This window comes from Neptuniibacter sp. CAU 1671 (genome assembly GCF_029222905.1).
GTDB lineage: Bacteria > Pseudomonadota > Gammaproteobacteria > Pseudomonadales > Balneatricaceae > Neptuniibacter.
Window position 1 is genome coordinate 1 of record NZ_JARHUE010000001.1, and the last position, 113,031, is coordinate 113,031.

The 113,031-nt window shown below is 51.2% G+C and carries 122 protein-coding genes and 3 tRNA genes; 65 read left to right on the plus strand and 60 right to left on the minus strand.

Annotation, left to right across the window (positions count from 1 at the left end):
- Positions 1–272: 272 nt before the first annotated feature.
- The 6 genes from P2G53_RS00005 to P2G53_RS00030 all read right to left on the minus strand — a co-directional run bounded on the left by P2G53_RS00005 (position 273) and on the right by P2G53_RS00030 (position 5,891).
- Positions 273–692: an Hsp20 family protein gene (locus P2G53_RS00005; protein ID WP_275811884.1), complete on the minus strand. Its 420-nt coding sequence runs from the start codon at positions 690–692 to the stop codon at positions 273–275.
- A 143-nt stretch (positions 693–835) separates the two neighbouring features.
- Complete coding sequence (locus P2G53_RS00010; RefSeq protein ID WP_275811887.1) at positions 836–1,246, minus strand: DUF2185 domain-containing protein; 411 nt, start codon at positions 1,244–1,246, stop codon at positions 836–838.
- 64 nt (positions 1,247–1,310) lie between these two features.
- Complete coding sequence (locus tag P2G53_RS00015; RefSeq protein ID WP_275811890.1) at positions 1,311–3,260, minus strand: acetoacetate--CoA ligase; 1,950 nt, start codon at positions 3,258–3,260, stop codon at positions 1,311–1,313.
- 122 nt (positions 3,261–3,382) lie between these two features.
- Positions 3,383–3,928, minus strand: coding sequence for a hydrolase (locus P2G53_RS00020; RefSeq protein ID WP_275811893.1), 546 nt, complete (start codon positions 3,926–3,928; stop codon positions 3,383–3,385).
- A gap of 17 nt (positions 3,929–3,945) precedes the next feature.
- Positions 3,946–4,563 (minus strand): DUF2889 domain-containing protein, encoded by a 618-nt coding sequence (locus tag P2G53_RS00025; RefSeq protein WP_275811895.1) that lies wholly within the window; start codon positions 4,561–4,563, stop codon positions 3,946–3,948.
- Between the two features lie 107 nt (positions 4,564–4,670).
- The gene (locus P2G53_RS00030) at positions 4,671–5,891 is read right to left on the minus strand and encodes an HDOD domain-containing protein (RefSeq protein ID WP_275814050.1); all 1,221 of its coding nucleotides are present in this window, start codon (positions 5,889–5,891) and stop codon (positions 4,671–4,673) included.
- A gap of 194 nt (positions 5,892–6,085) precedes the next feature.
- Here P2G53_RS00030 and ylqF point away from each other — a divergent pair, with 194 nt between their 5' ends.
- The 4 genes from ylqF (at position 6,086) to P2G53_RS00050 (ending at position 8,825) form a co-directional block, all read left to right on the plus strand.
- Positions 6,086–6,994: a ribosome biogenesis GTPase YlqF gene (gene ylqF, locus P2G53_RS00035; protein ID WP_275811897.1), complete on the plus strand. Its 909-nt coding sequence runs from the start codon at positions 6,086–6,088 to the stop codon at positions 6,992–6,994.
- Positions 6,981–7,253, plus strand: a complete 273-nt coding sequence (locus tag P2G53_RS00040; RefSeq protein ID WP_275811899.1) for a hypothetical protein — start codon at positions 6,981–6,983, stop codon at positions 7,251–7,253. The genes ylqF and P2G53_RS00040 overlap by 14 nt, the downstream gene beginning before the upstream one ends.
- Positions 7,254–7,330: 77 nt before the next feature.
- The gene (locus P2G53_RS00045; RefSeq protein ID WP_275811901.1) at positions 7,331–7,582 is read left to right on the plus strand and encodes a CDGSH iron-sulfur domain-containing protein; all 252 of its coding nucleotides are present in this window, start codon (positions 7,331–7,333) and stop codon (positions 7,580–7,582) included.
- A gap of 64 nt (positions 7,583–7,646) precedes the next feature.
- Positions 7,647–8,825, plus strand: coding sequence for an NAD(P)/FAD-dependent oxidoreductase (locus P2G53_RS00050; RefSeq protein ID WP_275811903.1), 1,179 nt, complete (start codon positions 7,647–7,649; stop codon positions 8,823–8,825).
- Between the two features lie 3 nt (positions 8,826–8,828).
- Here the strand turns inward: P2G53_RS00050 and P2G53_RS00055 are convergent, their stop codons facing one another.
- Positions 8,829–9,512 carry a helix-turn-helix domain-containing protein gene (locus tag P2G53_RS00055; RefSeq protein WP_275811905.1) on the minus strand — a complete coding sequence of 228 codons (684 nt, stop codon included), beginning with the start codon at positions 9,510–9,512 and terminating at the stop codon, positions 8,829–8,831.
- Positions 9,513–9,652: 140 nt separating this feature from the next.
- On the opposite strand from P2G53_RS00055, the gene P2G53_RS00060 reads away from it, so the two are divergent.
- The 8 genes from P2G53_RS00060 to P2G53_RS00095 all read left to right on the plus strand — a co-directional run bounded on the left by P2G53_RS00060 (position 9,653) and on the right by P2G53_RS00095 (position 19,742).
- Positions 9,653–9,937, plus strand: a complete 285-nt coding sequence (locus tag P2G53_RS00060; protein WP_275811907.1) for a nickel-binding protein — start codon at positions 9,653–9,655, stop codon at positions 9,935–9,937.
- A gap of 146 nt (positions 9,938–10,083) precedes the next feature.
- The gene (locus P2G53_RS00065) at positions 10,084–12,276 is read left to right on the plus strand and encodes a 4Fe-4S binding protein (RefSeq protein ID WP_275811909.1); all 2,193 of its coding nucleotides are present in this window, start codon (positions 10,084–10,086) and stop codon (positions 12,274–12,276) included.
- 339 nt (positions 12,277–12,615) lie between these two features.
- Entirely contained in the window at positions 12,616–13,623 is a 1,008-nt protein-coding gene (locus P2G53_RS00070) for a MoxR family ATPase (RefSeq protein WP_275811913.1), read from the plus strand.
- An 11-nt stretch (positions 13,624–13,634) separates the two neighbouring features.
- Complete coding sequence (locus P2G53_RS00075; protein ID WP_275811916.1) at positions 13,635–14,546, plus strand: DUF58 domain-containing protein; 912 nt, start codon at positions 13,635–13,637, stop codon at positions 14,544–14,546.
- Positions 14,547–14,550: 4 nt separating this feature from the next.
- On the plus strand, positions 14,551–15,018 hold the full coding sequence (locus P2G53_RS00080) for a DUF4381 domain-containing protein (RefSeq protein ID WP_275811919.1): 468 nt from the start codon (positions 14,551–14,553) through the stop codon (positions 15,016–15,018).
- The gene (locus P2G53_RS00085; RefSeq protein ID WP_275811922.1) at positions 15,011–16,030 is read left to right on the plus strand and encodes a VWA domain-containing protein; all 1,020 of its coding nucleotides are present in this window, start codon (positions 15,011–15,013) and stop codon (positions 16,028–16,030) included. Before P2G53_RS00080 ends, P2G53_RS00085 begins: the two co-directional genes overlap by 8 nt.
- Complete coding sequence (locus P2G53_RS00090; protein ID WP_275811924.1) at positions 16,027–18,027, plus strand: VWA domain-containing protein; 2,001 nt, start codon at positions 16,027–16,029, stop codon at positions 18,025–18,027. Before P2G53_RS00085 ends, P2G53_RS00090 begins: the two co-directional genes overlap by 4 nt.
- Positions 18,021–19,742 carry a BatD family protein gene (locus P2G53_RS00095; RefSeq protein ID WP_275811926.1) on the plus strand — a complete coding sequence of 574 codons (1,722 nt, stop codon included), beginning with the start codon at positions 18,021–18,023 and terminating at the stop codon, positions 19,740–19,742. The genes P2G53_RS00090 and P2G53_RS00095 overlap by 7 nt, the downstream gene beginning before the upstream one ends.
- 96 nt (positions 19,743–19,838) lie before the next feature.
- Here P2G53_RS00095 and P2G53_RS00100 read toward each other — a convergent pair whose 3' ends face one another.
- Positions 19,839–20,285: a DoxX family protein gene (locus P2G53_RS00100; RefSeq protein ID WP_275811928.1), complete on the minus strand. Its 447-nt coding sequence runs from the start codon at positions 20,283–20,285 to the stop codon at positions 19,839–19,841.
- A gap of 107 nt (positions 20,286–20,392) precedes the next feature.
- On the opposite strand from P2G53_RS00100, the gene P2G53_RS00105 reads away from it, so the two are divergent.
- From P2G53_RS00105 to P2G53_RS00145, 9 genes are all read left to right on the plus strand, one after another.
- Positions 20,393–21,292, plus strand: coding sequence for a LysR family transcriptional regulator (locus P2G53_RS00105; RefSeq protein WP_275811931.1), 900 nt, complete (start codon positions 20,393–20,395; stop codon positions 21,290–21,292).
- A 217-nt stretch (positions 21,293–21,509) separates the two neighbouring features.
- Positions 21,510–22,400, plus strand: a complete 891-nt coding sequence (gene ehuB / locus P2G53_RS00110; protein WP_275811933.1) for an ectoine/hydroxyectoine ABC transporter substrate-binding protein EhuB — start codon at positions 21,510–21,512, stop codon at positions 22,398–22,400.
- A gap of 6 nt (positions 22,401–22,406) precedes the next feature.
- A complete protein-coding gene (gene ehuC / locus P2G53_RS00115; RefSeq protein ID WP_275811936.1) occupies positions 22,407–23,072 on the plus strand; it encodes an ectoine/hydroxyectoine ABC transporter permease subunit EhuC in 666 nt (221 codons plus the stop codon).
- Positions 23,065–23,742, plus strand: coding sequence for an ectoine/hydroxyectoine ABC transporter permease subunit EhuD (gene ehuD / locus P2G53_RS00120; protein ID WP_275811940.1), 678 nt, complete (start codon positions 23,065–23,067; stop codon positions 23,740–23,742). The genes ehuC and ehuD overlap by 8 nt, the downstream gene beginning before the upstream one ends.
- Entirely contained in the window at positions 23,739–24,512 is a 774-nt protein-coding gene (gene ehuA / locus P2G53_RS00125; RefSeq protein ID WP_275811943.1) for an ectoine/hydroxyectoine ABC transporter ATP-binding protein EhuA, read from the plus strand. Before ehuD ends, ehuA begins: the two co-directional genes overlap by 4 nt.
- 157 nt (positions 24,513–24,669) lie before the next feature.
- A complete protein-coding gene (locus tag P2G53_RS00130; protein ID WP_275811947.1) occupies positions 24,670–26,118 on the plus strand; it encodes a TrkH family potassium uptake protein in 1,449 nt (482 codons plus the stop codon).
- Between the two features lie 154 nt (positions 26,119–26,272).
- Positions 26,273–26,689 carry a rubrerythrin family protein gene (locus P2G53_RS00135; RefSeq protein ID WP_275811950.1) on the plus strand — a complete coding sequence of 139 codons (417 nt, stop codon included), beginning with the start codon at positions 26,273–26,275 and terminating at the stop codon, positions 26,687–26,689.
- A 59-nt stretch (positions 26,690–26,748) separates the two neighbouring features.
- Positions 26,749–28,080 carry a heterodisulfide reductase-related iron-sulfur binding cluster gene (locus P2G53_RS00140; RefSeq protein WP_275811953.1) on the plus strand — a complete coding sequence of 444 codons (1,332 nt, stop codon included), beginning with the start codon at positions 26,749–26,751 and terminating at the stop codon, positions 28,078–28,080.
- Between the two features lie 12 nt (positions 28,081–28,092).
- Positions 28,093–28,677 (plus strand): DUF3501 family protein, encoded by a 585-nt coding sequence (locus tag P2G53_RS00145; protein ID WP_275811956.1) that lies wholly within the window; start codon positions 28,093–28,095, stop codon positions 28,675–28,677.
- A gap of 53 nt (positions 28,678–28,730) precedes the next feature.
- Here P2G53_RS00145 and P2G53_RS00150 read toward each other — a convergent pair whose 3' ends face one another.
- The 3 genes from P2G53_RS00150 to P2G53_RS00160 form a co-directional block, all read right to left on the minus strand.
- The gene (locus P2G53_RS00150; protein WP_275811959.1) at positions 28,731–29,354 is read right to left on the minus strand and encodes an OmpW family outer membrane protein; all 624 of its coding nucleotides are present in this window, start codon (positions 29,352–29,354) and stop codon (positions 28,731–28,733) included.
- Positions 29,355–29,631: 277 nt separating this feature from the next.
- Positions 29,632–30,195 (minus strand): hypothetical protein, encoded by a 564-nt coding sequence (locus P2G53_RS00155; RefSeq protein WP_275811961.1) that lies wholly within the window; start codon positions 30,193–30,195, stop codon positions 29,632–29,634.
- A 202-nt stretch (positions 30,196–30,397) separates the two neighbouring features.
- Positions 30,398–31,993: an isocitrate lyase gene (locus P2G53_RS00160; protein WP_275811964.1), complete on the minus strand. Its 1,596-nt coding sequence runs from the start codon at positions 31,991–31,993 to the stop codon at positions 30,398–30,400.
- 165 nt (positions 31,994–32,158) lie between these two features.
- Here P2G53_RS00160 and P2G53_RS00165 point away from each other — a divergent pair, with 165 nt between their 5' ends.
- Positions 32,159–33,109 (plus strand): LysR family transcriptional regulator, encoded by a 951-nt coding sequence (locus P2G53_RS00165; protein WP_275811967.1) that lies wholly within the window; start codon positions 32,159–32,161, stop codon positions 33,107–33,109.
- Here P2G53_RS00165 and P2G53_RS00170 read toward each other — a convergent pair.
- The 6 genes from P2G53_RS00170 to P2G53_RS00195 form a co-directional block, all read right to left on the minus strand.
- Positions 33,099–34,247 (minus strand): cupin domain-containing protein, encoded by a 1,149-nt coding sequence (locus P2G53_RS00170; protein WP_275811970.1) that lies wholly within the window; start codon positions 34,245–34,247, stop codon positions 33,099–33,101. The genes P2G53_RS00165 and P2G53_RS00170 overlap by 11 nt on opposite strands.
- Positions 34,244–34,999: an RNA methyltransferase gene (locus tag P2G53_RS00175; protein WP_275811973.1), complete on the minus strand. Its 756-nt coding sequence runs from the start codon at positions 34,997–34,999 to the stop codon at positions 34,244–34,246. The genes P2G53_RS00170 and P2G53_RS00175 overlap by 4 nt, the downstream gene beginning before the upstream one ends.
- A 101-nt stretch (positions 35,000–35,100) precedes the next feature.
- Positions 35,101–36,465 carry an adenylosuccinate lyase gene (gene purB / locus P2G53_RS00180; protein ID WP_275811976.1) on the minus strand — a complete coding sequence of 455 codons (1,365 nt, stop codon included), beginning with the start codon at positions 36,463–36,465 and terminating at the stop codon, positions 35,101–35,103.
- Positions 36,466–36,550: 85 nt separating this feature from the next.
- Entirely contained in the window at positions 36,551–37,216 is a 666-nt protein-coding gene (gene hflD / locus P2G53_RS00185) for a high frequency lysogenization protein HflD (RefSeq protein ID WP_275811979.1), read from the minus strand.
- A gap of 12 nt (positions 37,217–37,228) precedes the next feature.
- Positions 37,229–38,344 carry a tRNA 2-thiouridine(34) synthase MnmA gene (gene mnmA / locus P2G53_RS00190; protein ID WP_275811981.1) on the minus strand — a complete coding sequence of 372 codons (1,116 nt, stop codon included), beginning with the start codon at positions 38,342–38,344 and terminating at the stop codon, positions 37,229–37,231.
- A 21-nt stretch (positions 38,345–38,365) separates the two neighbouring features.
- Entirely contained in the window at positions 38,366–38,818 is a 453-nt protein-coding gene (locus P2G53_RS00195) for an NUDIX hydrolase (RefSeq protein WP_275811982.1), read from the minus strand.
- Positions 38,819–38,935: 117 nt separating this feature from the next.
- Between P2G53_RS00195 and moaE the strand changes: the two genes are divergently transcribed.
- Entirely contained in the window at positions 38,936–39,391 is a 456-nt protein-coding gene (gene moaE, locus P2G53_RS00200) for a molybdopterin synthase catalytic subunit MoaE (protein ID WP_275811984.1), read from the plus strand.
- 5 nt (positions 39,392–39,396) lie between these two features.
- Here the strand turns inward: moaE and P2G53_RS00205 are convergent, their stop codons facing one another.
- Complete coding sequence (locus P2G53_RS00205; RefSeq protein WP_275811985.1) at positions 39,397–40,008, minus strand: pseudouridine synthase; 612 nt, start codon at positions 40,006–40,008, stop codon at positions 39,397–39,399.
- 118 nt (positions 40,009–40,126) lie between these two features.
- Between P2G53_RS00205 and icd the strand changes: the two genes are divergently transcribed.
- Positions 40,127–41,380, plus strand: a complete 1,254-nt coding sequence (gene icd / locus P2G53_RS00210; protein WP_275811986.1) for an NADP-dependent isocitrate dehydrogenase — start codon at positions 40,127–40,129, stop codon at positions 41,378–41,380.
- A 49-nt stretch (positions 41,381–41,429) separates the two neighbouring features.
- Here the strand turns inward: icd and cspD are convergent, their stop codons facing one another.
- Positions 41,430–41,633, minus strand: a complete 204-nt coding sequence (gene cspD / locus P2G53_RS00215; RefSeq protein WP_275811989.1) for a cold shock domain-containing protein CspD — start codon at positions 41,631–41,633, stop codon at positions 41,430–41,432.
- A 219-nt stretch (positions 41,634–41,852) separates the two neighbouring features.
- Between cspD and clpS the strand changes: the two genes are divergently transcribed.
- Together clpS and clpA are read left to right on the plus strand one after the other, a co-directional pair.
- Positions 41,853–42,209 (plus strand): ATP-dependent Clp protease adapter ClpS, encoded by a 357-nt coding sequence (clpS, locus tag P2G53_RS00220; protein WP_275811991.1) that lies wholly within the window; start codon positions 41,853–41,855, stop codon positions 42,207–42,209.
- Positions 42,210–42,220: 11 nt separating this feature from the next.
- Entirely contained in the window at positions 42,221–44,491 is a 2,271-nt protein-coding gene (gene clpA, locus P2G53_RS00225) for an ATP-dependent Clp protease ATP-binding subunit ClpA (protein WP_275811994.1), read from the plus strand.
- A 72-nt stretch (positions 44,492–44,563) separates the two neighbouring features.
- Here clpA and infA read toward each other — a convergent pair whose 3' ends face one another.
- From infA to trxB, 4 genes are all read right to left on the minus strand, one after another.
- Entirely contained in the window at positions 44,564–44,782 is a 219-nt protein-coding gene (gene infA, locus P2G53_RS00230) for a translation initiation factor IF-1 (RefSeq protein WP_275811997.1), read from the minus strand.
- A gap of 127 nt (positions 44,783–44,909) precedes the next feature.
- Complete coding sequence (locus P2G53_RS00235; protein ID WP_275812000.1) at positions 44,910–45,626, minus strand: arginyltransferase; 717 nt, start codon at positions 45,624–45,626, stop codon at positions 44,910–44,912.
- 3 nt (positions 45,627–45,629) lie between these two features.
- Complete coding sequence (gene aat / locus P2G53_RS00240; protein WP_275812003.1) at positions 45,630–46,331, minus strand: leucyl/phenylalanyl-tRNA--protein transferase; 702 nt, start codon at positions 46,329–46,331, stop codon at positions 45,630–45,632.
- A gap of 64 nt (positions 46,332–46,395) precedes the next feature.
- Entirely contained in the window at positions 46,396–47,352 is a 957-nt protein-coding gene (trxB, locus tag P2G53_RS00245) for a thioredoxin-disulfide reductase (RefSeq protein ID WP_275812007.1), read from the minus strand.
- Between the two features lie 256 nt (positions 47,353–47,608).
- Between trxB and P2G53_RS00250 the strand changes: the two genes are divergently transcribed.
- The 6 genes from P2G53_RS00250 to P2G53_RS00275 are packed head-to-tail and all read left to right on the plus strand — an operon-like array spanning position 47,609 to position 54,279.
- Positions 47,609–50,071: a DNA translocase FtsK gene (locus tag P2G53_RS00250; RefSeq protein WP_275812010.1), complete on the plus strand. Its 2,463-nt coding sequence runs from the start codon at positions 47,609–47,611 to the stop codon at positions 50,069–50,071.
- Positions 50,072–50,088: 17 nt separating this feature from the next.
- Positions 50,089–50,751 carry an outer membrane lipoprotein chaperone LolA gene (gene lolA, locus P2G53_RS00255; protein WP_275812013.1) on the plus strand — a complete coding sequence of 221 codons (663 nt, stop codon included), beginning with the start codon at positions 50,089–50,091 and terminating at the stop codon, positions 50,749–50,751.
- Positions 50,751–52,106 carry a replication-associated recombination protein A gene (locus P2G53_RS00260; protein WP_275814053.1) on the plus strand — a complete coding sequence of 452 codons (1,356 nt, stop codon included), beginning with the start codon at positions 50,751–50,753 and terminating at the stop codon, positions 52,104–52,106. Before lolA ends, P2G53_RS00260 begins: the two co-directional genes overlap by 1 nt.
- Before the next feature lie 20 nt (positions 52,107–52,126).
- Positions 52,127–52,498, plus strand: a complete 372-nt coding sequence (gene crcB / locus P2G53_RS00265; protein ID WP_275812015.1) for a fluoride efflux transporter CrcB — start codon at positions 52,127–52,129, stop codon at positions 52,496–52,498.
- 21 nt (positions 52,499–52,519) lie between these two features.
- Positions 52,520–53,794 (plus strand): serine--tRNA ligase, encoded by a 1,275-nt coding sequence (gene serS, locus P2G53_RS00270; RefSeq protein ID WP_275812018.1) that lies wholly within the window; start codon positions 52,520–52,522, stop codon positions 53,792–53,794.
- Between the two features lie 20 nt (positions 53,795–53,814).
- On the plus strand, positions 53,815–54,279 hold the full coding sequence (locus P2G53_RS00275) for a GNAT family N-acetyltransferase (protein WP_275812021.1): 465 nt from the start codon (positions 53,815–53,817) through the stop codon (positions 54,277–54,279).
- Between the two features lie 13 nt (positions 54,280–54,292).
- Here the strand turns inward: P2G53_RS00275 and P2G53_RS00280 are convergent, their stop codons facing one another.
- Positions 54,293–54,871, minus strand: a complete 579-nt coding sequence (locus P2G53_RS00280; protein WP_275812024.1) for a Maf family nucleotide pyrophosphatase — start codon at positions 54,869–54,871, stop codon at positions 54,293–54,295.
- Between the two features lie 101 nt (positions 54,872–54,972).
- Between P2G53_RS00280 and P2G53_RS00285 the strand changes: the two genes are divergently transcribed.
- The 16 genes from P2G53_RS00285 to P2G53_RS00360 all read left to right on the plus strand — a co-directional run bounded on the left by P2G53_RS00285 (position 54,973) and on the right by P2G53_RS00360 (position 67,766).
- Positions 54,973–55,494 carry a YceD family protein gene (locus P2G53_RS00285; RefSeq protein WP_275812027.1) on the plus strand — a complete coding sequence of 174 codons (522 nt, stop codon included), beginning with the start codon at positions 54,973–54,975 and terminating at the stop codon, positions 55,492–55,494.
- Between the two features lie 23 nt (positions 55,495–55,517).
- Complete coding sequence (gene rpmF, locus P2G53_RS00290) at positions 55,518–55,700, plus strand: 50S ribosomal protein L32 (protein WP_275812030.1); 183 nt, start codon at positions 55,518–55,520, stop codon at positions 55,698–55,700.
- Positions 55,701–55,702: 2 nt separating this feature from the next.
- Positions 55,703–56,719: a phosphate acyltransferase PlsX gene (gene plsX / locus P2G53_RS00295; protein ID WP_275812033.1), complete on the plus strand. Its 1,017-nt coding sequence runs from the start codon at positions 55,703–55,705 to the stop codon at positions 56,717–56,719.
- A 95-nt stretch (positions 56,720–56,814) separates the two neighbouring features.
- A complete protein-coding gene (fabD, locus tag P2G53_RS00300) occupies positions 56,815–57,747 on the plus strand; it encodes an ACP S-malonyltransferase (protein WP_275812036.1) in 933 nt (310 codons plus the stop codon).
- A 21-nt stretch (positions 57,748–57,768) separates the two neighbouring features.
- Positions 57,769–58,512 carry a 3-oxoacyl-ACP reductase FabG gene (gene fabG, locus P2G53_RS00305; RefSeq protein WP_275812039.1) on the plus strand — a complete coding sequence of 248 codons (744 nt, stop codon included), beginning with the start codon at positions 57,769–57,771 and terminating at the stop codon, positions 58,510–58,512.
- A 160-nt stretch (positions 58,513–58,672) separates the two neighbouring features.
- Entirely contained in the window at positions 58,673–58,906 is a 234-nt protein-coding gene (gene acpP, locus P2G53_RS00310) for an acyl carrier protein (protein ID WP_275812042.1), read from the plus strand.
- A 121-nt stretch (positions 58,907–59,027) separates the two neighbouring features.
- On the plus strand, positions 59,028–60,266 hold the full coding sequence (fabF, locus tag P2G53_RS00315; RefSeq protein WP_275812045.1) for a beta-ketoacyl-ACP synthase II: 1,239 nt from the start codon (positions 59,028–59,030) through the stop codon (positions 60,264–60,266).
- 20 nt (positions 60,267–60,286) lie between these two features.
- Positions 60,287–61,099: an aminodeoxychorismate lyase gene (gene pabC, locus P2G53_RS00320; RefSeq protein WP_275812048.1), complete on the plus strand. Its 813-nt coding sequence runs from the start codon at positions 60,287–60,289 to the stop codon at positions 61,097–61,099.
- 35 nt (positions 61,100–61,134) lie between these two features.
- The gene (gene mltG, locus P2G53_RS00325; RefSeq protein WP_275814056.1) at positions 61,135–62,124 is read left to right on the plus strand and encodes an endolytic transglycosylase MltG; all 990 of its coding nucleotides are present in this window, start codon (positions 61,135–61,137) and stop codon (positions 62,122–62,124) included.
- A gap of 12 nt (positions 62,125–62,136) precedes the next feature.
- Entirely contained in the window at positions 62,137–62,769 is a 633-nt protein-coding gene (gene tmk / locus P2G53_RS00330; RefSeq protein ID WP_275812051.1) for a dTMP kinase, read from the plus strand.
- 2 nt (positions 62,770–62,771) lie between these two features.
- Positions 62,772–63,776 carry a DNA polymerase III subunit delta' gene (locus tag P2G53_RS00335; RefSeq protein WP_275812055.1) on the plus strand — a complete coding sequence of 335 codons (1,005 nt, stop codon included), beginning with the start codon at positions 62,772–62,774 and terminating at the stop codon, positions 63,774–63,776.
- A gap of 9 nt (positions 63,777–63,785) precedes the next feature.
- Complete coding sequence (locus tag P2G53_RS00340; protein WP_275812058.1) at positions 63,786–64,136, plus strand: PilZ domain-containing protein; 351 nt, start codon at positions 63,786–63,788, stop codon at positions 64,134–64,136.
- Between the two features lie 10 nt (positions 64,137–64,146).
- On the plus strand, positions 64,147–64,944 hold the full coding sequence (locus P2G53_RS00345) for a TatD family hydrolase (RefSeq protein WP_275812060.1): 798 nt from the start codon (positions 64,147–64,149) through the stop codon (positions 64,942–64,944).
- Positions 64,925–65,821 (plus strand): radical SAM protein, encoded by an 897-nt coding sequence (locus tag P2G53_RS00350; protein ID WP_275812063.1) that lies wholly within the window; start codon positions 64,925–64,927, stop codon positions 65,819–65,821. Before P2G53_RS00345 ends, P2G53_RS00350 begins: the two co-directional genes overlap by 20 nt.
- Before the next feature lie 15 nt (positions 65,822–65,836).
- A complete protein-coding gene (locus tag P2G53_RS00355; RefSeq protein ID WP_275812065.1) occupies positions 65,837–66,244 on the plus strand; it encodes a secondary thiamine-phosphate synthase enzyme YjbQ in 408 nt (135 codons plus the stop codon).
- 172 nt (positions 66,245–66,416) lie between these two features.
- Positions 66,417–67,766, plus strand: coding sequence for a sodium:alanine symporter family protein (locus P2G53_RS00360; protein ID WP_275812067.1), 1,350 nt, complete (start codon positions 66,417–66,419; stop codon positions 67,764–67,766).
- Between the two features lie 61 nt (positions 67,767–67,827).
- On the opposite strand, the gene P2G53_RS00365 is transcribed toward P2G53_RS00360, so the two are convergent.
- The 7 genes from P2G53_RS00365 to P2G53_RS00395 form a co-directional block, all read right to left on the minus strand.
- Entirely contained in the window at positions 67,828–68,388 is a 561-nt protein-coding gene (locus P2G53_RS00365) for a glycine zipper 2TM domain-containing protein (RefSeq protein WP_275812069.1), read from the minus strand.
- Between the two features lie 214 nt (positions 68,389–68,602).
- Positions 68,603–69,115 (minus strand): chemotaxis protein CheW, encoded by a 513-nt coding sequence (locus tag P2G53_RS00370; RefSeq protein WP_275814059.1) that lies wholly within the window; start codon positions 69,113–69,115, stop codon positions 68,603–68,605.
- A 111-nt stretch (positions 69,116–69,226) separates the two neighbouring features.
- The gene (locus P2G53_RS00375) at positions 69,227–69,544 is read right to left on the minus strand and encodes a TusE/DsrC/DsvC family sulfur relay protein (protein WP_275812071.1); all 318 of its coding nucleotides are present in this window, start codon (positions 69,542–69,544) and stop codon (positions 69,227–69,229) included.
- Positions 69,541–69,840: a sulfurtransferase complex subunit TusB gene (gene tusB, locus P2G53_RS00380; protein ID WP_275812073.1), complete on the minus strand. Its 300-nt coding sequence runs from the start codon at positions 69,838–69,840 to the stop codon at positions 69,541–69,543. Before tusB ends, P2G53_RS00375 begins: the two co-directional genes overlap by 4 nt.
- 2 nt (positions 69,841–69,842) lie before the next feature.
- A complete protein-coding gene (gene tusC / locus P2G53_RS00385; RefSeq protein ID WP_275812076.1) occupies positions 69,843–70,208 on the minus strand; it encodes a sulfurtransferase complex subunit TusC in 366 nt (121 codons plus the stop codon).
- A complete protein-coding gene (tusD, locus tag P2G53_RS00390; protein ID WP_275812079.1) occupies positions 70,201–70,602 on the minus strand; it encodes a sulfurtransferase complex subunit TusD in 402 nt (133 codons plus the stop codon). Before tusD ends, tusC begins: the two co-directional genes overlap by 8 nt.
- A 77-nt stretch (positions 70,603–70,679) precedes the next feature.
- A complete protein-coding gene (locus P2G53_RS00395) occupies positions 70,680–71,360 on the minus strand; it encodes a Bax inhibitor-1/YccA family protein (RefSeq protein ID WP_275812082.1) in 681 nt (226 codons plus the stop codon).
- Positions 71,361–71,487: 127 nt separating this feature from the next.
- Between P2G53_RS00395 and truC the strand changes: the two genes are divergently transcribed.
- From truC to P2G53_RS00410, 3 genes are all read left to right on the plus strand, one after another.
- Entirely contained in the window at positions 71,488–72,309 is an 822-nt protein-coding gene (gene truC / locus P2G53_RS00400) for a tRNA pseudouridine(65) synthase TruC (protein ID WP_275812085.1), read from the plus strand.
- Positions 72,310–72,497: 188 nt separating this feature from the next.
- Complete coding sequence (mtnN, locus tag P2G53_RS00405) at positions 72,498–73,250, plus strand: 5'-methylthioadenosine/S-adenosylhomocysteine nucleosidase (protein ID WP_275812087.1); 753 nt, start codon at positions 72,498–72,500, stop codon at positions 73,248–73,250.
- 44 nt (positions 73,251–73,294) lie between these two features.
- Complete coding sequence (locus P2G53_RS00410; protein ID WP_275812090.1) at positions 73,295–74,470, plus strand: alanine--glyoxylate aminotransferase family protein; 1,176 nt, start codon at positions 73,295–73,297, stop codon at positions 74,468–74,470.
- Between the two features lie 37 nt (positions 74,471–74,507).
- On the opposite strand, the gene P2G53_RS00415 is transcribed toward P2G53_RS00410, so the two are convergent.
- On the minus strand, positions 74,508–74,993 hold the full coding sequence (locus tag P2G53_RS00415) for a TlpA disulfide reductase family protein (protein ID WP_345799189.1): 486 nt from the start codon (positions 74,991–74,993) through the stop codon (positions 74,508–74,510).
- A gap of 90 nt (positions 74,994–75,083) precedes the next feature.
- On the opposite strand from P2G53_RS00415, the gene P2G53_RS00420 reads away from it, so the two are divergent.
- Both P2G53_RS00420 and P2G53_RS00425 read left to right on the plus strand, forming a co-directional pair.
- Complete coding sequence (locus P2G53_RS00420) at positions 75,084–75,959, plus strand: NAD(P)-dependent oxidoreductase (protein WP_275812092.1); 876 nt, start codon at positions 75,084–75,086, stop codon at positions 75,957–75,959.
- A gap of 104 nt (positions 75,960–76,063) precedes the next feature.
- Positions 76,064–76,198 carry a hypothetical protein gene (locus tag P2G53_RS00425; RefSeq protein WP_275812094.1) on the plus strand — a complete coding sequence of 45 codons (135 nt, stop codon included), beginning with the start codon at positions 76,064–76,066 and terminating at the stop codon, positions 76,196–76,198.
- A 44-nt stretch (positions 76,199–76,242) separates the two neighbouring features.
- On the opposite strand, the gene P2G53_RS00430 is transcribed toward P2G53_RS00425, so the two are convergent.
- Positions 76,243–77,076 (minus strand): DUF1853 family protein, encoded by an 834-nt coding sequence (locus tag P2G53_RS00430; protein ID WP_275812096.1) that lies wholly within the window; start codon positions 77,074–77,076, stop codon positions 76,243–76,245.
- Between the two features lie 94 nt (positions 77,077–77,170).
- On the opposite strand from P2G53_RS00430, the gene P2G53_RS00435 reads away from it, so the two are divergent.
- From P2G53_RS00435 to P2G53_RS00465, 7 genes are all read left to right on the plus strand, one after another.
- Complete coding sequence (locus P2G53_RS00435; protein WP_275812098.1) at positions 77,171–77,476, plus strand: excinuclease ABC subunit C; 306 nt, start codon at positions 77,171–77,173, stop codon at positions 77,474–77,476.
- Between the two features lies 1 nt (position 77,477).
- Positions 77,478–79,325: an excinuclease ABC subunit UvrC gene (uvrC, locus tag P2G53_RS00440; RefSeq protein ID WP_275812101.1), complete on the plus strand. Its 1,848-nt coding sequence runs from the start codon at positions 77,478–77,480 to the stop codon at positions 79,323–79,325.
- A gap of 15 nt (positions 79,326–79,340) precedes the next feature.
- The gene (gene pgsA / locus P2G53_RS00445) at positions 79,341–79,889 is read left to right on the plus strand and encodes a CDP-diacylglycerol--glycerol-3-phosphate 3-phosphatidyltransferase (RefSeq protein WP_275812105.1); all 549 of its coding nucleotides are present in this window, start codon (positions 79,341–79,343) and stop codon (positions 79,887–79,889) included.
- Positions 79,890–79,985: 96 nt separating this feature from the next.
- Positions 79,986–80,060 (plus strand) — tRNA-Gly (locus P2G53_RS00450).
- 22 nt (positions 80,061–80,082) lie between these two features.
- Positions 80,083–80,156, plus strand: a tRNA-Cys gene (locus P2G53_RS00455).
- Between the two features lie 22 nt (positions 80,157–80,178).
- Positions 80,179–80,265 (plus strand) — tRNA-Leu (locus P2G53_RS00460).
- Positions 80,266–80,475: 210 nt separating this feature from the next.
- Entirely contained in the window at positions 80,476–80,907 is a 432-nt protein-coding gene (locus tag P2G53_RS00465) for a DUF4864 domain-containing protein (protein ID WP_275812108.1), read from the plus strand.
- 147 nt (positions 80,908–81,054) lie between these two features.
- On the opposite strand, the gene gap is transcribed toward P2G53_RS00465, so the two are convergent.
- Positions 81,055–82,062 (minus strand): type I glyceraldehyde-3-phosphate dehydrogenase, encoded by a 1,008-nt coding sequence (gene gap, locus P2G53_RS00470; protein WP_275812111.1) that lies wholly within the window; start codon positions 82,060–82,062, stop codon positions 81,055–81,057.
- Positions 82,063–82,199: 137 nt separating this feature from the next.
- Between gap and P2G53_RS00475 the strand changes: the two genes are divergently transcribed.
- From P2G53_RS00475 to P2G53_RS00490, 4 genes are all read left to right on the plus strand, one after another.
- Complete coding sequence (locus tag P2G53_RS00475; protein ID WP_275812114.1) at positions 82,200–82,889, plus strand: DNA-binding protein; 690 nt, start codon at positions 82,200–82,202, stop codon at positions 82,887–82,889.
- A gap of 155 nt (positions 82,890–83,044) precedes the next feature.
- A complete protein-coding gene (locus tag P2G53_RS00480) occupies positions 83,045–83,494 on the plus strand; it encodes a response regulator (protein ID WP_275812117.1) in 450 nt (149 codons plus the stop codon).
- Positions 83,495–83,585: 91 nt separating this feature from the next.
- Positions 83,586–84,239 (plus strand): response regulator transcription factor, encoded by a 654-nt coding sequence (locus tag P2G53_RS00485; protein WP_275812120.1) that lies wholly within the window; start codon positions 83,586–83,588, stop codon positions 84,237–84,239.
- Between the two features lie 27 nt (positions 84,240–84,266).
- Entirely contained in the window at positions 84,267–84,548 is a 282-nt protein-coding gene (locus P2G53_RS00490) for a hypothetical protein (RefSeq protein ID WP_275812123.1), read from the plus strand.
- A 443-nt stretch (positions 84,549–84,991) separates the two neighbouring features.
- Here the strand turns inward: P2G53_RS00490 and P2G53_RS00495 are convergent, their stop codons facing one another.
- The 8 genes from P2G53_RS00495 to P2G53_RS00530 form a co-directional block, all read right to left on the minus strand.
- Positions 84,992–85,906 (minus strand): hypothetical protein, encoded by a 915-nt coding sequence (locus tag P2G53_RS00495; protein WP_275812126.1) that lies wholly within the window; start codon positions 85,904–85,906, stop codon positions 84,992–84,994.
- Positions 85,907–86,480: 574 nt separating this feature from the next.
- Positions 86,481–88,160: a sigma-54-dependent Fis family transcriptional regulator gene (locus P2G53_RS00500; protein WP_275812129.1), complete on the minus strand. Its 1,680-nt coding sequence runs from the start codon at positions 88,158–88,160 to the stop codon at positions 86,481–86,483.
- Between the two features lie 38 nt (positions 88,161–88,198).
- Positions 88,199–90,523, minus strand: coding sequence for an FdhF/YdeP family oxidoreductase (locus P2G53_RS00505; protein WP_275812132.1), 2,325 nt, complete (start codon positions 90,521–90,523; stop codon positions 88,199–88,201).
- 24 nt (positions 90,524–90,547) lie between these two features.
- On the minus strand, positions 90,548–91,120 hold the full coding sequence (locus P2G53_RS00510; RefSeq protein ID WP_275812135.1) for a formate dehydrogenase accessory sulfurtransferase FdhD: 573 nt from the start codon (positions 91,118–91,120) through the stop codon (positions 90,548–90,550).
- Positions 91,107–91,331, minus strand: a complete 225-nt coding sequence (locus tag P2G53_RS00515; protein WP_275812138.1) for a formate dehydrogenase accessory sulfurtransferase FdhD — start codon at positions 91,329–91,331, stop codon at positions 91,107–91,109. Before P2G53_RS00515 ends, P2G53_RS00510 begins: the two co-directional genes overlap by 14 nt.
- Before the next feature lie 250 nt (positions 91,332–91,581).
- Positions 91,582–92,640: an aromatic ring-hydroxylating dioxygenase subunit alpha gene (locus P2G53_RS00520; RefSeq protein ID WP_275812141.1), complete on the minus strand. Its 1,059-nt coding sequence runs from the start codon at positions 92,638–92,640 to the stop codon at positions 91,582–91,584.
- A 529-nt stretch (positions 92,641–93,169) separates the two neighbouring features.
- Complete coding sequence (locus tag P2G53_RS00525) at positions 93,170–94,114, minus strand: 2-dehydropantoate 2-reductase (RefSeq protein ID WP_275812144.1); 945 nt, start codon at positions 94,112–94,114, stop codon at positions 93,170–93,172.
- A gap of 60 nt (positions 94,115–94,174) precedes the next feature.
- Entirely contained in the window at positions 94,175–94,966 is a 792-nt protein-coding gene (locus P2G53_RS00530) for an SDR family NAD(P)-dependent oxidoreductase (protein ID WP_275812147.1), read from the minus strand.
- A gap of 104 nt (positions 94,967–95,070) precedes the next feature.
- On the opposite strand from P2G53_RS00530, the gene P2G53_RS00535 reads away from it, so the two are divergent.
- Entirely contained in the window at positions 95,071–95,970 is a 900-nt protein-coding gene (locus tag P2G53_RS00535; RefSeq protein ID WP_275812150.1) for a LysR substrate-binding domain-containing protein, read from the plus strand.
- Here P2G53_RS00535 and P2G53_RS00540 read toward each other — a convergent pair.
- The 18 genes from P2G53_RS00540 to P2G53_RS00625 all read right to left on the minus strand — a co-directional run bounded on the left by P2G53_RS00540 (position 95,948) and on the right by P2G53_RS00625 (position 112,562).
- Positions 95,948–96,280, minus strand: coding sequence for a 2Fe-2S iron-sulfur cluster binding domain-containing protein (locus P2G53_RS00540; protein ID WP_275812152.1), 333 nt, complete (start codon positions 96,278–96,280; stop codon positions 95,948–95,950). The genes P2G53_RS00535 and P2G53_RS00540 overlap by 23 nt on opposite strands.
- 14 nt (positions 96,281–96,294) lie before the next feature.
- Positions 96,295–96,720 carry a tautomerase family protein gene (locus tag P2G53_RS00545; protein WP_275812155.1) on the minus strand — a complete coding sequence of 142 codons (426 nt, stop codon included), beginning with the start codon at positions 96,718–96,720 and terminating at the stop codon, positions 96,295–96,297.
- A gap of 52 nt (positions 96,721–96,772) precedes the next feature.
- Complete coding sequence (locus tag P2G53_RS00550) at positions 96,773–97,525, minus strand: SDR family oxidoreductase (protein ID WP_275812158.1); 753 nt, start codon at positions 97,523–97,525, stop codon at positions 96,773–96,775.
- A gap of 14 nt (positions 97,526–97,539) precedes the next feature.
- A complete protein-coding gene (gene dmpG / locus P2G53_RS00555) occupies positions 97,540–98,586 on the minus strand; it encodes a 4-hydroxy-2-oxovalerate aldolase (protein WP_275812161.1) in 1,047 nt (348 codons plus the stop codon).
- Entirely contained in the window at positions 98,583–99,506 is a 924-nt protein-coding gene (locus tag P2G53_RS00560) for an acetaldehyde dehydrogenase (acetylating) (RefSeq protein ID WP_275812164.1), read from the minus strand. The genes dmpG and P2G53_RS00560 overlap by 4 nt, the downstream gene beginning before the upstream one ends.
- 3 nt (positions 99,507–99,509) lie before the next feature.
- Positions 99,510–99,734, minus strand: a complete 225-nt coding sequence (locus P2G53_RS00565) for a tautomerase family protein (RefSeq protein WP_275812167.1) — start codon at positions 99,732–99,734, stop codon at positions 99,510–99,512.
- A gap of 20 nt (positions 99,735–99,754) precedes the next feature.
- Positions 99,755–100,549 carry a 2-oxo-3-hexenedioate decarboxylase gene (gene dmpH, locus P2G53_RS00570; RefSeq protein ID WP_275812170.1) on the minus strand — a complete coding sequence of 265 codons (795 nt, stop codon included), beginning with the start codon at positions 100,547–100,549 and terminating at the stop codon, positions 99,755–99,757.
- Positions 100,546–101,343, minus strand: coding sequence for a 2-oxopent-4-enoate hydratase (gene dmpE, locus P2G53_RS00575; RefSeq protein WP_275812173.1), 798 nt, complete (start codon positions 101,341–101,343; stop codon positions 100,546–100,548). The genes dmpH and dmpE overlap by 4 nt, the downstream gene beginning before the upstream one ends.
- A gap of 9 nt (positions 101,344–101,352) precedes the next feature.
- Positions 101,353–102,813 carry a 2-hydroxymuconic semialdehyde dehydrogenase gene (locus P2G53_RS00580; RefSeq protein WP_275812176.1) on the minus strand — a complete coding sequence of 487 codons (1,461 nt, stop codon included), beginning with the start codon at positions 102,811–102,813 and terminating at the stop codon, positions 101,353–101,355.
- A 248-nt stretch (positions 102,814–103,061) separates the two neighbouring features.
- Entirely contained in the window at positions 103,062–104,123 is a 1,062-nt protein-coding gene (locus tag P2G53_RS00585) for a phenol 2-monooxygenase domain-containing protein (protein ID WP_275812179.1), read from the minus strand.
- A 12-nt stretch (positions 104,124–104,135) separates the two neighbouring features.
- Positions 104,136–104,498: a phenol hydroxylase subunit P4 gene (locus P2G53_RS00590; RefSeq protein ID WP_275812182.1), complete on the minus strand. Its 363-nt coding sequence runs from the start codon at positions 104,496–104,498 to the stop codon at positions 104,136–104,138.
- A 67-nt stretch (positions 104,499–104,565) separates the two neighbouring features.
- Positions 104,566–106,068 (minus strand): aromatic/alkene/methane monooxygenase hydroxylase/oxygenase subunit alpha, encoded by a 1,503-nt coding sequence (locus P2G53_RS00595; RefSeq protein WP_275812184.1) that lies wholly within the window; start codon positions 106,066–106,068, stop codon positions 104,566–104,568.
- A 20-nt stretch (positions 106,069–106,088) separates the two neighbouring features.
- The gene (locus P2G53_RS00600; protein WP_275812187.1) at positions 106,089–106,358 is read right to left on the minus strand and encodes an MmoB/DmpM family protein; all 270 of its coding nucleotides are present in this window, start codon (positions 106,356–106,358) and stop codon (positions 106,089–106,091) included.
- A 12-nt stretch (positions 106,359–106,370) separates the two neighbouring features.
- On the minus strand, positions 106,371–107,354 hold the full coding sequence (locus P2G53_RS00605; RefSeq protein ID WP_275812190.1) for an aromatic/alkene monooxygenase hydroxylase subunit beta: 984 nt from the start codon (positions 107,352–107,354) through the stop codon (positions 106,371–106,373).
- Between the two features lie 32 nt (positions 107,355–107,386).
- Positions 107,387–107,668, minus strand: coding sequence for a phenol hydroxylase subunit (locus tag P2G53_RS00610; RefSeq protein WP_275812192.1), 282 nt, complete (start codon positions 107,666–107,668; stop codon positions 107,387–107,389).
- Between the two features lie 68 nt (positions 107,669–107,736).
- Positions 107,737–108,660: a catechol 2,3-dioxygenase gene (locus tag P2G53_RS00615; RefSeq protein WP_345799196.1), complete on the minus strand. Its 924-nt coding sequence runs from the start codon at positions 108,658–108,660 to the stop codon at positions 107,737–107,739.
- A 277-nt stretch (positions 108,661–108,937) separates the two neighbouring features.
- Positions 108,938–110,599, minus strand: a complete 1,662-nt coding sequence (locus tag P2G53_RS00620) for a sigma-54-dependent Fis family transcriptional regulator (protein WP_275812199.1) — start codon at positions 110,597–110,599, stop codon at positions 108,938–108,940.
- A 172-nt stretch (positions 110,600–110,771) separates the two neighbouring features.
- Positions 110,772–112,562 carry a methyl-accepting chemotaxis protein gene (locus tag P2G53_RS00625; RefSeq protein ID WP_275812202.1) on the minus strand — a complete coding sequence of 597 codons (1,791 nt, stop codon included), beginning with the start codon at positions 112,560–112,562 and terminating at the stop codon, positions 110,772–110,774.
- Positions 112,563–113,031: the final 469 nt, after the last annotated feature.

Sequence of the window (113,031 nt, forward strand, 5' to 3'; positions counted from 1 at the left end):
TATATCCAGCATTTCTATAATCGAATTCGACTGCACTCCAGTTTAAATTACCTGAGCCCGGTCGAATATGAAGCCGTTACGGCGTGAGCAGCGAAGGTGTCCGTTTTATCGGGGGAAGATCACAGTCAAATCTGTCACTCGCTTTGCCAAAAAGACGGCTAAACCATCGCCAGATTTGCCTGCCGTTGAGGCGGGCGTTACCACGAAAATAAAGTTCTGCTCGTCATTCGGCGTAAAAAAGGAGGCAATCGCCTCCTTTTTCAATTCAAGCCTCAACCTTCAATCGCAATGGTCCGGGGCTTCATTGCTTCCGGTATCTCATGCACCAGGTCTACATGCAGCAGGCCGTTTTCAATACTGGCGCGCACGACTTTGACATGGTCTGCCAACTGGAAGCGGCGTTCAAAGTTGCGGGCGGCGATGCCCTGGTAGAGGTAGTTTTTACCCTGTTCTTCATCCCGTTTCTGGCCGGTGATGGTCAGGGAGCCGCTTTCGCTCTGCAGGGAGAGTTCATCACGATCAAAACCGGCGACGGCCATGGTGATGCGGTATTCGTTATCGCCCAGTAATTCGATGTTGTAGGGCGGGAAGCTGGGCTGGTTGTCGCCGCGGTTGGCAGTGTTCAGCATATTCGCCAGACGGTCAAAACCAATGGCAGAGCGGTACAGGGGAGAAAGATCAAATTCACGCATGGTTATATCCTCATTAAGCAATATAAAGTGTGTTACCCGTCCGAAGACCGGGAAGTAGCCGACCCTTCAGGCATCGGCTTATTGCTTAGATAAGGACTGTTATTTGGGTTTCAACCCCTGAAATTCAGGATCTGATGGCCTACTCAGTGTTTGCCGAAGTCATCCACATCGTTGGTGATGCTGACCGGTACATTGGCAGCGGGGATTTTGAAGTCATACACTCGCTCCCAGCCATCGCTGTCCGGCGCGCGTTCCCAAACGGTGCCTGCGTTGTAGCTGACCAGCGGTTCCAGCGAGGGGTCGAGCTTGCACATCTTTTCCACATCCACCGGAATCAGGTTGGTCTGCTCATCTGCCAGAAACGCTTCATCTTCGTAGCCGGTAAACATGCGCCAGCCGGTGTCGTTCAGATGCTCGGGTACGGTTTTGTACATAAAACGGATCGGCAGGGTGTCTTCAAAGCAGAGGCGGGATACCAGCGCCAGAAAGCCGTTTTTGGTCTGATTGGTTTCCTGATCCTGGGTCACAGGCTGGTCAATATCGCGGTTTTTCATCGTCTCTCCGGACCTTGGCGTGAAGCCGCTATTTTAAACTGTCTGGGAAAGGATGTTGAGTCAATTAGTCCTGCAGCTCGGGCAGGTTGCGGAAATTATCCAGTGCAGCGGGGTTGGCCAGGGCATCCAGATTGGTGACCGGTTCACCCATCACGACATTGCGCACCGCCAGCTCAACGATTTTGCCGCTGAGGGTATGGGGGATATCGTCCACCTGAATGATCTTTTGTGGCACATGCCGTGGGGTGGTGTTTTCGCGAATGGTGTCACGAATCTTCTGTTCCAGTTTGGCGGTGAGGATCTCCCGGTCTTTCAGCACCACAAACAGCACAATGCGGGTGTCACCCTGCCAGGGCTGGTCGATACAGAGGGCTTCCTGCACCCAGCTGAGTTTTTCCACCTGACGGTAGATCTCGGCGGTGCCGATACGAATGCCGCCGGGATTGAGCACGGCATCGGAACGGCCATGAATGATCATGCCGTCATGGATGGTGATTTCGGCATAGTCACCATGGCTCCAGACCCCCGGAAAATGGGAGAAGTACGCCTGCAGGTATTTTTCCTGCACCGGGTCATCCCAGAAATAGATCGGCATGGAGGGGAAGGTTTTTTCACAGACCAGCTCACCTTTGCCCTGCGGCAGGTGTTTGCCCTCAGCCGAGAAGATATTCACGGCCATGCCCAGCCCCCGGCATTGCAACTCACCGCGGTAGACCGGACGCATCGGGCAACCCAGGGCAAAACAGCCAATGATATCGGTGCCGCCAGAGATCGATGCCAGTTGCAGGTCTGTTTTGATCGACTGATAAACGTAATCAAAACTCTCGGCGGCCAGCGGTGAGCCGGTGGAGAGTATGGTTCTGAGATTAGTCAGGTCAAACTGCCGGCCCGGATGAATACCGGCTTTTTCCAGCGCGGAGAGGTATTTGGCGCTGGTGCCGAATACTGTGATCCCTTCCTGTTCGGCAACCTGCCAGAGGTAATCGGCCTCCGGTGCAAAAGGGGCGCCATCATACAGCAGTACCGTGCAGCCGCTGGCCAGACCGCTGACCAGCCAGTGCCACATCATCCAGCCGGTGGTGGTGAAATAAAACAGCAGATCATCACGCCGGATATCGGTATGCAGCTGGTGCTCTTTCAGGTGTTGCAACAGGGTGCCGCCAACGCCATGCACAATGCACTTTGGCGCGCCGGTGGTGCCGGAGGAGTAGAGCACATAGAGCGGTGCATCAAAGGGCAGTGGCTCAAACTCAAGGCTAGTGGCATCTTGCTTCAGCATATCCTGCCACATGCAGGCTTTGGGCAGCGCCGAGAGTGACGGTCGGCGTTGCAGGTAGGGAATCACCACCACGTTTTCGATGCTTGAGATCTGTTTACAGATGGTGGCTACCCGGGGCAGCACATCGATATTTTTGCCGTTGTAGAGATAACCATCGGCACAGAACAGCAGCTTGGGCTGGACCTGACCAAAGCGGTCGATCACGCCATGACTGCCAAAATCCGGTGAGCAGGAGGTCCATACTGCGCCCAGTGCGGTCGTGGCCAGCATGGCGATCAGGGTTTCCGGCAGATTGGGCAGGTAGCCTGCAACAATATCACCGGGCTGGATGCCTGCCTCTTTAAGGCCCGCAGCCAGCATGGCGGTCTGCTGAAACAGTTCGCGGTAGCTTAGGCTGCGGCGCTGGCTGGTTTCATTTCGAAAGATGATGGCGGTGTGATCGTCACGGTACCGGAGCAGGTTTTCGGCAAAATTAAGACGGGCGGAGGGAAACCAGCGTGCGCCCGGCATCAGATCGGCATCCACCAGTGTTGTGCTGTCAGATTCCTGCCCGATGACCCCGCACTGGGTCCAGATCTGGCGCCAGAATTCAGCCGGTGCAGCATTGGACCAGCGGTAGAGCTGTTCATAGGTGGTCAGGTTTAACTGGCATGACTGATTCACCCGCTGCATAAAGCGGTAAATCTGAGTTGCTTGTACCTGCTCTGGGGCAGGTGTCCAGATAGGATTCGGCATGGCCAGTCTTAATACTGTTTATGGCCAGTATATGTCAGACTCCCCAACACGCCAAATTTCGAGATTATTGTGTTGGGGTAAGGGTCTGATTTTTAAAAAGAAGTCGGGTGTTTTAGCGGGGTTCAGCGAAGATAGTTTTTGCTGATATGGCGGAATTTGTCAGTGCCGGAGCGCTGCATCCACTCAAACGCCACCATCTCGCGGGTCACAACGTAGATACCGCACTGACGCATGCGCTCGATGGCCATGGCTTTATCGGCCGGATTACGTGAGGAGATACAGTCAGCCACCACATAGACTTCACGGGCCTGCTGTTTGAGCTGGATGGCGGTTTGCAGCACACAGACGTGCGCTTCCATGCCGACGATAACGACCTGGTTTGGCCGCAGGGCGTTGATCTGCTGGTTACAGCTGGCTTCAGACATGCAGCTGAAAAAGGTTTTCTGCATCACATTATCAGCGGTGGCCAGATCCTTGAGTGCATCCACCGTGTGGCCAAGTCCTTCCGGGTACTGCTCACTAATCAGCACCGGTACGTCCAGTTCCTGCGCGATCTGTCCAAGCCAGGCAACATTGCTGATCAGCGTATCCGGTGATTCTACGGCAGGGACGAGTTTCTCCTGAATATCAACGATCAGAAGACAGGACTTGTTAGGATGAATCAGCATCAGATGACCTCAATCACTCAGGCGTTTTCAGTGGTGCAGTCGGAATCACTCAGTTCATGTTGAATGATCGCCAGCTCTGCATCCTGTGCGTGGAAATGTGGCCAGTATTCTCGCACGATCGGGCCGTCGGATGCCATGGTATGACAGGTATCCAGCATGGGCGGTGGGGTGTCTTTATCCTGCCAGAAGTTCTGCTGTGCTTCCCGCTCCTGATGGGTGGCCTGAAAGGCCGTCGTGGCCAGTGGGCCGAGCAGTTCGAGCAGGTGGGTACAACCCTGAGTGCCAGAGAACATCTCACGGGTTTTGCGGGTAAAGCCGGAGGCGATCTGCAGGCCAATCAGCTTGCGATAGGCCGGGGCGATATTCTTGCAGCAGTTAAACGGGGTGTAATCCATCGTGGAGGCGGCATCCAGAATATTCAGTTCCATATCCACCGTGATGCGAATTGCCATGCCATGCAGTGGCTCACCGGCGGGGATGATACCGTTTTCGCGGTCGCGGAAATTCATCGAAAAGGTTTTGGTGTCGATCAGATGAGCTTCAATGTCCCAGAGTCCATCATCTCGTTTATAACCCTCGCAGATCACGCGGCGCGTGTGTTTGAGGCTTCGGCTGGCGGGTGTTGGCAGTGGCATGACAGCTCCAGAGACGCAATGACGCAATAGCAAAATAAAACCATTGTATTGCGTCTTTGGAACTATTTCATCCGTAACAGGGGAGAGAGTGACTGTCGGGTGACAGATCACTCATACATGCTTTGCATGGTTTCGCGGGTCCATTCAATACTGTGACGGTAGGCCTTGTCATACAGGTTACCGTTCAGCTCGGAGGGCAGTAGATCCCAGTCACCGTTTTCATAGTTAACGACGTTGCGCAGCACGGCACCAATCGGGCCGGCACCCATGCTTACGGCATCTTTGATGTCATCACCCAGCGGTATCTGTTGCAGCATTTCTCCCTTGTCCACATCCAGCATGGCATGCAGGCCAGACAACACACCGGCCATGAAGAAACCGCTGGAATTAGGATGTTTGTCGTGCTCGGCGATGACTTCACACATGCGACCGCGGATCAGCAGAATACGTGTCAGTTCCTCTGGCTTTTCTTTGTTGGAGGTCATGGCGATCAGGGTGGCCCATTTTTTCACCTGTTCCAGGCCCAGCAGCACGATTGCCTGAGCAATGGACTCGACCTTACGCACCAAGTGATAACCCGCTGAGTTAACAATGCGCAGCAGCTTAAAGGTGAGAGCCGGGTCACGCAGGATCATCTTTTCCAGTTTTTCCGGCGTGGCATTGGGTTTCTGCAACTCCTGAATCAGCTGCAGCAGAGCAATATGGCTGCTCTGAATTTTTTTGCCTTTGACGACTTCAGGTCGGCTGAGGAAGTGACCCTGAAACAGCTTGAAGCCCAGATCGACACATTCGGTCAGTTTCTCGACAGTTTCGATTTTTTCTGCCAGCAGGGTGACTCTGAAACGACTCAGGTGCTGCACCTGCTGTTTCAGTTCGCTGCTGCTGAACATGCTGACATCAACCTTGACGATCTGGCACAGCTCGATAAACGGATCGAATTTTTCATTGTAGGTGAAGTCATCCATCGCCAGACGATAGCCGTCTTCATTCAGACGTTTAACGGCGGCCAGTACTTCGGCGTCCGGCTCGATGTCTTCCAGAATTTCAAACACCACCAGCTTTTTGGACACTTCAGGCAGGCGGCTGTTGACCAGAAGATCACGGTTCAGGTTGAGAAACGCGGGAACCTGCTTAACGGTACCGCCTTCGCAAATACTGGTATAGGCATTCAGCAGTACTTCGCTGGTGGCTTCCGAACCGGAGGTAAAGATCGCATGTTCATCATTGCCTTCTGAGCGATAGAGCAATTCGTATGCGACAACCTTTTGATTGCGGTCATAAATCGGCTGGCGAGCCATCAGGATGGAAGGGGTGTTGGTGCGATCCATGTTCAAGGGCGTTCTCCAACTATGCTGCGCCGTTAACAGGGTTGAGATTTTGAAGTTTAAACCGGATTACACCGTTCAGGCTAATCCTTGTTTATTAAAATTTATGAAAAGGCCTGTTCATAATCCCGGGAAGCAATACCCGTCCGTTGGAATCCGCTATAATGGCGCGCTTAACGCTGACCAGGTAGAAATGCATGAGTATTAATTGGTTTCCGGGGCATATGCACAAGGCCCGGAAAGAGATAGCCGAGGTGATGGATGAGATTGATGTCATCATTGAGGTGCTTGATGCACGCCTGCCGCGCTCCAGTGAAAACCCGCTGGTAGACAAGCTGCGCAAGGGTAAGCCGGTTCTCAAAATTCTGAATAAATCGGATCTGGCGGACCCTGAAATTACCAAAGAGTGGTTGGCGCACTTTAATTCATTGCCAGATATTCAGGCGATTGCACTGACGCATACCGACAAAAAAACGATTCAGAGTATCTTTGCCCGCTGTAAACAGATGGTGCCTTCTCGCAGCCAGTCGGGGCGTCCGGTACGTACCATGATCATGGGCATTCCCAATGTGGGTAAATCCACCCTGATCAATACGCTTTTGGGTCGTAAAATTGCCAAAGTGGGCAATGAGCCGGCGGTGACTAAAAGCCAGAAACGTTATACCACTCACAACGGACTCGCGCTGTCGGATACCCCGGGTATCCTCTGGCCGAAGATCGAAGATGTGGATTCCGGTTATCGTCTCGCGGCCAGTGGTGCGATTCGGGATACCGCGATTGAGCACGAAGATGTGGCGCTGTTTACCGCCAAGTTCTTACGTGATCATTATGAAAAACTATTAACAGAAAGATTTAAAATCAAGGAATTATCAGACATACCTGATCTTATGCTTGATGAAATTGGCCGCCGCCGCGGGTGTCTTAAACCGGGTGGTATAGTGGACCGCAACAAAGCGGCAACGCTGTTATTGAACGAGTTGCGCAGCGGTAAGTTGGGGTTGATCAGTTTTGAGACTGTCGCAGAATGGCAGGAAAAGGACCGGCTTGCAGAGCTGGCCCGGTTAGAAGCGATGTCCGAAGGAGACGAGTCGAATGACGCGGATTAAAAAAAGCCGTAAGGCAAAAGGGTTTATTGATGAAGAGGGCCCGAACCGGCGTGAACGGCTGGCCGATCCGGAGAGCTATGACAGTCGCCGCAGAAAGGCTCAGCAGGAACGTAAAAAACATAAATCCGTTTATGAAAAACACCAGGAAGCTGAAGCTGCCAATGCCAACGGTGACAAGTCCGGTAATCAGCGACAGACCCGTTTGTCTGACAAAATTCGCCGTCTGAATGCGGCAAAAGAGCAGGAAACTACCGATTAGCTTTTGCACAGCGACCAGGCATCTTCTAGGTTTAACAGCATCAGCCACAAACTTTGATCGCTGTTTTGGAGGTGCCTATGTCGCATGCGCCCGTGTTACGTGCCGGGGATGCGCCGGTAAAAGTTAAGGTCCGGGCAGGACAGACTTATGTCTGGTGTGCTTGCGGCCGTTCCGCTGACCAGCCTTTTTGTGATGGTTCGCATAAGGGCACGGGTATCGACCCTGTGGTGTTCAAGGCCGAGCGCGATGATGATGTCTGGTTATGCATGTGCAAGCTGACGGACACTCCACCGTTGTGTAACGGCAACCATAAAAAACCGGTCACTTAACGCATCGCACTCAGGCGTCTAAAAAAGAGTGTGATAAGATAGCGCCCCTTCAGAGGAGGGACGCATGCAGTCTTACGATGTCATCATAATTGGCGCAGGTGCCTCCGGCCTGATGTGTGCCGCTACCGCGGGTTATCGCGGCAAATCCGTGCTGGTGATAGAACGCAGTAATAAAATTGGCCGCAAAATCCTGATGTCGGGTGGTGGTCGCTGTAACTTCACTAACCTGCATAACTCCGCTGCAAACTTTGTCTCCAAAAATCCGCATTTCTGTAAATCTGCATTGAGCCGTTATCCCGCCCGGTCATTTATTGAACTGGTTGAGCGTCACGGTATCGATTTCCATGAAAAAACTCTGGGTCAGCTCTTCTGTGATGACTCCAGCAAACAGATTGTTGATCTGTTGCTGACAGAGTGCGACTGGGCCGGTGTGGAGATAAAAACCCATACGGATCTGACTGCCATCGAAAAAACAGCCGAGGGGTTTCTGCTCAAAGCGAATGGTGGGCGTTTCAGTTGCAGATCACTGGTTATTGCAACGGGTGGCTTGTCTATTCCTAACGGCGGTGCAACCGACTTTGCTTACCGTGTGGCTGAACAGTTCGGCCTTGAGGTGACACCCCTGGCCGCAGCATTGGTGCCGTTTACGCTACAACCTCAGCAACTTGAACACCTGAAACAACTGGCGGGTGTGTCACATCGAATCATTGCCACCGCAAATGGTGTTTCATTCACCGAGCAGATGCTGTTTACCCACCGGGGTCTGAGTGGTCCGGCTATTCTGCAGGTGTCCAATTACTGGGCTCCGGGGGATGTTGTAGAGCTGAACCTGTTCCCGGGTATGGACCTGCTGGCTGAACTTAAAACCCAGCGTGAGACACGCCCTAAAGCAGAAATCACCACCGTACTAAGTCAGTACATGAGTCGGAAAATGGCTCAGGTTCTCTGTGAACTGTTTGGTTTTGCCGGTCAGATGGGTGATCTGTCCAATGCTCGACTGACAGAGATTGCCGAACAGTTCAGCCGCTGGCAGATCAAACCCTCAGGCACTGAAGGTTATCGCACCGCTGAGGTGACCAGAGGCGGCATCAACACGGATCAGATCTCGCAAAAAACCATGGAAGCCAAAGCCGTCGAAGGGCTGTATTTCATTGGTGAGTGTCTTGATGTGACAGGTCATCTGGGTGGACACAACTTTCAGTGGGCCTGGGCGTCCGGCGTGGCTGCCGGACAGGCAGTGTAAGGCTCAGATCTCCGCGGCGGACGGAATGTCGGCAAATGCACTGTTGGCCATCCACTGGGTTACCGTGTTGGTCAGCGCCGGTGGGCCGATCAGTTGCAGTTTTTTGTCGCGGATGGCGGCCTTGTAGGACAGATCGCCCATCCAGATCTCAACCATGGTGCGCAGGTCGGTATTGAACCAGATGTCGACCTCTTTGCCCGGATCAACTGTACAGACATCCGTACCCTGATCGCTGACCAGAATCCACCATTTGGACAGCTGGCTCAGATCGTTGAATTTGAAACAGAGAGTGGTTTGTTCACCGGGCAGTTTGCTGTTATCTATGCTGCGTTCCAGATATAGCATCAGCAGTTCGATATCCAGTTCAGAGTCGGCAATCTGACCCCGGGTCCAGCGCATGCCCCATTCGCCAATCTGCTGAATAATAGGGGAGAGTTCCTGTCCCATGTCGGTGAGGAAATATTCGTAGCCACGCTGGCCCTGGATTTTCCGGCGGATGATCAGGCCGTGTTCTTCCAGCTCGCGCAGCCGTTTGGTTAATACGGTGGGCGAGATGGCCGCCATGCCACGCTGGAAATCATTGAAGCGCTTACCGCCCGCCAGTAGCTCGCGGATGATCAGCAAGGTCCATTTTTCACACAGCATTTCCGACGCCTTGGCGACCGGGCAGAACTGTAAGTAAGACATATCCTGTAAATCCTAACTACAGATTCCGTAGTTAAATGCTACGGATTAGATAGCATCTTTCCGGCACCGGGGGTTTTAGTATCAGGCTGTGATACAGGCGTAATGCCTTGAAATAAAAACAACAACCGGAGCAATCGTAAATGCCAAAATTTATTATCGAACGAGACCTGCCCAATATCGGATCTGCGGATCAGGCGGCCCTGAGTGCTGCTGCTGATACCTCAAACGCTGTTCTTGCTGCCATGCAATCCGAAAACAAGGATATTAAGTGGGAAAACAGCTTTGTGGCCGGTGATAAAACCTTCTGTGTTTATGATTGCGCTAACGAAGCGCTGATTCATGAACATGCAGAGCGGAGCGGGTTTCCAGCCAGCGTCATCACAGAGGTGAAGCAGCAGATCGATCCGTCGACCGGGAATAACTGATCCATTTTGGGTATCAGGTCACATCATTTCGAAGTACCTTAGCACCGGTTGATGTGGCCTGGCATTGTACTTAAGGCCCCAAGATTCAGGGATTAAATACTCATATCGAACAACCGAAAAATAATTATAAGAATCAAAAAAATAACATGACTCTTCATATCAGAAAACACAGAAACGCATTTATCCGGGCCATCTGTTTCGGCTTGCTCTGCCTGTTATGGCTGCCGATGGCGGTTAGTGCCGGGGTGATGACCAAGCAGACGATGCTGGAGGCGTTTCCCTCGCCCTACATTGTGGGTGACAAGCAGACCGATCTGCCGGTCTGGCCGCTCTACCAACATATCTCAACCGACACACCGCTGGTGGGTTACGCCTTCGAATCGATTGATATGGCCGCTGTGCCGGGTTTTGCCGGGATACCCTATAACCTGCTGGTGGCCATTGATCCGGATGGCACCTTTATTGATGTGCGGGTGTTGTCCCACCATGAGCCGGTGTTTCTGGAAGGGCTGGGTGAAAAACCGCTGATCGATTTTGCTAAACAGTATCCGGGTCTGTCGCTGATGCAGAACATCAAAATTGATGGCAAACCCCAGCAGTCAGCTGGCACTGACAGTGCCAATGCCTATATCGATGGCGTGACCAAAGCAACGGCTTCGGTGCGGATCTTTAACCAGTCCCTGCTGGCGTCATCCTTGAAAGTCGCCCGGGAGAAACTGGGCTTTGCGCAGGGGCGTGATCCTGACCTGATTGCCCGGATTAAGATGGATCAGTTCAGCCCCATGAGCTGGGATCAGTTACTGGATGCCGGGTTGGTGCAGCATTTCCATGTCAGTAATGCGGATGTCGAGCAGTTGTTTCAGGGGACGCCGGGAGAGGGGCTTGATCCGGATGTGCTGGATAACCCGGATGGCACTTTTATTGATCTCTATGTTGCCAATCTGTCGGTACCGACTGTTGGCCGAAATCTGCTGCTGCCCGAGGCATGGCAGTATCTGCAACAGGGGCTTAACCAGCATGATCAGGCGTTTCTGGTACTGAGCAAAGGCACGTATTCGTTTATTGGTGAAGATTTTGTTCGGGGCAAGGTGCCGGAGCTTATCTCGCTGCAACAGAGCGAGTTACCGATAGAGATTCGGGATCTTGATCTGAGTGACCGCCTGAGTCTGTTTAATCTGGACTATGAAATCAGGCTGCCGGAGGCCTTGCAGGATTACGAATGGAAAGCATTTCATATTCTGGCGCAATCGGCGCTGGATCCGGCCTATCCGGCTGAGTTTGCGCTGCATGTGAATCGGCAGAAGGGGATGCTGTTTCCTGAAACGATCAGCAAAGCCCTGACATTTCCAACCGAGCTGCCATCGCAGTATTACATGGTAGCCGATCAGGATAATAAAACCTGGCACAGCCTCTGGCAGGGCCGCAGCCGTGATATAGCAATCCTGCTTGCTGGCCTGGCAGTACTGACCGTGGTGCTGGTGCGCTATCCGTTGCTGACCCAGGGCAAGCAGCATCTGAAATGGTTCCGGCCACTCTATCTGCTCTATACCCTGGTGTTTATTGGCTGGATTGCACAGGGGCAGCTCTCCATCGTCAATGTCACAGGCATTCTGCAGGCCTGGCTGGCGGGGCGCAGTCTGGAGTTTTTCCTCTATGATCCGATGACCGTCATCATCTGGGCCTATATTGGACTGACCTTTCTGATCTGGGGGCGGGGTACCTTCTGCGGCTGGCTCTGTCCCTTTGGCGCTCTGCAGGAGTTGATTGGCAAGCTGTTGGCTGTTTTCAGGCTGCCGCAGTTAAAAATTTCGACTGAGCTGGATCGTCGTCTGAAGTGGCTTAAATATCTGGTGCTGCTCGGCATTCTGGGAGTGGCCGTTGTATCCGTGCCGTTAACCGGTTCTGTGGTTGAGATCGAACCGTTCAAAACCAGTATTACGCTGATGTTTGATCGCTCATGGCCCTTTGTGTTGTGGGCGGTGAGTCTGTTGCTGCTCAGCCTGTTTGTTTATAAAGGTTACTGCCGTTACCTCTGTCCGCTGGGCGCTACTATGGCAATCTTCGGCAAGCTGCGTATTTACAACTGGCTGCCCCGGCGCAGTGAATGTGGTTCTCCCTGTCAGTTGTGCAAACAACGTTGTGAGTATCAGGCGATCAAACCCAGCGGACAGATCCAGTACGACGAATGTTTCCAGTGTCTGGACTGTGTGGTGATTTACGACAATGACGACCAATGTGTGCCGCTGATCGTTGCCAAGCGGCATCAGGGCAGAAAGCTCAAGTCGGCAGCCGTAAGTCAGCATGATCCTGACCGGTTAATCACAGTCAGCTCTGTCTGATCTCTCTGCCTGGATTCACTCTGTGATAGTAGCAGAGTGAATCCGATTCATATGCCAGACGATGAAGTACTGGTCTTCATTATCAGGGTTATATCGCCATTTCTCACACAGTCGTTCTGTATAAATAGGCATATCTTTCAGCTTATTATCGATGAAATTCCCATGTATGATGGGTGCGGAATTTTTCCGCCATTTTGCGGACTAACAGATTCAGTTTGGCAGAGAAGGCGCTACGGGCGATGCGATTGTCTGCTAAAACCTAAGCCATTAATTTGTAATTAATCGCTTTATAAATGATTTGTAAATTATTGATAGTAATAATATTCCAGGAGTAACGGAATGACTGCTGATGTGAATGCCACATCCCTGCATTCAAACGCCCTGCAGGAAAAATGTATTACCCTGCTCAGTGCGCTCAAAACCAAAGTTGTGGGTCAGGATGAGCTGATTGAGTATCTGCTGATCGCTTTGCTGACCGATGGCCATGTCCTGCTTGAAGGGCCTCCGGGGCTGGCAAAAACCCGTACCGTGCATGCGTTAAGTGACTTGCTTGAAGGGCATTTCCACCGCGCCCAGTTCACACCCGATCTTTTGCCAAGTGATATCACTGGTACTGAAATCTACAACACGCAGCAATCCGAGTTTACCTTCCGTCCAGGTCCTCTGTTCTGCAATCTGCTGCTGGCGGATGAGATCAACCGTGCACCGGCAAAAGTTCAGTCTGCACTGTTAGAAGCGATGGCAGAGCGCCAGGTGACTGTAGCCGGTAAGACCTATCCGCTACCGCGTTTTTTCATGGTGATGGCGACTCAGAACCCGCTGGAGCAGGAGGGTACCTACCCGCTGCCGGAAGCGCAGCTGGACCGTTTCCTGCTGCATATTCGGGTTGATTATCCTGACCATGAACAGGAAAAAGCGATTCTGCGACTGGTGCGCAGCGAGCACAGCGCCAGCCTGGCCGGTGAGGAACAATCCCAGGTCACAGCTCTGAGCGAGGATGAACTGTTTCAGGCCCGTTCGGCGATTATGAATACCTACATGGCACCGAACCTTGAGGATTACCTGATTGCGCTGGTAATGGCGACCCGTCAGCCGGAAATCTATGGTGATGACCTCAAGGGTTCACTGGTGTTTGGTGCCAGCCCCCGCGCCACCATTGCGCTGGACAGAACCGTGCGGGCCAAAGCCTGGCTCGCCGGGCGTGATTTTGTCACTCCTGATGATATTCAGGAGATTGCACCCTCGGTACTGCGTCACCGTATTGGCCTGAGTTATATCTCGGAAGCCAAAGGGTTGAGTAAAGATGACCTGATTACCGAGCTGCTTAAGCGTGTAGCGGTACCTTAAGGGTTACTGGCATGTTTAAGTTAGAAGCCAGCCCGCGTCCGGTTCCGGCACTGCGGCATATGATCAGTCTGGATGAACTGCTGAGCCTGCGGCACTGGCCCCCGGCCAGAGCGCATTCGCGTGAACGGGTCTCCATCCGTGAAGGACAGCATCTGAGCCATGTGCGTGCCCGTGGCATGGAATACGATGATGTACGCCAATATCAGCCCGGTGACGATATTCGTCATCTGGACTGGCGCCTGATGGCACGTACCGGAGAAGCGTTTACCAAACTCTATCGAGAAGAGCGTGAGCGGCCGGTTTTCTTTCTGGCGGATCTGCGCTCATCAATGCATTTCGCTACCCGGGGCCATTTTAAGTCGGTGCTGGCGGCGTATGCTTCGGCGATGGTGATCTGGACCACGCTGGCCAATGGCGACCGGGTGGGCGGATCGATCCTTACCCCGGAAGGGGCCAGGCTGTTCAAACCCGCCAGCCACCGTCAGCAGGCCATGCAACTGATCGCTGCGTTGTATGAGGCTTTCAGTGCAGAACAAACCGAACATCTGGCCGAAGGGCCGCTGACTGAACACCTGCTGGCGCTTGAGGCGCTGCTGCCCACGGGCAGTATTCTGTATGTTTTCAGTGATTTTAATGATGTTGATGCCACTCTGCAGCAGCACCTGATGCGCATGGCGCAGCGTTTTGAACTCAAGCTGGTGATGATCTCCGACCCGCTGGAGCAGCAACTGCCAGCGCAGGGTCAATATCGGTTTTGCGGTGAAGGACGTCAGGTTGAACTGGCTGTGACGCCGCAGGCACAGTCCCGCTATGCATCGGCTTTTCAAACCCGACTGGATCTGGTTGAAGCGCTGATGCAGATCAAAGGGGTTGAGCTGGCGCACTGGCAAAGCAATCAACACCCGCTGTTTGAGATGGAGTAAGCCGATGGATCCCACTCAGCTTCCCCTGAAAGATCTGCAGCTACCGGAAACCATCGGCCTCTGGCCACCCGCCATTGGCTGGTGGATTGTTGGGGTTTGCCTGCTGTTACTGATCGCCTACCTGATAAAACGGGTTTGGCGGATATTGCGGCATCCAAAACGTATAGCGTTGGCTGAACTCAGACTGATCCGGCAGCGTTATGCCGAGCATCAGAACTCACAACAATTGATCATTGACTGCAATCAGCTTTTGAAACGGTTTGCACTTACCCTGAATCCACGCAGAGAGGTTGCTCAGCTCAGTGGCATGGCCTGGGTGAGATTTTTGCAGGAGACAGTCAAAACTGCACCAGACGGCCTTGAACCGCTGGCCTCTGGCCCATACCAGCGTGCACCGGACATTGATGTGCCAGCGCTGCTTGCGGCGTGTGAGCAGTGGTTGCGCAGGCACAGGGGATCAGTTGATGTTTGAATTTGCCTGGCCCTGGGTGGGTTTGCTGGCGCCATTGCCTTTTTTGCTATACCGCCTGTTACAGCCGGTGAGCGTCAACCGGCAAAGCGCCTTACGTATCCCATTTATAGATCGGGTGGCCGATGCATCGGCTGTCGGCGTTGGCGGACCCGGTTTCGGTCGCTCCTGGCGCTTCTGGATACTGCTGGTGGGCTGGTTGCTGTTGTTATGTTCTGCCGCCCGTCCGCAGTGGCTGGGTGAGCCGGTGGCGCAGAATCGGGATGCCCGGGACCTGATGCTGGCAGTGGACCTGTCCGAAAGCATGATGGAAAAAGACTTTGAGTTACAGGGGCAGTTGATTAACCGGCTGGACGCAACCCGCATTGTTGCCGGTGATTTTATCGAACGTCGCAAAGAGGACCGGGTTGGTTTAATTCTGTTTGCTGATCAGGCGTATCTGCAGTCACCGTTAACCTATGATCGCAATACGGTTAAAACCTTCCTCGATGAAGCCCGGGTTGGCCTGGCAGGTAAATCCACTGCCATCGGTGATGCCATTGGTCTGGCCATTAAGCGGTTTAATCGCCTTGAAAGCGAACAGCGGGTATTAATTCTGCTGACAGACGGCACCAACAACGCGGGTGCGCTTGATCCTCTGGCGGCTGCGCAACTGGCGGCTGACTATGGTGTCAGGGTGTACACCATTGGTGTGGCGGGTGATGGTCAGCTGGCAGGCAAGATCGGCACCTTTCTGAACCGGAATATGTATCTGGATTCTCTGGTAACAACCTCCATCGATGAAAAGACCCTGATTGAGATTGCCGATAAAACCGGGGGCCGTTATTTCAGAGCACGCGATATTGAGCAGTTGGCTGAAATCTATGCGGTGCTGGATCAGTTAGAACCAATCAGCCGCAATACGGCGGTATACAGACCGGTAGAGCCGCTTTATCAATGGCCCTTGTATGGCGCTTTACTGGTTGGGTTGTTGCTGTTTGCGGCACCACTGGGTTTATCCGGGAGGCGGTTATGATGCTGACGGATTTTCATTTTCTGAATCCCTGGGGTTTGCTGCTATTTCCGCTGCTGGTGCTGGCTATTCTGCTGTTTGCCCGACGTTCAATGGCCGGTGATCACTGGCGTTCGGTTTGTGATGATGAACTGTTGCCATTACTGGAAGAGAAAACGAATACCCCAGCCAAAAAACGCTCAGGCTGGTTTATTTTGATCGCGTTGCTGCTGTCGATGGCGGTTGCCCAGCCGGTCTGGCAGCAACAGCCGCAACCGGTATTCAAGCAACCCGCGGCGGTAGTGATAGCGCTGGACCTGTCCTTGTCCATGTATGCCGCTGACCTGAAACCTAACCGGCTACAACGGGCGCGGTTCAAAATTCAGGACCTGCTGGAGAAACTCGAAGATGCTCAGGTGGCCCTGGTGGTTTATGCGGCCGAAGCCTTCAGTGTTACTCCGCTGACGGAAGATGCGGATGCCGTGGCTGGCCAGCTGGAAGCGCTTTCGCCTGAGATTATGCCAGCGCAGGGCAGCCGTGCTGACAGGGCTATTCTGATGGCAGATACACTGCTGGCGCAGGCCGGGGTTGCCCGGGGCAATATTGTAATAATCAGTGATGATGTGTCTCCCGGACAGATTGCAGCTGCAGCCACTGAGGTGCGCAGCAAAGGTCGTACCCTATCCATCCTTGCGGTGGGTACAGAAGCGGGGGCGCCTGTGTATCTGAAAGATCAGCCCCTGCATGATGCTGACGGGCAAACCATCGTTGCTCAGATGTCGTTTGCGTTGATGCAGGAAGCAGCCATGCTGGGTGGCGGGCATGCGGTTCAGATCAGTGCCGGGGATCAGGACATCAGGGCACTGTTGGCAGATATTCAGACCGGTGATCCATCCGAGGTGGTCTCGGAACAGGAAGTCCAGCGCTGGGTCGCTGAAGGGCCCTGGTTTGTACTGGCCGCATTGTTACTGCTGGCTCCGCTGTTCCGCAGGGGACTGCTGAATTTGTTACTGCCAGCACTGTTGCTAACCGCTGTGATGCAGAATGCGCCGGTCCAGGCCGCTGAAACGTCAATGCCTGCTCAACAGACTGCTATTGACCGGTTCTGGCAGTCGTTATGGCAGACCGATGACCAACGTGGTTATCAGGCCTATCAGCAGGATAATTTTTCAGCAGCGGCACAGGACTTTAAAACCCCCGACTGGAAACAGGCGGCACTCTATAAAAGCGGTGACTATGAAGCGGCTCTCAATGCACTGCCGACCCCCGAGTCTGCAGAGCAGTGGTACAACCGGGGTAACGTGCTGGCCCGCATGGGTCAGCTGGAAGATGCCCTGACAGCCTACGAAGAAGCCCTGAAACAGAAGCAAAGGTTTCCGGATGCTGAGTTTAACCGCGACTTGGTCAAGCAGGCGCTTGAGCAGCAAAAAGAGCAGGCGCAGCAAGATAAACAGGCTCAGCAGCAGGGCGGTGCTTCTCCTGATCCTTCTGAAAATGAGCAGGGCCAGGAATCTGATCAGGAAAAATCAGAGGGCGGCGGTGCAATGGATCAGAACTTCCAGCAGCAGGGTGCACAGGGTGGCAGCTCTCAGAACGGTATCGCGCAGTCAGGTGATTTCAGTAATCAGACGGAAGCGAGCCAGCAGCATGCGCGCAGCAAGGGCGCAGGTGATCAGGCAGCCTCCCGCGGTGATAACGATCAAACTGACGCGGCGGAGCAGGAGGCACAGCGTCGGGAAGCACTTAAACAGCAACTTAAAGATTCGCTTGATCAGCAGCTTGAACAGAGCAAGACCCAGGCGCAGGCTGAAGCCGCAAGTGACACTGCATCCGGACAGCAGGGTGACAATGTCCAAAATCAGACGGATCAGGCAGCTGAAACACTGGATGAAGCGGCTATGGCCCGCGAGCAGATGTTGAATCAGATTGAAGATGATCCAGCAGGCCTGTGGCGGCGAAAATTTTTATATCAGTACCGCGATCGTGCTGAGCAACATGAGATTGAGGCTAAACAATGGTGATCCTGCGGGTGTTATGGGTCTGTATTCTCCTCAGCCTGAGTGGCCAGACGCTGGCCTCTATCAGCAGTCAGGTTGACAGAAATGTGCTGGAGCAGGGTGAAAGTTTTCTGCTGGTGCTAAATATGCGTCAGGGTGATACAAGCTCGGTTGATCTGGCGCCGCTGGAAAAGGATTTCGAAATACTGGGTCGCAGCCATAAAACCACCACCAATATCCTGAACGGGGATATTCAAACCCACACTCGGCTGATTCTGACGCTGTCACCCAAACGGGCGGGCACGCTGACGGTACCGCCTTTGACCCTGAATGGCGATCAAACTGAACCGCATGAGATTGTTGTATCACCTCTGCAGCTTAAATCGGCTGTGGATGGGGGTGTTGAGCTGTTGTCCCGGCTTTCAGATGAACATCCGATGGTGCAGCAACCGATCATCTATCAGCTCAATTTAGTACTGGGTCAGCGGATTGGTAATGCCGTCTTTCAGGAACCAAAAATTACAGCGGGCAGTGCCTCGATCAAACCCTTAGGCGAGCAGCGCCAGCACCGACAGGTCATCAACGGTAATGAAGTGCTGGTGGTGGAGCAGGCCTGGCTGATAACGCCACAACAGAGCGGCAAACTCGAGATAGAGAGTGCCAAACTGGGGGCGGACATTATTCGTGCCACCAATCCCTATGGCCGTTTTAGCGATCCGCGTTCACTGCAGCGGATTCATCTGGCCGCAGACAGTTACAGCCTGGATGTTAAACCGATACCGGCTGGGTTTACCGGTCAGCAATGGTTGCCCGCTAAATCCCTCAGCATCAAAGATGAACTGAAGTCTGCTGAGTTTAAAGCCGGTGAACCTTTCACCCGGATCATTACCGTTGAGGCAACCGGCATCAGTGAAGAGCAGTTGAGCGCCCTTGTTTTGCCGGATCTGCCCGGCGTCAAACAATATGCGGCTAAACCCGTCTATCAGGTGCAGCAACAGGGCAGTGAGATTGGTGTGCGGATGACGCAGGAAGTGACCCTGATTCCAACCCGGGCCGGTTCCGTAACGCTACCTGAGATCAGATTGCCCTGGTGGAATGTAACAGCCGATGTGCAGGATGAGGCACTTCTCGAGGCCAAAACGCTGGAGGTGCTCCCCGGTGCTGTAACCTCTGATGCCATGTCAGTACCTGATCCGGTTCAGCAGGCAGTCGACACCACCAGACCTGAAACGTCGCCCTCGTTGTCTGCTCTGCCAGAGCAAACCAACGCAACACCAGTGCCAGCGAAACTAACAACGCACTGGCTTTTGATCATGCTGGTGTCATTGCTGGCGGGTGCCGGGCTTGGTGTGCTGGCCACTTTGCTTATTCTGCGTAACCGAAAACCTGTTGTAGGACAGACCATAGCGCCTGTGACTGAACCTTCAGCGGCACAGAAGCGAGAGGTTTGGAAACGGTTTGAGTCCGCCTGTCGGTCTAACCAGCCACAACCGGCAAGAGTGGCTCTGTTGCAATGGTTACAACTGAATAACCCTGCATTGATTCATCTGAACCAATATCAGTCTGAAGTAGATGCTCCACTGAAACAGGCGATTGATGAATTGAATCGGGTTTGTTTTACCGAGGTTTCAGAACAGTGGGGTGGCGTTAGTTTATTGACCCTGATTAAAGCGGACAGCAAACAATATAAGGCATCAACTGAAGGAAAGCGGGAATTAAGCCCTTTGATCCCTGCATAAGTCACTTCATAGACAAGGCATTCAGACGCATAAAAAAACCGGGAATATCCCGGTTTTTTGTCTTTGCTTGTCTATTAATGCTTTTCTGCATGTCACTTAGCTGATGCGAGCACTGATCGTTTTATCCAGAGATAGTTGACCGCCACCGCTGATCAGCAATGCTACAGAAGCGGCCAGTAGCGCCAGACCAAACTCGTAGCCGTTGTTGCTCATGAACAGTCCATTCTGAATGTGTACAGAGAAGATAGCGATCAGCATGGTAAAAGCCAGTACGGCAGATGCGGGACGTACCAGCAGACCAATCACCAGTGCCAGACCGCCAAAGAACTCCGCACTGCCCGCCAGTAAAGCCATGACATAACCGGGGGATAGGCCGATGGAATCCATCCATTGTCCTGTACCCTCAAGACCGTAGCCGCCAAAGGCGCCAAACAGTTTCTGGGCACCGTGTGCCATAAAAATAATGCCAATTGGGAGGCGCAGCGCCAGTGCGCTGTAGCTGTCGCTGGTCTGAAGCAGCGCTTTGATGCGTGAAAGAGACATTTCGAATACCTTTATTCAATATGATTGATTTATGTATCTATCATAATTACTGGATATTTTTATTTACAGCGGATAATTTTGACGCAAATGGTCAAAAAAATTGAATAATGTATTCACCTATTACACTCGATGCATTACGTACCCTTGATGCGATCAGTCGCCATGAAACCTTTGCCGGTGCAGCGGAGGAGCTGTTTCGTGTGCCCAGCGCAATCTCGTACACCATCAAAAAGCTGGAGTCAGATCTGGGGCTGGAGCTGTTTGATCGAACTCACCGCAGGGCCGTGCTGACCCCGGCAGGGCAACTGGTACTGGAGCATGGCCGAAAAATCCTGCTGGCCACTGAAGAACTTACGACCATGGCGAGACAGGCGGCATTGGGGTGGGAGATAAATATAACGCTGGGAATCGATACGCTGTTTGAGGCGGACCCTTTGTATGAGCTGATAGCTGAATTTCAGATCATGCATCCCAGTACCAGTGTTGAAGTTGTGGAAGAGGTATTAGGTGGTGGCTGGGATGCTGTGAATGCGGGTCGCTGTGATCTTTTCATAGGTGCTGAGGGACAGCCACCCGGGCCAGGTTATGAAGCACACCCCATGGGCTCCGTTGAATTTGTGATGGCGGTTGCGGCCAATCACCCTCTGGCTCAGATTGCCGGGCCGGTATCCGCTGAAGATATTCATGCCTATCCTACGGTTGTGATCGCCGACAGTTCGAGGAATCTGCCGGTCAGATCCGTAGGGCTGCTGGATGGACGTGCGCAGATCACCGTGCCCAATTTACAGAAAAAACTGGAAGTTCAGTTGAAGGGCATGGGGGTAGGCTATCTGCCACTGTTTCGGATTAAAAACCACCTTGCAGCTGGTGAACTCAAAATACTTCAATACGAGCAGGCGCGTGAGAAACACAGTTTTTCTCTGGCCTGGCGCAAACAGACCATGGGTCAGGGGCTGCAATGGTTTCTGACAAAGCTGATAGAGCACAGTGCCCGATTCATTGTTTAACCGCTTAGATCGGCTTTCAGGTTGCTGTTTCTCAGCCAATGATTTAGTTTAATGTGCTAAGTAAATTATACGTTTTTTTGAATTTCTTCTTTCTGATTGCGAGTATTTGGTTATCTTTATACTCGTAATATTCTGATAAATAAGAAATATATTCCGCAATAACTGAACTTTGTTCTTTTTCTGAAAATAAACAATTAATTCGAAATGCAAACTATTTATGAGTATTAGTCCCGTTATACCGTCACGAACCCGCTGCTTCGCTCTGTTTAACGCCGTAGTGGTAGTGGGTATCGCCTGCCTGTCATTACTGGTCGCAGCGACAGCCGCTGCTGATACGCTTGAGCGAATCAGATCGGGTGGAGCGGTCACCATTGGTGTAGCCAATGAGATTCCCTATGGTTACCTGAATGAACAGGGAGAGGTTACAGGTGAGGCGCCGGAAATTGCCAAAGTGATTCTCAATCAATTGGGGACGAATCAGATTGAGGTGGTTATCACAGAGTTTGGGGCATTGATCCCCGGTCTGAAAGCCGGGCGGTTTGATTTGATAGCAGCGGGGATGTATATCACCCCTAAACGCTGTCGGCAGATTCTGTTTTCTGATCCGACATACGCCATTGGTGAGGGGCTTCTGGTACCTGAAGGCAATCCACGTGCGCTACATGGTTACAATGATGTCAAAGCGCAAAACGTCCGACTGGGGGTGATGGCAGGCGCCGTAGAGTATGGGTATGCCCGTGAATACGGTATCGCCTTACGGAAACTGGTGACCCTGCCTGATTACCCATCGGGGGTGGCCGCGTTAAAAGCAGGGCGCATTGATGCGTTGGCAGGTACCAGCCTGACCATGGCGCAACTGGCCACTAAAGATCCGCGTGTTGAACTGGCACAACCTTTTACGCCGCTGCAGATTAAAGGCAAAACCATTCGCGGTTTTGGTGGCTTTGGCTTTCGTAAGAACGACGGGGATTTGAGAGAAGCCTTCAATCAACAACTGACGGGGTTTATCGGTTCAGCACAACACCTTTCCCTGATTGAACCTTTTGGTTTTGGTAAACATACATTGCCTGAAGGGGCGACGGCTCAGCAGCTGTGTGATGCTGACTAATCAAACATGACCTTTTATGAAATGCTGCCGCTGCTGTTGCGCGGCCTGGGTGTAACCCTGCTGATTGTGCTGCTGGCGCTGCCCATCTCGGGTCTGGTGGGGTTTCTCGCGGGGATTACACGCCTCTATGCAGGCTGGTTTCTGCGCTCTGTTGTAGTGGTTTACATCGAGTTTTTCCGGGGTACGTCCGTCCTGATCCAGCTCTACTGGATCTATTTCGTTTTGCCCTTTCTTGGAGTGTCACTCTCCGCCGTCAGTGCCGGGGTTCTGGCGATAGGTCTGAATATCGGTGCCTATGTGGCAGAGGTGGTGCGTGGTGCTCTGCTGACAGTGCCCCAGGGCCAGTCCGATGCGGCTGTGGCGCTCAATTTTTCTGCCTGGCAACGTCTGCGCTACATTCTGTTGCCACAAGCGCTGGCGAATATGTTGCCCAGCCTCGGTAACCTGTCCATTGAACTGCTGAAAGCAACATCACTGGTGTCACTGATTACGGTGGCAGATCTGACCTATCAGGCAAAAGCCCTGGCTGATCTCACGCTCCAGGTCGGGCTTATTTTTGGTACGGTGCTGTTGATCTATTTTTTTCTGGCTCAGCTGCTGGCGGCCCTGTTCCGCGCTCTGGAAAAACGGGTAGGCCGTGGCCTGAAACGGGGAGGTCTGCAGGGTGGATGAGCTTTACTGGGATTGGGGGTTTGCGCTTGAAGTCCTGCCGGTGCTGCTGCAGGGTGCCAAGGTAACATTGCTGGCAACCTTGCTGGGCAGTCTGCTGGCGTTGGTTGTCGGTGTTGTGCTGGCGCTGCTCCGTCGCAGCCGGTTGCATTTTCTCCGCTGGACAGCGCGCGGGGTGATTGAGTTTATCCGCAGTACCCCGTTGCTGATTCAAATCTTCTTTATCTATTACATTACACCGGAAATAGGCATTAACCTGTCGCCACTGGCAACCGGTGTTCTGGCGCTTGGGCTGCATTATGGCTGTTATCTGGCTGAGGTATTTCGTGCCGGTATTGAAGGCGTTGATCATGGTCAGTGGGAAGCCGCCCGTGCCCTGAATCTGTCGCGTTTTCATACTTACTTTGACGTGGTGTTTCCCCAGGCGTTACGTGCGGCACTGCCAGCAACCGGTAATTATGTGATCGCCATGTTCAAGGAAACCCCGCAACTCTCTGCAATTACTTTATTGGAGATGATGCAGCTGGCGAAAATCATTGGTTCTGAAAACTTTCGCTACCTTGAGCCACTCACGCTGGTTGGTGTGCTCTATCTCGTCTTCAGCCTGATTGCTGCAATCGCGGTTCTGCTGCTTGAGCGTAAATTTCCACCCGAGGGGTTCAGGTTAAGATGAAACAACCCAAAATTCGTTTCCAGGATGTGTCTAAATTTTTTGGCGATCAGCCTCTCTTTGACGGTTTTAATCTGGATATTACGGAGCAGGAGATTGTTACCCTGATCGGCCCCAGTGGTTCAGGAAAAAGCACCTTGCTTAGAATGCTGATGACACTGGAAACCATTGATGGCGGAGAGATATTCATTGATGGAGAGCCGTTATGGCACTGTGAACGTCGCAGCAAAACTGTTAAAGCAGATGAAAAGCACCTGCGTCAGATGCGCGCTAAGTTGGGGATGGTATTTCAGCATTTTAATCTGTTCCCGCACATGAGTGTGTTGCGCAATATTGCTGAAGCGCCCATCAGAGTTCTGGGCAAATCCCGTGAGCAGGCATATAACGATGCAGCCTGCCTGCTTGAGCAGGTTGGGCTGGCGGATAAAGCGGATGCCTTTCCTGCAGATTTATCGGGTGGGCAGAAACAGCGTGTCGGTATTGCCCGGACACTCGCGATGCAACCCTCGGTACTGCTGCTGGATGAGATCACCTCAGCCCTTGATCCAGAACTTGTGGATGAGGTGCTGGATGTTATCCGGCAACTGGCTGCAACCCAGCGCTATACCATGTTGCTGGTCACCCATGAGATGTATTTCGCCCGGGAAATCAGTGATCGGGTCTGTTTTCTTGATCAGGGCAGGATTGTCGAAGAGGGCAGACCGGAGCAGCTTTTCTCTCAGCCACAATCACCCAGAACGCAGTCATTTTTAGCCTCTTTTTTACGAAGCTGAGTATTTGGGCTGAACATCTCCCTGAGCTTGTGTTTTAATTTGTTAAATTACAAATGCTTGGCACTTTGAGTTGAAACCTTAATTGACCGGTTCTTGGTTTAGTTAGACTGGACTAAAGCGAAGAAAACGTGCCCGTGTGGTGTGAGAAGCAACACTCATGTTGAAGCTGTTCAAGCCAGTGTTTTATGTCTGCGGCCTGCTGTCCCTTATGATGGCCGCAATGCTGTTATTGCCAACCACCCTTGGCTGGTTTCATCAGGACAGTGAGACCCATGCGTTTCTGGTATCTGCCGGCATCTCATTTATCGCCGGTGTTTTTCTGATTGCCGCGTTTCGACCCCGTAAATTCTCGCTCGGACCAAGACAGCTATATCTTCTCACCTGTTGCAGTTGGGCCCTGCTTTCGGTGATTGGTGCCTTGCCGCTGATCTTTGGACATGACCATATCCGCTTTACCGATGCTGTGTTTGAATCGGTCTCCGGTATCACAACGACCGGTTCAACCATTTTGACAGGGCTTGAATATATGCCTCACAGCCTATTGCTGTGGCGTGCTCTGTTGCAGTGGATCGGCGGTCTGGGAGTGATTGGGATGGCCGTCTCGATCCTGCCGTTCCTCCACGTGGGCGGTATGCGGCTGTTCCAGACGGAATCCTCTGACTGGTCTGATAAATCGTTGCCGCGTCTGGCAGATCTGGCCCGCTCGCTGTTTCTGGTTTACATGCTGATTACCACGGGCTGTATCCTGGGATACTGGATAAATGGTATGAATCTGTTTGATGCCATCAGTCATGCGTTGACCACCGTATCTACCGGCGGATTTGCTACAGATGATCGCTCGATGGGGCGTTTTGGCCCGGCGATTCTCTGGGTTTCAGTGCTGTTTATGCTGCTGGGTGCGCTGCCGTTTGTGATGTTTATCCGGCTGCTAACCCAGCCCTCGCTCAAAGTTTTTCTTGATCAGCAGGTTAGGGGATTTCTCCTGATTGTGGCAGTGCTGACTCTGATTATGACGCTGTACCTTATCGGTCAGGATATTTATGGTCCGTTTGAAGCGCTGACGCAGGCGGCTTTTAATATTGTTTCTGTTATCACTACCACCGGATTCGCGTCCACGGACTACACCCTCTGGGGTGGTTTCAGTCTGGCGTTTTTCTTCTTTGTTACCTTTATTGGCGGCTGCTCCGGCTCTACCAGTGGTGGCATGAAGGTGTTTCGATTTCAGCTGTCGTTTATGTTTCTGATCCGTCAGATCAAACTTCTGGTGCACCCACGCGGCATATTTTCGATCCGCTATAACGGCAAGGAAGTTGAAGATGACATTATTTTTTCCGCGGTGGCATTCAGCTTTCTGTTTTTTATGGTGCTGGTTTTCACCACCATGGTGCTGGCCCTGACCGGTCTGGATTTTGTCACCAGCATTACCGGTGCCGCCACAGCCCTGACCAATGTAGGGCCGGGTCTGGGCGATATTATCGGCCCGGCCGGTAACTTTGCCCCCTTATCGGATACCGCCAAATGGGTGTTGAGTTTTGCAATGTTGCTGGGCCGTCTTGAACTGCTAAGCATCATGGTGCTGTTCTCAGGTGTGTTCTGGCGCGGCTGATAGCTTTTAGCTACCACTGCCATATAGATTATCTATTTCTCTATCTGCATTTCATAACCAAAGCTTTTTACAGGCACTTAAACTGTGCAGGTTTTGCTGTACCCGGTGCCTGACAGAGCTTGACGTCTCGATAACAATAATCAGGAGCAGAGTCATGGATTTGAAAGGCAGTAAAACAGAGCAACACCTGAAGGATGCATTTGCAGGTGAATCACAGGCTAACCGTCGTTATCTCTACTTTGCCAACAAAGCAGATGTAGAGGGCTATCCCGATATTGCAGCACTTTTCCGTTCTACCGCTGAAGGTGAAACCGGCCATGCGCATGGTCATCTTGAGTACCTTGAGCAATGTGGCGATCCAGCCACAGGTCTCCCTTTTGGACCAACCGGGGATAACCTGAAATCAGCTGTGGCCGGTGAAACCCACGAATACACTGATATGTATCCGGGCATGGCCAAGGATGCACGTGATGAAGGGTTTGACGAGATTGCTGACTGGTTTGAAACCCTGGCCAAGGCAGAACGCTCACACGCCAACCGTTACCAGAGAGCGCTTACCGAAATGGAATGATTGTTTGGCTCAGCCCACACGGCTGAGCCAGAGTGTCCATAGCAGAACAGGAGGCCCTTATGGCGTCTGGAGAAGGCAATCTGGAAGCGCCAACCCGACATCCGATCGATTGGCAGAACGAAGAATATTATGACGAAGCCAGTTTGTTCGGTGAACTTGAGCGCGTCTTCGATCTGTGCCACGGCTGCCGACGTTGTGTCAGCCTGTGTGAATCCTTTCCGACCCTGTTTGATCTGGTGGATGAATCCGACACCTTTGAAGTGGACGGCGTGGCAAAAGAGGACTACTGGAAAGTGGTGGATCACTGCTACCTTTGTGACCTCTGCTACATGACCAAGTGCCCGTATACACCACCTCATCCATGGAATATCGACTTTCCACACTTAATGCTGCGGGCGAAAGCCGTCAAATTTGAACAGGGCAGGGTTAAGACCCGGGATAAAATACTCACCAGTACTGATGCAGTGGGCAAACTGGCAACCATTCCGCTGGTGAATCTTGCTGTGAATGCAGTGAACGCAGCAAAACCAACCCGTAAACTGCTTGAGTCGGTTTTGGAAGTAGATGCGGATGCTGCACTGCCGACCTATCAAACGCCAACCGCCAGAAAACGATTACAAGCATCTGAAGAGTACCTGGCAACGGTCACTGCTGTCGGCGGTACCACAGGGCGGGTGGTACTGTTCACCACCTGCTACGGCAATTACAACGAACCGACACTGGTGGAAGATTTGGCTGCTGTGTTGCGACATAACGATATTGAAGTCACGCTGGCGGTGCGTGAACAGTGCTGTGGCATGCCCAAGCTAGAGCTGGGAGACCTAAAGGCAGTACAGGCAGCTAAAGAGAACAATATTGCCACGCTCCATCGGTATGTCTCAGATGGCTGGGATATCATCAGCCCGGTACCTTCATGCAACCTGATGTTCAAACAGGAACTGCCGCTGATGTTCCCGGATGATGAACAGGTCAGGGCAGTGGCTACCGCTGTTTTTGATCCGTTTGAATATCTGGTCCTGCGTCACAAACAGGGCGCTTTCAAAACCGATTTTAAAAACACACTGGGTAAAGTGGCCTATCAGGCGGCCTGCCATCAGCGGGTGCAGAATATCGGCCGCAAAACCCAGGAAATTCTCAGCCTGATACCGGAGACAGAGGTCCAGACCATAGAGCGATGCTCCGGTCATGACGGCACCTATGCGGTCAAAAAAGAGACCCACGCCAGTGCGATGAAGATCGTTAAACCCGTGGCTAATCAGGTGAAACGGATTGGACCTGATTACCACGGCAGCGATTGCCCAATGGCTGGCCACCATATCGCCAATGCTCTCGGCGGTGAGCAGTCGACTTCGCATCCTGTTTCTTTGCTGAGACGGGCTTATGGTATTTAGAGGAGCAGAAAGATGCTGACACGTGCAGATCTATACAGCCTTGAAGAGTACGCGCAGATTCGTCCAGAGTTCCGGCGCAAAGTCATTGCGCATAAAGCCAACCGTCGTTTACCACTGGGTGAGCATGCTGCCCTGTATTTTGAGTCGGCGTTAACCATGCAGTATCAGGTGCAGGAGATGCTGCGCATAGAACGCATCTTTGAACAGGCGGGTATTCAGGAAGAGCTGGATGTTTATAACCCTCTGATTCCGGACGGTAACAACTGGAAAGCGACGTTTATGCTGGAGTTTCCGGATGAACATGAGCGACGCATAGCGCTGCGGCGTTTAGTGGGGATAGAGCAAAAACTGTTTTTACAGATTGCCGATACGGCCCCTGTTTACCCCATCTACAACGAAGATCTGGACCGCTCTACGGAGGATAAAACCGCCGCAGTTCACTTTATGCGGTTTGAACTTAGTCCAGTACAGATTATGGCGTTGCAGAACGGGGCCGAACTGCGTGCTGTGATCGATCATCCGGCATATCAGGTGGATCTGAAAGTGCCGGATCCAGTCCGGCAGGCGCTCTTGGCTGACCTGCAGCCGGTGAACTGAAACCAACAAAAAAGCCGCATTAAATGCGGCTTTTTAAGGTATTTAACTCTGGATCAGAATTTGTAACCAACAGAGATCATGTAAACGGTCGGGTCGATTTCAACTTTACCGATTTTAGTGCCATCCAGTTTTACATCGGTTTCCATATCCACTTTCCAGACAGCGGCGTTCAGCAACCAGTTATCATTCAGCGCAACATCGATACCAGCCTGAACAGCAACTCCAATAGAGTCCTCGAGTTTCAGCTTGCTACCTGCCAGTGCACCGGTGGCTTCCTCAGAAAAGAAAGTGGTGTAGTTGATGCCTGCGCCCACATATGGCTGAACTTTAGAGCCAGAACCCATTGGGAACCACTGCACAGACAGGGTTGGTGGCAGGTGTTTGGTTTTACCAATCTGACCCAGTACGCCAGAGTTAATCTCGTGGTTAAACGGTGTAGATGCCAGCAACTCGATGCCCACTGTATCGGTCAACATATAGGTGCCGGTGATACCAATAGAGGTATCATTGCTCACATCCAGATCCAGTGCGCCACCTAGTACTTTGTCAGACGTAGATGTATTCGCATTTGCAGCACCCACACGTACGACAATATCGCCTGCTTCATAAGCCATTGCAGGTGCAGCCGCAACCAGTGCAGAACCCATTACAACCGCTGTCAGTAATTTTTTACTCATAAAACGCTCCCCAACTCAGAACAACACTCAATAGATGGCGCCATTAAACGGCAAAGTGCGCTGGCGGGAATTGATCTGGCGCAATTTTGCGCCGCGAAAAACGGCTTGTTGCTGTTGTTTATTGATCTGGCTCAATAGGTGATGCGCTGCACAGAGAAATCAAAGGGAACTTTTCAGCGGCATGCGGTAGAGATAAATAAAAAAGGACGCAGATGCGTCCTTTAATAAAGATCTGGCGTGGAGATGCACTCTCTTAAAGTCAGATGTATCTGTTGGTTTATTCAGTGATCAGATGCAGATATTCGGCATCAATATTCTGGTCGATATAAGCCATACCCAGTTTGTTCAGGTAGTCCATACGATCTGCTTTCATAAGATCGATATCAGGTGCTTCATGGCCATTTGACTGGTAAACAGACGCCAGAAAGGCCATAAAGTCTTCACCTTCGCTTAGCAGCAACAGACTGGCGGCACCCACGTCGGGTTTAACCCGTGTGTTGAGTTGCTCTGGCAATTCAACTGCAAAAACAACCGGCATTTCGTTGCCTTCAATGCGCACGCTGCGGTTACGGACAGTTTGTTGCGCCCAGTAATAAGCCAGTTCTTTGCTTTGTGTGAGAAATACAGGTTCGGTCGTTTCGGTATAGCTGTTACCAATGGTAGCCATGGTTTTTTTTGCGGCAGCTTTTAGCGCCTTGTCCCCGGAACGTACCAGACCCTGCGTCTTGATTGAGTCAACCAGTGCAGAGGACGTGCCGTGATACCAGATATTGCTGCAGGTAAAACCCTGTGCAGTTAACAATGCATTAGCATCTTTTAGAAAGGCGGGTGTCTCAGTCATAGTTAAAATCACTTAATCAGTTACAGCGGGAAGCAGGTCTGAATTTTAGCGTAAAACAGTGACCAGGTGCTTACCGGGATGGGTTAGAGCGTGTACTTTCTATAAAAAAGGCGACACCTTTGCGGGCGTCGCCTTGATGTTCTAACCAGATCTGTACCCTGATTACGCTAGCGCAAAGGCAGGGTACAGAACCTGTCCAAACTTAGTTGAACTGGTTAGAGGTGTTTTTAGCACCACCAGCTTTCAGAGCCATCTCACCAGCGTAGTACTCTTTGTGGTCGTCGCCGATGTCGGAACCGGACATGTTCTGGTGCTTAACGCATGCGATACCCTGACGGATCTCTTTACGCTGAACGCCTTCAACGTAACCCAGCATGCCAGCATCACCGAAGTACTCTTTAGCCAGGTTGTCCACAGACAGTGCAGTAGTGTGGTAAGTAGGCAGAGTGATCAGGTGGTGGAATACGTTCGCTTCGCGAGCAGTATCAGCCTGGAAAGTACGTACACGAGCGTCAGCAGCTTCAGACAGTTCAGAACCGTCGTATTCAGCAGACATCAGGTTAGCACGGTCGTAAGCGGACACGTCTTTACCTTCAGCTACCCATGCATCGTAGGTCTGCTGACGGAAGTTCAGCGTCCAGTTGAAAGATGGAGAGTTGTTGTACACCAGCTTAGCGTCTGGGTGTACTTTACGAACGTCATCCATCATGGCTTTGATTTCGTGTACGGTTGGAACTGCAGTTTCGATCCACAGCAGGTCAGCACCGGCATTCAGAGCTTCGATACAGTCGAATACGCAACGCTCGTGGCCAGTACCCTGACGGAACTGGTACAGACCAGAAGGCAGGCGCTTAGGACGAACCAGCTTGCCGTTACGGCTGATCAGTACGTCACCTTCAGCAGTGTCTTCTGGAGAAACTTCTTCGCAATCCAGGAAGGAGTTGTAAACGTCACCCTGGTCGCCTGGTTCACGAACAACAGCGATCTCTTTAGTCAGACCAGCACCTTCAGAGTCGGTACGTGCAACGATAACACCGTCATCAACGCCCAGTTCCAGGAAAGCGTAACGCAGTGCGCGCAGTTTAGCGTGGAAGTCAGCGTGAGGTACGGTTACTTTACCGTCCTGGTGACCACACTGTTTCTCGTCAGCAACCTGGTTTTCGATCTGCAGACAGCAAGCACCGGCTTCGATCATCTGCTTAGCCATCAGGTAAGTCGCTTCAGCGTTACCGAAACCAGCATCGATGTCAGCTACGATTGGCACAACGTGAGTTTCGTGGTTGTCGATCTGAGCCTGGATTTCAGCTTCTTTAGCAGCATCGCCAGCTTGACGAGCAGCGTCCAGTGCACGGAACAGGCCACCCAGTTCACGCGCGTCAGCCTGACGCAGGAAGGTGTACAGTTCTTTAACCAGAGAAGCTACAGCAGTTTTTTCGTGCATAGACTGGTCTGGCAGAGGACCGAAGTCAGAACGCAGTGCAGCAACCATCCAGCCAGACAGGTACAGGTATTTACGCTCAGTAGTACCAAAGTGTTTTTTGATAGAGATCAGCTTCTGCTGACCAACAAAACCGTGCCAGCAACCCAGGGACTGAGTGTACTTAGTTTTGTCTTTGTCAAACTCAGCCATGTCACGACGCATGATGCCGGCAGTGTACTTAGCAATGTCCAAGCCTGTCTTGAATTTGTTCTGCGCGCGCATACGTGCAGCATATTCTGGATTGATAGCGTCCCAAGCAGAACCGTAAGTCGCTTTCAGGTTTGCTACCGCATCGATATCTTGTTTGATAGTAGACATGGGAAATCCCTTGGTTAATGGCTACAACAGCGCAGCCTGTTGAATTAAATCGATGTCGATTCTAGTGTGGTATGTGGCATAATTGAAATAAATGATGTTTATTTCTAATATTCACAAAACAAATATGCAGGCTAAGCTGCTACTTTTCATCAGAATCCACACGTTATGCTGTTAGATAAAATCGATCTGAACCTTCTGGTGTATCTGGATGTATTGCTGCGGGAGCGTAATGTGACCCGTTCAGCAAGTATACTCGGTATCAGTCAGCCCGCAATGAGCAACGGTTTGCGGCGTTTAAGGGAGATGTTTGGTGATCCGCTGCTAGTGCGAACAGCAGAGGGCATGACTCCTACCGAGCGGGCGCTTGCACTGCAGCCAATGCTGCGTCAGGTACTGGCCAGTGTTGAGCAGGTAGTAGAGCCCAACGGTGAATTTGACGCCACCTCCAGCGACCGTGTGTTCAGGATCATGACCAGTGATTATGGTGAGGCGACCCTGATGCCGCAGTTACTGAAGCGGCTGCGCAAAGAGGCACCTAATGTCGTACTGGATATCCTGACGCCCAGTGATATGAGCTTTAAAGAGGTGGAGCAGGGGCTTGTGGATCTGGTTATCAACCGTTTTGACACCATGCCTCAGTCGTTTCACCAGCGAACACTCTGGAAAGACAGCTTTTCCTGCGTATTCAGTGTCGATAACCCCATCTCACTGGATTTCCGTCTTGAATCCTACCTGTCAGCCGGTCATGTCTGGGTCAGTAAAACCGGTATGGGCGCAGGCATGGGCCTGACACCCAAGGATACTAAACGGCTCGGCTGGGTGGATGAGGCGCTGGAGCGGGTGGGGCATAAGCGCCATATCATTGTGTTTACCCGCCACTACCAGTCAGCCGCGCTTCTGGCTCAACAGAAGGGGCTGGTGGCAACCATTCCCAGTAAAGCCGCCATGGCGCACTCAAATAATCCGCGTCTGGTGATTAAAAAACCACCGTTTGAGGTGCCTGAGTTTGAGTTCAAGATGGCCTGGAGTCCGCTGTTGCAGCATAACTCTGCCCATCGCTGGCTGCGTCGACTGATTCTGGACATTGCCCAGAACAGCAGTGCCTCTACTCGTTAAAGTAGAGGCTGCCCAGCTGCAATAGGACAGTGATCAGGCCGACATTTTGGTCTGATGGCTCAACTTCTATAATGGCTGCGCTGCACAGGGTTTTAACCAGCGCTTCCATCTCTGAGTCACACTCAAAACACTGGCCATCGACAAACAGACTATAACCATTTTCTTTTGCTATATAGGCAAAACGAGAGCCTTCAGTGCGGCTCAGTGTGACGCCTTCTGCAAGCAGTTCAGCAACCTCATCTGCCTCGATTTCTTCATCTGCTTCCAGTTGATCCGGGTATTTTGGATCCGTCATAAAACGACCAAACCATTCGCCAATTTTGGCTGGATCGTTAACGTACTGCTGCAGAATTGCCTGTACCCGCTTAATGGCGTCGGCATCGATCTCAGCCGGATTGGCGGTAACGGTCAGCTCGGGGTCGGTGTAACGCTGTTCGGATAGCAGGGATTTACCGATAAATTCAGCAAACCCGTCCAGAATCTCCTCATGACTGGGTGCTCTGAAACCGATGGAATAGGTCATGCAGTCATCGCCAACTGCATAGCCGTTGTGACCAACACGGGGCGGTACATATAACATGTCGCCCGGTTGCAGATCCCAGACCTCTTCGGCCTGCCATTCAGGCAGGATCATTACCGGAGTATCATCTCGGCGGGGGGATTCTTCACCAAAAATGCCACCGACTTCCCAGCGCCGGGAACCCGACGCCTGGAGCAGAAAAACATCATAGTTATCGTAATGTGGGCCAACGCCACCACCGTCAGTGGCATAGCTGATCATCAGATCGTCCATACGCCAGCTGGGTACAAAATGAAACTGAGCCAGCAGATCGGCCACTTCAGGCACCCAGTGATCAACCGCTTGTACCAACAGGGTCCAGTGGGAATTGGGCAAATCCGTCAGTTCCTCTTCTGTGAAGGGGCCATGCTCAAGCTGCCAGTCCTGTTTGTCTTCAGACTGCAGGATCAGGCGGGACTCAACACCCTCTTCGAGTGCTAAGCCAGCCAGTTCATCAGCGGCGACCGGCGGTTCAAAATTGGGAAAAGCGTTGCGGATAAGCAGTGGCTTTTTCTGCCAGTAGTCCCGCAGAAAGGTTTCAATCGGCATATCGCCCAGATGGGTCAGCGGTTGGCTCATGGCTGTTTATCCTTGTTTTGTTCGGCGGGTGATTTTAAGCGTTCAACGGTTTCTTCCACGGATGCCAGAATACCGCGCAGCATATTCAGTTCGGTTTTCTCGGGGCGTGAACGGTTAAAGTAACGCCGCAGCTTATCCAGCACCTTACCTTCATGCTGGGGGATGATGAACTGGGTCAGACGTAATACCTTTTCCAAGTGTTCATAAAACAGCGCCATTTCCCGCTGTCTTGGGTAGGTTTCCTGGGCGGGCTGGCTGACAGGGGCCTGCGCAGCGATCCACAACTCATAACACAGCAGCTGGATCGCCTGCGCCACATTCAGGACCGGGTATTCCGGATTGGCTGGGATATAGACATGCAGATTGCACTGCTGCAGCTCGTTGTTGTGCAAACCCATTGTTTCACGGCCAAATACCAGCGCAATCTGGCCCTGACCCGCTTCAGAAACCATCTGAGTCGCTGCAGTACGAGCATCGACCAAAGGCAGGTCAAAGCTACGCTGGGTGCGGGCACTGGTACCCAGTACCAGTTGGCAGTCAGCAATCGCTTCTTCAAGTGTGTTTACCACTACCGCATTTTCGAGCAGGTCAATGCCACCGGCCGCACGGGCATCTGCTTCAGGTGAGGGGAACTCCTGGGGATTGACCAGCCAGAGTTGCTTCAGACCCATGTTTTTCATTGCACGCGCAGCGGCACCGATGTTGCCGGGGTGAAAGGTATTGATCAGAACGATGCGGATATTTTCAAGCATGACAAAATTGACCCGTTAATTGAGCCGGCATTATAAGGTGGGGAAGGGATCAGTTGAAACTAAAACGGGGCCTATGGCCCCGTTGAGTGTGTTGCTACAGGTTAAATATTTTTAGCCTGTTCAACAGCATTGCCGATGTAGTTATGAGGCGTCAGTGTTTTAAGTGACGCTTTAACTTCTTCAGGCAGCTCCAGTGTATCAATGAAGTTCTGAATAGTTTCTTTGGTCATGGCATGGCCGCGTGTCAGGGCCTTGAGTTTCTCATAAGGCTCTTCAATACCGTAACGACGCATTACCGTCTGAATGGGTTCTGCCAGAACTTCCCAGGCTGCTTCCAGATCGGCATCGAGCTGAGCAGGGTTGAGTTCCAGCTTACTGATACCCTTCAGTGAAGACTGATACGCTATCAGGCTATAACCAAAACCAACGCCCATGTTACGCAATACAGTGGAGTCGGTCAGGTCACGCTGCCAGCGGGAAATCGGCAGTTTTACCGCCAGGTGCTGCATGATGGCGTTAGCAATACCCAGGTTGCCCTCGGAGTTTTCGAAGTCGATTGGGTTGACCTTGTGTGGCATGGTGGAAGAACCCACTTCGCCAGCAACGGTCTTCTGCTTGAAATAACCCTGGGAGATGTAACCCCAGATATCCCGGTCAAAATCGATCAGAATGGTGTTAAAACGACCCACTGCATCAAACAGCTCGGCAATATAGTCATGCGGCTCGATCTGAGTCGTATATGGGTTCCAGCTCAGCCCCAGTGAGGTGACAAACTCTTCTGCATTGGCAGCCCAGTCGATATCCGGATAAGCCGAGATGTGAGCATTGTAATTGCCCACGGCACCGTTGATTTTACCCAGCAGCTCAGTCTGCTTGATCTGTTTGATCTGGCGCTGCAGACGGTAAGCAACGTTGGCCATCTCTTTACCGACGGTGGTAGGAGAGGCGGTCTGACCGTGAGTACGGGATAGCATAGGCTGTTCGGCATACTGACGACCCAGATTTGCCACTTCATCTGTCACTTTCTGCATGACTGGCAGCATGGCTTCGAGGCCATGTTTCAGCATCAGGGCGTGCGACAGGTTATTGATGTCTTCAGAGGTGCAGGCAAAGTGAACAAATTCGCTGATCGCCAGCAGCTCGGCGTTATCTTTGAATTTGCCTTTGATAAAGTATTCAACCGCTTTTACATCATGGTTGGTTGTGCGCTCAATCTCTTTAACAGCCTGTGCATCGGCTTCACAGAATTCATCTACGATAGCATTCAGCAGCTCATTCGCAGCGGTGCTGAGGGCTGGCACTTCTGGAATCTGCGGATGTGCAGCCAGCTTCTGCAGCCAGCGAACCTCCACTTCAACACGGAAACGAATAAGACCGTATTCACTGAAAATGTCACGCAGACCAGCAGTTTTGCTGCCGTAACGGCCGTCAACCGGGGAGATGGCGGTAAGGGCGGAAAGCTCCATGAAGTATTCTCTACCTTTTTAGGGGTTGCGAAAAACGGCGCATTATACCCGAAGCCCCGTCATCGGCATAGCGCGACAAACCTGCTTATGACATGAGTTTTTTGAGGGTCGGTCGCAGGCGGGATTTAAAGAACATCAGATGCCAGCGTTTACCGCCTTTCTGACGCCATAACATGGCGCTGCGAATGCCTGCCAGCAGCAGCGCGCGGATCTTTGCGGCATTTTCCCTGTTTTGCAGATGGCGAGGGTCACCGGTCACCTGAATCCGAAAACTAAAGGTACTGATGGTGTCCTGATACAGACTGGCCAGATTGGCAATGACACTGGGGTGCGCAAATGTAGACGGGTTTGACAGGCTTTCAGCATCATCCGGATTGAAATAACGCGCCTGCTCTGTGACCTGTTTCAGCCGTTGGCCAATGGTTTTAAGCATCTCTGGATTGGCGCTGAGTTTACGCTCCAGGTGCATCACACTCAGCGCATACCGAATGACATCCCGATTGTGTTCAGCCCTTGGTTTTTCAACAAGATCCTGCAGGTTCTTAAGGCCGATGCTGAGGTTATAGGGCAGGTCGCGCACGCCGCCGTAAACATCTTCGGTTGTTTTTGCATCGATTTGCATGATGCTGAAAAGACTGGCATCCAGATTGTTCTGAGACACCATGCCGCGGGTTGCAATCTGTTCTACCAGAGCGGCGGCCTGAAATACACCTGCCAGCGCTATGGCTTGTTCGTCATGGAGACGTGTCACGATCTCTTTTCCTCAGGACGGAATACTGTCTAATTTACCGGTGGTCTCGATGACGCCGCCGCCGAGGCAGCGTTCATTGTCATAGATCACTACAGACTGACCGGGAGTGATGGCGCGTTGCGGCTGACTGAAGCGGATCAGATAACCTTCACCCACCTTTTTCTCAATCATACAATCCTGATCTGCCTGACGGTAACGTACCTTAGCCGTACAGCGGTAGGGTAGTTCAGGCGTCTGGCCATCAATCCAGAATAACGCTTCAGAGATCAGCCAGTCTGTGTAGAGCAGGTCATGCTCTGTACCCTGAACAGCAATCAGTACATTGCGTTCCAGATCTTTGCCGGCTACAAACCAGGGAGCTTCAGGATAATCTTTAAGCCCGCCTATGCAGAGTCCCTGACGTTGTCCGATGGTGTAATACATCAGACCTGTGTGTTCGCCAATGACATCGCCATCCGGGGTCTCGATCGTACCCGGCTGGGCAGGCAGGTATTGTTTCAGAAAATCAGCAAAGCGGCGTTCACCAATAAAACAGATACCGGTACTGTCCTTTTTGTTGTGGGTAATCAGGTCATGCTGTTCTGCCAGGCGCCGCACCTCGGGTTTTTCCAGTTCACCCACGGGGAACAGGGTTTGTGCCAGCTCAGCACTGCCTACCTGATGCAGGAAATAACTCTGATCTTTATTGGGGTCCAGTCCTTTGAGCAGGCAGGCCTGGCCATTATGACTGCCACGGCGAACATAGTGACCGGTGGCGATCAGATCTGCGCCAAGTGCTTTGGCATACTCGAGAAAAGCTTTAAATTTGATCTCCCGGTTACAGAGAATATCCGGGTTAGGGGTACGTCCGGCTTTATACTCTTCCAGGAAGTGTTCAAACACATTGTCCCAGTATTCAGCCGCAAAGCTGGCGGTATGCAGATGAATCCCCAGTTTTTGACAAACCGCTTCAGCATCCGCCAGATCCTGTTTGGCGGTACAGTATTCGGTACCGTCATCCTCATCCCAGTTTTTCATAAACAGGCCTTCAACCTGATAGCCCTGTTGCTGTAACAGCAAGGCTGAGACAGAGGAATCAACACCGCCGGACATGCCAACGATGACTTTGGTTTGGTTATTGGGTTTCATCAGATATCTGGGTTTTCAGTGTTATCGATTGGTCATTTCATTGATCAGGTCGAGCGGGTAAGCCCGTCCAGCAAGGTAATCTTCAATACAACGCAAAACCATGGGACTGCGTAATTTGCCTTGCTGTTGTTTTATTTCGTCCAGTGTCAGCCATGTTGCAGCAATAATCCCCTGATCGAGCTGCGTTTCCGGGAAATGCTGAATCGCTTCTGCGATAAAGCAGGTGCGGTGATAGGTCACACCATTGGTTGGCGAGGTATAAGCATATATGCCCAGTATCGCCTTGGGTTGAACCTGCCAGCCGGTTTCTTCCAGTGTTTCCCGTTGGGCAGCCTGAATAAAGGTTTCGTCCGGTTCGATATGGCCAGCGGGCTGGTTAAGGACTCGCTGCTGCTTTGCTTCCTCTTCAACCATCAGAAAGCGCCCATCACGCTCTACCACAACTGAGACTGTCGCATGGGCATACCAGTTCATGCCGTTCCCCTGAAAAACCCTTATCTTAACACTTTGCCATGGGTTTTCGGTACTGAATCGACTGGTTTGAGGCGGTTTGGTGGTATGCTTTAAACAGTCAGTTGAATGGAATTACCCGTGTCTACCTACATCGCAGTTCAAACTGAAGATTTTGATCTTAACCAGTTATACACCGGCCTTAGGTGTGCCTCCGGTGCCAATGGCGCCATTGTGACCTTTACCGGCCTGGTACGTGAGCTTTCCAATACGACTCATCTGCAGGCCCTTTATCTTGAACACTATCCCGGCATGACTGAGAAAGCCCTGCAGTCGATTGTCGACCAGGCCAGGGAACGCTGGCCGTTGGGTCAGGTGACACTGATCCATCGTGTCGGCAGGCTGGCACTGAATGAGCAGATCGTGTTTGTGGGTGCCAGCAGCCCGCATCGGGCCGATGCTTTTGCTGCTGTGGAGTTTATGATGGATTACCTGAAGCAGGATGCGCCTTTCTGGAAAAAAGAGATCACATCTTCCGGTGAGCACTGGGTAGAGCAGAAAACCTCAGATCTGGCTGCTGCCAAACGCTGGCGCTGACCGGTCTAGTGTTTTCGTTTGTTCCTGTTTGGCCGTGTTCTGGTGTTTTGGGAAGAGGTTGTGGCTGACCGGGCCAGATGAATCTGTTCTGTCCGATGCGTTCCCGGTGACAAACCTGCAATCGTCCAGTTACCAATCGCATATCGAATCAACCTCAGGGTCGGAAAACCAACCGCTGCCGTCATCCTGCGAACCTGACGATTCCTGCCCTCCGTGATTTTCAGTTCCAGCCAGCTTGTGGGCTGATTTTTACGTTCCCTGATGGGAGGTACCCGGGGCCATACGTCAGGTTCAGGCAGTCGTTTTGCTTTGGCGGGCCGGGTAGGGCCGTCGTTCAGCGTGACGCCGTCACAGAGACGTTGAAGCGCTTCGTCTGATATATCCCCCTCAACCTGCACCCAGTAGGTTTTTTCCAGCTTAAAGCGTGGATGGGCCAACTGGTGCTGTACCTGCCCGTCATCAGTGAGTAGCAATAATCCCTCAGAATCATAATCCAGCCGACCTGCTGCGTAGATATTTGGCATTGTGATGTAGTCGGCGAGGGTGCTTTTGTCATCTGTGGTGGTGAATTGTGACAGCACCTGGAAGGGCTTATTGAAAACAATCAGGTTAGCCAAAGGCTGTTCCTCAGCATAAATGGCGGTCTTCGCCTATGATGAAACTAGTGCAGCTGATTCGCTGTCTGACGGTTCGATAAGTATAACAATTTCAATAAGAAAAAAGTGCGGAGTCGATATGGGATATATCAATATAGCAGTACCGGCAGGCGATAAAATCACAGTCAACAACGACGGTTCTCTTAATGTACCAGACCATCCAATCATCCCTTTTATCGAGGGTGATGGCATCGGTGTCGATGTCACTCCACCTATGATTAAAGTGGTGGATGCGGCAGTTGAAAAAGCCTATGGCGGGAAATGCAAAATCGCCTGGATGGAAGTCTATGCCGGTGAAAAAGCCACGTCTGTCTATGACCAGGACACCTGGTTGCCGGATGAAACACTGCAGGCCTTTAAAGAGTTTGTTGTGGGCATCAAAGGTCCACTGACAACCCCGGTGGGTGGCGGCATTCGCTCTCTGAATGTTGCCTTGCGTCAGGAGCTTGATCTCTATGTCTGTCAGCGTCCGGTACGTTGGTTCAAGGGGGTTCCCAGCCCGGTGGTCAATCCGGGTGATGTCGATATGGTGATCTACCGCGAAAACTCCGAGGATATCTATGCCGGCGTGGAATGGAAGGCGGGCACCCCTGAAGCCGATAAGGTGATCAAGTTCCTGAAAGAGGAGATGGGGGTTACCAAAATCCGCTTTGATTCTATGTGTGGTATTGGCATTAAGCCCGTATCGGAAGCGGGCAGTAAACGGCTGATCCGCAAAGCGATTCAGTACGCAGTGGATAATGATCGTGACTCAGTGACCCTTGTGCACAAAGGTAACATCATGAAATTTACCGAAGGTGCTTTCAAAGACTGGGGGTATGAACTGGCGCGAGATGAGTTTGGTGCCCAGCCGTTGAATGGGGGTCCATGGCTAACATTCAAAAATCCGCAGACCGGCAAGGATATTGTCGTCAAAGACGTGATAGCAGATGCGATGCTGCAACAGATTTTGTTGCGCCCGGCTGAATACGATGTGGTGGCTACACTGAATCTGAATGGTGATTACCTGTCGGATGCGCTCGCAGCTGAAGTCGGGGGTATTGGTATCGCTCCGGGGGCCAACCTGTCAGATCAGGTGGCTATTTTTGAAGCGACCCATGGCACAGCACCTAAATATGCCGGTCAGGACAAGGTAAACCCGGGGTCCATTATTCTCTCTGCAGAGATGATGCTGCGACATATGGGCTGGACAGAAGCGGCGGATCTGATCATCAAGGGCATGGACGGGGCGATTGAAGCGAAAACCGTGACGTATGATTTTGAGCGACTGATGGAGGGCGCTACGCTGCTGTCTGCATCACAGTTCGGTGATGCCATTATTGAGCACATGTAGTTGATAAATAAGCACAAAAAAGGCAGCCATCGGGCTGCCTTTTTAGCGTTTATGCTGGCCTGATATTGACGGCATGAGTGCCTTTAGGGCCGGGCTGAGTTTCAAAGGAGACTCGCTGACCCGCTTTAAGGCTTTTGTAGCCGTCCATCTCAATCGCTGAAAAATGTGCAAATAGGTCCTCTTCGTGTTCATCTGAAAGAATAAATCCGTACCCTTTCGAATTATTGAACCACTTTACTTTCCCTGTTTGCATATACCGCTCCATGAATGACTTGATGTGTTCTGATCCTGAACCTTGATTAGATAACTGCTAGAATTATCTAAAGGTGCAGTTTAGTGATTACTTATTGCTCAGACAAACACTTATCGCTTGCGCAGACGGATTTGGGTTGTTAAAACCGAAGCTAGAACGCGCAAAATTTAAGTCGTTTGGCCAATCAACATATTGTCTTAGATCATAGACCAACTTTTCATGGATACAACTTGTACACGCATTCCATTGGCCCAGAATTCTGATGAAGAACACCCGCATCACGACCATGATTTGGTGGTTCAGGAGGCCAAGCCTGAACTTAAGCAACCTTCCATGTACCGTGTTGTGCTCCATAATGATGATTACACCCCGATGGATTTTGTCGTGGCGGTGCTCATGATGTTTTTCAACATGAACCAGGAGAAAGCGACTCAGGTGATGTTAGCCGTGCATACACAGGGAAAAGGTGTATGTGGAGTATTTACCCGTGACATTGCTGAAACTAAAGCGGCTATAGTTAATCAATATGCAAGGGAGAATCAGCATCCCCTGTTATGTGAAGTGGAACAGGTCTAAGAGGCTGCGCCATGTTAAATAGAGAATTGGAAGATACCCTGAGTGCCGCGTTTCAGGCGGCGAAGGATAAGCGCCATGAGTTTATTACGATTGAGCACCTGTTGTTTGCATTGCTCAATAATCGTGAGGCGCGTGATGTATTACTTGCCTGTGGTGCCGATCTGGAGGCCATCGGTCGCAGCCTTGCCGAATTTATTGAAGAAACCACCCCCTTACTGTCAGATGTCATTCCCGATATTGAAACCCAGCCAACCTTAGGGTTTCAGCGTGTACTGCAGCGTGCGGTGTTCCATGTCCAGTCTTCAGGTCGCAGCGAAGTCACCGGCGCCAATGTATTGGTTGCCATCTTCAGCGAGCAGGAGAGTCAGGCGGTCTACATTCTGCAGCAGCACGGTGTCGAGCGCATTGATGCGGTGAATTACATCTCTCACGGCATCTCCAAAGTTGCTTCTCGTGATCATTCACACTCTGAATCGGTTGAAGAAGCCGAAGAGACAGAAGAAAACGGCGACAGCGCTCTGCTCAAATATGCAGTTAACCTGAATATTGAAGCGGAGCAGGGCAGGATTGATCCACTGGTAGGGCGTGATTCTGAGGTTGAGCGTGTGGTACAGATTCTGTCTCGCCGCCGAAAAAATAATCCGTTACTGGTGGGTGAAGCGGGCGTCGGTAAAACAGCGATAGCTGAAGGGCTGGCTAAACTGATTATCGACCATAAAGTCCCTGAAATTATTAAAGACTCCGTAGTGTATTCACTGGATCTGGGTGCCTTGCTGGCCGGAACCAAATACCGGGGTGACTTTGAGAAACGCCTCAAAGGGCTGCTGAAAGAGATCAAGGATAAGCCCTACGCAATCCTGTTTATCGATGAGATCCACACCATCATCGGTGCGGGTGCTGCCTCTGGTGGTTCGATGGATGCTTCCAATCTGTTAAAACCGTTGCTGAGCTCCGGTCAGATCCGGTGTATCGGTTCAACCACCTTCCAGGAATTCCGGGGCATCTTCGAAAAAGACCGTGCCCTGGCACGTCGTTTCCAGAAAGTCGATGTGCTTGAGCCAAGCGTGGACGACACCTATCGTATTCTGCAAGGACTGCGTTCCCGCTTTGAAGAGCACCACAATATCACCTATACCGAAGAAGCCCTGAAAGCCGCGGCTGAACTGGCTGATCGTTATATCAATGATAAGCATATGCCTGACAAGGCGATTGATGTGATTGACGAAGCGGGTGCCTATCAGCGTCTGCTGCCGGAAGAGTTGCGCAAGTCAGAAATTGAAGTGGTTGATATTGAAGCAATCGTAGCCAAAATTGCTCGCATTCCGCCAAAAAGCGTGTCGACTTCCGATAAAAATCAGCTGGCCAAACTGGCGACCAATCTCAAAATGGTGGTACTGGGTCAGGATGAGGCAATTGAGACGTTGTCCTCAGCGATCAAGCTCTCCCGCGCTGGCCTGAAAGAGCCGAACAAGCCGGTAGGTTGTTTCCTGTTTGCCGGGCCTACCGGTGTGGGTAAAACCGAAGTGACCCAGCAGCTGGCCCGCATCATGGGTATCGAGCTGGTACGTTTTGATATGTCCGAGTATATGGAACGGCATACCGTATCACGTCTGATCGGTGCGCCTCCGGGTTACGTCGGCTACGATCAGGGCGGTCTGTTGACCGAAGCTGTCACCAAAGCGCCACATTGTGTATTGCTGCTGGATGAGATTGAAAAAGCACATCCGGAAGTATTTAACCTGTTACTGCAGGTGATGGATAACGGCACTCTGACCGACAACAACGGTCGCAAGGCGGACTTCCGCAATGTGATTCTGGTGATGACAACCAATGCAGGCGCGGAAGATATCAGCCGCAACTCCATTGGTTTTACCCGTCAGGATCATTCCACTGATGGCATGCAGGCGATCAAAAAGCTCTTCACGCCTGAATTCCGCAACCGTCTCGATGGCATCATTCAGTTCAAGTCGCTGACAATGGATATTATCAAAGGTGTGGTGGATAAATTCATTGCTGAACTTCAGGTCCAGCTGGATGACAAGAAAGTGGTCCTGCACCTGAGTGAGGCAGCACGTCAGTGGTTTGCTGAACAGGGTTACGATCAGCAGATGGGTGCGCGCCCAATGAAACGTCTGATACAGGAAAAACTGAAAAAACCGCTGGCTGAGATGATCCTGTTTGGTGAACTCTCACATGAAGGCGGCGATGTCATGATTGATGTGAGTGCGGATGGTGAAATTGTGCTGGATGTACCGCACTGTATAGCCGACAGCTGTCACTGACGGTTCGCAGATAAGGCAACGAGAAACGGGGAGCATATAGCTCCCCGTTTTAGTTGGGTATTGAATAGCTGATTAACGAGCGCGGTAAACGATACGGCCCTTGGTCAGGTCGTACGGAGTCAGCTCAACCTTAACCTTGTCACCAGTGAGAATACGGATGTAATTCTTACGCATTTTGCCGGAAATATGGGCAATCACCACGTGACCGTTTTCCAGTTCGACACGGAACATTGTGTTCGGCAGGGTGTCGATCACTGTGCCTTCCATTTCAATGCTGTCTTCTTTAGCCATTCATTCGTTACCTTGGTTGCTTATCTCGGAGCTTTTAAGCCGAAAAATAATTGCGCGGTATTTTGCACTAAATGCTTTTTTATATCAAAGAGAAAACAGAATAATCCGGCGATTCTTTATACAAAGGTTACGGCTGGTCAATTTTGATCCACTGATTATCCAGTAACATTTCGATAGGTCGGAACAGGGTTTTGTAACGCATCTTGCGGCATTCACTGACCCAATATCCGAGATAAAGGAAAGGAAGGTTAAGAGACTGACACATTTCAATCTCTTTAAGAATGGCTAAGCTGCCAAGGCTGCGATGCTGCTCGCCCGGTGAATGAAAGGTGTAAATGGCTGACAGGCCATGGGTCAGAAAATCTACAACAGCGATCGCCAGTAAACGGCCTGTCCCGTCACGAAATTCCAGAAATTCGGTTTTCTGATTGCCCTCTACCAGAAAAGAGTTGAACTGCTCAGGGTCAGGTGGATACATATCGCCATCAGCGTGCCGTGCTTCGATATATTCCGCGTAGAGATCATAATATTCCTGTGTAAAAACCGGCTTCAGCCTTCGCACTTTAAGGTCTGAATTTTTATTGAGGACCCGCCTTTGGCTGCGGCTCAGTTTAAATTGGGGAATGGGAATCCGAACAGATATACAGGCCTGACAGTGTTGGCAATGAGGCCTGTAGATATGTTTGCCGCTCCGGCGGAACCCAAGATCAGAGAGTTCGCTGTAAGCCTCCGTGCTGATAACCGCATGGGGGTCTACAAACAGAGTTTGTGCGATATGATCTTCAAGATAACTGCACTTGTGCTCAGGTGTCGCGTAAAAATGCAGTGTTTTAAGATCCGACACGGATTACTCCTTGCGAAACAGATCTGGTTCAAAATCCCAGTGATGGTTATGCGGCACATTAAGATAACGTTGCAGGTAGTCCTCAAACTCCTGCCTTGGAATTTCACAGGCGCCCAGGCTAAACAGGTGTGGATTGCTAACCTGGCAGTCAATTAAAGCATAGCCCCACTTTTTCAGCTGTTCGACCAGATGCACAAACGCGATTTTGGAGGCATTGCTCCTGCGACTGAACATGGATTCGCCAAAAAACAGCTTGCCAAGCGCAAGGCCATACAGTCCGCCCACGATTTCACCCTCCTGATACATTTCTACTGAATGCGCATAGCCTGACTTATGTAATTCAATATACGACTGGCGCATCTCCCGGGTAATCCAGGTCCCCGCAGACGCGCTTCTGGGCGCGGCACAGGCATCAATTACGGCCGGAAAGTTGCGATCAAAACAGACCTCATAGGTCTGTGAGCGCATCTGCTTCTTAAGACTGCGTGAAACATGAAGTTGTTCCGGTATCAGTACGCAGCGGGGATCGGGACTCCACCAGAGAATCGGTTCTCCCGGACTGTACCAGGGAAATATGCCTCGTCTGTAGGCATCAAGCAGGCGGCCCTGATTCAGAGTACCACCAGCCGCTAACAACCCATTAGGGTCATCCAGCGCTTTGTTCAGGGGCGGGAAGGGGGTGTTATCACTTAACCAGGGAATCATGACAGCTCAGAGTGATTATTCATTGTAATTGAGTCTCATCAGGCTCTGAGCTGTCAGAAGTGGATTATTTCTTCAGGTCATCCAGATAGCGTTCTGCATCCAGCGCGGCCATACAGCCAAAACCAGCAGAGGTGATGGCTTGACGGTAAATGTGGTCGCAGACATCGCCCGCCGCAAACACGCCTTCAACGCTGGTCTGAGTAGCATTGCCTTCAAGGCCAGATTTAATTTTCAGGTAGCCGTCATGCATCTCAAGCTGACCGGCAAAAATGTCGGTGTTTGGCTTGTGGCCAATGGCGATGAAAACGCCAGCAAGATCCAGCTCCTGGGTTGCACCGGATTCAGTACTCTTGACACGAATCCCGGTCACGCCGGTTGCGTCACCCAGCACTTCGTCCAGCGTGTGGTTCCAGAGGATATTGATATTGCCGTTTTCAGCACGCTCAAGCAGTTTATCCTGCAGGATTTTCTCCGAACGCAGGGTGTCGCGGCGGTGAATCAGGGTAACCTCTGCCGCGATGTTAGACAGATACAACGCCTCTTCAACCGCGGTGTTGCCCCCGCCAATAACGGCTACTTTCTGGCCACGGTAAAAGAAACCGTCACAGGTTGCGCAGGCAGAAACACCTTTGCCCTGGAAAGCTTCTTCTGAAGGCAGGCCAAGATATTGAGCAGAAGCACCAGTAGAGATGATCAGCGCATCACAGGTGTATTCACCCATATCGCCTTTCAGACGGAAAGGGCGGTTTTGCAGGTCGGTTTCATTGATATGATCAAAGATAACCTTGGTATCAAAGCGCTCGGCATGACGCTGCATGCGGTCCATCAACTCAGGGCCCTGAACGCCGTCAACATCACCCGGCCAGTTATCGACATCTGTAGTGGTGGTCAGCTGACCACCCGCCTGCATCCCGGTAATGACAACAGGGTTAAGGTTGGCGCGGGCGGCATATACAGCAGCAGTGTAACCGGCAGGGCCGCTGCCGAGAATGATCAGGCTATGGTGTTGTACTTCACTCATGAGTTTGGCAAATCCTGTTGTGGTAGCAATTAGTTGCTCAATGCGGTCATAAAGACAGATTTCAAGTGAACTGACCCGAATGGACTTAACCCTATCTTGTTAAAGGCTTTTATCCATAAAGCAGGGGCAATGTAATTATGGGCTTACTATCCCTTAATCAGCTGTTTTCATCAACCGGGTTTGACCTGACATCCCCTAAATTGTGTTATCTTTGGCAGCTGGAAAGAATGATGATCCCATGGAGTCTGAAACACCAATGAGCGACACACCCAAACGTCTGAGTTTTCCCGAGCTGCTGATGCGTATCGGGCGGGAATCAAGCTTGATATTGGTGGTGGCACTTAACCTGCTGTTGTTATTGGCGCTGATTGGTTATGACCCCCGTGATCCGGGCTGGTCGCACTTGGGTTATCAGCCAGAGGTGAGGAATTTTATCGGTCCTGTGGGTGCATGGCTGGCCGACCTGAGTGTTTCGGCCTTCGGCATCGGTGCCTATCTTCTGCCCATACTGATCGTCTATCCGACGGTGCGGTTTATGCTCAGACGCCGCGCAACGCTGCTGGAGTCCGTGCCTTATTTTATCCTGCGCTGCAGCGGCAGCCTGGCCCTGTTACTCACCTTTTCGGCCCTGGCTGCAACGCATCTTTCAGTCGAAGCCCTGCATTATCCGTTCAGTGCGGGCGGGATTGTTGGCGAAGCGCTATCGGACTGGTTTGTCAGCTGGTTCAGCCTGACCGGCAGTTCTGTTGTGCTGTTCAGCGGTTTGTTGCTCAGTCTGACACTGATGCTGGAATTGAGTTGGGCGCAGCTGCTTGAATCACTGGGTCTGTGGTGCATGCGACTGCCAAATATTGTTCTGCAGACAGTTGAATCCAGATCAGTTGCCAATAAAACCGTTAAACCGGTAACCGCAGGCAAACCTCAAACACCGCCTACCCAGTCGATAGAAACAGATCCGGTGCGCACAGAGCCTGTCATGCCGCAGCAGGTTGAAACTGAGTTTGATGAGGATGACAGTCCGCCTTGGACAGAGGAAACTGTCCCGGTTGTGACAAACATTTCGACCACTCCATCCCCCGTTCAGGAGGTTGTCACAGATAAGGGACACGTCAAAATCGTACCTTTATCAGAAACGCATAAACCAATGCAGGACAAAGAGTTAGGTCTTGAACCTGAACAAGTTTCTGCAGCCAGAAAAGTTGCTCGTAGGCGGATACCACCACTGGACCTGCTGGATCCACCCACACTGAATACCAACACAGGCTACTCGCAGGAAGAGCTGGAGCGCCTCTCTTCTCTGCTTGAAGACAAGCTGAAAGATTTTGGTGTGATTGCAGAAGTGGTTGAGGTAAATCCAGGTCCGGTGATCACCCGGTTTGAGATTCAGCCCGCACCGGGTGTTAAAGCCAGCAAGATTACCAACCTGGCAAAAGACCTGGCCCGTTCCATGGCAGTTAGCAGCGTGCGGGTTGTTGAAGTCATTGCCGGTAAGTCAGTGGTTGGCGTTGAGATCCCCAATGAGACCCGTCAGACCGTGCATCTGAGTGAAGTATTAAGCTCAAAACCCTACATGTCAGCGGCTTCAAAACTCACACTGGGTTTGGGTAATGATATTGCGGGTAATCCTGTGGTTGCTAACCTGGCTAAAATGCCTCACTTGCTGGTTGCCGGTACCACCGGTTCTGGTAAATCGGTGGGCGTTAATGCCATGCTGCTCAGCCTGTTGTTTAAGGCTACCCCGGAAGAGGTCCGTCTGATTTTGGTCGACCCTAAAATGCTGGAACTTTCAATCTATGAAGGAATTCCGCATCTGCTGGCACCTGTAATTACGGATATGAAAGATGCGGCATCCGGCCTGCGCTGGTGTGTTGGTGAGATGGAACGGCGTTATCGTCTGATGGCCAAAATGGGCGTCAGAAATCTGGCCGGTTTTAATGAAAAACTGGAAGAAGCCAGAAAGCAGGGCGCACCGCTGCGCGATCCGCTGTGGAATCCGGAAGAGCACGGCGAACCCTTTGGCACGCCAGCACCTGAACTTGAGCCTTTGCCCTATATCGTGGTGGTGATTGACGAGTTCGCTGACATGATGATGATTGTCGGCAAAAAAGTGGAAGAGCTGATCGCACGAATTGCCCAGAAAGCCCGTGCGGCCGGTATCCATCTTATTCTTGCAACACAGCGCCCATCTGTGGATGTCATTACCGGTCTGATTAAAGCCAACATCCCGACACGTATTGCGTTTCAGGTGTCTTCAAAAATTGACTCGCGCACCATCCTCGATCAGGGTGGCGCGGAAAACCTGCTGGGCTGGGGTGATATGCTCTACCTGCCAGCGGGTGTCAGTCTGCCAAACCGCGTGCATGGTGCGTTTGTCAGTGATGATGAAGTGCATCGCGTGGTGGATGCCTGGAAGAAACTGGGTGCGCCTGACTATATAACTGACCTCACCGAACCGGAAGCGGGCATTGGTGGTGATGGATTAGGCTCCGGTTCAGGTTCACTGTTTGATGATGAGCAGGACCCGTTGTATGACGAGGCTGTGGCCTTTGTGCTTGAAACCCGCAAAGCCTCCATCTCAAGTGTGCAGCGCAAACTAAAAATCGGTTACAACCGTGCCGCCCGGATGATAGAAACCATGGAAGCTGCTGGTGTCGTCAGCGAAGCAGGCACCAATGGCCAGCGCGAAGTACTGGCGCCCGGTCCGCACGGTGACCGTTGATCAGGTTAACTATGGACATGCCATTAAAAGCAGTGAAACGTAAACGCATCAGTCACATTTTCTCAGCCGGTTTACTGTCCGGCCTGTTACTGTTCTCAGGCGCGGTATTAGCCGATGCCAAAACTGAGTTAAGCAGCTTGCTGAACAGTTACAGTACATTTTCAGCGGAATTTGATCAGATTACCGTCGGCGAGAACGGACGTTCTGCGCAACAGAGTATTGGTCAGCTGACGCTTTCTAAACCCAACCGTTTTCGCTGGCAGACCACAGAGCCTGCGCCACAGGAAATTGTGGCGGATGGGCGCTATCTCTGGATCTATGATCCGGACCTTGAGCAGGTAACCCGCCGTAATCTAAATCCAGAGAGTAACAGCACACCTGCCAGGATTTTGAATGGTGAAATTGATTCTCTGCTGGAAAACTTTTCTCTGACCCAATCATCCAGCAGCGAAGCTGAGCAGCTGTTTGAACTAAAATCGATCAGCGCGCAAACCTCTTTCAGTGTGATTCGACTTGTCTTTCATGAGCAGGTGCTATCCGAGCTGATGCTGGAAGATTCACTGGGTCAGCGCACTACCATCGTTTTCAAATCAGCACAGCGCAACCCTGAACTCCCGCCGGAAGAGTTTGAGTTCCGCATCCCCAAAGATGTTGATCTGATCATTGACGGGACCGAGTAATCTTGGATCTGTTTGCCGATCAGTCGCCCGGCTATCAGCCACTCGCCGCAAAGATGCGACCACAGTCTCTTGATGAGTATTGTGGTCAGGCGCACCTGTTAGGTGCGGGTAAACCGCTGCGGTTGGCGCTGGAGCAGGGCGTTATACATTCAATGATCCTCTGGGGGCCTCCGGGCGTCGGTAAAACGACCCTTGCGCGGCTGATTGCCAATCAGGTTGATGCTCAGTTTCTGACACTTTCCGCCGTATTGGCGGGGGTGAAAGATATTCGTATCGCGGTAGAGCAGGCTAAACAGGTACAGGCTCAGTCCGGCAGAGGCACGGTGCTTTTTGTTGATGAGGTGCATCGCTTCAACAAATCCCAACAGGATGCCTTTTTGCCTTACATCGAAGATGGCACGGTCATTTTTATCGGCGCTACGACTGAAAATCCCTCCTTTGAACTGAATAATGCATTGCTCTCCCGGGCGCGTGTTTATCTGTTACGAGCACTTGAATCTGAGGCGATTAAACAGCTATTACTGAGTGCCTTGGCAGATAAGCAGCGCGGGTTAGGGCAGCGAGCACTGGTGATCAGTGACGTCCTGCTGAACCAACTCTCAGCCGCGGCAGAAGGTGATGCGCGCAAAGCATTGAACCTGTTGGAGATCAGCTCTGATCTGGCGGTAAAACGCCCGGATGGCACAGAAGTGATTCCTGATGAAGTATTGACCGAGGTGCTGACTGGGCAGACGCGGCGTTACGATAAGCAGGGTGATCTGTTTTACGATATGATCTCTGCGTTCCATAAATCGGTTCGCGGCTCGTCGCCAGATGGTGCGCTCTACTGGTATTGCCGGATGCTTGAAGGCGGTTGTGATCCGCTCTATGTGGCCCGTCGATTGGTGGCGATAGCCTCTGAGGATATTGGCAATGCCGACCCACGGGCCATGCAGGTGGCGTTATCGGCCTGGGATGCCTTTGAACGGGTGGGGCCGGCTGAAGGCGAGCGCGCCATTGCCCAGGCGGCAATTTACTGCGCCAGTGCACCCAAGAGTAATGCGGTGTATCGCGCATTTAACCAGTGTCGCGGCGCAGTCAGGGAGAGTGCTGGTTATGAAGTGCCGGTGCATCTGCGCAATGCGCCAACTCAGCTCATGAAAGAACTGGGTTATGGCGCTGAATACCGCTATGCCCATGATGAGCCGGATGCCTATGCGGCTGGCGAATGTTATTTGCCGCCCGAGATCGCCCATGAGCGCTGGTATCAGCCTGAAAATCGTGGTCTGGAACTGAAAATCAAACAACGACTGGACTATCTGGCACAGCTGGATCAGGCCAGTGAACAAAAGCGCTATTCATCTGATGATGACTGAAAGCCCATAGGAGGGCCAGCATGCAGCATATACTCTTTATCGCTATTGGCGGTGCTCTCGGGGCACTCGGGCGTTATTGGGTCAGCGGCCTGTTGAATAACGCGTCGTTCAGGTTACCTTACGGCACGCTGGCCTGTAACGTAATCGGCTCTTTCCTGATGGGCGTGTTGTTTGTACTTATTCTTGAAAAATCCCGTTTGAGCCCAGAAATGCGCCCGCTGTTAATGGTGGGGATGCTGGGGGCCTTAACGACTTTTTCGACCTTTTCCCTTGAGACCGTGGCCATGATGCAGGAAGGCCATGTCATGTCAGCTCTGATTTATATATTATTAAGCGTTTTTCTGAGTCTGCTTGCGCTGTACGGCGGGCTCTGGGTCACTCGCTTGTTCTGATAAAAGGTAGTTTAAACACCCATGCTTGATGCAAAACTGGTCCGTTCTAATCCGGAAGAAGTGGCAGCACTGCTGCTGAAAAAAGGCTATCAATTTCCTGTTGCTCAATTCACCGAGCTGGAAAGTCAGCGCCGTGAAATGCAGATGGCTACTGAGAACCTGCAGAACGAGCGTAACACCCGATCCAAATCCATTGGTAAAGCCAAAGCCGCAGGTGAAGATATCCAGCCGTTGCTGGCAGAAGTGGCTGACCTGGGTAGTCAGCTGGATGCCGCAAAAGCCCGCTTAAATGACGTAACGGCTGCGCTGGATGATCTGTTGTCAGGCGTTCCTAACATTCCGGACAGCTCTGTACCTGAGGGTGCCGATGAAAATGACAACGTAGAGTTGCGCAGATGGGGCACCCCGGCTGAATTCGACTTTACACCACTGGATCATGTGGCGCTGGGCGAAAAAAGCGGTGAACTCGATTTTGAAACAGCCGCTAAACTCACCGGATCCCGCTTTTCTGTTCTGACCGGCAAGCTGGCGCGCATGCACCGTGCGTTGATTCAGTTCATGCTCAACACTCAGACTGAAGAGCATGGTTACACCGAAACCTACGTGCCTTACATGGTCAATGAAGACAGCCTGCGCGGCACCGGCCAGTTGCCTAAATTTGGTGAAGACCTGTTCAAAGTGCCGTTTGGTGAGCGTCAGTATTACCTGATTCCTACCGCTGAAGTACCGGTAACCAATTTTGTCCGTGACGAAATTATTGATCCGGAACGTCTGCCGCTGAAATTTACTGCGCATACGCCCTGTTTCCGTTCCGAGGCTGGTGCCAGTGGTAAAGATACCCGGGGCATGATTCGTCAGCATCAGTTCGAAAAGGTTGAAATGGTGCAAGTGGTTGAACCGTCCCGCTCCTGGGAAGCGTTGGAAGAGATGACCGGTCATGCCGAAGCGATCTTGCAGAAGCTGAATCTGCCGTATCGTGTCGTCGCACTTTGCGGCGGTGATCTGGGTTTCAGCGCGGCCAAAACCCATGACATTGAAGTCTGGTTGCCGGGGCAGAATACCTACCGCGAGATCTCATCGGTTTCAAATATGACCGACTTTCAGGCCCGCAGGCTGCTGGCGCGCTGGCGTAATCCTGAAACCGGTAAACCTGAGCTGGTGCATACGCTTAACGGTTCTGGACTGGCGGTCGGACGCACGTTGCTGGCGATCATGGAAAATTACCAGACAGCTGAAGGTCGTATTCGTGTACCTGAAGCTTTGATTCCATACATGGGTGGTGTTACCGAGCTGTAAGGCTCGGTAATGCGGCAGCCATGAAAAGTCCGCTTGCTGTGGAATGGCAGTGCCTGCCCTTTGATGAGCTGTCCGCTTGCCAAACTCACGCCCTGCTGGCACTGCGCCAGCAGGTGTTTATTCTTGAGCAGCAATGTTTCTATCAGGACGCCGACAGTCTTGATTCTGTTGCTTTTCACCTGTTAGGCACAGACAAAGCGGGCAGGGTGATTGCAACAGCCCGGCTGATACCGCCAGCTCATCGTTATCCTGAAGTGGCGATTGGTCGGGTGGCGACTGAAATGTCTGTTCGGGGTAAGGGTGTGGGCGGTGAACTGATGCTTCAGGCTTTGCGCTGGGCTGATCAACTGTTTCCGAATATCGATATTAAAATCTCAGCCCAGACCCGACTGGCCGGTTTCTACACTCAGCTGGGGTTTGAAACCCTCGGCCAGCCTTATGATGATGAAGGTATCGAGCATATCGATATGCTGCTGCATAGATAAGACTTATTCAGAGTCAGAGTACCGCAACACATTCCTGTTCCAGCATTCTCACCAACCGTATCAAGGGTAGCCCGATCAGTGTATTGGGATCTTCGCCTTCGAGTTTTTCGAACAGCACAATGCCGAGTGCTTCCGATTTAAAACTGCCCGCGCAGTTATAAGGTTTTTCTGCCCGCAGATAGTTTTCAATCATCACATCGGTCAGGGATCTGAAGATCACTTTAAAGGGCACTACTTCGGTGTGGTAACGGCCTGTTTTGCTGTTGAGCAGGCTTAATCCCGTCAGGAAAGTGACGGTCTGGCCAGAGAGTTTCTGCAGTTGTTCCACAGCCCGCTCATGCGTACCGGGTTTGCCTAGGATTTCACTGCCCAGCACAGCAACCTGATCAGAACCGATGATCAGGGCATCTTTGTGTGATTCTGCTACCTTGGCGGCTTTGGCAGCGGCAAGTCGGGCAACCAGCTCGGCAGGTGATTCGCATGGCAGGGCTGATTCATCAATATCGGGGGAAACGCAGGAATAGGGCAGGTTCAGTTTGTCCAGAATCATGCGCCGAAATGGGGAGCTGGAGGCCAGAATGATCTCTGTCATGGCGGTTTCAATTCCTTTCTTGAATTAAGCGGCAGATATTAGTGGATTTGGCCTGTAAAGTCTTTGACAGCAAGGGGTTCTGCCCCTAGAATTGCGCGCTTATGTCAAACGGCCCAATACCCAAGAAAATCGACCCGCGCAAAATGGCAGAACGGGGCGCTCAAATTTCAGCCGATCTACCGGTATCGGCCATGCCTGATTTTTGCGATATGCTGGCAGATCAGGATGGCAAGATCCAGGTTGAGCTTGAGTTTTCGATTGATGAGCAGCGCATCAGACTGATTCAGGGTCAGGCGGGCGGACAGGTGAAAATGATCTGTCAGCGCTGTCTTGAACCCGTTGAAATTGAAGTTGCTGCGAAGTTTAACCTTGGGATCGCCGCCAGTGAGGAGGCTGCCAAACAATTACCCCGATATTATGATCCGGTGATTGTAGAAGCAGATGAGCTTGAACTGGTCCCGCTGGTGCAGGAGGAACTTATTCTGAGTATTCCTCATGATGTGTACCACGAAGACTGTTCAATTCAGACTTCGTTTGGTGAGCCTGAGACAGCTGTAAAAGAAAGTAACAAACCGAATCCATTCAGCGTGTTGGCTGCTTTAAAAAAAGCTGACACCAAGTAATACGAACCAGGAGCTATTGAGCCATGGCAGTTCAGCAAAACAAAAAGTCCCGTTCCCGTCGTGATATGCGTCGTTCTCACGATGCGCTGGGCAACCCGACTCTGTCTGTAGAATCCACTACCGGTGAAACTCACCGTCGTCACCACGTTTCTGCTGACGGTTTTTACCGTGGCAAGCAGGTGATCAATAAGCAGGATGACGAATAAGTTTGTCAGACCGCTACACCATTGCTGTTGATGTAATGGGCGGGGACTTCGGTCCCCGCGTGACTGTCCCCGCTTGTGTTGATGCACTGAAGCGTCACTCCCGGCTTATCATCAAACTGGTAGGCAACCGCGAAATCATCGCACCCTTAATCCAATCTTCCGATCCGTCCCTGTCTTCCAGGCTGCAGATTGTGCACGCCGATGACACTGTTGCCATGTCTGACAAACCCAGTCAGGTGCTGCGTAACGGTCAGGAAACTTCGATGTACAAAGCGCTGCAGCTGGTGTCGGAAAATCTGGCTCAGGCCTGTGTAAGTGCCGGCAATACTGGTGCTTTGATGGTTTTGGGGCGTTTTATTCTGCGCACACTGCCCGGCATTGACCGACCGGCTATTATCTCTCCCGTACCGACAGAAAAAGGCCATTGTTATGTGCTGGATTTAGGTGCGAATGTGGATTGTAGTGCAGAGCATTTGTTGCAGTTTGCGATCATGGGCTCGGTCATGACCACGGCGGTAGATGGTATTGGCAGTCCAGCGGTTGGTTTGCTGAATATTGGCCAGGAAGAGATCAAGGGCAATGAGCAGGTAAAACTTGCTTCACGCCTGATCGAAGAGCGGGGCGGCCTCAACTATATCGGTTTTGTCGAGGGTAATGACCTCTATTCAGGCAAGGCTGACGTTATTGTCTGTGATGGTTTTGTCGGCAATATCGCACTTAAAAGCAGTGAAGGGCTGGCACGGATGATCAGTCACAAATTGCAATCCAGTTTTCGTCAGGGCCTGTATCGACGACTGCTGGCGTTACTCGCTCGTCCGATTCTGGGTGAACTTAAAGCCCAGATGGACCCCTCCCGACGCAACGGTGCCAGCTTGCTTGGCCTGCAGGGCATTGTTATTAAAAGTCACGGCGCAGCGAATCAGACCTGTTTTGGTTTTGCGCTGGATCAGGCTGTGGCCGAAATCGAGCAGGATGTTCCCCGTCGTATCAGTGCTGAAATCGAACACAAACTCACCTGAGCTCAACCTGTTAATTACCCCTGAATGTTGTAAACTACGCAGCAATATTTGGCCCTGTCGGGCTGAGATGCGATAACAGGAATTCAGAGGAGCTCATGTCTCAATCGCTTGCATTTGTTTTTCCCGGTCAGGGTTCCCAACAGGTTGGTATGTTGGCTGACCTCGCCGCTGACCATCCAGTCATTCAAGCCACTTTTGCTGAAGCCTCCAGCGTGCTGGGTTATGACCTCTGGCAACTGATCCAGAATGGTCCCGATACCGACCTTAATCAAACCGATAAAACGCAGCCCGCACTACTCACTGCCGGTGTTGCCCTGTGGCGCATGTGGTCTGAGCTGGGTCAGGCTCAACCCTCTGTTCTGGCAGGTCACAGCCTGGGTGAATACACCGCGCTGGTCTGTGGTGGCGCCATCGATTTTACGGACGGTGTGCAGCTGGTTAAGTTACGTGGTGAATTTATGCAGCAGGCTGTGCCTGCTGGTGCGGGTGCGATGGCTGCAATCCTTGGCCTTGATGACGATGCAATCAAAGCCGCCTGTAGCCGTGCTGCAGAAGGTGATGTGGTTGCCCCTGTCAACTTCAACTGCCCGGGTCAGGTTGTCATTGCCGGTCAGGCAGCAGCAGTCGAGCGCGCAATAGAAGCCTGTAAAGCAGCGGGTGCTAAACGTGCAATTCCACTGCCTGTCAGCGTGCCTTCTCACTGCGATCTGATGCGTCCTGCGGCTGAAAAAATGGAAGCTGCCTTGGCTGATATCAGTATCAAGATGCCAGTGATTCCTGTGATTCAGAACGTGAGCGCCGCGGTGTCACCTGATGCAGATACATTAAAATCAAACTTGCTGGCTCAGCTGTATAGTCCGGTTCTCTGGACGCCCAGTGTGCAGGCAATGGTTGCGCAAGGTGTTACCACCACCGTTGAATGTGGCCCGGGTAAAGTTTTGTCTGGCCTGAATAAAAAAATTGATAAATCGCTGAATGTTCTGGCTATCGGTGATGCCGCCGGCCTTGAAAAAGCACTCAGTGCCTGAACGATTAAATAGGTAATCAGCATGAGTATTGAAGGAAAAGTTGCGCTGGTCACGGGCGCAACCCGGGGCATTGGTAAAGCCATTGCAGAAGCCCTGGGTAAGCAGGGTGCTGTCGTTGTTGGTACAGCAACCAGCGCAAATGGTGCAGCAAGCATCAGTGATTATCTGGCGTCTGCTGGCATCAAAGGTACCGGTCTGGTACTGGATGTTGCAGATGCGGAGTCTGTTGACGCGGTGCTGCAGCAGGTACAGTCTGATTTTGGTACGGTAGAAATTCTGGTCAATAATGCCGGTATCACCCGCGACAACATTCTGATGCGCATGAAAGACGACGAGTGGGATCAGGTATTGAATACCAACCTGACCTCAGTTTTCCGTCTGGTGAAAGGTTGCCTGCGTGGCATGACAAAAGCGCGCTGGGGCCGCATTATCAGTGTCAGCTCTGTCGTTGCATCCATGGGTAACGCGGGTCAGACCAACTACGCAGCGGCCAAGTCAGGCATGGAAGGTTTTACACGTGCACTGGCGCGCGAAGTAGGCTCACGTAACATCACAGTAAACTGTGTTGCACCTGGTTTTATCGATACCGATATGACCAGTGGCCTGGCTGACGAACACAAGGATATGCTGAAATCTCAGATCGCTTTGAGCCGTTTGGGACAGCCTGAAGAGATCGCATCTGTCGTCGCTTTTCTGGCGGGCGAGGGTGGTGGTTACATCACCGGTGAGTCGATTCAGGTCAATGGTGGCATGTACATGGGGTGATACCCCTTATAAAGGAATTGTTTTTTTTCCTGAATTGTTGATAATGTGCCGTCAGGTAGAGACGAACTTAGCGACGCTGCCTGGAGGCATCGTGGCATTAAATGAACTTTCCTACCCATGTCTAACCGATGTGTGGTGTTGATCAAAAATAGGAACAGATATGAGTAACATCGAAGAGCGCGTTAAGAAAATCATCGCTGAACAGCTGGGCGTTAAGGAAGAAGAAGTCACCAACGAAGCTTCCTTCGTTGAAGATCTGGGTGCTGACTCCCTGGACACTGTTGAGCTGGTAATGGCTCTTGAAGAAGAATTCGAAACTGAGATTCCTGACGAAGAAGCTGAAAAGATCACTACCGTTCAGCTGGCGATCGATTACATCAACTCACACCAGTAATCGTTTTTCGTCTCGATCGACAGAAAAGCCGCACTATCTCTGATAGTTGCGGCTTTTCTTTTGTCTTTAATTCTGTAATAAAGTATCGGGATATTCAGGATTTTTGCTCAGGAGTGGCTTAATGGCAAAAAAGCGTGTCGTCGTTACCGGGATGGGGATGGTGAGCCCGCTAGGGCACAACGTAACTCATAGCTGGCAGCAGGCGCTTGATGGCAAGAGTGGGGCATCCGCTATCACCCATTTTGATGCTGAAAACTTTGCCACGCGTTTTTCAGCGTCTGTTAAAGACTTTGATGTATCGCCTTACGTAAGCACAAAAGAAGCCCGTAAGATGGATCTGTTCATCCAATATGGACTGGCAGCTGCCATCCAGGCGATCGAGGACGCTGGCCTTGAAACAGAGCAACTGAATCTGCATAGGGTAGGTTGTGCGATAGGTTCAGGCATTGGTGGCCTGCCGATGATTGAGACCAATCTTGGCCAGCTTACTCAGAGTGGTCCACGTCGGGTATCACCTTTTTTTGTACCGGGCAGTATTATCAATATGATTGCCGGTAACCTGGCAATACGCTATGGCTTTAAAGGCCCCAATATAGCCATCACCACCGCCTGCACCACAGGTACTCACAATATCGGTTCAGCCATGCGCATGATCCAGTATGGTGATGCCGATGTGATGCTGGCTGGCGGCGCCGAAATGGCCACCACGCCACTGGGTATTGCCGGGTTTTCAGCCGCGCGTGCACTGTCCACCCGTAATGACGATCCTCAGGCGGCGAGTCGCCCGTGGGACCGGGACCGGGATGGCTTTGTACTGGGTGATGGCGCTGGCATTGTCGTACTGGAATCCTATGAGCACGCCGTCGCCCGTGGCGCTGAGATCTATTGTGAGCTGGCTGGTTTTGGCATGAGCGATGATGCTTATCATATGACAGCTCCGCCTGAAACCGGCGAAGGGGCGGCGTTGGCAATGGCCAATGCTATGGCGGATGCAGCCATAGATAAGAGTGAAGTGGATTATATCAATGCGCATGGAACATCAACGCCAGCCGGCGATATTGCTGAAGCCAATGCGGTAAAGCAGGTGATGGGACATAGCGCGGATTCGGTACGTATCAGTTCAACCAAATCCATGACCGGTCACCTGCTGGGTGCAGCAGGCGCTGTGGAGGCGATCTTCAGTGTTCTGGCTCTGCGTGATCAGGTGGCGCCACCCACGATTAATCTGGACAACCCCTCTGAGGGGTGTGATCTTAACTTTGTGCCGCATCAGGCACAGACCTGCACGATCAGAGCGGTGATGTCTAACTCATTTGGTTTCGGTGGCACAAACGGTACGCTGCTGTTTCGTGCTCTCTAGTTGTAGCTGGGAGCTTGCAGATGCATCAGGTATGGCTAAACGGACAGCTTTCTGACCAGATTTCAGTGACAGATCGCGGTATCAGTTATGGCGATGGGCTGTTTGAAACCATTCGTATCCGTGATGGTAAACCTGAACTGCTTGATGCCCACCTTGCCCGCTTGGAAAAAGGTCTGGCTGTACTTCGCTTTCCCGCTGAAACACTGGAGATCGTCAAATCCGATCTGAGCACGCTCACCCTTTCTGGGGATGCCGTTCTCAAGCTTGTTATCACCCGTGGGCAGGGTGAGCGTGGTTATGCGCTGCCGTTAACGACCCAGCCTTCCCGTGTCATGATTCTTAGCCCCGGAAAGAACGATAATTCCAAAGCCAGTGGCATCAGAGCGCGTTTCTGTGACTACAGATTGGCGATCAATCCGGCTCTGGCCGGTATTAAACATCTGAATCGACTGGAACAGGTCATGGCCCGGTCAGAATGGACCGACCCGGATATCAGTGAAGGCATTGTCTGCGATAGCGAAGGTTTTCTGGTTGAAGGCACCATGAGTAATCTGTTCTGGGTGAGTGCATCCGGTACCGTGTTCACCCCTGGTATTGAACGGTGTGGCGTCTCCGGTGTCATGCGTGATTTTTTGATACACTGCCTCGCCGATCTGGGTATTGAGTGCCAGGTGGGACTCTACACTCCCGAGGCGTTGCTGAGCGCCAGCGAAGTCTTTTTCTGTAACAGTCTGATTCATATCTGGCCTGTATCAGAACTGGAGGGCCGTTCGTTTTCGCCAGGACCGGTAATTCAACAACTGCAATCACGCTTGAAACAGGTTTTAGTTTGATCAAACGTCTCCTTACTTTTTTCGTTCCAGTCCTGTTGTTTCTTGGCCTTGCCGGGTTTTGGCTGTGGCAGGATTATCAAGACTATATGGCTCATCCGTTATCCATCAAAGAGACAACGGACATTGATGTAAGCAAAGGCATTAATTTCAATCAGTTACTGAATGAACTTGAAAGTAAATCGATTATCAAAAAGCCGATTTATTTTAAAATTCATGCGCGTTTAATGGGCAAGGCAAGACAAATCAAAGCCGGATATTACCGACTTGAACCGGATATGAATCCCATGGATCTGCTGGAACTGATCACCAGTGGCCGTTCCATCAGCTATAGCTTTACCATTCTCGAGGGTTCAACCTTTAAACAGCTGATGGAAACCGTGCGAGCTAACCCGCAACTGAAAGATGATGTTTCCGACCTGTCTACAGACGCGTTATTAAAAACACTGCAAATAGAGGCGGCGCATCCGGAAGGGCAGTTTCTGGCAGAAACTTACCATTTTGAGAAAAATGGTTCTGCGCTGGCGCTACTTAACCGTGCCCATACGCTGCTTCAGGAAACCCTGGATCAGGCCTGGGAAACACGTCAACCTGATCTGCCATACGGCTCAGCCTATGAAGCGTTGATCATGGCATCGATCATCGAAAAAGAAACTGCCAGGGCCGATGAAAGACCGATTATTGCGGGTGTATTCGTGCGTCGTCTGAATAAAAAAATGCGGCTGCAAACCGATCCTACGGTGATTTATGGCATGGGCGATGCCTATACAGGCAACATTCGACGCTCTGATCTGCGTAAACCTACGCCTTACAATACCTATGTTATTCCAGGTTTGCCGCCGACACCGATTGCTATGGTTGGCCGCGAAGCAATTCAGGCGGCCCTGAATCCAGCCGATGGAAAAGCCCTGTTTTTCGTTGCCAAGGGAGATGGCAGTCACCAGTTCTCTGAGACCCTGAAGCAGCACAATGAAGCGGTCCGTCAGTTTCAATTGAAACGGCGAGAGGACTACCGATCATCTCCCTGATATGATGCAGCAATGAACAAGACACTAGGTCGTTTTATTACCGTTGAAGGCACCGAAGGCGTAGGTAAATCAACCAACATTGATTTCCTGGCTGAATCCCTGCGTATTCGCGGCAAAGAGGTCATTCTCACCCGGGAACCCGGTGGTACGCCGCTGGCTGAAGAACTGCGTAACATTCTGCTTCAGCCCCGCGAGGAACGGATCAGCATTGAAACCGAACTGCTGCTGATGTTTGCTGCCCGTGCTCAGCACCTTGAGAATGTCATTAAACCAGCCCTGGAGCGGGGTGCCTGGGTTATTTCCGATCGGTTCACGGATGCCACCTTCGCTTATCAGGGCGGTGGCAGAGGTATACCGTTCCACTCGATTTCAGTACTGGAAAATTTAGTGCAGGGTCCGTTACGTCCTGATCTGACCCTGTTGCTGGACCTGCCAGTGGAAATTGGTTTACGTCGAGCCAGTCAGCGCAGTGCACCTGATCGATTCGAGCAGGAAAAAGTCGCTTTTTTTGAGCGTGTACGACAGGCCTATCTACAGCGTGCGCAACAAGACCCTCAGCGGGTTAAAATCATTGATGCCAGTCAGCCTTTGACCGATGTTCAGCAACAGATTGGTCGTCAGATCACGATCTTCATGAGGCAATAAGTGTGTCTGGTCTCACTCCGGTCCATCCCTGGTTTACAGACACGTTAGGACACCTGGTCGGCCTGCATATTGCTGGCCGGTTACCCCACGCTTTACTGCTCCACGGAGCCCCCGGAATTGGCAAGCAGGGCCTTGCCCGAGCGATTGCCGATTATCTGCTCTGTCTGGAACCTCTTGCTCAGACCGCCTGTGGGCAGTGTAAAGGCTGCGAATTGAACCGTGCGGGTACGCACCCTGACCTGTTTCAGCTTTTGCCTGAGGAGCAGGGCAAGCAGCTCAAGGTAGACCAGGTTCGCCAGTTGGGTGAATTTATCTTCAGCACCGCACAGCAGGGCGGGTATCGGGTAGTGATCATCGATCCGGCTGACGCGCTCAACCTGGCTGCCGCCAATGCATTACTTAAAATGCTTGAAGAGCCCGGTCAGAAAACGTTGTTATTACTTATTACCGCCCGCATGGGGCAGTTATTACCCACCATAAAGAGTCGTTGTCAGCATATTCAGTGTCACTCGCCTGCACTGCAGGAAGCCGTTGACTGGCTAGCCGGGCAAAAAACGGAACTGACTGAAGAGCAGCTTCGGCAGGTTTTATCGGTAAACCGCGGCTCTCCCGAACAGGCATTAGCGTACCTTGAGAACGGTGAGTGCGAATTACGCCAACTGCTAATCAAGGGGTTGGCAGATATTCTGCGCCAGCGAAGAAGCCCGCTCGAAGTGGCTGCTCAGCTTCATAAACAGGACGTTGAACGCCTTCTCAACTGGTTTTATGCGCTGCTTACAGACCTTGTCAGGCAATCCCTGACGTCGGGTGAGCTTCAGATTGAGCAGTCTGATGCAAAGAATATGATTACGGCTGTTGCTAAAAACGCCAACCCGGTTAAAATCCTGAAGTTGGCCGATAAAATCATTCAGGAACGTCGGGCCATTCTGCAACGGCAAAACCCCAATAAACAGCTTGTGCTGGAATCCGTTTTGCTTGAGTGGCATGGGTTGTTCAGACAGGAGTAGCATCGCTTTATGAGTGTGGTCCCACGACTCAGTCACGGCATACTGTCACTGACCATCAAAACCAAGGAAGAGCTGTATCAGGCTTATCTGCCTTTTATTTCCAATGGTGGCCTGTTTATTCCGACCCTTCGCTCTTACCATCTGGGTGAAGAAGTATTTATGCTGCTTGATCTTATGGATGAAGCGGACAAAGTTCCCGTCACCGGCAAGGTCGTCTGGCTGACCCCAAAAGGGGCTCAGGGCGGACGCACACCGGGTATCGGCATCCAGTTGACCCCAGACGATTCCAGTCTGGTCAACAAAATCGAAACCTATCTTGCCGGTACTCTGAATTCGGATCGCAAGACTAACGCCCTGTAAGCGTTTTTTCATGTTTATAGATTCTCACTGCCACCTCGATAAGCTGGACTTGTCCGGCTATGACCACAACTTTGCTGACATGCTGCAGGCCGCGACTGAGCGCAGGGTCAGTAAGATGCTCTGTGTCAGTATCTCTCTGCAGGCCTTTGAAGCGATGTACCAGAGCATACTGCCCTGGTCTCAGGTCTATGCCTCTGTCGGAGTGCACCCCCTGCATACGGATGAAGGGGAAGTAGATAAAAACCAACTGATTGAACTCTGTCAGCGCGAACGCATAGTTGCGGTTGGCGAAACCGGGCTGGATTATTACTACCAGCAGGACACTGTCGAGCTGCAGCAAGCGAATTTTATTACCCACCTTGAAGTGGCGGGAGAATCAGGTTTACCGGTAATTGTGCATACCCGTGATGCCCGTGAAGACACGCTTCGGCTGATTCGTCAGCATGGTTCAGCCAACAGTGGCGGTGTATTGCACTGCTTTACTGAAAGCTGGGAGATGGCGAAGGCGGCTATGGATGAGAACTATCTTATCTCTTTCTCTGGCATCATCACCTTCCGCAATGCCGCTGAACTGCGTGAAGTGGTCCAACAGGTACCGCTCGAATCGATGCTGATTGAAACCGACTCGCCCTATCTTGCACCTGTGCCGTTCAGAGGCAAAAGCAATGAACCCAAGTATGTGGTTGAAGTCGCCAAATGCATTGCTGAGCTGAAAGGTATTGCAGTAGAGGAGGTCGCTGAAGTGACCTCTCGGAATTTCCACCGCCTGTTTTCCCGTGTGGAAAATGATGATCGGCTATCCGCTTAATTACATAGAACCTGTCTTTCGCCCGCCGAGTGAGGCGGGTTCCCTGATTCTGCAGGTCACCAACGGCTGCAGCTGGAATAAATGCACATTCTGTGAGATGTACACTGCCCCGCAGAAGAAGTTCAGTATCAAACAGCAGTCCGAGATCGAAGCTGAACTGCAACGCTGTGCCGCCCGACTTGGAACCATCCGACGTGTGTTTCTCGCAGATGGCGATGCCATGGCGCTTTCATTTACCCGATTGGAAAATATCCTGCTGGCGATTCGCGCAATACTGCCGGACGTAACACGGATTTCCAGCTATTGTCTGCCACGCAATCTTAAGAATAAATCGATTGAGCAGCTCAAACACCTGCAGGAACTCGGCCTTGAGTTACTCTATATCGGTGCCGAGAGTGGTGATGACCAAGTGCTCGCCTATGTGAACAAGGGTGAAACCTTTGCCACCACTGCTGAGGCATTTGCAAAGTCCCATGCCGCTGGCATGAAAACGTCCATGATAATCATTAACGGACTGGGCGGTGTTGCGCTCTCAGAGCAGCATGCGCGTGCGTCGGCGAGGCTGGCTAATCTTGCACAACCCAATTACCTGGCCACACTGGTGTTGTTTTTCAGTGGCAGCCAGCAACGCCTTAAATCGGGTTTTGATCACGGTTTTCAGCCGCTCAATCAACAGCAGCTGTTTCAGGAGATGGAATGGTTTCTGAGTGATCTGGAGCTGGAGAAAACCATTTTTCGCAGCGACCATGCCTCCAACTATCTTGTACTGAAGGGTGTGCTCAATAAAGATAAAAACCGCCTGCTAGATCAGGTGCGTTCTGCATTGACAGGTGATAAGCAGATCTATTTGCGGGATGAAACGGATCGCGGACTATAAAACAAGGAATCATCCATGGTCGAAACGTTGTCAGTTACTACCGGTTCTCAGGGTCTCTTTGAATTTACCGGACAGGTTGAAGCCTTGGTTCGTCAATCTGGAATAGATCAGGGTTTGTGTACCCTGATGATACAACACACCAGTGCCAGTCTGATCATTCAGGAAAATGCTGACCCCAGTGCACGTATCGATCTGGAAAACTGGCTTAATCGTCTGGTCAGTGAAAATGATCCCCTCTATACCCATACCCTTGAAGGCGCAGATGATATGCCTGCGCATATCAAATCCGTGCTGACAGCAACGAGTCTTTCTATTCCCATTCTTAACGGCAGGTTAGCGTTAGGCACCTGGCAGGGTATTTACTGCTGGGAACATCGCCATCATGCCCGAAAACGCACCATTGTGGTCCATATAGGCGCCTAAAAGCGGTCAAAATCCCTCTTTGAGCTAAAAAACTTGCAGCATTACTGATCCATCGGTATTTATGAGGTACGACTAAAACTTTTTTGGTCAGTTCTTACTTCAGGAACCACGAACAGGTGCGTTCCTATCAAATCAGTAACCAACGCCCGCGCCTCGGGAAGGGAGCGTAACAATGGAACTACTGACGAACTTTATCTCCGCTATCAACGGGATCGTATGGGGTCCCCTGATGCTGGTACTTATCCTGGGTGTAGGCCTGTTCCTGCAGATCGGTCTTAAACTGATGCCTATCCTCAAGCTGGGCATGGGTTTCAGACTGATGTGGAGTGGACGCACACCCCGTTCCACTGAAGCGAGTGAAGGGGAGATCCCTCCATTTCAGGCACTGATGACTGCCATGTCTGCGACCGTTGGTACCGGTAATATTGCCGGTGTAGCCACCGCAGTTTTTTTGGGTGGTCCGGGTGCGTTGTTCTGGATGTGGTGTACCGCACTGGTAGGTATGGCAACAAAGTTTGCTGAAGCCGTGCTAGCCGTTAAATACCGTGAAGTAGATGAACACGGTAATCACGTCGGTGGTCCGATGTACTACATCAAAAACGGGTTAGGGCCTAAATGGGCCTGGCTGGGTACCCTGTTTGCAGTGTTTGGTACCATTGCCGGCTTTGGTATTGGTAACACCGTGCAGTCAAACTCCGTTGCGCATGTACTTGAAACCAATTTTGATATGCCTCTGTGGCTCACCGGCATCATTCTGATGGTGTTGACTGCAGCCGTACTGCTTGGTGGTATCAAACGCATCGGTCTGGTAGCTGGCTCTCTGGTGCCACTCATGGCGATCAGTTACCTGCTGGCAGGTCTTGTGGTTTTAATTCTCAATGTTGACGCAATTCCCGCAGCGCTGGCCATGATCTTCACTGATGCCTTCACTGGTACCGCAGCGCAGGGCGGATTTGCAGGGGCTGCGGTCTGGGCCGCTATTCGCTTTGGTGTGGCACGAGGGGTCTTCTCCAATGAAGCGGGTCTGGGGTCTGCGCCAATTGCCCATGCTGCATCCCAGACCAAAAATCCTGTCCGTCAGGGCCTGATTGCGATGTTGGGAACCTTTCTGGATACGCTGGTGATCTGCTCTATTACCGGTCTGGTGATTATCACCTCCGGCTTGTGGACCTCCGGTGAATCGGGTGCTGCATTGACGTCAGCTGCCTTTGCAGATGCGTTGCCCGGCGTAGGTAACTACATTGTCGCCATTGCACTGGCACTGTTTGCCTTTACCACCATTCTTGGCTGGAGTGTTTACAGTGAACGTTGTGCAGAGTACCTGTTCGGGGTGAAAAGCATTAAACCTTTCCGGGTCATCTGGATTCTGGCGGTGCTGGTCGGATCTGTGGTCGGACTGGATTTTGTCTGGCTGCTGGCGGATACCCTGAATGCGCTGATGGCCATTCCTAACCTGATTGCACTTATTCTGCTAAGTCCTGTGGTGTTTAAACTCACTAAAGAGTATTTCAGTACACACTGAGTGGGTAAGAGCTAATAAAAAAGGCCGCTGATGCGGCCTTTTTTTGTATGAATAGATAGAGTTACTGGGCGGTACCAGACTGCAGCTGTGACAGATCCAGTTTGCCATCCTTAAGCGGCAGTTGATTGCTTTCAGGTTTTTTATCCATCCGGACAACCGCAACCTGGTCGGCAATTTTGTATTCAACATCGTAACCGATTACACGCTGTTTTTTGTCATTAACAGTGGAGCAGTGGGTTTCGATTTCAGTGTAGGTATCTTTATTCTGCATATCTTCCTGCACTTTTTTACCTGCATAACCACCGGCTACAGCACCCACAACGGTAGCTATTTTTTTACCACTGCCGCCGCCCACCTGATTACCAAGCAGGCCACCAGCGACCGCGCCAAGTGCCGTACCTGCAAGCTGATTCTCATCTTTCTTAGGTACCACTTTAGTAACTTCACGCTGCTCACAGACTTCCCGTGGCACAGTGTAACTTTCATTGACAGCGTTAACGCTCATCACTTCCGCAAATTGAGGGGCATCATCGGCAACATATGCACGATAGCCTGCAATGGTTCCCACAGCAGTAGCGGCTGCTGCGCCGAGTACTACGCCCAATACCATGGACTTGCTCATTGATCATTCTCCTTTAGACCCTGCATGTGGAGCCCGGCCGATCATAAACCGGTATCCGAGCAAAATAATCGGGTATTCCGATCGCATGCAGACACTATAGCAATAGAAAACTGGACTGAAAATGAATGAGTTGGCTGGGATAAGAGAAGAGAAGAGAAGAGAAGAGAAGAGAAGAGCAGGGCAGCTAAAGGTTTTTAACTGCCCGGATCGATCATTAGAACAGATCATCACCTGCGGGGTCGGCTGGCGTGATGCTCTGGAGCATTTTAGGCAGGTCCAGCAGGATGATCAGATTGCTATGGTGATAACAAACCCCCTGCACGAAACGCTTGGTAGATTCATCACCCGCTACACTCGGTGCCCGATCAACGGATTTCTGCGGGATGTTGATTACTTCATCAACATTATCAACAACAAGACCCACCACCTCATTTTCATTGTATTCAACCACAATGATACGGGTGTCATCGTCTGCTTCGTGCGGCATCAGACCGAACAGGCTACGGGTATCAATCACGGTCACGACATTGCCGCGCAGGTTGATGATGCCAAGGATATAACTGGATGCACCGGGAACAGGGGTGATCTCGCTGTAGCGCAGGACTTCTTTCACCTGAATAACGTCTACGCCATAGAGTTCATTATCGACTTTGAAGGTGGCCCACTGATGGTAAACCACATCTTCTTGCTTGCCGGTTTTTTTACGCTCACGTTGATCATTAAACATGGCCTGTTCGGCCTGAAGTGCACGAAGATGTTCAGCTGCTTCTTGCATTGCCATAGCGTGATACCTGATCTGTCGTTATACCGGTTGAATTATATAAGTTATGCACGGCGACTATAAACAGTTTGCCGGCTTTGGCAAACCAGCGATACGCGCCAGTCTTTTTGCCGGGCTGCCCGGGAACAGCTGCATCAAATAGATGCTTTTAGCCTTATCGGCACCCAGTTTAATTCCTACAGCCTTTATCAATGGACGCATGGCTGGGCTGTGTTCGTAGGTTTGGTAAAAATCACGAATCACCCCGATCAACTCCCAATGTGCCGCCGTGAGTTCAAGGCCTTCATCTGCCGCCAGTTGCTCTGCAACCTCTGTGTTCCAGTCGGACAGATCATACAGGTAACCCTCTTCATCAAGTTTAACCTGAAGCGTCATGACCAGCTTATCACCTTGTCATGCTGACAACACAGTGACACAAAGCCCGCATCATCAACCTGAGTAAATCGTTCGCTCAACAAAGCGGGAAGGCCGCGTGCCTCAACATCTGGTTGCAGCACATAGAGTCTGACCCCGGCTGGCAGCTCTGTGAAGCGCTGGGCTACGACTCTGGATGTGGCTGCATATACAGCATCTTCGATAAGCAGAATGGCGTCTTCGTTCGACAGCGCCATAAAACAATGCTGGTAGGTTGTGAGAGCATCAGGCTGCGCGTTGATAAGATGTAAAGCCATAATCAGAAGGTCAGCACCGTCGAGTGTTGTTGAAAAAGTTCAGGCAGGCGTGCTGCATCAACCACTTTGACTTCAGCATAGAGTGCAGCAGGGGTTAAATCCCGCTCAGCAAGATCTTCAGCGCAAACATAAAGCTGATCGATATCGTACATAGGCAGTGCGGACAGCATCGCCTGCAGCGATTTTTGTTCAATGCTCTTCGGGTTCTGGCTATCAAGTAGTTGGTAAAGGCCATCACCCAAAAATAACAGGCTGATCGGCAGGTCGAAAATACCGCAGGTAAGCGCTACATCCAGTGTGTCCCGTGCCATGTTGCTGCCATAAGGCGGATGGCGGTTGACCAGTAACACGGATTTTTTATCAGCCATGGGCGCCTCCAAAACGGATTACCCGGTCTGAACAGGCAATTGCCTCAGCCAACTGTCCAAGGCCTGAGAGTTCAAATCCGGCTGCCAGATTGAAGCCCTTTTTTTCATACCGACCGGCTTCATGTTCGTTCAGCACACCGCGGCGAACTGCCGCAGCGATACACACAACCAGATCAAGCTGGTGAGTCTGTTGCAGCGCCTGCCACCCTTTTAACAGGCCCGTTTCATCAACCGCCGGTGCATTGAAGTCATTGGCTGTCAGCACAGCATCGCCATAAAAGAACACGCGATACACTTCGTGTCCCTGGGCCAGAACTTGTTTGCAAAACCGCAGCGCGGTAGTCGCTGACTGTTGACTGTAAGGAGAGGATTGAATGACAAGGGTAAAGCGCATTGTGAGGCGGCATCCCAGAAACTAAAAAGCCCTGCAATCTTAACAAGAATGCAGGGCTTTGACAGTAATCGCAGGAATTAGTCGTCGCTGAATGCGCCAACCAGACTCATCAGATGAATGAACAGGTTGTAGATGTTCAGATACAGGCTGACCGTTGCCATCACATAGTTGGTGTAGGTGCCGTTAACAATGTTACTGGTATCATACAGGATGAAACCTGCCATCAGCATCACAACCAGGGCGGAGAAGGCCAGATGCAGCGCACCCAGTTCAACACCGAACAGCGGCAGGACAAACAGTGCAACCATAGCCACCAGTGCCACCATCATACCGGCCATCAGGAAACCGCCCATAAAGCTGAAGTCCTTACGGCTGGTCAGCACATAGGCAGACAGGCCGAGGAAGGTCGCAGCCGTCATGCCCATGGCGGTCATTACAATCTGACCACCATTAGCCATCGCCAGGTAATGATTCAACAACGGACCAATGCCAAATCCCATCAAACCAGTGAATACAAACACCAGAGGCAGCGCCGCAGCGCTGTTCTGCTTTTTGTTCAGCACAAACAGCATCACAAAGCTGAGGATAATACTGCCCAGGTAAACCATCATTGGCATCTGCAGCAGCATTGAGATACCTGCGGTAAAGGCACTGAAGACCAGTGTCATTGCCAGCAGCATATAGGTGTTGCGAATCACTTTATTGGTCTGCAGCACCGATCCTGTATGCTGCATCTCGTAGGTGTTTACGTTACGCATGGTAATCCTCTGTAATGTTTTATGACTCTGCTCATATATATAAGCATTTTAGTCAACTTTTCAAGGTGCTTTGTCTTATATATTCACCGGCATACAATGGCCGCTGCCCAGAATCTTGGAAGAAATGATGACTGAAACCGCCACCGCCATTGAGGTTGTATATGAAGATGAGCATCTGATTGCCCTCAATAAACCTTCGGGCCTGTTAGTTCACCCAAGCTGGCTGACACCACGTGGCACTCCTAATCTTGCCTCGATACTTAAAGCATATCTCGGTACATCACCCTACACAGTGCATCGGCTTGACCGGCCCACCTCGGGCCTGATCCTGTTTGCCAAAACCAAAACCGTTGCCCAGGCACTTAATGAGACCTTTGCTGAGCACAGGGTCACTAAAACCTATTACGCGGTCTGCAGAGGTTATGTGGAGGGTGAAGGGGTGATTGATTACCCTCTGAAAGAAGAAAAGGACCGGATCGCGGATAAATTCATGTCTGATGATAAACCCGCGCAGGAGGCGATCAGTGCCTATCGTTGTCTGGCGCAGGTCGAGTTGCCCATAGCGGTTGGGCGTTACAGCAGTGCCCGCTATTCACTGGTTGAGGTAACCCCTAAAACCGGCCGCAAGCATCAGATCCGCCGCCATATGAAACATATTTTTCACCCGATCGTGGGTGATTCAAAACACGGTGACAATAAACAGAACAAAGCCCTCAGAGAGCACTATGGTCTCAACCGGTTGATGTTGATGGCGGTGCAGCTGCAGCTGCCACATCCCGTCACCGGGCAACCACTTGAACTGAAAGCGGCATTGGATGCTGAAACCGTGCAACTGTTTCAACACTTTGGTTGGCAGGCGCATTGCCCCGTTTGCAGTGAACCTGATTCCGGACGGTATATTGTCTCAGACTGTGCGGAAGAGGGCATAGACAATACCCGCATCGACTAAAGCAAGGAAAAATCTCTGCTCTTGAGTCTGCGTGCTCAATGCCGGCAGAGTAACTTAGGGACAGGCTCAGAAAATATGGCAAAAAGCAGTGCGGGTTTATTCACACCGATTTATTGATCTGTGTGGTTTTTTTTCATTAGAGGCTATGCTCTAATCGCCCTTTTTAAAATTACAGTGATCCGCAGTACATGAATACTCAAGTGACCCAGGCAAGCAGTTTACTGGCGCGTAAAAACGCGCTGCGAATCGGACTCATCGGTGCAATGGATGAAGAAGTTGAACTGCTGAAAGCATCACTTGAAAACCGTGAAGATCTGCAACTGGCTGGTTATGACTTTCATACCGGTCAGTTACACGGTGTTGAGGTAATCCTGCTCAAATCAGGCATCGGCAAGGTCAATGCTGCCATTGGCTGTACACTGTTACTGCAGCACTTCAAGCCGGATTGCGTCATCAATACCGGTTCAGCGGGGGGATTTGATCCTGCGCTGAATGTCGGTGACATCGTGATCTGTAACGCGGTTTGTCATCACGATGTGGATGTCACCGCTTTTGGTTATGCCCCGGGCCAGGTGCCAGGCCTGCCGGAAGTGTTTTTGCCGCACCCTGAACTGGCCGATCTGGCTGAGCGCTGTATTGCCAACATGGCAGGCATGCATACCTGTCACGGTCTGATCGCGACCGGCGACCAGTTTATGCATGACCCTGAGCGGGTAGAGAAAACCCGCGCGCTGTTTCCTAACCTGACAGCCGTTGAGATGGAAGCCGCTGCCATTGCCCAGACCTGCTATCAGTTTGAGGTGCCTTTTATCATTATCCGGGCACTGTCTGACATTGCAGGTAAAGCGTCCAACCTCTCCTTTGAACAGTTTTTACACGTGGCAGCCAAGCATTCTGCCGAAATGATTATTTCTATGATTGATGCAGCCGCCAAGGGCTGATACAACTAGCCCCTGCAGAATAATAAAACAGGGGCTGTACTTTCATGATTACCTCGTTTCACCCACCGGCACGTACCCTTATGGGGCCGGGTCCTTCTGATGTGAGTCCTCGGGTTCTGGCCGCCATGGCCCGTCCCACCATCGGTCACCTTGATCCTGCGTTTATCGAAATGATGGACCAGATCAAGCAGATGCTGAAAACCCTTTTCAACACTAATAATGAACTCACCATCCCGGTTTCCGCGCCCGGATCGGCCGGAATGGAAGCCTGTTTCGTTAACCTGGTTGAACCCGGTGACAAAGTGATCGTCTGCCAAAATGGTGTGTTTGGTGGCCGCATGAAGGAAAATGTGCAGCGTTTTGGTGGCGAAGCCATCATGGTGCAGGACGCCTGGGGCACACCGGTGGATCCTGAGAAAGTACGGGCGGCGTTTCAGGCGCATCCCGATGCCAAGATTCTGGCCTTTGTGCATGCAGAAACCAGTACCGGCGTTCGCTCTGATGCGCAGCAGCTCTGTGCCATTGCGAAAGAGTTTGGCGCACTGACGATTGTCGATGCAGTGACCTCTCTGGGCGGCATTGAAGTCGATGTAGATGGCTGGGGTATCGACGCGATTTATTCCGGCACTCAGAAATGCCTGTCCTGTCCACCTGGTATTTCACCCGTTAGCTTCAGTGCACAGGCGGTCGCCCGCGTCAAAGCACGCACTACGGCTGTCCCCAGCTGGTTCCTGGATAAAAATCTGGTTATGGGATACTGGGGCGGTTCAGGCAAGCGCGCCTATCACCATACCGCGCCAATCAATTCGCTGTATGCCCTGCATGAAGCACTGGTCATGGTGAACGAAGAAGGCATTGAAAATGTCTGGGCCCGCCATGAAAAACATCACGCAGCACTGCGGGCAGGTCTGGAAGCCATGGGTATTACTTTCCTGGTGGATGAAGCGTCACGCCTGCCACAACTCAACTCTGTCCGGATTCCGGACGGTGTGGATGATGCTGCGGTCAGAACCGCGTTGCTGCAAAACTACAATCTGGAAATTGGAGCAGGGCTGGGTGATCTGGCGGGCAAAGTCTGGCGCATTGGTCTGATGGGCGCGGCTTGTAACCAGCGTAACGTAATGCTGTGTCTGGATGCGCTGGAGAACACCCTGCAGGGTATGAACGCACCGATCAATCTGGGTATGGCTGCTCAGGCAGCACTGGCAACCTACCGCTGAAACAGAAGCCCCCACTGAGATGTGGGGGCAATCTTGATTAAAGTAGTGATTTTAACTGCTGAATCGTTTTATCGCTGTCCCATTCACGACCACCCAGTACGGTCTCAACCTTGGTGCCGCTGCGGTCATAAATCAGTGTGGTCGGTAATCCACGCAGACCGAGTGTGCCAAAAGACAAACCCTGCTCATCCAGCAGAATAGGGAAGGTCAATTCGGTATCCAGTTCAAGCAGAAATGCTGAAACAGCCGCATTGGACTCACCTGCGTTGATGGCCACAATCTCAAACGGTTCACCCTGCATGGCTTCTCTCAAGCGCTGCATGCCTGGCATCTCTTTGATGCAAGGAGGACACCAGGTCGCCCAGAAATTCAGGACAACAACTTTGCCCCGGAACCCTTCAAGCGCCACCGAGTTTCCGTCGGTATCAGGAAAACTGTAACTGAAAATATCTGCATCCTTGGCCTGGAGCGGCATGCTGAGCGATAGGAAGAGTAAAGGGATGAAAAGAAGTGCAGATCTCATAACGATAAGAACTCGAACTGGGTTTGGGTCAGGGTTATTGTTTTATACTCAGATCTTACCCGGTCAGATTGGTTCAGAGTGGAAATAAAAATGAAAGTAGCATTTATCGGACTTGGCGTCATGGGTTTCCCTATGGCGGGTCATCTTGCTCATGCAGGACATACGGTGTGTGTGTATAACCGCACACCGGCAAAAGCCAGAACATGGCTTGAAACCCACAAGGGCAGCATGGCAGAAACCCCGGCAGCCGCCGCACGGGATGCATCGATCGTGTTTACCTGTGTTGGCAATGACGATGACCTGCGCTCTGTAGTGCTGGGCGAAGCGGGTGTCCTTGCGGGGATGCAACAGGGTTCAATTCTGGTGGATCACACTACCGCCTCGGCTGATGCCGCAAGACAGTTGGCAGCTGAGGCTGCAAAACAGGGTGTCCAATTTATTGATGCACCTGTTTCAGGCGGCCAGGCAGGAGCTGAAAACGGTGTACTGAGCATTATGTGTGGCGGTGATGAGTCACCTTTTACGCAAGTCTCAGAAGTGATGAAAGCGTACGGCCGAACCATAGAACGGCTTGGCGATGTCGGCTCAGGCCAGCTGGCAAAAATGGTGAACCAGATCTGTGTCGCCGGTGTTTTGCAGGGCCTGGCTGAGGGTGTGCATTTTGCCAAGCAGGCCGGTCTTGATCCGTTGCAGGTGTTTGGACTGATACAGCATGGCGCGGCTGGTTCATGGCAAATGGCGAACCGTCACCAGAGTATGGTGGAGGGACGTTACGATTACGGCTTTGCGGTAGACTGGATGCGCAAAGACCTGAACATAGCCCTGTCTGAAGCGCGTCGTAACGGCGCACAGCTGCCCGTTACCGCTCTGATCGATCAGTTCTACGCTGACCTCCAGCGCCATGGGGCGGGGCGTCAGGACACATCCAGCCTCCTGCAGCGGCTTGAATCAGATAATAACCATTAATAAAATATGGCTATTATGTCCCATTGGTTAATAGACAGACAGTATTAAGGCCGTATAATGCGCCGCAATAAAATTTTCTAACTATTACCCTTGAGGACAGTTCTATGGATAAGTACAACCTGATTTCGGTTGCACCGAGCCTGGCCATTGTGGTGGTCATGATCGTTGGCACTTTTGTTGGTACCCGCGTACTGAAAAAAGTAATCGCCAAAGACGCCGCAGCTGCTGAGAAACAGTAAGCTGCAGCAGGGCCGCTCAGTCAGAGTGGCCCTGAATCTTTTCATTACCAGTGATCTGGTACGATAAAGCCCCGGTCTTTCTCAACCCAGTGGTTTCCCCTGAAATCACCCCGTGATACCAGTACCGGACGCGTCACTGTTTCAAGCCAGCTTCTTAACCCTGCCATCCCAAAACTTTCTTCACCTTTCACTGCCAGCCAGAAAGGCTTTTGCAGCGGCATAAACTGTAAATCTGAATCGGTCTCACACAGTTTCTGAACATCCGTCTGCCTTAACCACCATCCCTGCCAATGATCCGGGTTAATCTCTGCAGCAAGTTCAGCCGGACAGCCTCCCTCCCAGGGATGAAACAGATATCCCTGCATCAACAGTACCCGTTGGTGAACAACCAGATTGTGCGATGCCAGCGTAGTCTGCGCCATAGGATGAGCATCGATCGGCAGCTGGTGATGGATGATTCTGTGGTATTTCAGATCCAGCCGATCAGCTTTGCCCGGGCCAATAAAATCACTCAGCTTGCTGCCGGTTCCAACCCTAAGATAAAACTTAACCGCACATTCCAGATGAAATGCACTCCCTGAATAGCGGCCAATAAAGTCCAGCTCGCCCAGCGTATTTTTATCATTTTTTATTTGTATATTTCTTTTTATATCTGATACTTGAGATGATTTATTAAATAAATATTCAAGTAAATTTTCGTAGTAAAAACCCAGCCTGCGGGGTGTTTCAATATCAGGATCTACATGTGAGTTGAGGAAATTAAACTCTTCTCTGAGATCCGCCAGCCAGGCGGCTCCATCAAGCAACTCCGGTTGAGAGGAAACATTCAACAGGCTTGGGCAGCTCAATACCCATTCCAAATCTGTGGACACCGTCATAGAATAAACCTGTACGTGAATGGCATGGAGTCTCTGCCGGCTTTCCCGCAGATGTCATCGCCGCGCCTTGATAATAGAGAATAACACTATGGTAATGATCCATCACAAGGGCACTGACCTGCCCCTGAATGAACAAGATCGTGAAGTCATGATGTCCGAATCTGACATCAATAACATTCTGGTCAACGGCGCTCAAATCTCCCTGACAAAACTGCGTCGGGCTCAAAATACCGACGCAAGATTGTGTTACTACGCTGAAATCGGTGTTTACCTTGAGGTCTCTCTTTCTCGCGGTGCCGGGATTACCGAAGAAACCATGAATTCTCTGCAGGAGATTCATCGCCTGGCCACCCATGAATACATGAATAGCCACAAACAAAAACGTAAAACACCCGCCTGACGTGACTGACGCTGTAACGCCCGAAACCTTTGATGCCAAGGCTTTTCTGTCACGTTTGACCCGCCGGCCCGGCATCTATCAGATGTACGATCAGGCCGGGGCGCTGCTCTATATCGGTAAAGCAAAAAATCTGCGCAACCGCGTTTCCAGCTATTTCCGCTCAACAGGCCTGACGGTTAAAACCCGTGCATTGGTTGCCAAAATTGCTGATATTCAGGTTACGGTTACCCACAGCGAAACCGAAGCGCTGCTGCTTGAACAGAATCTGATCAAACAATACCGTCCGCCTTACAACATTCTGCTGCGCGACGATAAATCCTATCCCTATATTTTTATCTCCGATAAGCAGGCCTATCCCGCTGTCAGATTCAGTCGTGGCACCAGCGCCAAGGGTGGCCGCTATTTCGGGCCTTTCCCCAGCGGTGGCGCTGTGCGAGAGAGCCTTAACCTGCTGCAGAAAGTGTTTCGCATTCGCCAGTGCGAGGAAAGCTTCTTTAAGAATCGCTCCAGGCCCTGCCTGCAATATCAGATCAAACGTTGCACCGCGCCCTGTGTCGGTCTGATCAGTGAAACAGAATACCGTCGCGATATTGAGCACGCTGTGATGTTTCTTGAGGGTAAAAACCAATCCCTGACGCAGGATCTGGCGGATCAGATGGAGCAGGCCTCACAAGACCTGGCCTTCGAAAAAGCCGCCCAGCTTCGCGATCAACTGATTGCGCTGCGTCAGGTACAGGAGCAGCAATACGTATCCGGCATGCAGGGAGAGGCTGATGTGATTGGCTGTGCCATGCAACCGGGTGGCACCTGCATACATATGCTGTTTATTCGTGGCGGCCGAATCATTGGCAGTAAGACTCACTACCCTAAAGTGGCGCTTGAAGAAGACCCTGCCAGTGTCCTGACGGCATTCTGTGCCCAGTGGTACCTCAGCGGCAGTCGGGATATTCCACCCTATGTGATCACCTCCGAAGCCTTGCCAGAGGATGAGCGAGACCTGTTACAGGCGGCACTGCAACAGCAGCGCAGTAAAAAAGTCAGCATTACACACGCCGTCAGAGGGGATCGTGCCGGTTGGCAAAAACTCGCTCAGACCAATGCCGAACAACAGCTCAGCAGCTTCCTGGCCAACAAACAGCAGATCTACAACCGTTACCTTGAACTGCAATCGGTGCTGGCATTGGAGCAAACCCCGCAGCGCATGGAGTGTTTTGATATCAGTCACAGCTCCGGTGAAGCCACTGTCGCCTCCTGTGTTGTGTTTGATCGTAATGGACCTGTTTCTGCCCACTACCGCCGCTTCAATATTGAAGGCATTACACCGGGTGATGACTATGCCGCAATGCATCAGGCGCTTGAACGCCGTTACGCTCGCCTGAAAAAAGGCGAGGGCGCCTTACCGGATATTCTGCTGATTGATGGTGGCAAAGGACAGGTTACCCAGGCCATGGAAGTGCTTGATAGCCTGTCGATTGATCAGGTACTGGTGCTGGGGATTGCCAAAGGCGCCACCCGCAAAGCGGGCTTTGAAGTGCTGATCTCCGGTGACAGTGGCGAAGAGTTTGTGCTGGAGGGTGATTCACCTGCATTGCACCTGTTGCAGCAGGTCCGGGACGAAGCACATCGGTTTGCCATTACCGGCCACCGCAAACGTCGTGATAAGGCACGCCGGAAATCAGCCCTTGAAGATATACCCGGCGTTGGCGCCAAACGACGTCGCGAACTGCTTAAACATTTTGGTGGTATTCAGGAAGTTCAGCGCGCCAGTATTGAAGAAATTGCAAAAGTCTCTACCATAAGCCAAACCCTTGCGGAGGCGATTTATGCCGCCCTGCATCCTGACCCCTAAAGGCCTTCGCTGTACATGAAGATCCCAAATATACTGACGCTGCTGCGTATTTTGTTAATTCCAGTGTTTGTTCTGCTGTATTACCTGCCTGTTGAATGGGCCGGGTTAGCAGCCGGAGCTGCATTTGGACTGGCAGCGATTACTGATTGGTTTGATGGCTATCTGGCACGGAAACTGGACCAGGCTTCGCCGTTTGGCGCGTTTCTTGACCCTGTCGCCGATAAGTTGATGGTCGCCATTGCACTGGTGATGCTGGTAGAAACTTTTGCGTCGCCTTGGCTGACTATTCCGGCTGTTGTGATTGTTGGTCGTGAGATTGTGATTTCAGCTTTGCGGGAGTGGATGGCGGAAGTAGGGCAGCGAGCACATGTCGCCGTATCCTATATCGGCAAACTCAAAACCACGCTACAGATGATCGCCATTCTGATGTTGCTGGTTTTTACACCCGGGACCACCCTTTCATGGGTCGGTGTCGCAGCACTTTATTTGGCTGCCGTTCTGACAATATGGTCGATGATTCAGTATCTTAGAGCTGCCTGGCCAATACTTTCTGAAGATATTTGAGTGCGCTAAGTGGTTAATCTTTAAGCAAAAATAAATAGTATTACAGTGTTGACATAGAACCATCCGTCTCTATAATACGCAGCACTTATCTGCGGTGCGGGAATAGCTCAGTGGTAGAGCACAACCTTGCCAAGGTTGGGGTCGCGAGTTCGAGCCTCGTTTCCCGCTCCATATTACGCAGATAAATCTAAAAGGCGCGGTGGCAGAGTGGTCATGCAGCGGACTGCAACTCCGTGTACGCCGGTTCGATTCCGACCCGCGCCTCCAGTTCTAAAGAACAGATCCATTCGCCCGAGTGGTGAAATTGGTAGACACAAGGGATTTAAAATCCCTCGGCCAGTAGGCTGTACCGGTTCAAGTCCGGTCTCGGGCACCATTCACCCTCACGCGTATTTATCTAAAATCCCTACCCAAAACCTTTTAAGCCTCTCCGCTTTTCTGCGGTTTCGTATGCATGGCTGTTTATTCGCACCTATAGTTCATCGAGGAACTTGCGGCAGCACTGTTTTGAGTGCGCAGTATCGCCCAACTGATCCTTACGCGCTGAATCACGTACAGTGATAACTATGCGACAGGAGTTTTAGGTATGCGAGAGTTAAAAATGCTGAGCCAGAGTTTGCTCCTGGCCATCTGTCTGAGCACGAGTTCTGCGTTCGCAGATACGATAATCGACATCGAAGGAGAAGCTGCACGCGCTACTATCAGTGGCCAGATCGCAGCGTTTCTGAAGAATGATAATGAAACCGCTTATTCCTATGCGGCGCCCATTATTAAGCAGCAGTTCCCTAATGTAGAGATCTTTATGCTGATGGTCGTGCACGGCTTCCAGCCGGTCTGGAAACCAAAGAATTATGCTTTTGGTAAAGCGATTCAGATTGGGCCGGAAGAGATTATGCAGCAGGTTTTTCTGACCGGGCCTGACGGTAAGCCTTATGAAGCCCTGTACACGCTGACAAAACAGAAAGAGGGCGACTATAAAATTTCCGCCGTCCGGATCATCGAAGCGACTGCAGCTTGAGCAGTATCGCTGCTGTCGAGATGGGAACATTCTTTGAACGTAAGTGAAAGGGGGTAAATACTCTACCTCCCTTCCACTGTGCTTCGGCCTCATTTCAGCAGAGTTAACGTCAACTGAAGTACTCAGCTTAAATAGATGGACACTCAGTTAATCCAGTCGCCCGATAAACGCAGCCATATCCAGCATCCGATTAGAAAACCCCCACTCGTTGTCATACCAGCCAAAAACTTTTACCAGTCCGTCACTGACGAGGGTTTGAGTGGCATCAAAAATACAGGATGCGGCATGGTGGTTAAAATCCACGGATACTAATGGCAGATCACTGTATTCAATAATGCCGGCATATTCCCCCTCAGCAGCCTCCCTCATCAAGTGATTCAGAGACTCCTTGTCCGTTAACTTACCGGGTATGAATGTTAGATCCACCAGTGAGACATTGGGGGTCGGCACGCGGATAGCCAAACCAGACAGGCGCCCATTCAGCTCTGGCAATACAAGTCCAACTGCAGACGCGGCGCCTGTCTTGGTTGGAATCATGGACAACGCCCCAGCACGAGCCCGATGCAGATCTGAGTGGTGAGTATCCGTTAAGTGCTGATCATTGGTGTAGGCATGAATCGTCGTCATGACGCCTTGTTCAATACCAAGTGCTTCATGCAGTACCTTTGCCATTGGCGCAAGGCAGTTGGTCGTACACGATGCATTGGAAATGATTCTGTCCTCTAGGCTGAGCGACAGGTGGTTAACGCCATAAACAATGGTGGCATCAGCCCCAGCAGCAGGTGCAGATACCAACACGCGCCGCGCTCCCTGCTGTAGGTGTATTTGCGCCTTCTCTTTGGAGGTAAATCGACCTGTGCATTCCATCACAAGATCGATTTCAAGCTCAGCCCAGGGCAGGGCATGCGGGTCTGCTTCACTCAATACTCTAATGTCGTGGCCATCGATGCAGAGAAACCCATCTTTCACCTCAACCTGATAACCAAAGCGGCCATGAACGCTGTCAAACTGGGTCAGGTGAGCATTAACAGCCGCATCCCCTAAATCATTAATTGCCACCACCTGAATCTCTTCGGTGCGACCTGCTTCAAACAATGCACGCAGTATATTTCTGCCTATCCGACCGTATCCGTTGATCGCTACTCTGACAGTCATAGAGACATCCTCAGCTAAGTGTTTGTTTTTTAATTCAGCATAGAAGAGAAAAAGCAAACAACACAAGCAATTACTGATGGCATTTGTAAATTCTTACGCCTAAAATACATATCATATGATACATATTGGATATCAAAATGAGCAAAAAAGGTGATACGCAAAGTCTGGTAAAACAAGCGGCAGATGCGCTGCTCCATGAGGGTGTGCGACCAACACAACAGAACATCAGAGAGCGCATTGGCAGCGGATCAATCACCACCATCAACAAAGCGTTAAACCAGTGGTGGCAAGAACTTGGCGAGCGCCTGAAGGCCAATACGTCGCACCCGATGATTCCTGACCCGGTTGCTGAAAGCGCCAGCAAACTCTGGCACCAGGCGGTTGCTTATGCGGATGCGCGATTGGAAAAAGAGCGCCTTGACCTGGAAAGTCGCTACCAGGCACAAGTAACCGCACTTGAGCAGCACGAGCAAAAAGATGAACAGGAGTTAAAGCAACTTCGCGAGCAATGCCTGTCGCTGCTACAGGACAAAGAGCGCCTGAGCGATGAGAAATACAGATACCTTAAACAGATCGCAGACCTGGAAAACCAACTCCTGAAAGCCAGCAGTGAAGCCGGCGCGCTGAAAAGAGATCTGAAGCAGCAAGGAATAATGACCGGCAAAGGCAGTGGTGGTGATAGTGTTGAAGCGTTTATTGAACAGCAGGTCACCAATAGATTCCTTAAAGAAGAAAATAAAACGCTTAAAAAACAACTTGATGTAGCCATAAATGAGAATGCGGCTTTAAAGTACGAGCTTGCGCGGCTTAAACAGGCAAAACAATAAACCATCCGACGCTACCCTGAATTTTCTCTAACTCATTGCAATTTATGTGTTTTTTCTGCCTAATGAGAGTCATGCTTCAGCATCCTGATTGGCGCTGAGATCACAGATAAGATCGGCCTGGAAATAAAATTAACAGCCCCGCTTAAGTGATTGTTATGGATATACTTTTATCAGACAAACCCAGCGCAGACGAAATCATAGAAGCGCTCCAAAAATGCGGCATTGACGATGCTGTGTGCAGTAAAAGTGAACAGGTTTTTCAGCAAGCCAAGATTCTTCTCGTCAAACATAAGCTTAGCAACGTGACCGTTCAGCTCCTTGATTCTGAAGGTTATGCTATCCGGCAAGTTACCAGCAAAAAGCGCGGAGAAGGGCGCCAGGATCAACTCACAGACCGTCAGATTGCGGTTATTAAAGCCCTTGAAAAAGTGCTGCATCACTGCAAAAAAGAAGGCATTCAGCTGGTTGGCTATAGCGACGAGCTTGTAGCCTTGCCTGCCCATATCAGTAATGAAGAAATATCCAGCGCAGGTGCTCTGGATATTAATAGCTTTGGTGTATATCAGGGTGCAGACGCACTGATTTACTCTGAAGAAACAGAGTAATCAGCCGAAACCAAAGTAGGAAACCAATTGCCAGCTTGATGTGGCATAGTTGCCATAACATCCACTCCACAGGAATGCCGACATCACAACCATGAACGAATGCATCAGTGTCCTGCTAGTTGATGATCACCCGCTTGTAAGAGCTGGTTTTCAACGCATGCTAGCAGCTGATAGTCATATTGTGATCAAAGGGGAGGCGGATAACGCCAAGTCAGCCTGTGAGATGTATAACACGCTGCACCCGGATGTCGTGATTATGGATCTCAATATGCCTTCAGGCATGAATGGTTGTGACGACTCCGCTACTCACAACGCAGGGCTTGAGGCCATTCGTCGCATTCTCGCACATGACAATCAGGCAAGAGTTCTGGTTCTTTCAGCTACTGATTCAGCGCCTTTTCCAAGCCAGGTAATCAGCGCCGGTGCGCGCGGTTATCTAACCAAACGCTGTGCCGGTGATGAACTGCTTAAAGCGGTGCGCAAAGTATTTTCAGGCGAACAATATTTAGCGGATGGGCTTGAAGGCATTAATGAAGAATCTCCATTAACTTCTTTAACTAAAAGAGAATTTCAAATTTTCTCTTTATTGGCTGAAGGCAAAAGCGTCAGCCATATTGCTGAAGCCATGTACCTCAGTCCCAAGACCGTACATGCGCACAGAGCCAATCTATTCAGGAAGCTAAATATCAAAAGCAATGCTGAACTTATTCATATTGCGATACGTCTTGGTATTGTAGAGACCTGAAATTTTTTCTGCACGGAGGTTTCCGGGATGGAAGGTAACGACTTTACCGAATTGCTGCTGGAAACCGCATTTCTCTGGCAAGAGATCTCTGTAGGCGATCGCGTCATGCTTGATGCTGATCTCTATGACGAGCATGCCGTCAAGCTTAAACGCAACCATCCTTATCAGGTAGTCGCCAAACTTGAAGCCAATCCGCTTGAGAAATCGCTTCTGGTTGTCGAATCTGATCTGACGGGTGAGCTGGTGCAAGTGCATCCCGCGCTTATCTGTAGCTACCAGAGTGCGATCACGCCGTTCACGCTGTCATAACCCCAGAACGTATTTGATTGCTTTACAGGGCAGTAATTGCATCTCTTTTTTTCATATTTTATCCATCGTATTTCATTAACTAAGCAAGTACCCACTAAGCCCTAAAGCACTTAATATCGTATTTGTACTTATTAATACATATACGCATAATGTATATTATGTTAAATATAAACAATGGCGCGACAACTACAGACACGTGAACCTATATGTTGTTTTGAGATTCAGATGACTTTCAGTCCAGTTTAGTGAATCTTCGGGTGTGATTATCGCGCGGAGGCTTCGTAGATTTCTTTTTAGCGGGCTAAGGCGACACAAAGTTCAACGCAGCTAACGGGTCTGCCCTAATACCAAGGGGGATCATTTGCAGCACAATGGGTAGCTAGATCTATTTCGCCAGCAAACGCAAAGCTTGCAGATCTAGCTTTATCCCTTATGAAGCCAAGTCATGAAAGCAACTCGCGAATCGAGCGCTTCCACTTTTTGTCATGAATTATTCTGGTGTGACCTACATCCCCATTGATAATTTCATTCTTGGTCAATGTGGAAAGAGCCTCCCAGTTGTCGCCGAAAACATATGTAGCGTTGTCCAGATGGATGCTCTCAAGTAGATAAATCTTCTTTGCGCTAAACCCGTAAACAAAATAACCGCTAAAGCCAGCTCTACCCGTAGCCAAGAAATCCGGATTAAACTTTGAAATATGTTCCATCCTTGATTCTACAACCAAGCGCTCTGAGTCTTTGAGCTTTCCTGTAACCTCTCCTACTAGTCCTTTGGTTTTAGACCATGGGTAGCTTCCTTTTGGCAGTATCTCCCAGTGCAGTTGCTTGAGCTTGGTTCCTGCAATCTTGCCGCTATCTATATCAAGAATCTCAAATTCACCAAAGCACTCTAGCATGATGTTTGAAAGATGAATTATTCGCTTTTCATCAGTCTTCTGCAGATCAATCATGTCAGTCACGATATACATCGCATCACCACCATTAATCTTGCAAACAGTTAGCTCTTCTTCATCAGCAGGAATATATTCTCGAGGGTATTTATCAATGTATCTGGTTTGTATGCCTGAGTGCTGATATCCATGCCAATCAGTCCAGCTGGTGTGAAATGAAACTGGCTCAGGCTCTTTCGGGAGATCTTTCCTTACCACCTGCCTTCCAAGCGAATTGGCTTGTGTGGCCTTACCTAATGGCGCAGGTATGAGATAGTCGCCAATGCTTGGGTTCTCATCAAAGCCGACATCTCTGATTTTATCTGTATTGGACGGATCTATTCTGTAGGCTAGCTGAATTCTGTTGCTATTCTTAGCTGCTGCGATAATTTTTGTAATCGATCTTACGGATTTCCCTTTGATCTTCATAATGGTCAGAATCCTTTTCTGATGACATATTTGTTGATCAATAAAGCTACAGATGTTCGTTTTTTTCGCAACTGAATATGGCTTAATTAGCTTCAAAAATTGCCTCTTCTTTAGTTTTTATTATTATTATAATCAATAAGATACAGTTACTTTATCAGGCATATTTTAAATCGCGAAATTCCATAAGTAGTGGACACTAACAGGCGAGATTCACATTATCCCGGACAGTAGTGATTTTTTATTCTGAACACCCTCCTGCAACCCCGCAAAACATGCGGCTCTTCAAATTCATTTATTCTGAAAACAACATATACCACCTGCTTAGGGCTCAGCCTACATCTCTCTTGTCACGTGGCAGGACTGAATAATAAAGCAGTAACCTTGTGCTCTTTTTCACACTACCAGCTCATAAGTGTGTCTTCGTTTTGAATCTTCAGTGAGTCTCAACGCAATACACAGCAACATTGACTGTAATCATCATGATCCATTCTTAGCGATAACTAATGTTAAGCTGGCGCGCCCTAGATGCCCTTCACGATCGTGTTAATAACGATTGAAACACGAAATAAGCCTTTCAATTACCCTGTTTTCTTTTTTTAAGGCGGTATTCGAATTGTCCCCGAGGCATATTCAGTAATCTTGCAGCAGCGGACAGGTTGCCATCTGCCTTTACCATGGCCTGATTGAGAATCTGCCGTTCCAGACCTTCAAATGACTCAGTATTGGCAAGCAACTGGTCTATCGCATGTTCAGTTTGATCCCCTTCTTCTACAGAGAGCGAGTTCGACATCGCCTTGAGACTCGCCTCTGTAAACTCGCGACAGGAGAAGAGATGCTCGATATCGAGGCTCTCCCCGTCTTCAGCCAGAATCACCGCCCGTTCACAGATATTTTCCAGCTCCCTGACGTTGCCCGGCCAGGTATATTCCAGCATGGCATCCACCGCTTTTTTGGTTACCCCTTTGATCTGTTTCTGGATCTGTTCGGCATAACGGTTTACAAACAGGTTTACCAGCAGCGGAATATCATCTTTCCTCTCCCGTAGTGGCGGAATTTCAATGGGGAAGATATTTACCCGGTAATACAGGTCTTCGCGAAAGCGCCCTGCTTTTACCTCCGCTTTCAGATCCACATTGGCTGCGGCTACCAGGCGAATATCGACTTTAATCACCTCGCTGCCACCTACCCGCTCGATTTCCCGCTCCTGTATTGCCCTGAGCAGTTTTCCCTGAGCCACCAGTGGCAGGCTGCTGATCTCATCCAAAAACAGGGTGCCGCCATTGGCCCGTTCAAACTTGCCGGGTCTTGAACTCACCGCGCCGGTGAAGGCGCCTTTTTCAACGCCAAACAGTTCCGCTTCGACCAATTCAGATGGGATGGCCGCACAGTTAATCGAGATAAAGGGCGCCTTTGAACGATGGCTGATGGAGTGCAGCGCTTTAGAAAAACGCTCTTTACCTACACCGCTTTCACCCACGAGCAGCACCGTGGAGTTTGTCGCTGCGACTTTTTTCAGCAGGGTCGCAACCTTGTTAAACGCTCTTGAAGCGCCAACCAGATCAGGCAGTGCGTTGCCCTGAGTATCACGCTGGCCAGACAGGATTGTAGCTGCATCCTGTCTGGATTTAGGCGCAGAGATAAAGTCTTCGATCTGCCAAAACGCCAGATCATCACTCTGATCATCACCCTCCTCCAGCGGCATCCCGATAACACGACAGTGCTTGTGACCCATGGCCGTGCATTCGATCTCTTTCCATTGAATTGGGCGACCCATCACCGTGGTGGTGTAACCGCAAGCATAGCCTGTCATCATCCAGCAGGCAGGCGAACCGCTGACGCCAAAGTGTTCCAGATGCGCATCCGCTTCCCAGGAGTGTTCCCAGTAATAATCGCCCCAGAATTCACCGGTCTGTTCATCAAACTGCATCCGGTCCACTGCTCGGTTGAGCACAAAACCTTCGCTTTCTCTGATTTTGGGACCATACGCAAACAGCTGTCCGATATCGGTAATGCCATAGACTTCCCGCAAACGCCGGGCATCTTCAGTACCCTGCTGATAGCCAAGCCGGGTGAAAATTTCGCGGGTTTTCTTCAGCCCCAGACGCTCGACCAACTCTTTGCGCAGCGAGCCAAGGGAGAAACCATGCAGCAGCAGCATGCGTTGCCCCAGCAGGTGAATCTCACCTTCCGCCGGGTTCGGTTCGATCAAGGCTGGAGAGTCCAGCTTATTGAGGTCTTCAATGATTTTTTTCATAACCAACCTTGCTCACCGTTCAGTATCTGCATGACAGCCTAAGAGTCCTTGGCAATCCAGGGCGACTCATACGCACTCAACTCTACTGCAATACTCTTAGCCGTGGGGGTCAGACTGCCCTGCCCGTAACTCGCTAATGGGATCAGAGGGTTACATTCGGGATAATACGCAGCGAGATTGCCACGGGGAATATCATAGGCAACCAGCCTGAAGCCCTTCACCTCACGTACGGCGTCATCTTCCCAGTGTGAGCGTAGCGTTATCAGCTGGCCCTCGGTGAAGCCAAGTTTCGCCATATCCTTAGGGTGAATAAAAACAACTTTACGCTCACCCGAGATCCCCCGATAGCGGTCATTCATGCCGTATACGGTTGTGTTGTATTGGTCATGGGACCTTAGGGTCTGCAAAATCAGACGCTTTGATTCGCCCTGTTTGCCTACCGCATCAGAAAGTGGCGACAGAGGCAGTGGGTGGCTGTGCAGTTCCAATCGGCCGGTCGATGTTTGGAAGCGGCGTTCACGTACCGGGTTACCCAGATAAAAACCACCGGGTTCAGTGATCCGGTTATTAAAACCTTCAAACCCAGGAATGGTAGCCGCAATAAGATCGCGAATCTGACGGTAATCTGACCCAAGCGCCTGCCAGTTTACTGGCCAGTTTCCTAACACCGCATGGGCGATTTCAGCGATGATCCATGGCTCTGAACGCATAGACGCGGACAGCGGCTCAACAATACCAGATGAGGCATGCACCATGCTGAAAGAGTCCTCGACTGTCACCTTTTGCGGCCCAGTGCTCTGCTGATCTATGTCGGTCCGGCCCAGACAGGGCAAAATCAACGCTTCACGGCCTACAGCCAAGTGAGACCGGTTGAGCTTGGTGCTGATCTGCACGGTTAATTCGCATTTAGCCAGCGCCTGCTCGGTGATGCTCGTATCGGGCGTTGCTCTGGCAAAATTACCACCCAGTCCAATAAACACTTTGCTCTCCTGACTGAGCATGGCGGAGATCGCTTCAACCGTGGCGTGTCCTGCATGACGTGGTGGTTTGAAATTAAAATGCTGTTCTAGGCTGTCGAGCAGATCACTGCCTGGACGCTCATTGATGCCCATGGTCCGGTCACCCTGAACATTGCTGTGCCCGCGAACCGGACACAGGCCAGCACCAGGTTTACCCAACTGACCTCGCAGAGCCATCATGTTCACCAGCTCGTGAATAATCGATACCGAGTGATAATGCTGTGTCAGACCCATCGCCCAGGTTGCGATCACCTTATCAGCTTGCCTGAAGATATCCGCAGCCGCCTGAATATCAGGTTTTGACAGGCCTGACTGTGCTTCAATATCCTGCCAACTGGTGGCAGCGACCATGGCCTTATAATCGTCAGCACCTTGGGTAAACTGCTCAAGAAAAGCGTTATCCAGCACAGAGGAACCCTCTGCCGAGTCAACTCCCAGCTCCAGCAGATATTTCACCATGCCTCTGATCGCTGCCATATCACCCCCCAGTTTAGGAGTCAGATACAGGCTATGCATGGTAGTGGCAGATTGAGTCAGCATCTCAACCGGATTTTGCGGATGCTGAAACCGCTCCAACCCGCGCTCTTTCAGGGTATTAAAAACGACAATTTTAGCGCCGCGTTTGATTGCATTGCGCAGGGTATCCAGCATCCGCGGATGATTAGTCCCCGGGTTCTGACCAAACACAAAAATGGCATCTGCAAGCTCAAAGTCATCCAGCGTAACCGTGCCTTTGCCCACACCAATACTGCTGGTCAATGCCACGCCACTGGCTTCGTGACACATATTGGAACAGTCAGGAAAATTATTGGTACCAAAGGCTCTGCCAAACAACTGATACAGATACGCCGCCTCATTGCTGGCACGCCCTGAGGTGTAGAGTTCAAGCTGATCAGGGTTGTCCAGTTGCTTAAGGTGCGAAGCAATCAACGACAACGCGGCATCCCAACTGATCGGCTGATAGCGATCTGATTGCGGATCGTAGCGCATCGGCTCGGTCAGGCGGCCCTGATATTCCAGAAAATAGTCAGACTGCTGCCGCAGCCAGCTCACGGAATAGCGCTCAAAAAAAGCAGGGTCAACGCGTTTTGACGTCGCTTCCCAGGTTACGGCTTTTGCGCCGTTTTCACAGAAACGAATTCGGCTTGGATGATGATCCTCACCCCAGGCACAGCCGGGACAGTCAAATCCATCCGGTTGATTGGCCTTCAGCAGGGAGCGGATGTTGACTGCAGGCTGTTCGCTTTTAAACAGAAATTTCAGCGTACTGCCCAACGCGCCCCAGCCACCGGCGTAACCCATGTATGGAGGTTTGGCAAAATAATTATTATTGTTGTTTGTCATAAAGTTTCAGCAAGAATTTGATTATTATTGATTTTTACTAAAGATCCGCACCTCACCCTGACGCGTTTGCTGAATCAGATTTAAGCCATGCTGTTGCGCCATCATCACTGCCTGATAACTAGGACTGGAAAGATGCACTAAACATCCAAGGCCTGCATTGATCGCTTTGTAGACCAGCTCAACACTGCTTCGACTGCTCATCACAATGCTGTGTTCAGTCAGATTCAAACCTGAATTCAAACCATAACCAATCACTTTATCCATCGCATTGTGACGCCCGATATCCTCCTGAATGGTGATGATCTGCCCCTCTCGATCGAGCAAAACTGCAGCATGCAGGCCACCATGAGGACTTTGTTGTGACTGCCAGTCATCAAGTCGCTGATGCAGATCACCGAAGCTACTCAACGATGGCATAACCCGATCATCCAGTCTGTTCAGGCTGGGAAATACCTCTGCAAGCTGTTGCGTACCGCACACACCGCAACCGGCCATACGGCGGGCAACAGCACGACTGCGGTAGTGATGAGAGGCACGGCTGCTAAGGGTAATATCCATAACCCAGCTGGTCAGGGTCGATACCTCAACCTTTAGCATTGTCTGGCCGTTCAAAGTGGATATCACGAATCTCGTCGGGGTGATTAATAACCCCTTCACTGAAGAGAAAACCGGTGGCGAAATACTCAAGCGACAGAGGTGAAACCATCATCACGACATGAGCGACCTGATTGATGGTAATGGCCAGAGCCACCTCTTCAACCAACGCAGTTTCGATGACCGCATTATCACTGGCCTGAGTGTATGGCATGGTTTGCCGAGAACCTGATTTCATCTCAATTAAGTCAGCCTGCTGGTTAGGTAGCACCCCAGATTCCTTTTAATCAACACCCCTTCGGGTCGTTTAATCCCTTAATACCGGTAATTAAAGCTAAGCCCATATGACCAAAGCAGCAAGATATTTATACTGATTAAACTTAAATAAATTCTTATTAATCAATTATTAAAAAACATATTTGCAGACTTTATATCGCCCTGAGATTCAGGGCGGACAATCTGATTCAGGCTGACTCGGCTTCAATCATTGAGCGTAGTTTACGCCGTACCCGGATGCCGCCGGCATCACTGGAGAGCAATACCGGATTCAATCCCAGAAGGTCGATACCGCCCATTTCACGCTGCTGCGCTTCAATCACCGGTTTGTCTTCAAGGGTGAACGCCTCAATCATGCCGTCCATCTTGGCTTTGTTGTACGCCGCATCATCCATCATGTAATTACGGGTAGAGGCAAAAAAGTAGTGTGTGGTGGTGGCGGATTCAGGCGTCATGATATGGAAGTCATACAGCACCAGACCGTCCTGATGATAATCTTCGGCATCCTGCACAGCACCCACTGTCAGTTGCATATTGGACGGTGCGTGCCATACCACTTCAAAAAACTGATTCGCGGTATCTTCTGGACGTGCCAGATTTTGCGCAAACAACAGCATGGCCGGGTCTGCCAGCCAGTCCCAACGCACCGTAATATTATCCCCGGCCTCACTGACCTTTGGCAGCAGTGGACTTAACTTGCCATTGGTATTGATCAGCGGACCGTGCAGGTGATCAATATGAGACAGATCCATAATGTTGTCCGTGACCAGCTCATAATTACATTTGTTATGCATGTACGTGTGGGCAACAGCACTGTCAGGATTACGGGTCAGACAGGAACAATCCATGATTTTGCTGGGGTCTGCTTTATCCTGCTCCCCCATCCAGATCCAGATAAAACCATCACGTTCTTCCACCGCATAGGTATTCAGTTTGCATGCCTGTGGAATTTTTCCGTTGCCATGGGGGTTATTGGTGCATTCACCCTGCGCATCAAAGGTCAGGCCGTGATAGTGGCAGGTGACGGTATCCCCTTCACGCTTGCCAATATTCAGAGGCGCAAACCGGTGTGGGCAGCGGTTGCTCATGGCGACTGGCTTACCTTCTAACGTGCGGTAAAACAGTACGGACTCCGACAGGATAGTTCTGGCAAAGAGTTCTTCACCGACGATCTCCTCACTCAGTGCCGCAACATACCATGCGTTCTTCAAAAAGCGGTAGCCATCGGATGTGATGATATTTTCCATTTTTATTCTCCTCTATCCGTTTGTATTGCCAGGATCTCTGGGCAATATGTGGATCGGTGTTGTGGATGGGTCGTGCATAGGAATGACAGGCATGAATAAATCACGCTGCCTGAATGACTTAACGCGACGAATAAAAACGGCAGGACGCAATGACGTGAAAAACACCCACAAGCATATGCAGGACAGAGCCTGCCTGTAGGACGTTTACGGCTTAGATGTTCGCCTGAATGGCGAGGGTCTGCGTTATCTTCTGACCATATAAAGCGAATAGTCAAAGACATCCATATTATTTTTATTGTCAGCATGTTTTTTATATTTATTGTTTTTTAACTGCTTACAGCAGAGAGCATGCCAACAACCAAATAAATTTTATAACATTGATTTTATTGGTTTATTTTTTATATCTAAAAAAACGACTGAAAATCATCACCGGATATTTGTCATTTAATGAAATTATTCAGCAAACAATTTCATCAAATCTTTAAACAATTAAAGGCATTATCGGGTGCCATTATGACACCTCACCCGGCTATTCCCTTTCGGCGATTTTAATACCGACCAATCGATCAATCAGTGCAGTCATGGGGGCAATCTGGCCCACTGACTGATGTTTTCTGATCACCACGCCGCTGATCGCATCCCGTTCCAGCGGGCGGCCTTTTTCATAGTCCACCAGCATTGAGGTTTTGATGGCATCAAACTGGCTGATAAGTGTAAACATCTCATCAACATCGGTCTGGGTCAGATCGACCCCTTCAATCATGGCTGCCGCAGCGGTTTCCTGCATGATCTGATACACACAGGGTCCGAGCACCGAGTCTGAAGTAATCTGGCGGGTATCCAGTCCGGTAACGACGGAGAGCGGATTAACGCCGTTATTGACCAGCAGCTTACGCCACAACTCCTTGCGTATATCCGGACTCAGCTTGGCATCAATGCGCGCATCCTTAAACACAGCGAGTAACTGGTCCAGAAAAAGAGCGCTGGATTCTCCAGACTGGCTGGGCCACTGACCGAACACCACCTGCGCCACGCCCCGGGCCTCAACCACACCCGGCGCAATAATATGCCCACCGATACGCACCGCCAGTCCACCCAGCGTGCGTTCATCACCCAGCACGCGCGCAATCTGGGTTTCGTTTTCCACCCCGTTCTGCAGCGACAACACAGGACAGTGCCCCACCTTAAGCCAGTCCGACATCTCAGTCAGTACCTGATGGGTCACGGTGCTCTTCAGGGTAATGATGATAAGGTCATACTCATCACAGACATGTCCATCGCGCCAAACTTCCTGGCTCAGCGCAGTGACCTTCTGATTAAACACCAATGACTCATGGGACAGCGACAGGCCCTGTTGCTGCAGCGCCTCCAGATGGGGCCCGCGGGCAATGAAGGTGACCGCATGTCCGGCTTCAATCAGACGTGCACCGTAATAACAGCCGATGCCACCGGCACCCCAAATTGCAATCTTCAACGACAGACTCCTTAGCCTATACCTGCAGCACGCATATCAGCTTCAGGTCTGATCGCCTTATCAGGCGATCGACTCGACGATACCACCCTCGACTTTCAAGGCCGCACCTGAGGTGTAACTGGCCTGCGGGCTGGCAATATAAACACACATGCTGGCCACCTCTTCTGGTTGCGCAAAACGCCACAACAGGGTTGATGGACGGTTTTCTTGCAGGAACACAGCCTGCATCTCCTCTGCAGAAATACCGCGCTCTTCTGCCAGTGCTGCCATATAGGCTGCCACACCTTCAGTCAGGGTCGGCCCGGGCAAAATAGTGTTAACCGTGACACCGGTTCCGGCCAGAGTTTTCGCCAGACCTCGGGACAGTCCCTGCATCGCAGCTTTACTAACCCCATAATGCAGCATGTCCTGTGGGATATTCAGTGCAGACTCACTGGAGATAAACTGAATACGACCCCAGCCACGGTCTTTCATCCCCGCTGCATAATACCGGCTGATGCGCACACCGCTCATGACATTGGTATTGAGCATGGCCTCCCAACGTTCATCGGTCAGGGTAAAAATATCACCCGGTTCATAGATACCGAGGTTATTAATCAGAATATCCGCCGCTGGCTCGGCCTGGGTAAGCGCGAGGCATCCCTCTGCGGTGCTCAAATCAAACGCGTGGCCACGTGCGCTGCCGCCCATTGTTTGAGACAGGTTTTGCAGTGCATGCTGCAGTTTCTCTTCACTGCGACCGCAAATAACCACGTCGGCCCCCGCCGCTTTTAATCTCTGAGCGATGGCCAGACCGATCCCCTCTGTGGCACCGGTGACGACAGCTGTTTTACCCGATAGATCGATATTCATCATTTCACTCCTGAACAACAGATTGGGTTATCGAAGGATTGACAACCGGCAATCAAAATACTTAAAAGGTATTAAGTTGTATTTCTTAAAACCTCTGGTGACTTATGGATCTGCGTAAACTGCGTTACTTTATTGCTGTAGCTGAAGAGGAGCATATTGGCCGTGCCGCCATGCTGCTGAACATCTCTCAGCCACCTCTGACACGTCAGATTCACCAGCTTGAAGAGGAACTGGGCGTTGCCCTGTTTAACCGTACTCCCAAAGGTATGGAGATCACTGAAGCCGGTGCCATGTTTCTCGATGAAGCGAAAAACATCTTTGCCTTGGTTGAGCAGGCCACTGAGCGAACACAACGTGCCGGTGCTGGCCGTCTGGGTCGATTAGATGTCGCCATTTTCGGTTCAGGTATCCTGGAAACCATTCCCAAGGTTTTACTGGCGTTTCGTCAGCGCTTTCCAGATGTGAAGGTCGTGCTTCATACCATGGATAAAGCTGCCCAGATCGAGGCCCTGCGTCAGCGCCGTATCACCGTTGGCTTTAATCGCCTGCTCTCACCACTGCCTGACATCGCATCTGAAGTGGTGACCTCAGAGAATTTATTGTTAGTGGTGAATGATAGTCACCCTTTTTCTAAGCAACAATGTGTTGATTTTAATGACCTGAAAGCGCAGCCCCTGATTCTGTTTCCCAATCAGGGTCGGCCTAACTTTATTGATCGGGTCAACAAACTCTGCCAGGAAGCCGGGTTTACGCCAACGGTCTCGCAGGAGGTTAACGATGCGGTCACCGCCGTGGCGCTGGTGGCCAGTGGCTTTGGTGTCTGCATTCTGCCGGAATCCGCCACTGCTCTGCAGTTGCCAGGCGTGTCATATGTCCCACTCACGAATATGCCAATGGACAGCAAGGTCGACCTGAGCTGCATCTACCGTGATAACGACAAGTCACCTTTGCTTAAATCATTCCTGACCGTAGTCCGGGAGTTCAAGAAAGCTCAGGCGGAGTAGTTTTGCAGCCCCGGCCAAATGAGGCCTTCATTTTGCCGATAACCCGCAGCGTGATAGGTGACTGCGGATTGATACGGCAGGCCAGTACCCTGCCCTCAGACAGATCGTCTTCATTCACATGACAGCGGCTCATTGCCAGTGGCTGATATTCGCCATCCAGCACTTCAACCTTGCAAACACCACAGGCACCGCCCCGGCAACCGGAGGGTATGCCACGACGACCCAGCCGAAACATACCATCCAGAACAGACTGAGCCTCATCACACAGGAAAGACTCGTCGGTATCCACAATCTCGATCAGATGCTTCATTATCCAAGCTCCAATCAGTTTGTCGCTGCCGCAGCCGCCCGATCTGTAATCTCCTGCTTGCGCATCTCCGCCGCTGGAATACCACCAATACTCCAGTCATCCGGATCGATCTGGATGATTCGGCCACGCACCACGCTCTGTTCTACAGACAACGCAGACGCAACCAAACGTGAGAATCCCAGCATCAGTTCATGGCGCTGCTCTTTCGGACGACCACTGAGGACAATCGCTTCAAAAAAAGGTGCACCTTTATGGCCTGGAGTCACCGGTTTACCGGCTACGCCCAGTGCATTGGCAGGATAATAGTTGATAAAAACACGTACCCGCTCCATCGGGGCACTGAGGACACGGGAATAGAGTTCAGACGCATCTGTAATGAGCTGAGCGGCGTCGGCCTCACTGCAGGACTGCTCAGCAAGGTGAAAGGTAACAATTGGCATATCGACTCCTTTATTATTGTTAGCGGGTCGGATCAGCTTTGAAAGGGAGGGCCTATGGCAGACCCTTACGGCGCCCACTGTCGAGCATCAAGGTAGAGCCGGTCATGGCATCAGCCTCAGGTGCGAGCAGCATTGTCACTGCCCAGGCGACCTGTTCAGGGGTCGTAAACGCACTGATGCTGGACTCAGCCTTGAGTTCGTCAAACACCTCGTCCACTGAAACACCACGCTGATCGGCACGCGCCTGAGCGACGCGACGCAAACGGTCGGTATCTGCAGGGCCTGGTGCAATCACATGAGCCGTCACTTTACGTGGGCCATAGGCCAGACTGAGCTGACGCGAGACATTCACTAGTGCCGCATTGGCCACACCTGCAGACGCGGCATAGGCGGTCGGCTCAAGCCCATAATGACCGCCAATGGCAATCAGTCGTGAACCCGCCTGCAGCTGACTGTCGACGGCACGGGTCAGGCGCAATAAACCGCCTACTTTGATATTCACCGCATCCACCATGGTGGCGGTGGGAGCTTCAAGAATACCACCGGCGACACCGACACCCGGTCCATGCACAATCGCACGCACCGGCGCATCAATCACAGCAGCAATGGCATCAATCGCACTGTCATCTGAAATATCAGCAATACAGGGCACCACACCCGGACAGGTTTCGGCCAGTGAGTGCAGCGATGCGGCGGTACGTGCCACCGCAACCACTTTTAGATTTTGCTCCAGCAGGCGCTGGACAATCACTTGCCCAAACGCGCCTGTGGCACCTACAACTACAGCAATTTCCTGTTGAGACATATCTACACCTAAACTCAGCGCGAAACCGCTTTCAGCAAGCCACGTTCTTTGGCCATGGTCATGGCGGTATCCAGAATCATATCTTCCTGGCCACCGATCATTTTCTTGCGACCGAGCTCAACCAGTATGTCCCGGGCTGGCACGCCAAAACGTTCTGAGGCACGTTTGGCATGCAGAAGGAAGGTTGAATAAACCCCTGCAAAACCCAGCGTCAGCGAGTCTTTGTCTACGCGAACAATATGATCCATCATCGGGAAGATAATATCGTCAGCGATATCCATCAGTTTGAACAGATCTACGCCGGTTTCGATGCCCATACGTTCACAGACGGCCACAAACACTTCCAGCGGCGTGTTACCGGCACCGGCACCCAGACCGGCGACAGAACCATCAATACGGGTAGCGCCCGCTTCAATGGCGGCCAGAGAGTTGGCTATACCCATGCCCATGTTGTGATGGCCGTGGAAACCAATTTCAGTTTCCGGATTCAGTACATCTCGCAGTGCTGAAATACGTTCCTTAACATCTTCAGGCAACATGTAGCCCGCAGAGTCAGTGATATATACGGTATGGGCACCGTAGGATTCCATCAGCTTGCCCTGCTCTGCCAGACCCTTGGCATCATTCAGGTGTGACATCATCAGGAAGCCGGTGGTATCCATGCCCAGTTCACGGGCAAACGCGATATGCTGCGGCGAAGTATCAGCTTCGGTGCAGTGCGTAGCAACATGCACACTGCGTGCACCGCAATCAAAGGCTGATTTAAGCTCTTTCATCGTGCCCAGGCCGGGCAGCAGCAACACGGATACCACAGCCTGTTTCATCTGTTCGCAAACCGCTGAGATATACTCTTCATTACTGGCCAGCGCAAAACCGTGTTGCAGCGAGTTACCGCCGACACCCGCACCGTGAGTGACCTGAATATAAGGCACACCCGCGTCATCCATCGCGGTAGCAACCTTCACCATTTCTTCTACAGTGATCTGCTCTTTCTTGGCATGCATGCCATCACGCAGACACATATCATGCAGAATAATTTTTTTACCTTTCAGGTCGCTCATACCTCTGCCTCCGCTACGCTGGGTTTCAGTTGAATTTTTCCTGCCAGAATCTCTTCAGCAAACATTTCGGCAGTGCGGGTACCGGCAGCCGTCATAATGTCGAGGTTACCGGCATATTTCGGCAGGTAATCACCCAGGCCTTCCACTTCCATAAACACGGAAACTTTATTGCCATCGAAGTCAGGACCATTGACCAGCTTATAGCCGGGCACATATTTCTGTACTTCCTTGATCATCGCCAGCACGGATTCAATGATGTTTTCACGCTCAGGCTCACCCTCGGTCAGGCAGTAAATCGTATTACGCATGATCATTGGCGGTTCGGCCGGATTGATAATCGCCAGCGCCTTGCCTTTTTTCGCACCGCCCACAATTTCAATCGCATTGGAGGTGGTGAAGGTAAACTCATCCAGGTTAGCCCGGGTGCCCGGACCGATCGATTTGGATGACAGACTGGCTACGATTTCCGCATATTCGACGCCCTGAACGCGGGATACAGCATTCACAATCGGGATCGTCGCCTGGCCTGCACAGGAGATCATGTTGACGTTCATCTCAACCTTGTCAGCATGTTCTTTCAGATTGACCGGCGGTACACACAGCGGTCCAATGGCGGCCGGCGTCAGGTCAATCATCATGACCCCAAGTTCATTCAGTTTGCGGCTGTTTTCGGCATGCACATAGGCGCTGGTTGCATCAAACGCGATCTGAATATTGTCTTCAAGCACATGCGGCAACAATCCGTCTACACCTTCTGCCGTGGTTTTCAGACCCATTTCTCGGGCACGGGCCAGACCTTCTGATTCAGGGTCAATGCCTACCATCCAGACCGGTTCCAACACCGGACTGCGCTGTACTTTGTAGATCAGATCGGTACCGATGTTGCCGGAGCCAATCAGTGCGCAACGTATTTTTTTCATGGGTTAAATCTCGTCGTTAGTTGCAGCCGCTGCGTTCTGCTGATCACTGGCGCGACCTGCTTTTCCGGCGACATAAAACTCATCTTTCTGGTGTTCAGTGATCATGATGCGCACTGTTTCAGCTTTAACACCCAGACTGGACGCGGCCGCATCTGTAATCGCTTTTGCAGCTCTGGCCTTGTCTTCTGAGGTACGGCCCACCAGAAGATGCATTTCGATAATCGGCATAAAATGATCCTTAATTGTTATTATTCGAAACGGATGGAAACGGAGCCGAGCTCCTGGAAACGCGCTATCACGTGATCGCCCGCATTCACTGCGACTGCCGCGGTAATGCCACCACTCATGACAAAACTACCGGCAGGAAGGGACTCACCCAGGTGATGGAGAATATTGACCAGCATCGCCACGGCTTCAGCCGGATGGCCCATCACTTCTGCCGCCGCACCCATCTCAACAATCTCACCGTTTTTCTCCAGCACCACGCCCAGCGTGCGCAGATCAAGATCCTCGGCCAGACGGGGACGCCCACCCGCGACATAACGGGAAGATGAGCTGTTATCTGCAATCACACTCGGCAGGTCGAACTTAAAACCAGCAAAGCGTGAGTCGATAATTTCAATGGATGGCAGTACGTAATCCGTAGCCGCCATTACCTGCGCTGCCGTGCAGTCAGGACCGGTCAGGTCGTCTTTAGTGACAAACGCCACTTCACACTCAACCTTTGGATGCACCAGATCTTCTGTGGTGATCACTGAATTTTCAGGACGGAACATCAGGTCAGTCAGAAAACCGATAGAAGGTTGATTGACACCCATCTGCTGCATTTTGGCCTTGGAGGTCAGACCGGCCTTCCAGCCGATCAGCTTATGACCCTGCTCCTGAAACCGTTTCAGCAGTGACAGCTGCACGGCATAACCGTCATCGGCGGTCATCTCAGGGTATTCATTGGTTAGTTTTGGGATTGAGTAAGCACGGGTCTGCGCCCCTTCAACCCGTTCTGTCAGGCGGGTAATCGCCTCTGAGGACAGGGTGATATTCATACTGCGGATCTCCCACTGAAACTTACTCGACAACTGCCCAGACCGCCGATGGTGCAGACCAGCTCATCGCCATCTTTAACCGGGACCAGTTGTGATTGAGAACCGGACAGAATCACTTCACCGGCTTTAAACGGGATACCCAGCGTACCGAGGGTATTGGCCAACCAGGCGACCGCATTAACCGGTGAACCCTGTACAGCAGCGCCTACTCCGGTGGAATAGAGCTCACCGTTTTTCTCCAGCACCATACCCGCCAGAGTCAGATCCAGTTTGCGTGGATCGCCACGCTCATCGCCCAGCACATACACACCACAGGAGGCATTGTCAGCAACCGTGTCCTGGATCTTGATCTTCCAGTCGGTGATGCGGGAGTCGACAATTTCAAAACAGGGGACGACATAATCCGTGGCACGGATTACATCCATCGCCGTAATGCCGGGACCGTTAAGATCCTCTTTCAACACAAACGCCAGCTCGGCTTCTGCCTTAGGCTGAATCAACCCACCCAGATCAATATCAGCACCGTTGGCAAACACCATGTTTGAGGTGAGCTGACCGAAGTCCGGCTGATACACACCCAGAAACTGCTGCACGGCTTTACTGGTCACACCGATCTTTTTACCGACGATGGTTTCACCTGCCTGCAGGCGGCGCTCGATATAACGCAACTGGATTGCATAGGCTTCTTCCAGCGTAATATCCGGCACCTGCTCTGTGAGTGGAGCAATGGTGCTGCGGGCGACAAATGCTTCATACAATTTGTCACCAAACTGCTGTATCCGATTGATATCCATTAGGTTCCCTTACAGCTTGATGCAAATATTTCGGGTCTCGGTATAGAACTCGAGGGAGTGCACACCCCCTTCACGGCCGATACCGGATTGTTTAGTGCCACCAAAGGGGGTGCGCAGATCACGCAGGAACCAGCTATTGACCCAGGTGATACCCACATCAATTTTGGCCGCAACACGGTGCGCACGACTGAGGTTAGTGGTCCAGACTGTGGTGGACAGGCCATACTCTGTGTTGTTGGCCAGACCGATCACCTCCTGCTCGCTGTCGAAGGGGCGGATATGACAGCAGGGACCAAAGATCTCTTCACGTACCACCGTGGCGTCATCGGACAGGCCGGTCCAGATGGTCGGCTGAATCCAGTTACCACCCAACAGGGCTTCCGGCATCTGTGGCACACCACCGCCGGTCACGACGGTGGCACCCTCTTCTACTGCCTTGCGGTAGTAGGAGAGCACTTTTTCCTGATGCTCTTTACTGATCAGCGGACCGTAGTTCACACCCTGCTCCAGCGGCGCACCGTAATTAACGGCTTCTGCTTTTTGTTTCAGGGCCAGGACGAATTTTTCAAAGATCGGGCGCTCGACGTAGACACGTTCAGTACCCAGACACACCTGACCACTGTTCAAGAACGCCGACCGGAAGATGCCATCTACAGCGGCATCAAAATCAGCATCGGCAAACACAATACCGGCGTTTTTACCGCCCATTTCAAAGGACACATCACGGGTGCCTTCGGCCGCCGCTTTCATGATCGCAGTACCGGTACGTGTTTCGCCGGTAAAGGTGATGGCATCCACCATTGGGTGTTCGGTCAGATAGGCACCGGCAGACTCAGGACCAAAGCCATTGACGACGTTGTAGACACCTTTTGGAATGCCCACCTTGTTCATGACTTCACCCAACAGCGCAGCGGTCAGTGGCGTTTCTTCTGAAGGCTTAACCACCACGGTATTGCCGCAGGCCAGCGCCGGGCCAACCTTCCAGGTCATCAGCAGGAAGGGGGCATTCCAGGGTGAAATAACACCAATCACACCTTTAGGCACACGTAGCGCATAGTTAAGCGCACCGGCACCGTCGGGGGTGGTGGTCATAAAGGATTCTGTCGGCACATTTTTGATGACGTCAGCAAACACCTTGAAGTTAGCCGCGCCACGGGGAATAAACACATGACGCATCACGTGACTGGGCTGACCTGTGTCCGCCATCTCGGCTTCGACAAAGTCTTCGAAACGATGCGTGATCTCGTCGGCGACTTCGTAGAGCAGCTCAACGCGCTGCTCAGGAGACAGCAAACCCCACTCACCGTCCAGTGCCGTTTTAGCGGCTCGTACCGCCTGATCTACGTCGGCTTTGCCGGCTTCGGCAATAGACGCAATGACCTCACCTGAAACGGGAGAGACCTTATCAAATCGACGCTGATCGACACCGGGCTGAAATTCGCCATTGATGAAATTATTTACCGTGCGCATATAAGCTTAACCTGTTCGTATTGTTATGCGGTTTTGCTGCAGTAAAGCCTGAAGAAGGGCTTTGAACCAATTCTCAATCCAGCTTAATGAAGCATCTGGATACTATCTAATACTATTTATTCTCTATCTTAATACCCTTTAGGTATGCCAAGACTGCAATAAAAAAAGGAGCAGACCTGAGGCCATGCTCCAAGAGAGGGATTCGCCAAGTGCTTACGAATCCGATCGGGCTCATTGTCGAACGTTCCTTAAATCCGTTTAAACAGCGCCGACCTTTGCTGGTCTTCGGCACCGTCAGCTGCGGTAAGGAAACGCTCCATATGGATGTCACGCTCAAATAAGCGACCCTGCATCAGGGTTGTGATGGCCGCATCAATCATGGGCGGTGGCCCACAGAGATACGCCTTGTGGTTATCAAACCGGCCATCAAAAAACTGATTGGCGGCATCGTGTACAAACCCGGTGAAACCCTGCCAGCCATCACCTGCTTCCGGGGCATTCAGCGCCGGGATGTAATGGAAATTGCTGTGTTCTGCGGCCAGCGTCTCAAAAATCTCCCGGTTGTAGAGCTCGGCGACATTACGCGCGCCCTGGAACAGGTAGATCTGACGCTGATCACCTTCTTCTATCAACTCCAGAATCATTGATTGCGGACTCGAAAGACCGGAGCCCCCGGCAATAAAGATCACATCCTGATCATCGGATTTACGGGTAAAGAACTGTCCGTAAGGACCGGAGATTGCAATTTCATCACCAACGGCGAGTTCATTATGGATATAGGTGGTGCCCGCACCCCCTTCGACCAGACGCACATGCAGTTCAACGGTGTCATTTGCCGATGGCGGATTGGCAATTGAAAAAGCACGTGAACCCTCAACCCCCGGCAGATTGATATTCACATACTGACCGGCCTGAAATTCCATCGCCTGATCCAGACTGAAGGTCACACCTTTAATGGTTGGCGAGAGATCGACAATTGCCGTTACCGTCGCGGTATAGTCCTGCACCGGGTATCCGGCAAAATCGGGATCCACATCGATATCCGCCTCGATCACCAGATCAGACTCAGGCGTGGCGCAGCAGACCAAAATTTTGCCTTCATCCCGTTCCATATCCATCAGCGCAAAGGGCGAGGCATTTCCCAGATCCACATCCCCTTCTACCAACTGGCATTTGCAGGTGGCGCAGGTGCCATGGCCGCAGGCAAACGGCAACCATACGCCCTGCCGCAGCGCGGCATCCAGAATCGTCTGCCCCTCTTCCACTTCAATCACATCACCGGTGGGTTCTATCGTGACTTCATAACTCATGACCGCCCCCTATCAGATACCGGCGCCGGCGATACCCGTTAAACCGGGTGTCTGAAAACGCAGGAAACTCTTATGGTTGATGCCCTGATCGCCCAGGCTGACCTCTGGTTGCGGAATAAAAGGCTGGCCATCCAACAACCAGGTAACACTTGACCAGTCGATCTGATCCCACTCCGGATGCTGACTAAAAGCATTCGACACAATCTCTTTAAAAAAGACATCAAAGCGCATGCCGATCGGCGCCAGCAGGGAGAATGGGCTTGAAAACAGCAGATGGTGGTCCCAGCCGATATACACCAGCTGGTTACCATGAAAATTTTCTACGCGGTCTTTAATTTCGCCTGTGTAATCAGGCTTAAGTGCATATACGGGCATGGTTCTTCTCCGTATGGGGCCACCCGAGGTGACCCCTGATTATTATTGTATGTGTCGCTCAGTCTGCTCAGGCAACGCCTTTCCACTGCTTCCAGCGTGCTTCGTCCGGCGAGCCTTTCATATCCATATTGTCGGCGCCCATTTCAAAGCGGTAGTAATCCTGCAGAATCTCCGGCAGACCCGGACCACCGCAGTTACCCTGATAGATCTGATGCACTGGCAGCCAGGACTGTACGTACTTCTCTGGCTCTTCCTCGAACACGTCTTTACAGCCGTCTGAGCAGAAGTGGTACTGATCACCTTTGTAATGGCTGCAGCGGTGTGCGGTCAGGGTTGGATCATCCATTTCCGTGAACAGCAACGGAATCTGGCAGGTGGTACAAAGCTGTGGCAGTGTGCCGTTGTAGAAACGTTTACCTTCGGCTTCCAGTTTTTTGGCGTATTCCCAGCGCGGGCGGTAATACTTATCGAAGGTGTTCGGGTATTTCTCACTCAGCCAGTCCAGTTCTTCATCCGTTGGAATCCAGGTATGGAAACCTGCAGCCTGACCGTAGGTGTAGAAGGTCCACCAGGTCTGATGCGAAATGTGCTCTTTCTCTTTGCGGATCTGTTCAGCGTATTTCGGCATGCGAATACCGTAACGGGCCAGATCCTTGAACAGCGCACCACCGGCCTCTTCAAAATAAACTTCCCAGCCCTCTTTCCAGCTCATCACCTTGTTGGGCAGCATGTAGTCCATCATCATGGCCACCACGCTCAGCAGACGTGAGCCGCGCCAGAACCACTTGTCGATCCATTTCTGCACGATCGGCACGTTGTCTTCATGCTGCTCCAGCAGGAACTTGATCACTTCCAGACCCAGGGTCATGTGACGGGCTTCATCGGACTGAGCCGAAAAACCAAAGGTCACGGTCGCCATATCGCCGTTGTAAGCAGCACCCGACATAAAGGGCACAAACACCAGATTGGTCAGCACATATTCAAAGCTGAAACCGATCGCCACCAGAAACTCGAACGGACCGCCGGAGCGGGCATCGTTGAAGAAGGATTTAGCCACCGACAGGTACCAGACTCGGTCCTGCATGTGAGTCCACTCTTTAAAGCCGTCAAAGAACTTGTTGTAGTGGCTCATGGCGTGGACCTGAGTCTGCACATGGCGCAACTCGTCCAGTGACTGCATCTGACAGGCGACCCGGGCACCGACACCACCAAACTGACGGCCGGTGTGAGCGAAGCCCTGATAGGCTTGATATTCCAGTGGCGTGATGCCGGTCAGGAAAATCTTGATCGCGTTGATATAACGCGGATCCGAGACATTCAGGTGGGCATTGTTCTGCGAGAACGCGTCAAAAATCGCATAGAGTTTTTTCTCTTTTTCCGCCTGGTACTTCCAGTAAGAGTCCATGGTCAGACGGAACGGATCTTCCCATTTTGACCAGTCGGTAATCTTGATCCCTTCAAACTCTTCAAACGGAAACGCCTTCTTACGGTCTGCATAGGAAAATTCCCAGTCCAGATCCCGCGTCAGCAGGCGGTATTTCTCTTTCATGTTCAGTTTTTTAGCTGCCATTGTCGTCACCTTTAAATTTATTATTCGTTCCAGGTGAGAGTGAGGCGCTCATCGTCCTCATCCACGTTGCCACCCAGGGTGACCAGATTCAGGTGCAGTTCCTGCACATCCCAGTCACGGCCGAGTTTTTCTTCCACCGTTTCCCGATTCACGACCATGTAATTTTCTGCCTCGATACGAATCATCGCCGGGTTGTGAATGATGGTGATTTCCGGATTGTCTTCTTCAACAGCTTCAAGAATGTAACGGGAAACATCGTTGTCCTGCAGAACCAGATATACTTTTGACATGGTGACCTCAGCTTACTTAATACCGGCTTTTGCCAGACGTTTATCCAGATTCTGAAGGGCCATATTCAGGGCCTCTTCTCCCAGCATTTCGCGGGAAACCGCACTCAATGCTTCAGCAACCTGACCACGCCAGGATTCAATCCAGCCGGTAATCAGGGTCTTATTGGCGTCAGATTCCGCTACGGCGATTTTCAATACAGCATCCACCCAGCGGTTAGTATCCTTCGCCCAGTCACGCATAAATTCAGTCAGCATGCCGATATCCTGAGCACCCTGCTCTGTCAGCGCGGCGTCGTACTGCTCAAAAAACAGGTCATATACCAGGGAGTCCATCACCACATCCTGAGCGATAAACAGCTCAAACCAGTCTTCGGTGGTCAGCATCTCTTCACAGAGTTTGCGCAGTGGCTGCCAGTAAGGGGCTTCCATCCACAGCTGCTTGGCCTCTTCCAGTGCTTCGCCAGTGTTGCCATCCAGCAGCAGGCCAATACGGGACAAGTACTGCGCGACGCCCAATCGGTCCATACCGTTGTACAAAAACGCCTGGGTCAGCGCAGTGCCAAAACCATAGGAGGAGCAGTACATGTTGTTAAGATTGGCGGTGTGTTCCACATGACGCAGTGGCACCAGAAAACGGATCAGCTGACCTTTAACTGTTTCAGGCAACAGGCGGGTAAGATCACGTTTTTCGAAGAAACCGTAGTTGTTCTCGGCGTTCTCTTGCATTTTGGCGCGCTGCTGCACATAGGTGCCGTAGTAAAACTGACGGGGATCCTTAAACGCATACCAGTCGTTCATCTGTAGCGCAGTGCGACTGGCGTCGGTCAGTTCACGGTCCTGATCCCACAATGGACGGTAGTGGAAGTTCACCAATGGCTGAATGTCATAGGTGGCTTCCTGATAGCGGGTGGCAGGTTTATCACCAAACCGGCGCTGCAGGTTGGCAAAGGTATTGCGAACCGGCTCCAGGGTTGATGTTTTAATTTCGATGCTCATGGGGTCACCTGGTTATTGTTATTGGGTGTTACTCAGGAATGGCGTGCATGATTAGCGGCCATCAACGTTTCTTCTCCGTAACGCCACTTTTCCATTTCCTGGTCGATCTTTTCCATCTGCGCCTGGGTCATAAATTCCACCTGATTAGTGGTGCAGAAGGACTCAAATGCCTGTTTGGGCAAAATCAGTTCCACAAACAGCTCGGGTGAGCTGATCGCAAAATCAAATTCAATAAACTTGCCGTTGTCGCTGCGCACACGAACGTATTTCTTCAACGTCGCATCCGCTGAATTCGGTGTATGTTGCGTCCGCATAAAATCGCCCTGTTTTATGTTGAACCGTTGATCAGATGGGGACGGACCATGCCGTCCCCGGCTAAAGATCAGCTGACAACAGTCAGGAAGGTCTCATGCAGCTTGCGCTGCGGATAATCGAGACCCTGACCAAAGTTATCGAAGGTCCAGGTCAGGACTTCCCAGTCTGGGTAAGGCTCATAGCCGCCCATAAAGGTCTCGAAACGGTTGCCGGAAGGGTCCCAGGCATAGATGGTGCAACCGCGGGTGATGCCGTGACGGGTTGGGCCAATATCCACGGCCACATCGTTCATGGACATGATGTCACCGGCCCGCAGTACCTGTTCCCAAGTCTGCATGCGGAAAGAGCAGTGATGCAGCTTGCCCGGCTCCGGATACTCGGCAAAGGCGATATCGTGAGCCTTATGCGAACAGGACAGCCAGATGGCCAGTTCCATTTCACCGTCTTCACCCAGCGCACGCTCCACCAGATAGAAACCCAATACATCCACTAAGATTTTTTTGTTCTCAGCAATGTTAGGGCCGTAGAGCAATGCATGATCAAGGCGAACAGGGGCGATTCCTTTTTCGGAATTTTCACACCAGGGCCCCGGATTTTCAGTGGGTAAGCCATTACCGACTTTGGTTTTGGTGGCGTAGAGTTCAAACTCATGGCCGGATGGAAGGGTGAAACGCACGCGCTCACCGGTTTCAAGCAGGTCACCCGCGGGCAGACGCCGAGTGGTGACACCGTACTCGTTCAGATCAGCTTCAAATTTATCCAGAGTGGCTTCATCAAGCACCTTGAACCCGATGAAATCAATACCGGCCTGATCAGCTTCGCGAATGATATAACTGCTGTGATCGTGCTCATCCCAGCATTTAAAGTAAACCCGGCCCTGATCATCACGTCCGGTTTCTACAAGGCCCATAACGTCGCCATAAAACTTGACTGCTTCTTCAAGATTCAGAACGCGAACCTGGGCGTGGCCTGGACGCAAAACGCCAGTCATAGCCATAGTGATCTCTCCTTACTTATTTTTATGTTTAGAGCAGCTGTGTGCTGTGCACACGTTGCTAGACTCTATAAAAGCAATCAGGAGACCAACTATGCTAACTGTATGTTTTTAGTATTTTTTATTATTTATGATGTTGGAAAGAATTTTTATTTTTTACAATTTTGTAACCTTCAAGCAATCGTAATTACAAATTTGTAAACAGCAATTATGCAGATTGTGCAAATGCAAAATAATTGACAATTTTGCAATTCGATAACCTGGCCAAAGAGTATTACTGCCCTTGTTTGGATAATTTATAGGCAACCTGGCGACGCGTCAGACCCAGCAATCGTGCGGCTTCCGAGACATTCCCGCTCGCTCGCTCCATCGCCACATTCACCAGACGGTCTTCAAGATTTTTCAGATTGAGTTCTTCATTGGGAAGAACTCTTAAATCAATCTGATGACTCAGACGATGGTCATCGCTGACACCACCATCCGGTTTGACTGATGCCAGGGTTTTAGCATCACTGTTTATTTTGAGTTGCTCCATACCGATCCAGCCATTTTCCGGCAATAGCAAAATCGCACGCTCAATCACATTTTCCAGCTGTCTCACATTACCGGGCCAATCATAATGCGTCAGTTCAGCCATCGCTTCGTCAGTAACCCCCATCACCTGTTTAGCATAAACCGGCGCGTATTTATCAACCATCGCTTTGGTCAGCAGTTTGATATCCGTTTTACGTTCACGCAGCGGCGGGATCTCCACCGGATAGGCAGAGAGGCGGTAATACAGGTCGGAACGAAATAGACCCTCCTCGATCATCTGATGCAGATCGACGTTGGTAGCCGCAATCAGGCGAACGTTGACCTTACGGATCTTGCCATCACCCAACCGCTCTACTTCACCGGTTTGCAGTACACGCAGCAACTTAACCTGCGCCGCCAGCGACATCTCCCCTAACTCATCCAGAAACAGCGTGCCACCATCGGCACGTTCAAACTTCCCCGGCCTGGATTGCTGAGCACCTGTATAAGCACCCTGACTGACGCCAAACAGTTCAGCTTCAATCAATTCACTGGGAATGGCACCGCAGTTAATGGGGATAAAGGGACCCGATGCTCGGTCGCTGTTCTGGTGCAGCCACTTGGCAAACACCTCTTTACCGACACCGGTTTCTCCGAGTAACAACACGGAGATTGGTGCCTGCGCGGCTTTACTCAGCAGATCAAAACAATGTTTGAAGCCCTGAGATTCGCCCACCAGATTACCCTGTGCAGGGACTTTTGAACGCTTGCCACGCAGTTCATTGAGTTCCCGTTCGATATCCACCAGTTCCTGCTGGACAACTTCCGGACGGAAAAGATCGAGGTATTGTGGGTCATCCCAGGCTTCTGCAGGTTTACCGACCAGAACACAATGTTCATGCCCCCGGCAGACACATTCGATCTCTTTAAACACAATAAAACGTTTGAAAAAGGCGGTCACATAACCGGAGGCATAGCCGGTCAGGTTCCAGCACACCGAATGCTCGCCGGTACCAAACACTTTAAGGTGGGCTTCAGCTTCAACCGACTCTTTACAGACCGCCCGACCATAGAAGATACCCTCCTCCCAGTCGATATCTGCATCTGTCACCTCTGGCTTCACAATGCCTTCAAAGGCATGCAGTTCAGGACCCACCCGAAAAACCTCGAAGTTGTCCGCTTCACCGAAGGATTTTGCAGCCAGGTTGGCATCCATCTGACCCGCCACAAAACCCATACGCAGCAGCGTGCCCTTAGCTTTTTCAATACCGTAGTTTTCGATCAGGTCGCGGCGTAACTCGCCAAAGGCAGCTGCGTGAATCAGCATCATGCGGTTCTGTCCCAGCCAGATATGACCCTTATCAAGGTCAAAATGCAGGCTGGAGCGTAGGTTGAGGCGATCTAACAAACGTTGTTTTGTCATTTTTGTTATTTTTCTTATGAATGCGTTTTATTGAATCTAACGTTTTTACAAAAATGTAAAAATAGTGCATTAGAAGCAAAAAATACGCATTTTAAAAATAACAAACCACGTTATTTACAAATTTGTCACTTGCCGGATCAGGGATACAGCAACGTCAGCAGATGCTGTTACATCAGTCCTTCAATAACAACTCTGGATCAAAGCCCATAATCAGGGCGCCCCAGTGCCTGCCGTTAATGTAGGCAGGAATAGACAGCTCACTGAGAATCTGACCGGTATCCCGAATATAGGTCTGCAACATGAAGGGCTGATTATGCGTTGCCCGACGTTGCTCAGAACGGGTGTTGAAGTAAATTCGGCGGTGGCGACTCTGAGCATTGTCCACCTTGAAATCACCACGTAGAGGCTGGGATACGGCGCGGTGATGGGTGCCGATATAGCCATTTTTATCTACCAGCACGGCATAGATAAACTCAGGATTTGCCGACAAAAACGCATCAAACCGTGGCTGCAGTTGGGCATCAAACTGATCGTTGTAACTGACGGCAAACTTTGCAGGCTCCTGGCCGGGGTTTTGTCGCTGATAACGTTCGTCAAACACATCACAATGCCCGGCCAACTGGGCCAGTAAAATGTCTACCTCAGCCTTGAAACCACGCCCTTTCTGAATCAGATGCTCAAACGCACCGTAGCCGATGATAAAGCGTGACAGCAGCTCCTGGCTCTCTTCTGTAGAGACCTCCAGCGCATTGGAATACTCCTGTGAGCAGTCCATTTCGGATTTAATGCTGGTCGAGATCGATGTGATCTGCTGCACATGTTTATGTGCTTCTTTATTGGTATAAGACAGCTCTTCAATCGCAGCACTGATGCCTGCGAGCTGACCATTGACCAATTCAAAGTCACTGACCATCTGGGCAAACTGGCCTGTAGTCTGCTCAATAAATTGCCCCGTCGTTTCCACGTAACCCAGAATATCTTCTGCGCTGTCATTGGTATTGGATACCAGCGATGACATTGCGGTAATGCTCTGATCAATATCGGTAGTGGCCTGACCCACCTTCTGCGCCAGATTACGCACTTCATCAGCAACAACGGCAAAGCCGCGCCCTGCCTCACCCGCACGAGCAGCCTCGATGGACGCGTTAAGGGCCAGCAGGTTGGTCTGGTCGGAAAAATCCTGCACCATGCTCAGGGTCTGGCTTACTTTACGCGAGTTCTCCTGCAGGCTGTGTACCGTATGCTGGAACTGGTGGAGCTGGTCCCGGATCGCATCGACCTGCTGCTTGACCTGCTTCAGCTCTTCACTGGAACCACGCACCTCTTTCAGATTCGCTGAGTTCTGTTCACTGATCTGCACCGTGCTGCGGGCAATATCTTCGATGGCCTGGATCGCTTCATTACTGGACTGGAACACAGACTGAGCACAGGATTCCTGATCACCTGCTTGTTTATGTGCCTGACCAATCACCTGTTTTAACCGGGCGGCAGCCAGCGCAACATTCACACTACGGGTCCGGGTGTCAGCGATAATCTGTTTCAGGTTGTCAGCGAAATCATTATAACTGGTCGCCATAACCGAAATTTCATCATGGGTATAGGCTGGCAATGTGGCGGAAATGTCACCGTCTTTTTCCTTGATAGCCCGAAGTACGCTGGTCACATCATTGATCGGACGCAGAAACAGATGGCGCATAAAAAAGATGGTAAAGATGCCTGCCACAAGCGCAAAACTGACCGTCACAATCCCTACCAGCCAAAATTCATTCAGGCTTGCATTGAGTACCTCCCTGCCAACAGCCGAGAGCTCTACCGAGTCCAGTTCGGACTGCAGGCGACGACCATAGACCACGCCAATGCCCAGAAGCAGCACATGGGGTGCCAGCAGGAAAAGCACATTGCCGATGATTTTTTTACTCAGGGAATTGAAGAAGCTTTTTTCAATGGCGGTATACAGGCTCATCCACTCGTACTCTTTTATTGTTATTGTTAAGCCGACAACTTACTCAAACAGTCAGCCCACATCAGACAATAGTCTAGGCCGGTGTTTTAAACAAAAAACATGCCACTGTCCAGAGCCAAATTAAAACAGATTAAAGTATTGATTTTATTGGTAAAAATAATTTTATTATTACTTTATTAATATTTGAAAAACCTAAAATTTGGCACACTGTCACACAAATGACACGCTTTGACACAGTTGGTGCCTAATGTAACTTCTCCCAATTCTGCCCGATAAACAGGGGTATTTAGAAAACTCGGAGAGTTAATTAGGATTTATTTTGGGTTTATAGATGGATGTTTGAATTCTCGAATCTGGCTGAGAGTAAACTGGAGAATCTGGATCTCTGTGGGCAGACAGGCGAATGATGACGTAACCTGAGTAAGGGCACTAAACTACATCCAGCTGATAAAAAATCCTGCGGCATTAG

Excerpts from the sequence above, each read along its gene's own strand:
- lolA (WP_275812013.1), top strand. The coding sequence starts at position 50,089 with ATGCCATTAAAAGCAGTGAAACGTAAACGCATCAGTCACATTTTCTCA.
- P2G53_RS00545 (WP_275812155.1), bottom strand. The coding sequence starts at position 96,720 with ATGCCAATTGTTACCTTTCACCTTGCTGAGCAGTCCTGCAGTGAGGCC.
- pgsA (WP_275812105.1), top strand. The coding sequence starts at position 79,341 with ATGAAGATCCCAAATATACTGACGCTGCTGCGTATTTTGTTAATTCCA.
- clpA (WP_275811994.1), top strand. The coding sequence starts at position 42,221 with ATGTTAAATAGAGAATTGGAAGATACCCTGAGTGCCGCGTTTCAGGCG.
- icd (WP_275811986.1), top strand. The coding sequence starts at position 40,127 with ATGGGATATATCAATATAGCAGTACCGGCAGGCGATAAAATCACAGTC.
- P2G53_RS00070 (WP_275811913.1), top strand. The coding sequence starts at position 12,616 with ATGACTGCTGATGTGAATGCCACATCCCTGCATTCAAACGCCCTGCAG.
- P2G53_RS00580 (WP_275812176.1), bottom strand. The coding sequence starts at position 102,813 with ATGCGCACGGTAAATAATTTCATCAATGGCGAATTTCAGCCCGGTGTC.
- P2G53_RS00530 (WP_275812147.1), bottom strand. The coding sequence starts at position 94,966 with ATGAATATCGATCTATCGGGTAAAACAGCTGTCGTCACCGGTGCCACA.
- P2G53_RS00475 (WP_275812114.1), top strand. The coding sequence starts at position 82,200 with ATGAGCAAAAAAGGTGATACGCAAAGTCTGGTAAAACAAGCGGCAGAT.
- ehuB (WP_275811933.1), top strand. The coding sequence starts at position 21,510 with ATGAGTATTAGTCCCGTTATACCGTCACGAACCCGCTGCTTCGCTCTG.
- infA (WP_275811997.1), bottom strand. The coding sequence starts at position 44,782 with ATGGCTAAAGAAGACAGCATTGAAATGGAAGGCACAGTGATCGACACC.
- P2G53_RS00140 (WP_275811953.1), top strand. The coding sequence starts at position 26,749 with ATGGCGTCTGGAGAAGGCAATCTGGAAGCGCCAACCCGACATCCGATC.
- P2G53_RS00350 (WP_275812063.1), top strand. The coding sequence starts at position 64,925 with ATGATCGGCTATCCGCTTAATTACATAGAACCTGTCTTTCGCCCGCCG.
- tmk (WP_275812051.1), top strand. The coding sequence starts at position 62,137 with ATGAACAAGACACTAGGTCGTTTTATTACCGTTGAAGGCACCGAAGGC.
- tusC (WP_275812076.1), bottom strand. The coding sequence starts at position 70,208 with ATGGCTGATAAAAAATCCGTGTTACTGGTCAACCGCCATCCGCCTTAT.
- P2G53_RS00080 (WP_275811919.1), top strand. The coding sequence starts at position 14,551 with ATGGATCCCACTCAGCTTCCCCTGAAAGATCTGCAGCTACCGGAAACC.
- P2G53_RS00590 (WP_275812182.1), bottom strand. The coding sequence starts at position 104,498 with ATGCCCGTATATGCACTTAAGCCTGATTACACAGGCGAAATTAAAGAC.
- P2G53_RS00585 (WP_275812179.1), bottom strand. The coding sequence starts at position 104,123 with ATGAGTTATGAAGTCACGATAGAACCCACCGGTGATGTGATTGAAGTG.
- P2G53_RS00415 (WP_345799189.1), bottom strand. The coding sequence starts at position 74,993 with ATGAGATCTGCACTTCTTTTCATCCCTTTACTCTTCCTATCGCTCAGC.
- pabC (WP_275812048.1), top strand. The coding sequence starts at position 60,287 with ATGCATCAGGTATGGCTAAACGGACAGCTTTCTGACCAGATTTCAGTG.
- P2G53_RS00135 (WP_275811950.1), top strand. The coding sequence starts at position 26,273 with ATGGATTTGAAAGGCAGTAAAACAGAGCAACACCTGAAGGATGCATTT.
- P2G53_RS00150 (WP_275811959.1), bottom strand. The coding sequence starts at position 29,354 with ATGAGTAAAAAATTACTGACAGCGGTTGTAATGGGTTCTGCACTGGTT.
- P2G53_RS00145 (WP_275811956.1), top strand. The coding sequence starts at position 28,093 with ATGCTGACACGTGCAGATCTATACAGCCTTGAAGAGTACGCGCAGATT.
- P2G53_RS00280 (WP_275812024.1), bottom strand. The coding sequence starts at position 54,871 with ATGACAGAGATCATTCTGGCCTCCAGCTCCCCATTTCGGCGCATGATT.
- crcB (WP_275812015.1), top strand. The coding sequence starts at position 52,127 with ATGCAGCATATACTCTTTATCGCTATTGGCGGTGCTCTCGGGGCACTC.
- P2G53_RS00155 (WP_275811961.1), bottom strand. The coding sequence starts at position 30,195 with ATGACTGAGACACCCGCCTTTCTAAAAGATGCTAATGCATTGTTAACT.
- P2G53_RS00365 (WP_275812069.1), bottom strand. The coding sequence starts at position 68,388 with ATGAGCAAGTCCATGGTATTGGGCGTAGTACTCGGCGCAGCAGCCGCT.
- P2G53_RS00095 (WP_275811926.1), top strand. The coding sequence starts at position 18,021 with ATGGTGATCCTGCGGGTGTTATGGGTCTGTATTCTCCTCAGCCTGAGT.
- P2G53_RS00540 (WP_275812152.1), bottom strand. The coding sequence starts at position 96,280 with ATGAAGCATCTGATCGAGATTGTGGATACCGACGAGTCTTTCCTGTGT.
- gap (WP_275812111.1), bottom strand. The coding sequence starts at position 82,062 with ATGACTGTCAGAGTAGCGATCAACGGATACGGTCGGATAGGCAGAAAT.
- P2G53_RS00360 (WP_275812067.1), top strand. The coding sequence starts at position 66,417 with ATGGAACTACTGACGAACTTTATCTCCGCTATCAACGGGATCGTATGG.
- P2G53_RS00055 (WP_275811905.1), bottom strand. The coding sequence starts at position 9,512 with ATGTCTTACTTACAGTTCTGCCCGGTCGCCAAGGCGTCGGAAATGCTG.
- P2G53_RS00160 (WP_275811964.1), bottom strand. The coding sequence starts at position 31,993 with ATGTCTACTATCAAACAAGATATCGATGCGGTAGCAAACCTGAAAGCG.
- P2G53_RS00040 (WP_275811899.1), top strand. The coding sequence starts at position 6,981 with ATGACGCGGATTAAAAAAAGCCGTAAGGCAAAAGGGTTTATTGATGAA.
- mnmA (WP_275811981.1), bottom strand. The coding sequence starts at position 38,344 with ATGAAACCCAATAACCAAACCAAAGTCATCGTTGGCATGTCCGGCGGT.
- P2G53_RS00345 (WP_275812060.1), top strand. The coding sequence starts at position 64,147 with ATGTTTATAGATTCTCACTGCCACCTCGATAAGCTGGACTTGTCCGGC.
- P2G53_RS00025 (WP_275811895.1), bottom strand. The coding sequence starts at position 4,563 with ATGCCACTGCCAACACCCGCCAGCCGAAGCCTCAAACACACGCGCCGC.
- trxB (WP_275812007.1), bottom strand. The coding sequence starts at position 47,352 with ATGAGTGAAGTACAACACCATAGCCTGATCATTCTCGGCAGCGGCCCT.
- P2G53_RS00130 (WP_275811947.1), top strand. The coding sequence starts at position 24,670 with ATGTTGAAGCTGTTCAAGCCAGTGTTTTATGTCTGCGGCCTGCTGTCC.
- tusD (WP_275812079.1), bottom strand. The coding sequence starts at position 70,602 with ATGCGCTTTACCCTTGTCATTCAATCCTCTCCTTACAGTCAACAGTCA.
- P2G53_RS00020 (WP_275811893.1), bottom strand. The coding sequence starts at position 3,928 with ATGCTGATTCATCCTAACAAGTCCTGTCTTCTGATCGTTGATATTCAG.
- P2G53_RS00610 (WP_275812192.1), bottom strand. The coding sequence starts at position 107,668 with ATGCGGACGCAACATACACCGAATTCAGCGGATGCGACGTTGAAGAAA.
- ylqF (WP_275811897.1), top strand. The coding sequence starts at position 6,086 with ATGAGTATTAATTGGTTTCCGGGGCATATGCACAAGGCCCGGAAAGAG.
- P2G53_RS00500 (WP_275812129.1), bottom strand. The coding sequence starts at position 88,160 with ATGAAAAAAATCATTGAAGACCTCAATAAGCTGGACTCTCCAGCCTTG.
- P2G53_RS00505 (WP_275812132.1), bottom strand. The coding sequence starts at position 90,523 with ATGACAAACAACAATAATAATTATTTTGCCAAACCTCCATACATGGGT.
- P2G53_RS00090 (WP_275811924.1), top strand. The coding sequence starts at position 16,027 with ATGATGCTGACGGATTTTCATTTTCTGAATCCCTGGGGTTTGCTGCTA.
- P2G53_RS00250 (WP_275812010.1), top strand. The coding sequence starts at position 47,609 with ATGAGCGACACACCCAAACGTCTGAGTTTTCCCGAGCTGCTGATGCGT.
- P2G53_RS00625 (WP_275812202.1), bottom strand. The coding sequence starts at position 112,562 with ATGAGCCTGTATACCGCCATTGAAAAAAGCTTCTTCAATTCCCTGAGT.
- cspD (WP_275811989.1), bottom strand. The coding sequence starts at position 41,633 with ATGCAAACAGGGAAAGTAAAGTGGTTCAATAATTCGAAAGGGTACGGA.
- P2G53_RS00520 (WP_275812141.1), bottom strand. The coding sequence starts at position 92,640 with ATGGAAAATATCATCACATCCGATGGCTACCGCTTTTTGAAGAACGCA.
- P2G53_RS00065 (WP_275811909.1), top strand. The coding sequence starts at position 10,084 with ATGACTCTTCATATCAGAAAACACAGAAACGCATTTATCCGGGCCATC.
- fabF (WP_275812045.1), top strand. The coding sequence starts at position 59,028 with ATGGCAAAAAAGCGTGTCGTCGTTACCGGGATGGGGATGGTGAGCCCG.
- P2G53_RS00085 (WP_275811922.1), top strand. The coding sequence starts at position 15,011 with ATGTTTGAATTTGCCTGGCCCTGGGTGGGTTTGCTGGCGCCATTGCCT.
- P2G53_RS00105 (WP_275811931.1), top strand. The coding sequence starts at position 20,393 with ATGTATTCACCTATTACACTCGATGCATTACGTACCCTTGATGCGATC.
- P2G53_RS00285 (WP_275812027.1), top strand. The coding sequence starts at position 54,973 with ATGTCAAACGGCCCAATACCCAAGAAAATCGACCCGCGCAAAATGGCA.
- P2G53_RS00480 (WP_275812117.1), top strand. The coding sequence starts at position 83,045 with ATGGATATACTTTTATCAGACAAACCCAGCGCAGACGAAATCATAGAA.
- P2G53_RS00560 (WP_275812164.1), bottom strand. The coding sequence starts at position 99,506 with ATGAAAAAAATACGTTGCGCACTGATTGGCTCCGGCAACATCGGTACC.
- P2G53_RS00605 (WP_275812190.1), bottom strand. The coding sequence starts at position 107,354 with ATGAGCATCGAAATTAAAACATCAACCCTGGAGCCGGTTCGCAATACC.
- P2G53_RS00515 (WP_275812138.1), bottom strand. The coding sequence starts at position 91,331 with ATGCCATACACTCAGGCCAGTGATAATGCGGTCATCGAAACTGCGTTG.
- mtnN (WP_275812087.1), top strand. The coding sequence starts at position 72,498 with ATGAATACTCAAGTGACCCAGGCAAGCAGTTTACTGGCGCGTAAAAAC.
- P2G53_RS00495 (WP_275812126.1), bottom strand. The coding sequence starts at position 85,906 with ATGAAGATCAAAGGGAAATCCGTAAGATCGATTACAAAAATTATCGCA.
- P2G53_RS00410 (WP_275812090.1), top strand. The coding sequence starts at position 73,295 with ATGATTACCTCGTTTCACCCACCGGCACGTACCCTTATGGGGCCGGGT.
- P2G53_RS00485 (WP_275812120.1), top strand. The coding sequence starts at position 83,586 with ATGAACGAATGCATCAGTGTCCTGCTAGTTGATGATCACCCGCTTGTA.
- ehuC (WP_275811936.1), top strand. The coding sequence starts at position 22,407 with ATGACCTTTTATGAAATGCTGCCGCTGCTGTTGCGCGGCCTGGGTGTA.
- P2G53_RS00045 (WP_275811901.1), top strand. The coding sequence starts at position 7,331 with ATGTCGCATGCGCCCGTGTTACGTGCCGGGGATGCGCCGGTAAAAGTT.
- purB (WP_275811976.1), bottom strand. The coding sequence starts at position 36,465 with ATGGAGCTTTCCGCCCTTACCGCCATCTCCCCGGTTGACGGCCGTTAC.
- P2G53_RS00010 (WP_275811887.1), bottom strand. The coding sequence starts at position 1,246 with ATGAAAAACCGCGATATTGACCAGCCTGTGACCCAGGATCAGGAAACC.
- P2G53_RS00615 (WP_345799196.1), bottom strand. The coding sequence starts at position 108,660 with ATGACTGGCGTTTTGCGTCCAGGCCACGCCCAGGTTCGCGTTCTGAAT.
- P2G53_RS00275 (WP_275812021.1), top strand. The coding sequence starts at position 53,815 with ATGAAAAGTCCGCTTGCTGTGGAATGGCAGTGCCTGCCCTTTGATGAG.
- clpS (WP_275811991.1), top strand. The coding sequence starts at position 41,853 with ATGGATACAACTTGTACACGCATTCCATTGGCCCAGAATTCTGATGAA.
- P2G53_RS00425 (WP_275812094.1), top strand. The coding sequence starts at position 76,064 with ATGGATAAGTACAACCTGATTTCGGTTGCACCGAGCCTGGCCATTGTG.
- P2G53_RS00015 (WP_275811890.1), bottom strand. The coding sequence starts at position 3,260 with ATGCCGAATCCTATCTGGACACCTGCCCCAGAGCAGGTACAAGCAACT.
- P2G53_RS00550 (WP_275812158.1), bottom strand. The coding sequence starts at position 97,525 with ATGTCTCAACAGGAAATTGCTGTAGTTGTAGGTGCCACAGGCGCGTTT.
- P2G53_RS00340 (WP_275812058.1), top strand. The coding sequence starts at position 63,786 with ATGAGTGTGGTCCCACGACTCAGTCACGGCATACTGTCACTGACCATC.
- P2G53_RS00465 (WP_275812108.1), top strand. The coding sequence starts at position 80,476 with ATGCGAGAGTTAAAAATGCTGAGCCAGAGTTTGCTCCTGGCCATCTGT.
- P2G53_RS00430 (WP_275812096.1), bottom strand. The coding sequence starts at position 77,076 with ATGACGGTGTCCACAGATTTGGAATGGGTATTGAGCTGCCCAAGCCTG.
- P2G53_RS00165 (WP_275811967.1), top strand. The coding sequence starts at position 32,159 with ATGCTGTTAGATAAAATCGATCTGAACCTTCTGGTGTATCTGGATGTA.
- P2G53_RS00075 (WP_275811916.1), top strand. The coding sequence starts at position 13,635 with ATGTTTAAGTTAGAAGCCAGCCCGCGTCCGGTTCCGGCACTGCGGCAT.
- P2G53_RS00420 (WP_275812092.1), top strand. The coding sequence starts at position 75,084 with ATGAAAGTAGCATTTATCGGACTTGGCGTCATGGGTTTCCCTATGGCG.
- P2G53_RS00510 (WP_275812135.1), bottom strand. The coding sequence starts at position 91,120 with ATGCTAAAGGTTGAGGTATCGACCCTGACCAGCTGGGTTATGGATATT.
- P2G53_RS00355 (WP_275812065.1), top strand. The coding sequence starts at position 65,837 with ATGGTCGAAACGTTGTCAGTTACTACCGGTTCTCAGGGTCTCTTTGAA.
- fabG (WP_275812039.1), top strand. The coding sequence starts at position 57,769 with ATGAGTATTGAAGGAAAAGTTGCGCTGGTCACGGGCGCAACCCGGGGC.
- dmpG (WP_275812161.1), bottom strand. The coding sequence starts at position 98,586 with ATGAGCGACCTGAAAGGTAAAAAAATTATTCTGCATGATATGTGTCTG.
- P2G53_RS00395 (WP_275812082.1), bottom strand. The coding sequence starts at position 71,360 with ATGCGTAACGTAAACACCTACGAGATGCAGCATACAGGATCGGTGCTG.
- P2G53_RS00620 (WP_275812199.1), bottom strand. The coding sequence starts at position 110,599 with ATGACAAAACAACGTTTGTTAGATCGCCTCAACCTACGCTCCAGCCTG.
- P2G53_RS00060 (WP_275811907.1), top strand. The coding sequence starts at position 9,653 with ATGCCAAAATTTATTATCGAACGAGACCTGCCCAATATCGGATCTGCG.
- P2G53_RS00565 (WP_275812167.1), bottom strand. The coding sequence starts at position 99,734 with ATGCCGATTATCGAAATGCATCTTCTGGTGGGCCGTACCTCAGAAGAC.
- acpP (WP_275812042.1), top strand. The coding sequence starts at position 58,673 with ATGAGTAACATCGAAGAGCGCGTTAAGAAAATCATCGCTGAACAGCTG.
- P2G53_RS00375 (WP_275812071.1), bottom strand. The coding sequence starts at position 69,544 with ATGACGCTTCAGGTTAAACTTGATGAAGAGGGTTACCTGTATGATCTG.
- P2G53_RS00490 (WP_275812123.1), top strand. The coding sequence starts at position 84,267 with ATGGAAGGTAACGACTTTACCGAATTGCTGCTGGAAACCGCATTTCTC.
- dmpE (WP_275812173.1), bottom strand. The coding sequence starts at position 101,343 with ATGGATATCAATCGGATACAGCAGTTTGGTGACAAATTGTATGAAGCA.
- P2G53_RS00175 (WP_275811973.1), bottom strand. The coding sequence starts at position 34,999 with ATGCTTGAAAATATCCGCATCGTTCTGATCAATACCTTTCACCCCGGC.
- P2G53_RS00535 (WP_275812150.1), top strand. The coding sequence starts at position 95,071 with ATGGATCTGCGTAAACTGCGTTACTTTATTGCTGTAGCTGAAGAGGAG.
- P2G53_RS00370 (WP_275814059.1), bottom strand. The coding sequence starts at position 69,115 with ATGTTTAATGATCAACGTGAGCGTAAAAAAACCGGCAAGCAAGAAGAT.
- P2G53_RS00170 (WP_275811970.1), bottom strand. The coding sequence starts at position 34,247 with ATGAGCCAACCGCTGACCCATCTGGGCGATATGCCGATTGAAACCTTT.
- P2G53_RS00005 (WP_275811884.1), bottom strand. The coding sequence starts at position 692 with ATGCGTGAATTTGATCTTTCTCCCCTGTACCGCTCTGCCATTGGTTTT.
- dmpH (WP_275812170.1), bottom strand. The coding sequence starts at position 100,549 with ATGAATATCACCCTGTCCTCAGAGGCGATTACCCGCCTGACAGAACGG.
- ehuA (WP_275811943.1), top strand. The coding sequence starts at position 23,739 with ATGAAACAACCCAAAATTCGTTTCCAGGATGTGTCTAAATTTTTTGGC.
- P2G53_RS00030 (WP_275814050.1), bottom strand. The coding sequence starts at position 5,891 with ATGGATCGCACCAACACCCCTTCCATCCTGATGGCTCGCCAGCCGATT.
- P2G53_RS00600 (WP_275812187.1), bottom strand. The coding sequence starts at position 106,358 with ATGTCAAAAGTATATCTGGTTCTGCAGGACAACGATGTTTCCCGTTAC.
- P2G53_RS00100 (WP_275811928.1), bottom strand. The coding sequence starts at position 20,285 with ATGTCTCTTTCACGCATCAAAGCGCTGCTTCAGACCAGCGACAGCTAC.
- truC (WP_275812085.1), top strand. The coding sequence starts at position 71,488 with ATGACTGAAACCGCCACCGCCATTGAGGTTGTATATGAAGATGAGCAT.
- serS (WP_275812018.1), top strand. The coding sequence starts at position 52,520 with ATGCTTGATGCAAAACTGGTCCGTTCTAATCCGGAAGAAGTGGCAGCA.
- aat (WP_275812003.1), bottom strand. The coding sequence starts at position 46,331 with ATGATTCCCTGGTTAAGTGATAACACCCCCTTCCCGCCCCTGAACAAA.
- P2G53_RS00595 (WP_275812184.1), bottom strand. The coding sequence starts at position 106,068 with ATGGCAGCTAAAAAACTGAACATGAAAGAGAAATACCGCCTGCTGACG.
- tusB (WP_275812073.1), bottom strand. The coding sequence starts at position 69,840 with ATGGCTTTACATCTTATCAACGCGCAGCCTGATGCTCTCACAACCTAC.
- P2G53_RS00050 (WP_275811903.1), top strand. The coding sequence starts at position 7,647 with ATGCAGTCTTACGATGTCATCATAATTGGCGCAGGTGCCTCCGGCCTG.
- P2G53_RS00195 (WP_275811982.1), bottom strand. The coding sequence starts at position 38,818 with ATGAACTGGTATGCCCATGCGACAGTCTCAGTTGTGGTAGAGCGTGAT.
- P2G53_RS00435 (WP_275812098.1), top strand. The coding sequence starts at position 77,171 with ATGATCCATCACAAGGGCACTGACCTGCCCCTGAATGAACAAGATCGT.
- rpmF (WP_275812030.1), top strand. The coding sequence starts at position 55,518 with ATGGCAGTTCAGCAAAACAAAAAGTCCCGTTCCCGTCGTGATATGCGT.
- fabD (WP_275812036.1), top strand. The coding sequence starts at position 56,815 with ATGTCTCAATCGCTTGCATTTGTTTTTCCCGGTCAGGGTTCCCAACAG.